The 115,343-nt window shown below is 57.6% G+C and carries 98 protein-coding genes and 3 pseudogenes (2 of these 101 only partly in view); 16 read left to right on the top strand and 85 right to left on the bottom strand.

The features are described from left to right. Positions 1-1,177, bottom strand: the 5' portion of a protein-coding gene (locus L9O85_RS08410) for an acetyl-CoA hydrolase/transferase family protein (protein WP_301578385.1). Its footprint begins 152 nt before the window's first position; only the first 1,177 of its 1,329 coding nucleotides appear in the window; it begins with the start codon at positions 1,175-1,177; the stop codon falls past the left edge of the window. A gap of 282 nt (positions 1,178-1,459) precedes the next feature. On the opposite strand from L9O85_RS08410, the gene L9O85_RS08405 reads away from it, so the two are divergent. From L9O85_RS08405 to L9O85_RS08390, 4 genes are all read left to right on the top strand, one after another. Then, positions 1,460-1,831: a GntR family transcriptional regulator gene (locus tag L9O85_RS08405; protein ID WP_050624946.1), complete on the top strand. Its 372-nt coding sequence runs from the start codon at positions 1,460-1,462 to the stop codon at positions 1,829-1,831. Then, positions 1,828-2,535, top strand: a complete 708-nt coding sequence (locus tag L9O85_RS08400; RefSeq protein WP_050624945.1) for an ABC transporter ATP-binding protein — start codon at positions 1,828-1,830, stop codon at positions 2,533-2,535. The genes L9O85_RS08405 and L9O85_RS08400 overlap by 4 nt, the downstream gene beginning before the upstream one ends. After that, the gene (locus L9O85_RS08395) at positions 2,529-3,329 is read left to right on the top strand and encodes a hypothetical protein (RefSeq protein ID WP_276756876.1); all 801 of its coding nucleotides are present in this window, start codon (positions 2,529-2,531) and stop codon (positions 3,327-3,329) included. The genes L9O85_RS08400 and L9O85_RS08395 overlap by 7 nt, the downstream gene beginning before the upstream one ends. Positions 3,330-3,469: 140 nt before the next feature. Next, complete coding sequence (locus L9O85_RS08390) at positions 3,470-3,736, top strand: YlmC/YmxH family sporulation protein (protein WP_050624943.1); 267 nt, start codon at positions 3,470-3,472, stop codon at positions 3,734-3,736. Positions 3,737-3,815: 79 nt separating this feature from the next. Here L9O85_RS08390 and L9O85_RS08385 read toward each other — a convergent pair whose 3' ends face one another. Beyond that, a complete protein-coding gene (locus L9O85_RS08385) occupies positions 3,816-8,501 on the bottom strand; it encodes an S-layer homology domain-containing protein (RefSeq protein WP_301578384.1) in 4,686 nt (1,561 codons plus the stop codon). 561 nt (positions 8,502-9,062) lie between these two features. On the opposite strand from L9O85_RS08385, the gene rpsB reads away from it, so the two are divergent. Both rpsB and tsf read left to right on the top strand, forming a co-directional pair. Next, complete coding sequence (gene rpsB / locus L9O85_RS08380) at positions 9,063-9,797, top strand: 30S ribosomal protein S2 (protein ID WP_050624941.1); 735 nt, start codon at positions 9,063-9,065, stop codon at positions 9,795-9,797. 93 nt (positions 9,798-9,890) lie between these two features. Next, positions 9,891-10,814 carry a translation elongation factor Ts gene (gene tsf / locus L9O85_RS08375; RefSeq protein ID WP_050624940.1) on the top strand — a complete coding sequence of 308 codons (924 nt, stop codon included), beginning with the start codon at positions 9,891-9,893 and terminating at the stop codon, positions 10,812-10,814. Positions 10,815-10,948: 134 nt separating this feature from the next. Here the strand turns inward: tsf and L9O85_RS08370 are convergent, their stop codons facing one another. From L9O85_RS08370 to L9O85_RS08360, 3 genes are read right to left on the bottom strand one after another with little or no spacing between them, the layout of a single operon-like run. Then, entirely contained in the window at positions 10,949-12,484 is a 1,536-nt protein-coding gene (locus L9O85_RS08370) for a glycine betaine ABC transporter substrate-binding protein (protein WP_050624939.1), read from the bottom strand. Then, entirely contained in the window at positions 12,481-13,107 is a 627-nt protein-coding gene (locus tag L9O85_RS08365) for an ABC transporter permease (protein ID WP_050624938.1), read from the bottom strand. The genes L9O85_RS08370 and L9O85_RS08365 overlap by 4 nt, the downstream gene beginning before the upstream one ends. Before the next feature lie 6 nt (positions 13,108-13,113). Further along, the gene (locus tag L9O85_RS08360; RefSeq protein WP_050624937.1) at positions 13,114-14,226 is read right to left on the bottom strand and encodes an ABC transporter ATP-binding protein; all 1,113 of its coding nucleotides are present in this window, start codon (positions 14,224-14,226) and stop codon (positions 13,114-13,116) included. 321 nt (positions 14,227-14,547) lie between these two features. On the opposite strand from L9O85_RS08360, the gene L9O85_RS08355 reads away from it, so the two are divergent. Then, complete coding sequence (locus L9O85_RS08355; RefSeq protein ID WP_108981169.1) at positions 14,548-15,810, top strand: glycosyltransferase family 2 protein; 1,263 nt, start codon at positions 14,548-14,550, stop codon at positions 15,808-15,810. 385 nt (positions 15,811-16,195) lie between these two features. Here L9O85_RS08355 and L9O85_RS08350 read toward each other — a convergent pair whose 3' ends face one another. The 12 genes and pseudogenes from L9O85_RS08350 to L9O85_RS08300 form a co-directional block, all read right to left on the bottom strand. Next, positions 16,196-17,077 (bottom strand): BRO family protein, encoded by an 882-nt coding sequence (locus L9O85_RS08350; protein WP_195447012.1) that lies wholly within the window; start codon positions 17,075-17,077, stop codon positions 16,196-16,198. A gap of 18 nt (positions 17,078-17,095) precedes the next feature. After that, positions 17,096-17,554, bottom strand: coding sequence for a low molecular weight protein-tyrosine-phosphatase (locus L9O85_RS08345; RefSeq protein ID WP_195494901.1), 459 nt, complete (start codon positions 17,552-17,554; stop codon positions 17,096-17,098). Positions 17,555-17,696: 142 nt separating this feature from the next. After that, positions 17,697-17,957 (bottom strand): annotated as a pseudogene (locus tag L9O85_RS15190) (DUF1016 N-terminal domain-containing protein); the annotation flags it as partial. Positions 17,958-18,237: 280 nt separating this feature from the next. After that, positions 18,238-18,876 carry a DUF4241 domain-containing protein gene (locus L9O85_RS08340; RefSeq protein WP_195494902.1) on the bottom strand — a complete coding sequence of 213 codons (639 nt, stop codon included), beginning with the start codon at positions 18,874-18,876 and terminating at the stop codon, positions 18,238-18,240. A 257-nt stretch (positions 18,877-19,133) separates the two neighbouring features. Then, positions 19,134-19,880 (bottom strand): metallophosphoesterase family protein, encoded by a 747-nt coding sequence (locus L9O85_RS08335; protein WP_044942130.1) that lies wholly within the window; start codon positions 19,878-19,880, stop codon positions 19,134-19,136. Further along, a complete protein-coding gene (locus L9O85_RS08330; protein WP_009260881.1) occupies positions 19,877-21,526 on the bottom strand; it encodes a recombinase family protein in 1,650 nt (549 codons plus the stop codon). Before L9O85_RS08330 ends, L9O85_RS08335 begins: the two co-directional genes overlap by 4 nt. Next, positions 21,523-22,275 carry a recombinase family protein gene (locus L9O85_RS08325; RefSeq protein ID WP_050001748.1) on the bottom strand — a complete coding sequence of 251 codons (753 nt, stop codon included), beginning with the start codon at positions 22,273-22,275 and terminating at the stop codon, positions 21,523-21,525. Before L9O85_RS08325 ends, L9O85_RS08330 begins: the two co-directional genes overlap by 4 nt. Then, positions 22,275-23,873, bottom strand: coding sequence for a recombinase family protein (locus tag L9O85_RS08320; protein ID WP_195384421.1), 1,599 nt, complete (start codon positions 23,871-23,873; stop codon positions 22,275-22,277). The genes L9O85_RS08325 and L9O85_RS08320 overlap by 1 nt, the downstream gene beginning before the upstream one ends. Before the next feature lie 70 nt (positions 23,874-23,943). After that, complete coding sequence (locus L9O85_RS08315) at positions 23,944-24,090, bottom strand: hypothetical protein (protein WP_009260708.1); 147 nt, start codon at positions 24,088-24,090, stop codon at positions 23,944-23,946. Between the two features lie 56 nt (positions 24,091-24,146). Continuing rightward, complete coding sequence (locus L9O85_RS08310) at positions 24,147-24,596, bottom strand: recombinase family protein (RefSeq protein WP_195384420.1); 450 nt, start codon at positions 24,594-24,596, stop codon at positions 24,147-24,149. Between the two features lie 632 nt (positions 24,597-25,228). Further along, complete coding sequence (locus L9O85_RS08305; RefSeq protein WP_055270807.1) at positions 25,229-25,732, bottom strand: sigma-70 family RNA polymerase sigma factor; 504 nt, start codon at positions 25,730-25,732, stop codon at positions 25,229-25,231. Between the two features lie 18 nt (positions 25,733-25,750). After that, positions 25,751-26,053, bottom strand: a complete 303-nt coding sequence (locus L9O85_RS08300) for a hypothetical protein (protein ID WP_172711418.1) — start codon at positions 26,051-26,053, stop codon at positions 25,751-25,753. 225 nt (positions 26,054-26,278) lie between these two features. Between L9O85_RS08300 and L9O85_RS08295 the strand changes: the two genes are divergently transcribed. Further along, on the top strand, positions 26,279-26,629 hold the full coding sequence (locus L9O85_RS08295) for a helix-turn-helix transcriptional regulator (RefSeq protein WP_009260887.1): 351 nt from the start codon (positions 26,279-26,281) through the stop codon (positions 26,627-26,629). Positions 26,630-26,695: 66 nt separating this feature from the next. Here L9O85_RS08295 and L9O85_RS08290 read toward each other — a convergent pair whose 3' ends face one another. The 3 genes from L9O85_RS08290 to L9O85_RS08280 all read right to left on the bottom strand — a co-directional run bounded on the left by L9O85_RS08290 (position 26,696) and on the right by L9O85_RS08280 (position 34,961). Then, complete coding sequence (locus L9O85_RS08290; protein WP_081029094.1) at positions 26,696-26,872, bottom strand: cysteine-rich KTR domain-containing protein; 177 nt, start codon at positions 26,870-26,872, stop codon at positions 26,696-26,698. A gap of 16 nt (positions 26,873-26,888) precedes the next feature. Next, positions 26,889-30,215, bottom strand: a complete 3,327-nt coding sequence (locus tag L9O85_RS08285; RefSeq protein ID WP_301578383.1) for an S-layer homology domain-containing protein — start codon at positions 30,213-30,215, stop codon at positions 26,889-26,891. 384 nt (positions 30,216-30,599) lie between these two features. Beyond that, positions 30,600-34,961: an S-layer homology domain-containing protein gene (locus L9O85_RS08280; protein WP_301578382.1), complete on the bottom strand. Its 4,362-nt coding sequence runs from the start codon at positions 34,959-34,961 to the stop codon at positions 30,600-30,602. 381 nt (positions 34,962-35,342) lie between these two features. Between L9O85_RS08280 and L9O85_RS08275 the strand changes: the two genes are divergently transcribed. Further along, a complete protein-coding gene (locus L9O85_RS08275; RefSeq protein ID WP_301578381.1) occupies positions 35,343-35,966 on the top strand; it encodes a hypothetical protein in 624 nt (207 codons plus the stop codon). A gap of 557 nt (positions 35,967-36,523) precedes the next feature. Here the strand turns inward: L9O85_RS08275 and L9O85_RS08270 are convergent. From L9O85_RS08270 to L9O85_RS08260, 3 genes are all read right to left on the bottom strand, one after another. Further along, positions 36,524-43,801: an S-layer homology domain-containing protein gene (locus L9O85_RS08270; RefSeq protein ID WP_301578380.1), complete on the bottom strand. Its 7,278-nt coding sequence runs from the start codon at positions 43,799-43,801 to the stop codon at positions 36,524-36,526. Between the two features lie 103 nt (positions 43,802-43,904). Beyond that, the gene (locus L9O85_RS08265; RefSeq protein WP_195494905.1) at positions 43,905-44,255 is read right to left on the bottom strand and encodes a response regulator; all 351 of its coding nucleotides are present in this window, start codon (positions 44,253-44,255) and stop codon (positions 43,905-43,907) included. After that, positions 44,252-44,623: a hypothetical protein gene (locus tag L9O85_RS08260; protein ID WP_195494906.1), complete on the bottom strand. Its 372-nt coding sequence runs from the start codon at positions 44,621-44,623 to the stop codon at positions 44,252-44,254. The genes L9O85_RS08265 and L9O85_RS08260 overlap by 4 nt, the downstream gene beginning before the upstream one ends. Positions 44,624-44,827: 204 nt before the next feature. Between L9O85_RS08260 and L9O85_RS08255 the strand changes: the two genes are divergently transcribed. From L9O85_RS08255 to L9O85_RS08245, 3 genes are read left to right on the top strand one after another with little or no spacing between them, the layout of a single operon-like run. Continuing rightward, positions 44,828-45,559, top strand: coding sequence for a LytR/AlgR family response regulator transcription factor (locus L9O85_RS08255; protein ID WP_195494907.1), 732 nt, complete (start codon positions 44,828-44,830; stop codon positions 45,557-45,559). Next, positions 45,559-47,616: a hypothetical protein gene (locus tag L9O85_RS08250; RefSeq protein WP_195494908.1), complete on the top strand. Its 2,058-nt coding sequence runs from the start codon at positions 45,559-45,561 to the stop codon at positions 47,614-47,616. Before L9O85_RS08255 ends, L9O85_RS08250 begins: the two co-directional genes overlap by 1 nt. Then, positions 47,613-49,556 carry an ATP-binding protein gene (locus tag L9O85_RS08245; RefSeq protein ID WP_195494909.1) on the top strand — a complete coding sequence of 648 codons (1,944 nt, stop codon included), beginning with the start codon at positions 47,613-47,615 and terminating at the stop codon, positions 49,554-49,556. The genes L9O85_RS08250 and L9O85_RS08245 overlap by 4 nt, the downstream gene beginning before the upstream one ends. Before the next feature lie 292 nt (positions 49,557-49,848). Here L9O85_RS08245 and L9O85_RS08240 read toward each other — a convergent pair whose 3' ends face one another. The 4 genes from L9O85_RS08240 to L9O85_RS08225 all read right to left on the bottom strand — a co-directional run bounded on the left by L9O85_RS08240 (position 49,849) and on the right by L9O85_RS08225 (position 54,707). Further along, a complete protein-coding gene (locus L9O85_RS08240) occupies positions 49,849-50,103 on the bottom strand; it encodes a helix-turn-helix domain-containing protein (RefSeq protein ID WP_195494910.1) in 255 nt (84 codons plus the stop codon). Between the two features lie 26 nt (positions 50,104-50,129). Continuing rightward, positions 50,130-52,145, bottom strand: a complete 2,016-nt coding sequence (locus L9O85_RS08235; protein WP_195494911.1) for an alkyl/aryl-sulfatase — start codon at positions 52,143-52,145, stop codon at positions 50,130-50,132. A gap of 73 nt (positions 52,146-52,218) precedes the next feature. Further along, positions 52,219-54,288, bottom strand: a complete 2,070-nt coding sequence (locus tag L9O85_RS08230; protein ID WP_195494912.1) for a hypothetical protein — start codon at positions 54,286-54,288, stop codon at positions 52,219-52,221. Continuing rightward, a complete protein-coding gene (locus L9O85_RS08225; RefSeq protein ID WP_195446960.1) occupies positions 54,285-54,707 on the bottom strand; it encodes a response regulator in 423 nt (140 codons plus the stop codon). Before L9O85_RS08225 ends, L9O85_RS08230 begins: the two co-directional genes overlap by 4 nt. A gap of 189 nt (positions 54,708-54,896) precedes the next feature. Between L9O85_RS08225 and L9O85_RS08220 the strand changes: the two genes are divergently transcribed. Both L9O85_RS08220 and L9O85_RS08215 read left to right on the top strand, forming a co-directional pair. Then, positions 54,897-55,619 carry a LytR/AlgR family response regulator transcription factor gene (locus L9O85_RS08220; protein WP_195494913.1) on the top strand — a complete coding sequence of 241 codons (723 nt, stop codon included), beginning with the start codon at positions 54,897-54,899 and terminating at the stop codon, positions 55,617-55,619. Further along, complete coding sequence (locus L9O85_RS08215; RefSeq protein WP_195494914.1) at positions 55,616-56,935, top strand: sensor histidine kinase; 1,320 nt, start codon at positions 55,616-55,618, stop codon at positions 56,933-56,935. Before L9O85_RS08220 ends, L9O85_RS08215 begins: the two co-directional genes overlap by 4 nt. A 98-nt stretch (positions 56,936-57,033) precedes the next feature. On the opposite strand, the gene L9O85_RS08210 is transcribed toward L9O85_RS08215, so the two are convergent. The 28 genes and pseudogenes from L9O85_RS08210 to L9O85_RS08075 form a co-directional block, all read right to left on the bottom strand. After that, a complete protein-coding gene (locus tag L9O85_RS08210) occupies positions 57,034-57,231 on the bottom strand; it encodes a hypothetical protein (protein WP_243280577.1) in 198 nt (65 codons plus the stop codon). 290 nt (positions 57,232-57,521) lie between these two features. Then, positions 57,522-57,704, bottom strand: coding sequence for a hypothetical protein (locus tag L9O85_RS08205; RefSeq protein ID WP_301578379.1), 183 nt, complete (start codon positions 57,702-57,704; stop codon positions 57,522-57,524). A gap of 42 nt (positions 57,705-57,746) precedes the next feature. Continuing rightward, positions 57,747-64,058, bottom strand: coding sequence for an S-layer homology domain-containing protein (locus tag L9O85_RS08200; RefSeq protein WP_301578378.1), 6,312 nt, complete (start codon positions 64,056-64,058; stop codon positions 57,747-57,749). Between the two features lie 26 nt (positions 64,059-64,084). Beyond that, positions 64,085-64,390, bottom strand: a complete 306-nt coding sequence (locus L9O85_RS08195; protein WP_055270819.1) for a hypothetical protein — start codon at positions 64,388-64,390, stop codon at positions 64,085-64,087. 153 nt (positions 64,391-64,543) lie between these two features. Next, a complete protein-coding gene (locus L9O85_RS08190; protein ID WP_044942091.1) occupies positions 64,544-65,167 on the bottom strand; it encodes a PrsW family glutamic-type intramembrane protease in 624 nt (207 codons plus the stop codon). Then, positions 65,164-65,796 (bottom strand): histidine kinase, encoded by a 633-nt coding sequence (locus tag L9O85_RS08185; RefSeq protein WP_346015841.1) that lies wholly within the window; start codon positions 65,794-65,796, stop codon positions 65,164-65,166. Before L9O85_RS08185 ends, L9O85_RS08190 begins: the two co-directional genes overlap by 4 nt. Continuing rightward, positions 65,774-66,142: a hypothetical protein gene (locus L9O85_RS08180; RefSeq protein ID WP_044942087.1), complete on the bottom strand. Its 369-nt coding sequence runs from the start codon at positions 66,140-66,142 to the stop codon at positions 65,774-65,776. The genes L9O85_RS08185 and L9O85_RS08180 overlap by 23 nt, the downstream gene beginning before the upstream one ends. Then, entirely contained in the window at positions 66,129-66,677 is a 549-nt protein-coding gene (locus L9O85_RS08175; protein ID WP_044942085.1) for an RNA polymerase sigma factor, read from the bottom strand. The genes L9O85_RS08180 and L9O85_RS08175 overlap by 14 nt, the downstream gene beginning before the upstream one ends. 42 nt (positions 66,678-66,719) lie before the next feature. Then, entirely contained in the window at positions 66,720-66,920 is a 201-nt protein-coding gene (locus L9O85_RS08170; protein WP_080744498.1) for a helix-turn-helix domain-containing protein, read from the bottom strand. 332 nt (positions 66,921-67,252) lie between these two features. Beyond that, positions 67,253-67,507 carry a helix-turn-helix domain-containing protein gene (locus L9O85_RS08165; RefSeq protein ID WP_044942083.1) on the bottom strand — a complete coding sequence of 85 codons (255 nt, stop codon included), beginning with the start codon at positions 67,505-67,507 and terminating at the stop codon, positions 67,253-67,255. Between the two features lie 11 nt (positions 67,508-67,518). After that, positions 67,519-67,833 (bottom strand): annotated as a pseudogene (locus L9O85_RS08160) (type IV secretory system conjugative DNA transfer family protein); the annotation flags it as partial. A 657-nt stretch (positions 67,834-68,490) separates the two neighbouring features. Continuing rightward, the gene (locus tag L9O85_RS08155) at positions 68,491-68,745 is read right to left on the bottom strand and encodes a helix-turn-helix domain-containing protein (RefSeq protein WP_009261476.1); all 255 of its coding nucleotides are present in this window, start codon (positions 68,743-68,745) and stop codon (positions 68,491-68,493) included. Positions 68,746-68,756: 11 nt separating this feature from the next. Continuing rightward, positions 68,757-70,673, bottom strand: a complete 1,917-nt coding sequence (locus tag L9O85_RS08150) for a type IV secretory system conjugative DNA transfer family protein (RefSeq protein WP_009261477.1) — start codon at positions 70,671-70,673, stop codon at positions 68,757-68,759. Further along, positions 70,670-72,085, bottom strand: coding sequence for a DUF3991 domain-containing protein (locus tag L9O85_RS08145; RefSeq protein ID WP_301578377.1), 1,416 nt, complete (start codon positions 72,083-72,085; stop codon positions 70,670-70,672). The genes L9O85_RS08150 and L9O85_RS08145 overlap by 4 nt, the downstream gene beginning before the upstream one ends. 46 nt (positions 72,086-72,131) lie before the next feature. After that, a complete protein-coding gene (mobP3, locus tag L9O85_RS08140; protein ID WP_044942079.1) occupies positions 72,132-74,189 on the bottom strand; it encodes a MobP3 family relaxase in 2,058 nt (685 codons plus the stop codon). 79 nt (positions 74,190-74,268) lie between these two features. After that, entirely contained in the window at positions 74,269-74,625 is a 357-nt protein-coding gene (locus tag L9O85_RS08135) for a HepT-like ribonuclease domain-containing protein (protein ID WP_009261481.1), read from the bottom strand. Then, positions 74,612-74,938, bottom strand: coding sequence for a nucleotidyltransferase family protein (locus L9O85_RS08130; protein ID WP_009261482.1), 327 nt, complete (start codon positions 74,936-74,938; stop codon positions 74,612-74,614). The genes L9O85_RS08135 and L9O85_RS08130 overlap by 14 nt, the downstream gene beginning before the upstream one ends. A gap of 77 nt (positions 74,939-75,015) precedes the next feature. Beyond that, positions 75,016-75,423 (bottom strand): hypothetical protein, encoded by a 408-nt coding sequence (locus L9O85_RS08125; protein WP_024725236.1) that lies wholly within the window; start codon positions 75,421-75,423, stop codon positions 75,016-75,018. A 471-nt stretch (positions 75,424-75,894) separates the two neighbouring features. Continuing rightward, the gene (locus L9O85_RS08120) at positions 75,895-76,563 is read right to left on the bottom strand and encodes a hypothetical protein (RefSeq protein ID WP_195494916.1); all 669 of its coding nucleotides are present in this window, start codon (positions 76,561-76,563) and stop codon (positions 75,895-75,897) included. A 321-nt stretch (positions 76,564-76,884) separates the two neighbouring features. Beyond that, positions 76,885-77,805, bottom strand: coding sequence for a HipA domain-containing protein (locus L9O85_RS08115; RefSeq protein ID WP_009261485.1), 921 nt, complete (start codon positions 77,803-77,805; stop codon positions 76,885-76,887). A 16-nt stretch (positions 77,806-77,821) separates the two neighbouring features. Beyond that, positions 77,822-78,244, bottom strand: coding sequence for a helix-turn-helix domain-containing protein (locus L9O85_RS08110; protein WP_024725234.1), 423 nt, complete (start codon positions 78,242-78,244; stop codon positions 77,822-77,824). An 88-nt stretch (positions 78,245-78,332) separates the two neighbouring features. Then, entirely contained in the window at positions 78,333-78,776 is a 444-nt protein-coding gene (locus L9O85_RS08105; RefSeq protein WP_009261487.1) for a hypothetical protein, read from the bottom strand. A gap of 131 nt (positions 78,777-78,907) precedes the next feature. Continuing rightward, positions 78,908-79,912, bottom strand: coding sequence for a hypothetical protein (locus L9O85_RS08100; protein WP_195494917.1), 1,005 nt, complete (start codon positions 79,910-79,912; stop codon positions 78,908-78,910). Continuing rightward, positions 79,909-80,193 (bottom strand): DUF6103 family protein, encoded by a 285-nt coding sequence (locus L9O85_RS08095; protein ID WP_024725453.1) that lies wholly within the window; start codon positions 80,191-80,193, stop codon positions 79,909-79,911. Before L9O85_RS08095 ends, L9O85_RS08100 begins: the two co-directional genes overlap by 4 nt. A 15-nt stretch (positions 80,194-80,208) precedes the next feature. Next, positions 80,209-81,312, bottom strand: a complete 1,104-nt coding sequence (locus tag L9O85_RS08090) for a hypothetical protein (protein WP_055270827.1) — start codon at positions 81,310-81,312, stop codon at positions 80,209-80,211. A gap of 17 nt (positions 81,313-81,329) precedes the next feature. Continuing rightward, positions 81,330-82,373, bottom strand: coding sequence for a DUF6329 domain-containing protein (locus tag L9O85_RS08085; protein ID WP_009261571.1), 1,044 nt, complete (start codon positions 82,371-82,373; stop codon positions 81,330-81,332). Positions 82,374-82,395: 22 nt separating this feature from the next. Continuing rightward, positions 82,396-83,460, bottom strand: coding sequence for a M23 family metallopeptidase (locus L9O85_RS08080; protein WP_009261570.1), 1,065 nt, complete (start codon positions 83,458-83,460; stop codon positions 82,396-82,398). Next, the gene (locus L9O85_RS08075) at positions 83,457-84,851 is read right to left on the bottom strand and encodes a hypothetical protein (RefSeq protein ID WP_009261542.1); all 1,395 of its coding nucleotides are present in this window, start codon (positions 84,849-84,851) and stop codon (positions 83,457-83,459) included. The genes L9O85_RS08080 and L9O85_RS08075 overlap by 4 nt, the downstream gene beginning before the upstream one ends. Before the next feature lie 152 nt (positions 84,852-85,003). On the opposite strand from L9O85_RS08075, the gene L9O85_RS08070 reads away from it, so the two are divergent. Then, a complete protein-coding gene (locus L9O85_RS08070; RefSeq protein ID WP_009261437.1) occupies positions 85,004-85,201 on the top strand; it encodes a hypothetical protein in 198 nt (65 codons plus the stop codon). Between the two features lie 91 nt (positions 85,202-85,292). Here the strand turns inward: L9O85_RS08070 and L9O85_RS08065 are convergent, their stop codons facing one another. The 4 genes from L9O85_RS08065 to L9O85_RS08050 all read right to left on the bottom strand — a co-directional run bounded on the left by L9O85_RS08065 (position 85,293) and on the right by L9O85_RS08050 (position 88,702). Beyond that, positions 85,293-87,137 (bottom strand): VirB4 family type IV secretion system protein, encoded by a 1,845-nt coding sequence (locus tag L9O85_RS08065; protein ID WP_301578376.1) that lies wholly within the window; start codon positions 87,135-87,137, stop codon positions 85,293-85,295. After that, entirely contained in the window at positions 87,130-87,717 is a 588-nt protein-coding gene (locus L9O85_RS08060; RefSeq protein WP_301578375.1) for a hypothetical protein, read from the bottom strand. Before L9O85_RS08060 ends, L9O85_RS08065 begins: the two co-directional genes overlap by 8 nt. Further along, entirely contained in the window at positions 87,710-87,976 is a 267-nt protein-coding gene (locus tag L9O85_RS08055) for a hypothetical protein (protein WP_044945908.1), read from the bottom strand. Before L9O85_RS08055 ends, L9O85_RS08060 begins: the two co-directional genes overlap by 8 nt. A gap of 144 nt (positions 87,977-88,120) precedes the next feature. After that, positions 88,121-88,702, bottom strand: coding sequence for a hypothetical protein (locus L9O85_RS08050; protein WP_050001742.1), 582 nt, complete (start codon positions 88,700-88,702; stop codon positions 88,121-88,123). Positions 88,703-88,891: 189 nt separating this feature from the next. Here L9O85_RS08050 and L9O85_RS08045 point away from each other — a divergent pair, with 189 nt between their 5' ends. Next, a complete protein-coding gene (locus L9O85_RS08045; RefSeq protein WP_080744497.1) occupies positions 88,892-89,446 on the top strand; it encodes a DNA-3-methyladenine glycosylase I in 555 nt (184 codons plus the stop codon). Here L9O85_RS08045 and L9O85_RS08040 read toward each other — a convergent pair. From L9O85_RS08040 to L9O85_RS07915, 26 genes and pseudogenes are all read right to left on the bottom strand, one after another. Further along, positions 89,440-90,774: a DNA cytosine methyltransferase gene (locus L9O85_RS08040; RefSeq protein ID WP_195494922.1), complete on the bottom strand. Its 1,335-nt coding sequence runs from the start codon at positions 90,772-90,774 to the stop codon at positions 89,440-89,442. The two genes, L9O85_RS08045 and L9O85_RS08040, sit on opposite strands and share 7 nt — an antisense overlap. 22 nt (positions 90,775-90,796) lie before the next feature. Further along, positions 90,797-91,444: pseudogene (locus tag L9O85_RS08035) on the bottom strand (DNA cytosine methyltransferase); the annotation flags it as partial. Then, positions 91,441-92,580 carry a DUF4406 domain-containing protein gene (locus L9O85_RS08030; RefSeq protein WP_243280579.1) on the bottom strand — a complete coding sequence of 380 codons (1,140 nt, stop codon included), beginning with the start codon at positions 92,578-92,580 and terminating at the stop codon, positions 91,441-91,443. The pseudogene L9O85_RS08035 and the gene L9O85_RS08030, both read right to left, overlap by 4 nt. 9 nt (positions 92,581-92,589) lie before the next feature. Then, positions 92,590-93,495, bottom strand: a complete 906-nt coding sequence (locus tag L9O85_RS08025; RefSeq protein ID WP_044942053.1) for a conjugal transfer protein TrbL family protein — start codon at positions 93,493-93,495, stop codon at positions 92,590-92,592. A gap of 205 nt (positions 93,496-93,700) precedes the next feature. Further along, entirely contained in the window at positions 93,701-93,838 is a 138-nt protein-coding gene (locus tag L9O85_RS08020) for a hypothetical protein (RefSeq protein WP_301578374.1), read from the bottom strand. Positions 93,839-94,100: 262 nt separating this feature from the next. Further along, positions 94,101-94,436, bottom strand: coding sequence for a DUF3852 domain-containing protein (locus L9O85_RS08015; RefSeq protein ID WP_009259185.1), 336 nt, complete (start codon positions 94,434-94,436; stop codon positions 94,101-94,103). A 487-nt stretch (positions 94,437-94,923) separates the two neighbouring features. Further along, entirely contained in the window at positions 94,924-99,915 is a 4,992-nt protein-coding gene (locus L9O85_RS08010) for a SpaA isopeptide-forming pilin-related protein (protein ID WP_301578373.1), read from the bottom strand. Between the two features lie 238 nt (positions 99,916-100,153). After that, complete coding sequence (locus L9O85_RS08005; RefSeq protein WP_172697688.1) at positions 100,154-100,924, bottom strand: CAP domain-containing protein; 771 nt, start codon at positions 100,922-100,924, stop codon at positions 100,154-100,156. A 128-nt stretch (positions 100,925-101,052) separates the two neighbouring features. Beyond that, positions 101,053-101,844 (bottom strand): class D sortase, encoded by a 792-nt coding sequence (locus tag L9O85_RS08000; protein WP_195384275.1) that lies wholly within the window; start codon positions 101,842-101,844, stop codon positions 101,053-101,055. A gap of 15 nt (positions 101,845-101,859) precedes the next feature. After that, positions 101,860-102,759 carry a hypothetical protein gene (locus L9O85_RS07995; RefSeq protein ID WP_024725291.1) on the bottom strand — a complete coding sequence of 300 codons (900 nt, stop codon included), beginning with the start codon at positions 102,757-102,759 and terminating at the stop codon, positions 101,860-101,862. Positions 102,760-102,773: 14 nt separating this feature from the next. Beyond that, positions 102,774-103,145, bottom strand: a complete 372-nt coding sequence (locus L9O85_RS07990) for a SpoVG family protein (protein ID WP_055270843.1) — start codon at positions 103,143-103,145, stop codon at positions 102,774-102,776. A 15-nt stretch (positions 103,146-103,160) separates the two neighbouring features. After that, positions 103,161-103,793: a hypothetical protein gene (locus L9O85_RS07985; protein WP_024725118.1), complete on the bottom strand. Its 633-nt coding sequence runs from the start codon at positions 103,791-103,793 to the stop codon at positions 103,161-103,163. A 14-nt stretch (positions 103,794-103,807) separates the two neighbouring features. Then, complete coding sequence (locus L9O85_RS07980) at positions 103,808-104,551, bottom strand: DUF3849 domain-containing protein (RefSeq protein ID WP_024725119.1); 744 nt, start codon at positions 104,549-104,551, stop codon at positions 103,808-103,810. Then, a complete protein-coding gene (locus L9O85_RS07975) occupies positions 104,541-105,038 on the bottom strand; it encodes a hypothetical protein (RefSeq protein WP_024725120.1) in 498 nt (165 codons plus the stop codon). The genes L9O85_RS07980 and L9O85_RS07975 overlap by 11 nt, the downstream gene beginning before the upstream one ends. Next, positions 104,965-105,864 (bottom strand): DNA adenine methylase, encoded by a 900-nt coding sequence (locus tag L9O85_RS07970; protein WP_243280583.1) that lies wholly within the window; start codon positions 105,862-105,864, stop codon positions 104,965-104,967. The genes L9O85_RS07975 and L9O85_RS07970 overlap by 74 nt, the downstream gene beginning before the upstream one ends. A gap of 8 nt (positions 105,865-105,872) precedes the next feature. Continuing rightward, positions 105,873-106,205, bottom strand: coding sequence for a hypothetical protein (locus L9O85_RS07965; RefSeq protein WP_024725522.1), 333 nt, complete (start codon positions 106,203-106,205; stop codon positions 105,873-105,875). 100 nt (positions 106,206-106,305) lie between these two features. Next, positions 106,306-107,400 (bottom strand): hypothetical protein, encoded by a 1,095-nt coding sequence (locus tag L9O85_RS07960; protein WP_301578372.1) that lies wholly within the window; start codon positions 107,398-107,400, stop codon positions 106,306-106,308. After that, positions 107,397-107,966, bottom strand: a complete 570-nt coding sequence (locus L9O85_RS07955) for a hypothetical protein (protein WP_024725303.1) — start codon at positions 107,964-107,966, stop codon at positions 107,397-107,399. Before L9O85_RS07955 ends, L9O85_RS07960 begins: the two co-directional genes overlap by 4 nt. Positions 107,967-107,997: 31 nt before the next feature. Beyond that, positions 107,998-109,254, bottom strand: a complete 1,257-nt coding sequence (locus L9O85_RS07950) for a hypothetical protein (RefSeq protein WP_195495288.1) — start codon at positions 109,252-109,254, stop codon at positions 107,998-108,000. After that, positions 109,247-109,558 carry a hypothetical protein gene (locus L9O85_RS07945; RefSeq protein WP_044942020.1) on the bottom strand — a complete coding sequence of 104 codons (312 nt, stop codon included), beginning with the start codon at positions 109,556-109,558 and terminating at the stop codon, positions 109,247-109,249. The genes L9O85_RS07950 and L9O85_RS07945 overlap by 8 nt, the downstream gene beginning before the upstream one ends. Position 109,559: 1 nt before the next feature. Further along, complete coding sequence (locus L9O85_RS07940; protein WP_195495290.1) at positions 109,560-110,534, bottom strand: DUF4314 domain-containing protein; 975 nt, start codon at positions 110,532-110,534, stop codon at positions 109,560-109,562. Continuing rightward, a complete protein-coding gene (locus L9O85_RS07935) occupies positions 110,531-111,553 on the bottom strand; it encodes an LPD28 domain-containing protein (protein ID WP_195495292.1) in 1,023 nt (340 codons plus the stop codon). Before L9O85_RS07935 ends, L9O85_RS07940 begins: the two co-directional genes overlap by 4 nt. Before the next feature lie 71 nt (positions 111,554-111,624). After that, complete coding sequence (locus L9O85_RS07930; RefSeq protein WP_172748952.1) at positions 111,625-112,392, bottom strand: hypothetical protein; 768 nt, start codon at positions 112,390-112,392, stop codon at positions 111,625-111,627. A 69-nt stretch (positions 112,393-112,461) separates the two neighbouring features. After that, positions 112,462-113,574 carry a DUF6329 domain-containing protein gene (locus L9O85_RS07925; protein WP_172748953.1) on the bottom strand — a complete coding sequence of 371 codons (1,113 nt, stop codon included), beginning with the start codon at positions 113,572-113,574 and terminating at the stop codon, positions 112,462-112,464. Further along, positions 113,571-114,770 (bottom strand): antirestriction protein ArdA, encoded by a 1,200-nt coding sequence (locus L9O85_RS07920; RefSeq protein WP_172748954.1) that lies wholly within the window; start codon positions 114,768-114,770, stop codon positions 113,571-113,573. The genes L9O85_RS07925 and L9O85_RS07920 overlap by 4 nt, the downstream gene beginning before the upstream one ends. Beyond that, positions 114,767-115,343: the 3' portion of a hypothetical protein gene (locus L9O85_RS07915; protein ID WP_108979406.1), read on the bottom strand. Its footprint extends 128 nt past the window's final position; the window shows 577 of its 705 coding nt (coding positions 129-705); its start codon lies beyond the right edge, outside the window; the stop codon is at positions 114,767-114,769. The genes L9O85_RS07920 and L9O85_RS07915 overlap by 4 nt, the downstream gene beginning before the upstream one ends.

The raw sequence follows: 115,343 nt of genomic DNA, 5'->3' as shown, positions 1-115,343 counted from the left end.
TACGGGGGGCGGAGACCACGCTGCCCGCCGGGATGCAGGGGACGATGTTGGACTTCAGTGTGCCGTCCTTCTTTTGGTGTGTGGAATTGAGGCAGATGAAGCCCTTTCCACCCTTAGACCGGAAGGCACCCTCCAGGAAATCCAGCTGCCCGCCGATGCCGGAGAGCTGCCGGGCGCCGGCGCTCTCTGCGTTTTCCTGGCCCATAAGGTCCAGTTCCACACCGCCGTTGATGCTGATCACATTGCTCATCTGCCCGATGCGTTCCGGGGAGTGGACATAGTCCACATCGCTGGGGCGGAACAGTCCGGGCTCCCGGTCCAGCCAGTCGTAGAGCTCCTGGGAGCCCATGGCCAGGTTCCAGGTTGCATATCCCCGGTCCACCTCCTTGCGGCTGTTGGTCAGCTTTCCCTTCTGGAACAGGCGCAGAAAAGCGTCGCTGATGGTTCCGGTGTGACAGCCCAGATCCTTGATGTCGGAGTCGGCCAGCATACTTGCTACCGCAAAGGGGACGCTTCCCACCCCCAGGGAGAGGACCGCTCCGTCCGGAATCTCCTGGGCCACCAGCTGGGCGATCCTGAGATCAGTGGGGCTGGGGTCCCGGTAGGTGCGCAGGGGCAGGGGTTCATGCTCACCCTCCACGATATAATCCGCCTCCGAGAGATGGACGCGGTGGCTGCCGTCCACCCCTTGCAGCCGGGGCAGGCGCTCGTTGATCTCAAAGACCACCGTGCGGGCGGACTGGAAGATGGTACGCCAGGCGTAGTTGGAGATGCCCAGGCCGCAGTAGCCCTGGTCATCCGGCAGAGAGACGGGGACAAATGCCGTGTCGCAGCGGATGTGCCGGTCCCGGTAGAGGCAGGGCAGGGAGCGCAGGATCATGGGCAGGAACTGGACCAGGCCACGGGCCTGCAGCTTCCGCTCGTAATCCCCCAGGTGCCAGCTGTAATAGTGGAAGGAGATCTGCTCCGGGTCGCACTCCACCACCTCGATCCTGGGGCGGATGACCAGTCCGCCGCGGATCTTCACGTCTGTCAGCCGGCCTTTCCGGGCGGCCAGCGCCCTGTCCATCAACTCCGGATATCCGCCGCCGAAGCCGTAGTCTACCCAGTCACCGGAGCGGACCGCCCTCTCCGCGGCCACCTCCGGTGTCACAAATTTGCTCCTGTCAAGCTCCATATTGACCTTGTCCTCCGTTTCTGTCTCTGTGTGGTGCGGCCCGATAGAGATCCGCCGGTGATTTGCTATGTCCCATATAGTACACAGAAATGCGGACTCTGTAAATAGAAATGAGCATAAGAAATATCTCCGGAAACAGAAAGCGCTCTGGAGAGAGGAGGCCTGCTCAGGAACACAAAATGGGATCGGGAGAAATTTTTAAAAAGGGGTTGACAAATTTGCACCAATGTATTATTGTACTAATTGCTTAATACAATAATACGAACAGAAAGGAGCACAGACATGCAATGGCAGCTGGAAGGCGACCGGCCCATCTATCAGCAGCTGGTGGACCAGATCATGATGCAGATCGTCAGCGGGCAGCGGAAGGCGGGGGACAAGGTCCCTGCCGTGCGGGAGCTGGCGGCGGAAGCCGGGGTAAATCCCAACACCATGCAGCGGGCGCTGGCCGATCTGGAGCGCCAGGGCCTTCTGTACACCAATCGGACCAGCGGACGGTATGTGACGGAGGATGAGGAAATGATCACAAAGATCAGGGAACGGATCGCGGAGGAGCGGATCTGTGCCTTTTTGGAGAGCATGTCCCAGCTGGGCTTCACCCAGGAGCAGGTCCTGGGGCTGATCCAGCGGGAGAGAGAGGAGAAGAACGCATGAGACAAGACAACGATTTGGTGGTCTGTCAGGGACTGACCAAGCGGTTCGGCCGCCAGACGGCCCTGGACCGTCTGGACCTGAATTTGCCCAGGGGCAAATTCATCGGCCTTCTGGGCCCCAACGGGAGTGGAAAGACCACCATGATTAAGCTGATCAACGGGCTGCTGACTCCCACCGAGGGGACCGTTCTGGTGGACGGACAGGCGCCGGGGACCTACACTCACAGCATCATCAGCTATCTGCCGGACCGCCCCTACCTCAGCGACTGGATGCGGGTGTCCGACCTGCTGGCCTTTTTTTCCGACTTTTACAAGGATTTTGACCAGGTGAAGGCGGACGAGATGCTCAAGGACCTGAAGATCGGCCCGGGGCAGAGACTGAAGGTGCTCTCCAAGGGCACCAAGGAGAAGGTGCAGTTGATCCTGACTATGAGCCGGAAAGCCCAGCTCTATGTGCTGGATGAGCCCATCGCCGGGGTGGACCCGGCGGCTCGGGACTACATCCTGGGCACTATATTGTCCAATTACAGCGAGGAGGCCAGTGTCCTGCTCTCCACCCACCTGATCGCCGACATCGAGCGGGTGCTGGACGAGGTGGTCTTTATCCGGGAGGGCGTCATGGTCCTGCACAAGGACGTGGACGCCATTCGGGAGGAGACGGGCAAGTCGGTGGATACTCTGTTCCGGGAGGTGTTCGCATGCTGAGCAAACTGATTCGATACGAGTGGAAGGCGGTCGCGCGGGTGTGTATCCCCATGTATGGCGGCCTGATCCTGGCGGCGATGCTGACCCACTTCCTGCTGGGGAACCTGGAGCGGTTCAGCTCCACGCTCTATGATATCATCACTATGGCGATGAGCACCCTGTGCTTCGGACTCTTTATGGCTGCCTTCGTGCTGACCCTGATCATCCAGATCCAGCGCTTTTCCAAAAATCTGCTGGGGGACGAGGGATACCTGATGTTCACCCTGCCCGCCAGTGTGTCCCAGCATATCACTGCCAAGCTGGTTGTGGCGGTGCTGCTGGACGTGCTTTCTGTGGCGGCCGCCATCCTGGCGGTGCTGGCCCTGGCCCTGGACGGCACCATGTGGCTCGACCTGCCCGGTGATTTTTTTGACATGATCGTATATGTGGACTGGAGCGACTGGCTGCTCCTCCTGGAGCTGCTCCTCCTGTGTCTGGCCGCCGGCGCCGTGTGCATGCTGCACATCTATGCCAGCATCGCGGTGGGCCACCTGGCCCGGAAGCACCGTACCCTGGCAGCCTTCGGCGCCTATTTTGGCTTTGCAGTGGCGCTGAATATCCTCTTTACCGGTATGCTGGAGATCTTCGTCTCCTCCCCCTGGATGGCGGAGATCGGCCGCTGGTTTATGGAGCTGAAGGGGGATACGGGGGGACACCTGCTCATGTGGCTGCTGATCCTGGGCATCGCGGTGCTGGGTGCCGGGTTCTTTGTTCTGACCCGGTATCTCCTGAAAAACCATCTGAACCTGGAATAAGGGATGCCGGACCGTTTTCAAGGGGGGCGCCGCGGACTGCGCGGCGCCCCCCTCTTTTTTGCGGGCAGGCGGGGCATAGGACGGGCCCGCAGCTCATAATCTGAGGGCAGGAAGAACATCCCCTGGAAGGAGGTCCGAGCATGGAGACCAGGATCGCGGAGCTGCGGTACAAGGAGGTCATCAGCGTCACCGACGGCAGCCGGTTTGGATATGTGGGGGACATGGAGGTGGACCTGGAGAGCGGGCAGGTCCGGGCCCTGGTGGTGCCGGGGCGGCTGCGGCTGTTCGGCCTGCTGGGCCGGGAGGAGGACCGCTATATCCCCTGGGACCGGGTGCGGCGGTTTGGGGAGGACATCATCCTGGTGGAGCAGGAGCCCCAGCCTCGGGCACTGCGCCGCCGCCGGTGAGAGAGGCGCGGAACGGGAAAGGCCCGCCGGTCACAGACCGGCGGGCCTTTCCCTATGAGGGGAACAAAAAGGGGGGAGGTCAGCGAGCAAGATCCTCACAGAAGTTCATGAGGATCTGGGCCACTTCGGCCCGGGTGGCGGTGCCGGCGGGGTCCAGATAGCCTCCGGGTCTGCCGGAGATCAGGCCCTCGGACACGGCCCAACCCATGGAGTCGGCCGCCCAGACGGCGACGCTGTCCCGGTCGGCGTAACCGCTCAGGCTGACGGAGGCGCTGGTGTCATAGCCCTTGTATCTGGTGTAGCCATAGAGGATCAGGGACAGCTGCTCCCGGGTCACCGGGGCATCAGGAGCGAAGGAATTTTCACCCATGCCGGCCACGATGCCCTGGGCCGCGGTCCAGTTCACCGCATCGGCGTACCATGCGCCGGCGGCCACATCGGAGAAGGTGGCCGCGCCGGAGACAGCGGGCTTGTCCTCCATAGCATAGAGGATCTGGGACAGCATGGCACGGGTCAGTGTGCCGTTGGGGGAGAAGCGGGAGCCATCGGTGCCCGACATGATGCCGTTTTCGGCCACATAGGCCACTGCATCATAGTACCAGTCGTCCTCTGCCACATCGGAGAAGAGGGGCTGTTCCTCCTCCTGCTCCAGAGCCGTAAAGACGGCCTCTACCGTGACCTTGGAGGCGGGCATGGTGAAGGTGAACCTGCCGTCGCCCTTGTCCTTGAGCTTGATGGAGTCCCCGTCCTTGTCGGTGACGGTCAGCTCATCCAGTTCATAGCCGTCATCGGGCTTGACAGTGATGGTGACCGTGGTGCCCTTGGAGGCGCTCTTGGGGGAGACAGTGACGTCGCCGTGGCGGCTGCTGTCCACGCTGACCGTGTAGGTGGCGGAGCCGCTGGAGCCGCCGCCGGAAGAGCGGCGGGAGATGGTATAGGAACCGTTGCCGTGATCCGTCAGACGGTACCCGGAGGCGGCCACCAGAGTGGGCAGGGTATCGACGTCCTCACCCTTGACCAGGGTAAAAGTCTTACTGCCCTGAATGGTGACCGTGCCCAGGCCATCCTTCAGCACGGTGATAGTGCCTCCGTCAGCAACCGCGTCGATAGCGTCCTGAAGATCAGCGTAACCCACATCTTCCACCTGGGCCGCTGCCTCGTTGGTCAGAGAGAAGGTGAAGGGGCTGAAGCCGTGGCGGGTGCTGAAGGTGAGATTGGCTCCCTCATCCGCCTCCGCGGTGTAAAAATAGGTCCTGCCGTTAGAGGCCTGATGCTTGATATAGATGGTCTTGCTGGCAAAGTCGTCGGGCAGGGTTAGGGTGACATGAGCGGTTCCAGTGATGTTCAGATCCTCCTGGGGGATCTCCTTGACCACCACGGAGTTGCCCTGGTTGATATCGCCTGCGGTGCTGGCGGTGGAGGCCACCACCTGTCCCTTGGGCGAGATGTCCAGGGTGACGGAGTTAATACTGCCGTCCGTACCGGTCAGAGCGTCTACTGTGGTGACCTGCAGATAGGTCTGAGTATAGAGGACAATCTCCTCGCTCCCAAGTTCGGACTGTCCTTTTTGTAGCAGTTCGTCCTTTTCTGCGCTGTCGGCCAGCTGGCCGGCCTGTTCCTGGGCTGCCTGAGACAGGGCGGAGTCCGCATTCACAGTGCCGGCCGCCTCGTTTACGGCCTCCTTGACCTCATCATTCAGGCCGTCAGGCAGCTGGTCCTCAGTCTCGGTAGGCTCGGTGCTGGGGAGAACGTCTACGTCCGCCCCGGTGACGGTGACAGTGCAGGAGGCGCGGTAAGCGCCAGCAGAAGCAGTGATGATGGCCTCACCGGCGGCCACGGCGGTGACGGTGCCGTCTTGAGCCACAGTGGCAACGGCCTCGTCGCTGCTGGTCCAGGTCACCGTCTGGTCTGCATTGGAAGGGGAGACGGTGGCGGTCAGGGCAGTGCTGCCGCCGCTGACGAGTGTCAGGGCGGCGCGGTCCAGGGAGATGCCGTCCACACCGGCGTAGCTGACTGTGACGGAGCAGGTCAGTGATTTTCCGTTTACCTCAGCGGTGATGGTAGCCGTCCCGGGAGCCGCAGCGGTCACAGTGCCGTTGTCCACGGCGGCCACAGCCTCATTGTCGCTGGACCAGGACACAGCGGAAGCAGGCACAGCGCCCCAGGGCTCGGCATTGACAGACAGGACAGCCTCGCCGCCCTTGGTCAGGGCGAGGGTCTGCTGGCTCAGGGCCAGCGTGCCCACCATGTACTGGTAGCCATCCTGATTGCTGGCTACGGCATCCTTGCCGCTGACAAGATAACTGGTAGGATCGGCGGTGAAATAGCCGCCGGAGATGCTCAGGCCATGGGCGGTCCCGGTCTGGATATCGCCCTGGAAAGAGCCGCCGGAAATGTTCAGAGCCGCCTGTGCGGAGTTGGCCATGATCACAGCGGGGGGGAAGGTATTCTGTTCGGTCCCCTCGGCGGGAGTGACGGCGTAGGTGCCGCCGGTGATGTTGAGGGAACTGGTGCCGCCGACGGAGGAGGAATAAGCCACATAAACGGCCCTGGAATTCCCGGCGACGGACACGGAGACATCTCCGCCCATTTCGCCGATCATGCCGTAGTTGGTGATGCCATAGCGGGCTGCGGGGTTGGGCTGTCCAGCGATAAGATATCCGTCATCGCTGCTTCCAATGGCTCGGAAGGCGCCGCCTGTGATGGAGTCGATGGTGCCGTAGTTCTGGAGCACATTGTTGCCGCCCCAGAAGTGCTGCTCCTGGTTGTCCATGGTAAAAGTGCCTCCGGTGATCGTGCCGATTTTGCCGTTGGGTTCATTTTTCAGCACATTGGCAGCGCCGGTAAAGGTGCCACCGGAGATCAGTTTGATCTCCCCAGGATGCGGATCAGCGGAATCATCCACTCCGTTTCGGATCACACTGGAGAGGTTTCCGAGGGCTTTGGAAGTGCCATCACCGGTGGTGAAGGTGCCCCCGGAGATCTCCTCGATGACACCGCCGTTGACCACAGTGTACCAGGAATTAGCGGCGGTGCCGCCGGAGACGGGATATTGAGTCTCCTTGCTGCGGGTGAACATACCGCCGGAGATCTCGGTAATGGTGCCGTAGTTGTACAGAACTGCCTTGCCATGGGTGACCACATCCACCACACCGCCGCCGGCGCTGTCCAGAATGGTCAGGGTGCCCTGATTGACGATGGTGTGGCTGGACACATTGGTCAGGGTTTGGCCGTTCAGGTCCAGGGTGAGGATCTTGCCTTCGGGGATGGTGATATCTTCTGCCACATCAGTGAGCATTACAATGGTATCGCCGTCCGCGGCTTCCACGGCCGCTTCCAGAGTACCAAACCCCTGGTCCCCGATTTTCGCAGCTGGGATGAGCTCCAGATAGTTTTCAGAATCGGTGTTCATGGAAAGCCCGTCTACTATGAGCTGGTTTCCTTGGCCAGAACTGCCGTACAGAGGGATCAGATCGTTCCCATTGGCGGTGCCCTCCGCTTGGAAGGTGCAGTCAGAAAAGACAATTTTGTTGGCTGAAGCGCCATAGTTGCAGGAAACGATCACCTGATAATTTCCGGCAGTTGTCTTGGCCTGGATATCGCTGTCCGTGATGTACAGCGTGTTCCCAAAGCCGGAGTCCCCTTCCGGGATATCCTGAAGTTCGCCGCCGTCCAGTACGATGGTTCCGAAATTGTTGCTCGGACCGGAAAAATGGTTGATCCCGATTAGGGTGCTGTCGGTGATGGTAGTGTTGGTGTTGCAGGAGTAAGCATAGTAAGCCGTCCAGCCCTGGATCTCACAGCCGGAGATGTCGATGGATGCGGCCGTGTTGGCCTGAATGTTGATGGCGTATTTGTCCACCGTGAGGCTGCTCTGCTGGACAGAAAGGTCAATGTCGGAGTAATTCTGGAAATAAAGGCCGGAATGTGCGGAGTCATCCTCATAGGTAAAGTTGGTCAGGCTGACATTGACGCCGCTGCTTTGAGTCAAGCCGGATTCATTCCAGGCGCCATTGATATAGAGGGCGATGTTGTTAGTGCTGGCGGCCTCAGACGGGGTTTCAAAGGTCACGTTCTCTGCCGAGAAGGACATGTCATCGCCGTTCACCATTCTGACGACCCGGGCACCATTCTTGGAGTTGTCATTGACAACGACCGTGAGGTCCTCCAGTGTGAGGGAGGCATCGTCGTTGACAAGGTGGAAGGCCACCTGTCCATTGACGCTGATGGTGGTCTCAGATTCCCCGTTGCCGAGGATGGTGACATGCTCCCCATTCTCAAAGGTGACGCTGTCAATGGTGTGCTCGCCGGAGGGCAGAGAAATGACGGCGTTCTCAGAAGAGGATACAGCCTTCAGGGCCTCGGAGAGGGAGTCGTAAGGTGTACCGTTCATGGTAACGGAGTCGTCAACCGCCGCAACTGCGAGGTCTGCCATAGGGATCGTATTGTTGGGGGGCGGGAGGGAAGGATCTTCATCCTCAGGCAGGCTGGGATCGTCCCCCTCGTCCGGGCCGTCCCCAGGCAGGGTGGGATCATTCCCTTCGTCCGGGCCGCCCCCGGGCAGGGTGGGATCGTCCCCCTCGTCCGGGCCGTCCCCGGGAAGCGGATCGTCCCCGCCGCCTCCGGTGTTCCCCAGATCGGGGTCCTCCTGCACCTGCCCCGCGGGCTGACTGCCGGTGTCCGCACCGTCAGCCAGTGCTGTGACAGGGAGCAGAGACAGTGCCATGGCCATCGTCATCACGATGGCCAAAAGCCGTTTTTTCATGCATAACACTCCTTTACAAAAAATAGGGTCTGCTGTATGAATAAGCGGATGATACCGCTGATTCAATAAAACGAAATATAAATTACGTCTATAATTAAGGCGCATTTAGTGGGAAAACGCCTGCCATCTTCAAGATTGAAGATGGATCATGCCCATATGGGCATGATCATGAAATTTAAATTACGATTTTTTACAAGAAGAAAAGACCCTCCAGCTGATCTCCTGGTTCCCGATACGTGAGCAATAATATTCAAAATAATTATTATGTTATTTTTAAAAGAAGTATAGCACAGGTGCGGACTGTTTTCAAGGGAACACTTCTTTTTTGCTTTTGCGAAATTTGAAGAAATTTCCTGAAGGGCAGGGCAGAGGCGGAAAAGGGGAGCTGCCCGCTCACTTTTTTCAAAAAATACTTGTATTCGGCGGAAAACTGTGATATACTACCAGCGCATTATGCCTGGGAGTGCTGATTTTCCGCCCAGTGCCCGGCCTCGGCCGGGTTGGCGGGGAATATGAGGCGCCCGGAAAGATCAAACTGAATTTTAGGAGGAAACAAGAATCATGGCAGTCGTATCTATGAAGCAGCTGCTGGAGGCCGGCGTGCATTTCGGCCACCAGACCCGTCGTTGGAACCCCAAGATGGCCGCTTACATCTACACCGAGCGCAACGGCATCTATATCATCGACCTGCAGAAGACCGTGAAGAAGCTGGAGGAGGCCTACAACTTCGTCCGTGAGCTGGGCGAGAAGGGCGAGACCCTGCTCTTCGTGGGCACCAAGAAGCAGGCCCAGGAGGCCATCAAGGAAGAGGCTTCCCGCGTGGGCATGTACTATGTGAACGCCCGCTGGCTGGGCGGCATGCTCACCAACTTCAAGACCATGCGGGGCCGTGTGGACCGCCTGAATCAGCTCAAGCGGATGCAGGAGGACGGCACCTTCGACATGCTGCCCAAGAAGGAAGTCATGAAGCACTTGGGCGAGATCGCCAAGCTGGAGAAGTACCTGGGCGGCGTCACTGAGATGAAGAAGTTGCCCGGCGCCCTGTTCGTGGTGGACCCCCGCAAGGAGCGCAACGCCATCAACGAGGCCCGCAAGCTGAACATCCCCATCGTTGCTATCGTGGACACCAACTGCGACCCCGATGAGATCGACTACGTCATCCCCGGCAACGACGATGCCATCCGCGCCATCAAGCTGATCTCCTCCGTCATGGCCAACGCCATCCAGGAGGGCAAGCAGGGCCAGGATGAGGCCCCCGCTGCTGAGGAGGCCGCTCCCGCCGCCGCGGAGCAGTAAGCCTTGACCCAAAGCGCCCGCCCGACGGACGGGCGGGCGCTCTCTTTCTGTATTCCAGAGAAAAAACGATCATATTTTATGGAGGTAATACAAATGGCTTTTACCGCGAAAGACGTACAGGCCCTGCGCGAGATGACTGGCGTGGGCATGATGGACTGCAAGAAGGCGCTGACCGCCGCTGACGGCGACAAGGACAAGGCTATCGAGTGGCTGCGTGAGAAGGGCCTTGCCGCCCAGACCAAGAAGGCCGGCAAGGTGGCCGCCGAGGGCGTCTCCTACGCCATCGTCAATGAGGCTGGCGTGGGCGTCGTGGTGGAGGTCAACTCCCAGACCGACTTCGTGGCCAAGAACGAGGTGTTCCAGGGCTTTGTCAAGGACGTGGCCTCCGTCATCGCCGCCGAGGACCCCGCCGATGTGGCCGCACTCCAGGAGATGACCTACCCCGGCACCGACCGCACCATCGCCTCCGTCACCGCCGACAAGGTGCTCTCCATCGGGGAGAACATCCAGATCCGCCGCTTCGTCCGCTATGCCGAGGGCGTCAATGTGCCCTATATCCACATGGGCGGCAAGGTCGGCGTGCTGGTGAACCTGGCCGTGGAGGGCATCGCTGACATGGCCAAGGTCGTCGAGGTGGGCAAGGATGTGGCCATGCAGATCTGCGCCATGAACCCCACTTTCCTGGACAAGAGCGACGTGGATCAGGCCACCCTGGACAAGGAGAAGGAGATCCTGATGGTCCAGGCCAAGGAGGACCCCAAGAATGCCAGCAAGCCCGAGAATATCATCGAGAAGATGGTCATGGGCCGCATTGGCAAGTATTACGAGGAGAACTGCCTGCTCCAGCAGGCCTTCGTCAAGGAGAATAAGATCTCCGTGGAGAAGCACGTGGCTGAGGTGGCCAAGCAGCTGGGCGGCAAGATCACCGTCAAGGCCTTCACCCGCTTCCAGACCGGCGAGGGCATCGAGAAGAAAGAGGACGACTTCGCCGCCGAGGTCGCCAGCATGATTAAGTAAGACCGCTTTACAGCGCCTGACAGATAACTTGATGGAGAGAGCCCGAGGCAATGAGAGTTGCCTCGGGCTCTCTTTTAGTTTTTCCACAATAGAAGATCCCCCGCCGCAGGATTCGGCAGGGGATCAAAAGGACATCAGGCATCCAGCAGACCGGACTGGACCAAGAAGTCGTGGGCGACGGTCTCCACCTCCTCGCCCGCCACGTCCACCCGATAGGTGAGCTCACTCATCAGTTCGTCGGTGAACTGCTCGTTGAGGAGCTGGATGGTCTCCTTGAGGCCGGGAGCATCCTCCGCGAAGCGTTCGAATACGTCGCTGCGGGCCAGAATGGTGCCGTAGTAGTCGGGGAAGAAGTGCTGGTCATCGTCCAGAAGAGTCAGATTGGCCCGTTTGTTCAGGCCGTCGGTGGCGTAGACCACCATCACATCGTAAGCGCCCTGCTCGATCAGGGTGTACTTCATCATAATGTCCACCGGGTTGGCCACCTGGAAGTTCAGGCCGTAGGTCTCCACCATGGGACCGAACTTCATGTTGCCCGCGTCGGTGAAGAAGTCCTGCTCAGCGCAGAAGCGCAGCTCTCCGGCGATGGGCACCAGGTCGCTGATGGTCTCCGGGTGGTAGGTATCCACCACCTCCTGAGTGACACCGATGACGTAGGTGTTGTTGACACCGATCTTGCCCAGCAGCTGGAGGTCGTACTCCTCATTCATCTTCTCGTTGACAAAGTCGTAGAGGGTCTGTCCCTCTGGGATATCGGTGGTGTCCAGCCCCATGATGGTGGTGAGGAGGGTGCCGTCCCACGTGTACATCAGATCGCAGGAGTGATTGGCGGCGGTGAGGGCGTTGAAGTTGTTCACCGCGGTCATCTCGTCCTGGATGGTGACAGGGATGCCATGGCGGTCCTCCACCAACTGCTTGATCATGCTGTTGACCAGCTGTACCTCGGAGAACTGGCCCTCATAGAGGAGCAGGCCGGCGGTGCTCTTGGGCAGGAAGGCGTACACGCACAGGGCCAGGGCCGCCGCACAGGAGAGGACGGCAGCTCCCCGGGCGGCCATCCTGCGGCCCCTGGGGCGCTGGCTGTCCCGGCTGTTGAGATACCGCTCCGCCATGCCCATCAGCAGGTCCAGAACCAGGGCCGCCGCCATGAGTACGCCGGTGCCGCCCAGGATGGCCTGCATGTCCTCCTGGCGGATGCCGGTGGTGATGACGCTGCCCAGGCCTCCGCCGCCCACAAAGGAGGCAAAGACCGCGGTGCCGATGGCGTTGACTGCGGCAATGCGGATGCCGGTGAAGATGATGGGGGCGGCGATGGGGATCTCCACATGGACGAGGCGGTAGGTACGGGTCATGCCCATGCCCCTGCCCGCCTCGATCAGGTGCTCAGGCACTTGGTCCAGCCCCAGGCAGGTGTTGCGGACGATGGGCAGCAGGGAGTAGAGGGCCAGACCCACGATGACAGTGGGCTTGCCCGGACCGATGAACACCATGATGATGCCCAGCAGTGCCAAGGCGGGGGTGGTTTGGATCAGGTCCACCACTCGGAGGACGATCTTCCGGGCAGCAGGATAAAAGTGGCAGAGGATGCCAAGGGGAACACCCGCCAGGACGGCGAAGATGAGGGCGGCGACCACCAGAGACAGGTGCTCTAAGATCATGGAAGCGGTCATACCTTATCCCCTCCCTTCCGCATCCCCTTGGGGACCACCTGACGCTGGACCAGATCCACCAGAGAGCCCAGCACGAAAGCCAGGAGGGCGGCGGGGATGGCACCCATCAGGATGAGGCCGTTGTCATTGGAGCTGATCCCGGAGTAGATGAAGTCCCCCAGGCCGCCGCCGCCGATCATGGAGGCCAGTACCGCCCAGCTGACGGTGTAGACGGTGGACATGCGTAGCCCGCCGATGATGGTGGGCATGGCCAGGGGCAGCTCCACCCGGATCAGGCTCTGTATGGCGCTCATGCCGCAGCCACGGGCAGCCTCGATGTACTGCTGGTCCACGGATACCAAGCCGGCATAGGTGTTTTTCAGCACCGGGAAAGTGGCGTAGATGCCCAGGGCAACCAGTACCGTTGCGGTGCCCGCCCCCCAGGCCAGCACCAGCAGACCGATGAACACGATGCCCGGGATGGTGTTGAAGACGGACAAGACGGGCAGGACTACTCCGGAGAGCTTGGGCCGCCGTGACAGCAGGATGCCCAGCACAAGGCCCAGGGCAAAGCCGATGGCGACGGACACCAGGGTGAACAGAAGATGCTGGCCGATGGCCACAGGAAGTTTATCCCATCCCAATGTGTCTCACCCCCAAAGCTGTTCCGCCATAGCGGAGGTCATGCTGGTCTTGGTGATGATGCCGTCCACCTTTTCCTCCTCGTTCAGGACGATGAGGTAGGGGGCGCCGCTGGAGATCAGCAGGTCGAAGCAGTCCTTGGCGCTGTCCCCCGTGTGGACGGTGGGGGTGTTGCAGCGGATCAGGGGCTCGATGGTCTTGACCACATGGCCGGTGAGGCGGATGTCCGCAATGGACACGGTGCCCTGATAGCGGTCCTGGTCGTCCACCACGATCAGGGTGTCCACGTTGCGCCGCTGCATCTTGCTGACGCACTCGTTGACGCCCCGGCGGGCGGAAACGGTGGACACGCCGGAGCGCATGAAGTCGGCGGCGGTGAGCTCCTTCTGAGCGTGGGTGTCGATGAAATTGCCCAAAAAGTCCTGGATCTGTCCGCTGGCGGGGTGGGCCAGCATCTCTTCCGGAGGCGCCATCTGGACGATGTTGCCGTGGTCCATGAAGATAATGACGTCGGCCAGATCCAGAGCCTCCGCCATGTCGTGGGTGACGAAGATGAAGGTCTTGTGCAGCTTCTGCTGGAGGCCCTTCACCTCCTGCTGCAGGGAGCGGCGGGTCATGGGGTCCAGGGCGCTGAAGGGCTCATCCATCAGGACGATGGGAGGGGAGGCGGCCAGTGCCCGGAGGATGCCGATGCGCTGCTGTTGTCCGCCGGACATCTCCGAGGGGTACTTGTTGGCGTACTGCTCATAGGGCATCTCCACCATGGCGAGCATGTCGCGGACGATCTGGTCGCACTGCTCCTTGGAGTACTTCAGCAGCTTGGGCACCACGCAGATGTTTTGGGCCACCGTCATGTTGGGGAACAGGCCGATCTGCTGGATCACATAGCCGATGTGGCGGCGCAGCTCCACCTTGTCCTTGGAGGTGATGTCCTCCTCGTTCAGATAGATCTTTCCTGTGTCGGGCTGGATCAGACGGTTTATCATCTTCAGTGTGGTGGTCTTACCGCAGCCGGAGGGGCCGATGAGCACGGCGAACTGCCCCTCCTCAATTTCAAAACACAGATCGTTTAGGATCTTTTGGCTGCCGTAGGACAGGGATACATGGTCGAATCTTAACAAATGAGACCTCCTTTTCCGGTGTGGCCGGAGACCGGCCAGCGGGCCAACGAGAACGGCACCGGAGGGGCGCCCTTCAGGTATCAGGTGCGGGATGGAGGGGGAGAGCCCTCTGCTCCAGGTAGAAAATTGGGTAACATTACAACTTTATTATAGCAGTACCAGAAAAAACTGTCAAATAAACAAAATGTAAATATGGGTCGGATGACATAAATATGGAATTAAACTGGGAAATTAAGAAACTTTTTATAAAATCTTAACCATATCCCGGGCCTGTCCTTAAAAAACGTCTGGTACACTCGAACCAGCAAAGGAGGCGAGCGCATGAATCTGGAAATCATCCTGGTCAGGACGGTCCTGGTGCTGACCGCCGCGCTGTCGGTGGGGATCTCTCTGTGGGGCGGATACTATCTGCTGACGGGCCTGATGTCTTGGCGCAGGCCCATGGACTACGGCCGGCACCCCGCCGGCACCCGGTTCGCGGTGCTGATCGCGGCCAGAAACGAGGAACTGGTCATTGGTCCGCTGATCAACAGCCTGCTGGAGCAGGAGTATCCGGCGGAGCTGTATGACATCTATGTGATCCCCAACAACTGTACGGATAACACAGCGCTGGCCGCCCGACAGTTCGGGGCGGAGGTGCTGGAGTGCACCGTGCCGGTCCGGTCAAAGGGGGAGGTGCTCCGCTTCGCGGAGGAGCAGCTCTCCGGGCGGCACTATGACGCCTTCTGCGTCTTTGACGCGGACAATGTGGTGGACCGGTGCTTCCTAAAGGAGATGAACAATGCCTATCGGGCCGGGGCCCGGGCGGCCCAGGGCTATCGGGACAGCAAAAATCCCTATGACAGCGCCATCTCGGGATGCTACTCCATCTACTACTGGATGATGGACCGCTTTCACAACCAGGGGAAAGCCGGACTGGGGCTGTCCGCCATGATCAACGGCACAGGCTTCATGGTGGCCGCCTCTACTCTGAAGAAGCTGGGGGGCTGGCGGACGGAGACCATCAGCGAGGACCTGGAGATGACCGCCCAGTGCGTGTTGGCGGACGTGCAGGTGGCTTGGGTGCCGCTGGCCGTCACCTATGACGAGCAGCCCCTGACTTACCGGGAGTCGGTAAAGCAGCGCAGGAGGTGGAGCAGCGGCACCATCCAGGTGGCGCGGCAGTACCTGCCACGGACCGGACGCCAGATGACAGCGGCCCCCCGGGGAGCGCTTCTGGACATAGGCATGACGATGCTGATCCCGGCCTATCAGCTGGTGGCGGTGGTCAATACGCTGGCCGCGGCCGCGGCGGCCGGCCTGAGCGGACGGCCCTTCACCTTCGCGGCAGGGGCGTTCTGCGGCGCGATCCTGCTGAACGTGGGACTGACGGCGGTGTTCGCCACCTTGAGCGGCGCCCTGGTGCTGACAGTGGAGAGAAAGTGGGACCGCCGCCTTTGGAAGAGCTTGCTGGTCTATTGGCTCTTCCTGCTGAGCTGGCTCCCCATCACCATCGGGAGTTTTTTCAAGCAGACTACGGTCTGGGAGGAGATCCGGCACACCCGCAATGTGCTGCCGGAGCCGGTCCTGGCCCGGAAGTGGTGATACATGTGGAAAAAGGAGGACCGCCCATGCCCATGGGCGGTCCTCTCAGTTTGTGGGAAAAGCCCTCCTGCAAAAAGCTCCGGGGACCGATGGGCGGCACCAAATCGAAGCCAAACGCAGTGGATTCGATTTGGAACGGAGGAGCAAGGGAGCGGCAGAATGAGTGCGCGATGAGCTTTGCAATTGAAATGAAAAAGCTCGTGGCAAGCGATATGTCGCTTGCCACGAGCTGGCAGGGGGTAACAATTCCGAACCCTGGATCTATAAAAGCCTTGCGCCGCAACGGTTACAAAACTCGGCCCCATCTCTCGCATAGATTTTCAGGCCTTTTTCATTATAAAATTATGCCGGAACCGATATGCCAGAAGCAGATAGGTATAAAGACTTATGAGTCCGCATCTTCTCCAGATGGAGCGACGTTTCCCTCGATCATATCTACAACTACCTGACTGAGCTGGGCCGCATTCTTTGATGTAATAACTGGGACACCAGTCTGCGCTTCAATTGCTTTCCGCGCATCGCCAGCAACCTTTCCACCGGCACGTGCAGTCTCTATATTTTCGCTAAATGTTACCGGCTCTTTCTGCTTTGATATTTCTGTAGTCGTAGCCTCAGCCAACATATTCAAAACAAGTTCCAGTGTTGTCATATTATCGCGGAGATTTTCTTTTGTCAATCCCTTGAGCGTTTTGTACTGCCGGGTCGTCATCCCTGACCACGCACGGGATATCTCATCAGTCAGAATGGCGTATTCCACACCCTTCTGAACACCGCGGGCATCCCATTCATCGGTGAGTTCCTTTCTCACCTGGATCGCCTGAAGGCGCTGGTTGATCCACTCGCGGGAATAGCCTTTCTTCAGATAGGTTTCCAGTGCGCGATCAATGGTCAGCTCCGGATCAATCGTTTCCTCAATGCGTTCCCGGCCCACTTCTGCCAACCAACGCTTGAAGGGCTCTGCTTTGTGTGACGGGATGGATTGGATGATTCGAAGAAGCTGTTCCGTATCCGCTACGTCAGTTAACCGCTTTTTCCCGTCAGCGGCGGTCATTTTCAACTGGTTACAAGATGTAACCGGTTCAAAGCCCTCGTCCACAAGGCGTTTTTTTGTAACCTTCCAATAGTTTCTGGCCACTTGATGGTTCGGAGCCTCCGTTAGAACCGCCACCACATCGACAATAGAAAAATACCACTCCTCTTTTTCTTCATCCCATGCAGTGCGGATGTGCTTATCTTCAAAAAGCTGAATCTTATCATCCAGGCCCATACTCATTTCTCTCTTTCTCTATGTTATCATCAGGTGATCAAGCAGCCCCTGGCACCCATCAGACACATCCCGCCATGTAGCTTCGAAGTTGTCGGTGTACCAAGGGTCGGCTACCTCCTGACCGGGGCGGTCGGTGTAATCCAGCAGGAGGCGCATCTTGTCCATAAAGTCTCCGCCGCAGATGCGGTACATATCCCGGAGGTTGGCCCGATCCATCCCGATCAGCAGATCGTACTCCTCGTAGTCGCTGTTCACGAGCTGTCGTGCGGCGTGGCAGGAACAGCCGATTCCATGCTCCGCCAGTTTGCGCTGTGCAGGAGGATAGACAGGGTTCCCAATCTCCTCCCGGCTGGTCGCCGCGGAGGCGATCTGGAATTGACTCTCCAGGCCGGCTTTCCTCACAAGGCCTTTCATAACATACTCGGCCATTGGGCTCTGACAGATATTGCCGTGGCAAATAAAAAGGATCTTTTTCACGTTCTCCGCACTCCGTTACAGTTTCTTTTTCTTCAGTATAGCAGATATCCTCCGGTTCGTCGAGCCAATGAAGCCCCCACGCGCCATTCTGGATCTGTCTGAGCAATTCTGTCTTGCCCCAGCCATACTCCAGTGCGGCTTTGAGATACCACGCCCGTTCCTCCGCTGCTTCGCAGGCTTCCAAAATCGTCACATTCTGCGTCCACGCCAGCTTCAGCGCCTTTTCAAGCCGATCCGGTGTATTCCCATAGGTCAGATAAAACAACCGCATACGGCGTAGATTACGGGGTGAAAAGCCCTTTCGCTCCGGGTATCTCGACTGGAGGTATTCAGCGGCCATGACTGCTGCGCCCTTCTCCGTTCTGCCGCATACGGCCCTGCCGATCTCACAGTACAGTTCCATCTCTGCCAGATCGGAACCCATCAGGACATCCAGGGCCGAATACAGAGAAGAATAGTCGCTTGGTTTTCGGATGTTCATAGCTGCTCCTTTCCGGCGTATCCGCCTTGGTAAAGAACGCCGCAAAGGGAAACGCGGAAGAACATTCCGCACTTTCCTTTACGGCTTCCACCGACCATATAGCTTGTACGATTTAATTTCAGAGAAGGATATGCCGCGCCTCTTGACAGCCGCGGCCTCCTCTGGGATATACTCTTTTTTATTGATACAATGTTAAAGCAACTCAAAGGTATGTAAAAAAGTCAGCCACCAAGCAGCAGATCTTGCCTTTCTGGTCCTTTCCCCAGTACCAGTAGTAGACGCCGCTTGGAACGGTAAAAAGGGCCGCTGAGTAACTGCCGTCCGGAGAGATCCCGGCTGCGCAGCGTATTCCCCAGCGCTCCTGATTCTCCTCCAGAATCTCATCCAGGACCATCTCATGCTCCAAATCTGAAAACTCAGATTTCATACAGGCATCTTTGAAATACTGGCCATCCATAAATCCCGTTGTCGACTCGCTTACAACATAGCCGCAGTTCCTGCGGCGGGACCGCTCAGTATCCCATAGCGTTTTCGCCGCTGTGAAAGTCACTGGAGGACGATCTGTAAAACAAATCTCCGCAAACGCAAGTACGCAGTCCCCGTCAGAATGGGCGGTATATGCGAACACCGGATACATACCGGGACGGACCTTTTGCTGAAACGCCTTCCGTTTGAAATCAGCGATTTCGAACCGCAATGTTGGGTCTGCCATCACGATCTCGCCTGTCGGCAGACTGATGAGGCCGATGTCATGGATCTGGATAACAGACTTGCCGTATCGGTTCTGCAAGCTGGCACCATCTACCGTGTGTATGATCTTTAGATTGTCCTGTGCATCCATATTATCATCCTCTGGAATTCAATGAATCTTTCAAGCGGTATTATAACTCCCTATACCATGACTGCTCCATCACTATTGTACCCACTGCATCCCAGAACTTCAATCCACATTTATTAGTCTGCTGATTTCCAATGTCAGGTCACATTTTAAGAGCTATTTTCCCGCTTTCATTTTATCATCTAACTGTTTTCTCGAAAAGAAAGCTGTAAAGGAAAACGCGGAGACGGCTCCGCGCTTTCCTTTACGGCTTCCGCTTATTATATCACTTGCACGACCTGCTCCCAAAGGAGAATGTGCTTTTTGTCCACCGCCTGATTGTCATGAAGATGGCCGAACAGCCAGTAGTGGTATCTGGCCCGGTTTTTGACTTCCTCCAGAAAGTCTGTCAGCCGGTCCGCCCGAGCGTGGGGGATGATCTTTTGCGTTATGCTGGTGGGGGCGCAGTGGGTCAGAATGTAGTCCACCGCCCAGTCATGGGCGTCCAGGTTCTTCCGGGCCTCCTCATACTCCTCATCGGAGGGAAGTTCCTCTGTCCACCAGGACACGCCCTTGACCCGGAACATGGCCCTGGCCCGCCGCATCCGCCAGTACCGCTCCTCGAAGCCCGGTTCCTCGGGGTCCAGGATGCCATCCTGAATATCGTGCGAGGACGCTCCACCCATGGTGAAGAATGTGTATCCTTCGATGTCAAAGACCTGCCCACGCATGAGGTGCAGCACATGGGGCCGTACTTCATGGATCCTGCCTCCGTGCCACAACCTTTCCGGCAGCGCGTTCAGCATGGCAAAGTTCTCGTGGTTCCCATCCAAGAAGGCAGTCGTAAAAGGCTTGTCCTCCAGCCAGTCCAGCCAATACTTCTCCGCGGGTGTTCCACCCCAGAGTCCTCCAAAGTCGCCTGCGATGATTACCATGTCCTCGCGGTTCATCTTTTTCTGCTCCGGGAAGTATTTCATCCCAAGCCGCTGAAATCCGCCGTGTGTATCGCCTGTGACATAGACGCTCATGATGCGTTCCTCCAATCCAGTTGTTCGATCTCCTGCTCCACCTCAGTACCGTTCCGGAAGGTAACCCGGATCTTGTCTTTTGCGAGGACGGTCACTTTCTCCACCAGCTGGTAGACCACGCTCTGATCCCATTCTGTCAGCTCTGCAGCATAGGCGCTCATGGCTATCGAGGCGGCTTTGAGCCGCTGGCTTACCAGTTCATTTTCCTGATAGACTTGCTTGATCCGCGACTTATGTTCCTTGAGATCCGCCATTGCGTTGGATATCATGCGGAACCGCTCCGCATAGTCTTCCGTGCCACCCGCGGCGGACGCCTCCGCCAGCAGGCTGTTGAACTGCTTCTCCAGTTCCTCCAGCATCCGGTCGATGTCCGCGAGGCTCATGGTCTCACCGGGGATGGGCGCCAGTTCCTGCTCCATGGCCCCCATCAGCTGGACTTCCAGGGCGTCCCTGCTGTCCATCACGCTGTTGATGGCGTTCAGGATCGCCTGCTGGAGCGGCTTTTCCTCCAGCGTTTCAGAGTGTTTACAGTATTTTGCCCCATAATCCAGGCGGCTTCCGCACCGCCACACAGCCCGTTTCACTCCGCCCTTGTTCCAGACGCACCGGCGATAGCCTGTCCCGCAGTGGCCGCAGAACATGAGATTTGTCAGGATGTACTTCCCGCTGTACTTGCTCCGCCCGGTGGGCGCGCTCTTGCTGGTACCGCCTGTCTGTGCCCTGCGCCGGGCTATCTCCAGCTGCGCCGCGTAGAAGACGTCCCGGCTCACGATCCCCTCATGGTGGTCCTGGACCAGATACTTGGGGAGCTGGCCGTTGTTCTGGATCACCTTTTTGCTGATGCAGTCCTGGATAAAGGTCTTCTGGAGCAGCGCGTCACCGCAGTATTTCTCGTTGCTCAGAATACTCAGCAGGTTCTTGATGGTCCACTCCTGTTTTCCTATCGCGTTCAAGGCCCCCTGCGCCTCCAGCTTGCTCTTGATGGCCCGCAGGGTATCTCCGGCCAGATACCGCTGATAGATAAAGCGGACGGTCTCCGCCTGCTCCTCGTTGATCACCGGCCTTCCGTCCGGGCCCTTCTCATACCCAAGCATCCACTTGTACTGCATCGTGACATGGCCGGCTTTCATGGACCTTCGCTTCCCCCAGCGGACATTGGCGCTGGTGTTCTCACTTTCAGACTGGGCGAAGGCGCCGTGTATGGCGATGAGGAACTCGCTCTCCGGATAGATGGAGTTGATATTCTGTTCCTCAAAGATGACCGGGATACCCAGTTCCCGCAGTTCTCGGGTATAATTGAGGGTGTCCACCGTATTCCTTGCGAACCGGGAAACGGCTTTGGCCAGGATCATGTCGATCTTTCCCTGGCGGCACATCCGGATCATCTGGAGGAATTCCTTCCGCTTACAGGTGGAGGTGCCGGTCTTGCCCTCATCCGCGAACACCTTTACCATGGTCCAGCTGGGGTTCTTCATGATCTTCTCGGTGTAGTAGGCAAGTTGGTTTTCATAGCTGGTGAGCTGCTCCTTGCTGTTGGTGGATACACGGCAGTAGGCCGCTACCCGCAGGTGCCTCTTTTGGGCCTGCTCCTGGGGCGTTTCCTTCTTGGCTGGGATCACAATGACTTTCGGGGCGGTTTCTGTCATGGCTGTTGTCCTCCCTTCATGATCTGGCCGTTTTTCAGCCGGACCTGAATGCCTTTTCCTCTGTATGTGATCTGTCGGACGCTCTCACACAGGAGCTCCCGCTCCAGTTCCTCCATGAGCGGATGGTTCCGGAAGAGCTTCTGGAGCCGCGTCGTCTCATATTCCTCCGCCCCAATGGCGTTGAGCCTGTGTTCCGCCAGCCGAAGCGCCATATTCCTGGTCCGCTCTCCATCTACAGGCGGGGATTGGAGAGCTTCCTCCAGCTCCCGTCTCAGTTTCCTGCTCTCTGCCGGGTCCTCCATTTCTGTCTGGCCGGAGGCAATACGCTCCGGGTGCTGGACAAGACGGTTCAGAAGCGTCAGGGTCTGCTGTTCCACCCAGGCAGGCGGGGGACCGCCGCACAGCCGCCGCAGCTCCATCTGTGCCGGCGTTTTTCTGACCGGGACCGCCCGGTCCCTGCGGCGCTCCTGAGCACCGCGGTACTGCTCCTCCGGGAGTATGGCCGGATACCGGTCTGTCCCGCTGTATCTCTTGTCCTCCAGGATGCGGGCCACCATGTTTTTGTTCCACAGCTTTCCCTCGTCATAGGCAATTCCCCGCTCTTGGAGTGCCTCCACCAGTTCCTGATAGGATGCCCCGGCCAGATAGGTCTGGTAGATCCAGCGGACTGTTTCCGCCTCTGCCGGATGGGGAGTGTACTCTCCGAACTCCATCCGATATCCGAAGGGCTGCTTTCTGTTGCCCGCCATCAGCGCACCGTCCTCTCGATGGTCTCCGTCAGCTCCAGCCCGTTGATCAGCCGGAACCGCAGGCATTCGTTGTTCTCCACGATGATCTTTGCAACCAGCTCGCTGAACAGCTCCTCATCGAACGCCTCCAGAAATTCCGGCCCGGTTTCCAATATCTCCAGCAGGACTTGAGTCTGCCGGATGGTCTGATCCTCCTCGGACTCCAGAAACCGTTCCTTTTCCAGTTTGGCGGTGCGGAGCTGTTCAGCCAGCGTGTTGCTCCGGGTAATATAAATGTCAGGATCGACAAGGCCCTGCTGCTTCAGCTCGGCCAGTAGTCGCTCCTGACGGACGATATCCGCTATTTGTTTGTTCAGTTCCACGATGTCCAGGCTCCAGAGCAGTTTCCTGTTTTGGGCTGTCTGGAGGTCTGTGAGCAGTTGGGAGAGGACTGGCATTCCGTGATGCCGCAGCTTGTAATACAGGCGGAGGAAGGCACGTTCAAATTCAGATTCCGGGATCTGCGTGATCTGACATTTGTCAGGCGACTTATCGTGGAGCCTGCAGGTCCAATAGGCGGATTCCCTACACTTTTTTCGTTTGAATATGGAACCGCACTGTCCACAGATGACGGTACCGGTCCATGGATATGTAACTCCGGACTTTGGGTGAATCACCGCGCCTTTCTGCTTCAGCAGTGCCTGTGCCCGGTCAAACAATTCCCGGTCAATAATAGCGGGATGGCTGCCCGGTACGAAATATTGGTCATACTCACCTTGATTTCGCTTCTTCCTGTGGGGCAGTGTTCGGGTGGTATAGGTCTTTTGTGCCAGCGAGTCACCCGCATATTTCTCATTGTGGAGGACATATTGGATCGACGTTGTCTGCCAGTATGGGGTCTTATCTCTTGTGGGGATCCCGTACCGCGTGATCTCTTTTGCGATGTCCTCCATGCTGTTGCCATTGAGGTATCTTTGGAAGATCAGACGGATGATTTGGGCCTCCGCCTCGATGATCTCCAGCTCTCCTTTGACCAGGCGGTATCCAAACGGGGCCTTACAGGTGATGAAGCTGCCCTTTTTCATTTTCTTCTGGTAGGTCCAGCGGATATTTTCAGAGATAGCTTCACTCTCTTTCTGGGCTATCATGGAGAAGATAGCTGTCAGCAGCTCGCCGGACATCTGGGCGGTATCGATGCCCTGCTCCTCGAAGCAGACCCCGACCTCCAAGTCCCTCAGCTCCCGGACCGCTATCAGGCTCTCGCTGGTGTTTCGCGCGAACCGAGCGGTGGATTTTGTCAGGACCTTGTCGATGCGGCCTCTGCGGCAGTCTTTCAGGAGCCGCTGGAAGTCATCCCGTTTCTCCGCGGAGGTCCCGGTGATCCCCTCATCCGCATATACGTCCACGAACTCCCATTCCGGGTTGCCGGTGATGAGTTCTGTGTAGTAGGCATTCTGTGCGGCAAAGGAGTGGAGCTGGTCCTCAGAGTTGGAACTGACACGAGCGTAAGCTGCCACACGCAGTTTCCGGGTCCGGACCGGCCCGGAGGCTGGGATCGTGATCACACTGGGGACCTTGTCCAATGCGAGGGAACCACTGATTGCTGTCTGTCCGTTCATCTAAATCACCTCTGTTCAGCCACACACAATACCCTAACTTTCTCTGAAAAGCTATACTCAAATGCAACAACTATTGAGGCGAATATATGACGTCCGCTCCTGTTTCTACCCGGAGCCGCGCGGCGATCTTCCGCGCCTCCGCTTCGCTGATAATACTGGCGTCCCGCAAGGCACACAGCAGGTTTACCATACCAATGTAGTTTACATTCGCGTTCATGATCTTTCCCTCCCAATCAGGCTTCTTCATCCAAAGAGAGACCAGGCAGTTTTTTTTCAGAAGGATTGCGTCATATCTAACCCTTCTGATTCTTCCTGGTCCTCGAAGGGAGTCTCATCCAGTTCTTCGGGCAGTGTTTCATCGGGGAGCTGCATCGCGGCTGCAAAGCGCGCTATGGAAAGAACCCGATCAAGAGACAAGTTCTTCTCTTTGACACTTTGCACCGCTATGTTTTGATTCTTCAGTTCTGTCATCGTATCAAGTGTTTCTGAAAGGTCTCTCCCCAGCCGATTCCACGAAGAAATTAGCAGGACCTCAAAGTCATGCTTCGCCGCGCCAAGACGCACATACTTCAGGCTACTCTGGCTCGGGGAATAGTCAGCGGCAACCTCCGTCACCTCATATCCTGCTTTATCTGCGTACTCCAGCAAAAGCGACTTCTGGGCCTTCAGGTCTTCATCGGTCCTGGCTTTCAGATACAGCCATGCTTTCTTCTTTTCCGCCATAAGCTTTATGCCTCCCATGATGGTGCGCCAGAGATAAGCTCCGGCGCACAGCCAATCCTTCATTCGTTTTTCAGTCGTGTATGAAAACAAGCGGGGGCCGCTCCACGATGTGTGGTAGCATTGCGATACCCTTCAGGGCGGCCCCCGCCGTTTCTGACATTTGCGTTTCCAATGATGGCCCTATTCGACACTACTTCCCGAGCCGTAGGCGGCAGGCTTGGACCGCGCGGGCGCGCGTCACGGGAATCTCACCCCTCCGAGGATCTCTCCGAGCTGCCCCCACTGCTTGTGGCTGTGGCTGGACAGGAGTATCATTACTGGATTGCCGGCGAGGGTCGGGCAGGACTCCCGCGGAGTCCTGCCGCAATGCGAAACAGCCCGCCACAGGCTGTTTTATGGACGGATGGGAACCGCTCTGCACCTTATTTGGCCGTCTTTGATGCGGGGGCTTCCCGCACAGATGGTCTTGGCGCATCCTCCAATGTCGCTGCAGCCTCCCTCTCGGGGGCCTCTCGCCAGCGGACGTATCCAAGCTGCCGGATATGACCGCCTCCTGGCGGTGTTTTTCAAAGTTCAATGAGGATATGTTTTCCTCTCACTTAATCCGACAGAAAAGCGCCTTTTTGAAACCATCATTCAAAGTGTTTTTTTATTTTCTCTATTGCAGAGAAAACAGATTTTCTGGCTGCAGTATGGGAAATCCCCTCTATCTCTCCAATCCGTGTCAGGGTATATCCATCCAAAAAGAGTCGTAGCCTGCGTTGCTGGAGATCAGTTAGGACATTGGATGGCCCATTAAGAATGCGTTTAATCTCCTGCCTAAGATATATTTCCTCCAGCGATGTCATTAGCGCACCATTCTCCCTTGGGTTGATATCTTCCACGGCTCTGTAGTCTTGATGCCGTTCATTTTGTTTTTCCTGCCTATTTTCCTCCAAAACGAATTCGCGAGCCAGGAGGTTGAAGCAAGGAAAACTCAATTCAACAATCTGCCCGCTTTCTGGACTCTTGGGATAAAGAGAATCAATATGGACAAACACAACATCTGGTTTCTCCAACAGCAATGTGCGGTGGTGCTTCTTAGTTAGCTGAAACCACTCAGATTCGATGCCATTTTTCGCTATTTTGATCAGCATTGCGCTGTTCCTCCTTTTCTAAACATTTGGAAAGCCAAATGTCAGAAAAGGAGGGCCGCGGCACCTTATCCGGAAACCATAACAAGCAATATAGCTTCCGTCTATGTAAAATGACAGGAATTCAGAAATCCTGATTAAATCTGCATTAAGAAGTCCACGGGGGAATCCTGAGGCTGCAGGTGGAGGTTTATCCTCCTTTTTTGTATGACCAACCTGCTTGCCTCGGCAACTTTTTGTTCTTTTCCCCCGTGCTGCCCTGAAAGCAGTGTGGCTTGGCTTGATCAGACGGAACAACTTAATGCGGCGATTGGCATCTGCCATGTCGCATTTCTCCTTCCGCTCATGCGGCCGGCACACAGACAGCCAGCATCACCCCCCTTTAAATCATTTGGTAGTCGGCAAATGCGGCTGCCTTACCGATTATATGATTCAGTTTGTCGGATATCATGTTTGTTAAATGGTGTATTGTGTTACATCAAACAAGAGAATTACATCGCATTCAACTGTAAAAAGATGTATTGTAAAATATCTTTGAGGTGAATTGCGATGTACGACTTCTCCTACCCATTGGGAAATGCGGTAAAAAGTACACGGTATCAGCGCGGCCTGACACAGCTTCAAGTTGCGGAAATGGCTGATATTGATGTGCGGACCGTGATGAATATTGAAAATTACAAGGCAAATCCGAAAATGGAGGTGCTGTTTCCTCTAATCCGAACTCTCCGTGTTGATGCCAGAACCATCTTCAACCCGGAATTGGAGCGGGATGCCCCTATGTTCCAGCAGCTTCGACTGATGGTAGAGGAGTGCAGTGAACAGGAGGCCGAAGCACTGATCCCGGTGGTGGAATCCGTCATTGCCGCACTCCGGGCAAAGGATGCCATCGAAATTGGGTAGAAACTACATAAAACAAAAACAGAGCCTGCTGATCCCCTTTCTTTGGGGAAAAGCAGGCTCTATACTTTAAGTATCTGGCTCGTCGCTTAATACCATCTTCAGTTTTACTACATTGACCCAGTACTCTTTTTTGCATTTTTGACAGTAAAGCGGAAATTTTATCAGAACGGTTTCTTCATAAACTTTGACTCTCGTTTTGCTGCCACACTGGGGACAGCAGATCCATTTTGACTCGTTCTGCATACCATCACTTATCTCTTCACTTCGCAACATGAAATTCCTGGTTCGAAATTTTCAGCATCTGCACCATCTGTGCCCGGGTGCAGATGGCATCGGGAGAGAATTTCCCGCCGCCAGTGCCGTTGGTGATCTTTTGCCCATACGCCCACTGGACGGCTTGGGCGTACCAGCTGTCTGCGGGCACATCCGCAAAGATGTTTTCGCCGCTTTCAGGGGTAGGCGAACCGGCGACCCGCCACAAGAAAGTGGCCATCTGGGCTCGGGTGCAGGGGGCATCTGGGGAGAATTTCCCGTTGCCGGTTCCGCCGGTGATGCCCTGTTCCGCAGCCCACAGCACCGCGTCGTAGTAGTAGGCATCGGAACTTACATCGGAGAAGGGATTGGCCGTGCCAATCTCGGGGGAGCCGCTGGCCCGCCAGAGGAAGGTCACCATCTGGGCCCGGGTGCAGGGGGCATTGGGGGAGAATTTTCCGCCACCGGTGCCGCCTGTGACCCCCTCTTCCACGGCCCACAGCACTGCGTCGTAGAAGTAATCGTTCTTGGAAATGTCGGTGAACGGGTTCTCCGTCCCAGTGTCGGTCTGCTTGAACCTGGCTGTCACCGTGACCTTGCTGCCGGGCATGGTGAAGGTGTACTTGCCATCGCCCTTGTCCGTCAACGCCAGTTCCTTACCGTTTTTGTCGGCTGCGGTTAGCGTATCCAGTTCATAGCCGGCGTCCGGCGTTACCGTGATGGTCACGGTGTCGCCCTTGGAAGCATATTTGTACCGGACGGCCAGAACGCCGCCCTTTGTTTCAGTGAGGAGGATGGAATAGCTGGGCTCACTGTCATCCGAGCCGCCGCCAGGCATGGGATCGGGGTCGGGGGTCGGTTCAGGGTCAGGAGTCGGTGTGGGCTGGTACTTCAATTCCATCTTTCCGCCCGCGCCGGTGATGTGTTCCGAAACCAGCGTCAAATCCGCATCCTTCTGCGCCACGGTGACGGCATAGTGTGTATTACCGCCGCTTTCACCGGTGACCACCCGAATGGAATAACCTGCGGGCAGGTAGTTGTCCGGAAGGACAAGGTACGTTTCCGCATTCTCTTTGGTCACCTCTGCACCTCCGGTAAACACCACCACATTGTAATCGGTGCAGTCGGCGGTGAAGGTGCCACCGTTTGCAATTTGGAAAGCGCCCTTATGCTCGGTGCCGGAGCTGCTGCCATTCACACCGAATACCGCAACGCCACGCGCACCGGAGATATTCACCGTGCCATCAGCGCCAATGACCATCTGCCCACAGCGGATGCCGCTATCGCCCTTGACCGTCAGCGTGCCGTTGACGGTGATAATGGAATCCGTGTTGCCGGAGGCTCCGATGTTGATGCTCTCCATGGCGTTCAGCACCGCGCCCTGTGCCACGGTGAGGCTCATATCGCCGCTTATGCTTTGGACAGTCAGCGGCGCGGAGCCGGTGATCTGTACCGTTGGACGATAGTTGCCGCTTACAGAAACCGAGTTTACAAGGCTCTCCTTGCTCATAACGATTTTGATTTCCCTGCCGCTTGCATCCGGCAGGGTCAGCGTTCCGGTCAGCGCCAGACCGTTCAGGGTCAGGGTCTTTGCGTCCGCGTCCCAGTGGTAGCCGTCGGTTTCCAGACTGCCCTGATCTGCGTTGGTGCCGCTCAGGTCAAGATCCTCCATCTTGTGATTCCCAAGTTCCACACCCTCATTGGTGTAGTATGTAATGCCCGTACCGCTTGGCACCTGTACCAGACCGGAGCCGGTCAGACGCAGCCCCTTTATATCAGCAGGCGTGGCATCGGGCAGTGAAACGGTGCTGTTGTTAATCAGGGTGCCGTGGTTGGTCAAACAGGATATTTCTTCACTCTTTTCAATCTTCAGCGGCACCTCCTCCGGAATAGTCAGCGTCGCCCCTTCGGAAACGGTCAGACGAATCGTCACGATTGCCTCTTTGCTGGACACTGTCCCCACAACGAAGCTGCCCGGATCTTCTTCTGATTCCCACACGATTGGGGGAAGATCGCTGGTCCCGTAGGCGGTAAAGTTCATGGATATGCTGAGTTTTCCCTGCTCTTGCGATGCCTCTGTTGTCATCACACAGACCAGGCCGTGGAACGCAACGCTGTCCGCAATCTCCGGTTCCACGCTGCCGCCAAAAAACGTGTGCAGTGTGCCGTTTCCGGTGAAAGACACCTTTGTGCCAACCTCATCCAGGGACTGAATTTCATCCAGGGAATTCTCCCCAATGACTTTCACCTCGGCTAGATTCCCGGCAATAGGGGCAGTGCTGCTGGCGTTCAACAAAACGGCGTTGGCGGTTCCGGTTTCGACACCGCCGCTTGTCTTGGAGAACATCACATAGCCATCCCCTGCCTCGTAATAGACAGCAGCCTCGGAACTGGGCTCCATATACACATCCTCGACGGCGGCCTTTTGGTAGTATTCGCCGTCCCACAGAAGTTGCGGTTCGATGTCATTTGATCCATTGCGCAGCAGCACCGGAATATCGGAAGTAACTGTGTACGCGATGGGAGCCATAGTATCAGCATACTGCAATCGGGTGACAGTCGCCGTACCGCATTCGTTCAGGGTCATGCCCGTGACCACAGGGGCAGAAGTGCTCTCACCGGCGATGTCCACCGTCTCCACGCCGGTGATGGTCAGACCGTTGGCATCAGTGCCGGAACACACGATGCCGCTGCTCTCCATCTTCACTGTTCTGCTGGCGTTGATGCGGTGGACGCCGTTTGCGGAATAGAGTAGGCTTTCTCCGCCGCCTCCAATCGTCACATTATGCGCAGATTCCACGGTCAGTGGGCCGTATACCGCCATGCCGCCCTTGTTGACGATTTTCACATCTCCTCCAGCGTTGAGGGTGACGGCGCACTCGTTGTTGCTGTCGTCTGCAATCAGCGGGAGATAGTCGCTGCTGCCGGTGATGGTCACACCATCTTCGGCGGTCACATTCAGTTTTGGGGCGGTCACCGTTGAGACGTTCGCTGGCGAAGCCTCTGTTGTCTCATCTGTTCCCTTGATGGTCACCGTCTTACCTGCAAGCGTAACGGGGTTTTGGGGGGTATTCACGGCACTGTTCTTGGCGGAAGAGATCAAGATATCTCCCCCGGTGGTCAGATTCAGCACCACATTCTGGACTGCCGGGGCATTTACGCTGCCCAGGGTGAGGTCGCCGGAAAAGTTCACTGCGGTCAGGGTGCTGTATGGATTGCCGGACACCGCGCTGTTGCTGCCGGAGGCCGCAATGGTGAGATCACCGTCTCCGGCCAGGGTCAGGGTGCCGCTATAAAAGCTCAGGCCGGCTGACTCGCCGCAGCTTACCTCCACCGTTCCGAAAACGGTCAGCGTGCCGTTGTCGTAGGTCAGGTAGTTCGTTTCGACAGATTCGCCGGTTTTCTCGGTGATCCCATCAACTGTCGCAACGTAAGACTTGCCGCTTTCCAAAGCTGTACCGGCAAGCGTTACGTTACTGGGTACCGTTTCTCCTGCGGCCCATGCTGTCGCGGGCAGCAGGCTTAAGCATAGTGCCAGGGCGAGGAACAGGCTGAACATTCTTTTTTTCATCAGATCGCCTCCGTTATAAAAATCGTGGGACAAGAGGGATCTGCCCCCGGAGGGTCCCCTCCGGGGGCAAGGGGGACCCCCCCCTTGCCAATGAGCTTTCATCAAACCGGCGAGGCGGGCTGGCCCGCCCCGTCGATGATCCGGGTATTACGCTGCGTCCGAAGCGTTTTTCAGCATCTGCACCATCTGCGCCCGGGTGCAGGTGGCATCGGGGGAGAACTTCCTGCCGCCGGTGCCATTGGTGATTTTTCGCTCATAAGCCCACAGCACTGCATTGTAGTAGTAGGTTCCGGCGCTCACATCAGAGAAGGGTGTTGTTCCCGTAACCTCGGGGGAGCCGTTGGCTCGCCACAAGAAAGTGGCCATCTGCGCCCGGGTGCATGGGGCGTCTGGGGAGAATTTCCCGTCGCCGGTGCCGCCGGTGATGCCCTGTTCCACAGCCCACAGCACCGCATCATAGTAGTAGGCATCGGAACTCACATCGGAGAAGGGATTCGCCGTACCAATCCCAGGGGAGCCGTTGACCCGCCACAGGAAGGTCACCATCTGCGCCCGGGTGCAGGAGCCGTCAGGGGAGAATTTCCCGTTGCCGGTGCCGCTGGTGATGCCCTGCTCCACCGCCCAGGCCACCGCGCCGGCGTACCAGGCGTCAGCGGGTACATCGGTGAAGCCTATGGCCTGTTCGGTGTGGACCAGCAGGTAGCGGGAGAGGTGGTCAGTCTCAAAGACGAAGCAGCCGCTCTTGGCGTCATAGCTGCCGCCCTTGTTCTCAATGGAGCCGTCGTCCCGGATGTACCAGACTGCCAGTGTGGACGTGTCCTCGCCCTTCTCAGGGGTGTAGGGGATGGAGATGGTCAGACGCCCGCCGTCGAAGGCGGACTGCTTCACCGTCCCGACTACGATGTCAACGTCCACCACCACGGCCACCTGAGCCAGTGCGCTGACGGCCTCCTGTTGGGCATCGGTCAGCTTGGCCTGCTGGACGGAGACGGTCACGGTTTTGCCGGAGGCAATGGATTCCAGCGCCGCTTCGTCCAGTTCCACGGCGCAATCAGGGAGCCGGATCGTCAGTCCTGTGTCCTCAGCCTCTTCGGTTTTGGCAATGACCGAGGCGGGCAGCTTCACGCTGTCTACCTTGGAAAGCCCGGAGAGATCTACCGTCACCGACTTTGCCCCGTCAGCGATGACCTTGTCAATTTCCTTTCCGCTGACGGACACAGTGGCGGTGCTGCCGGAGATTGTAGCGCTGAGTTTGGTTCCGCCGTAATCCGAGGACACCGGGACCGAGACGGACGGGGTGGAAGAACCGCCGCCTCCGCCGCTGGAAGGCCGATCGGAAACGGTCAACGTTCCAGGAACATAGGTGATCTCATAGTTGTCATTTGACAGCGTACCAGTGATGTTGATTGCGATTTCTCCGGCTTTGCTCATATCCGGCGTCTGCGCATAGTCCAGTGTTACAGTGCCGCTCAGGGTATCTGCGCCGACCAGCCCCTCCACCTTGTAATCCTTATCTGCTTCCGGACTGCTCAGATCGGGCGCGGTGCTGCCGGTGTAGGCGCTCTTATCAAGCACCGTAACGGTAACTGCCTTTTTCGCTACGGTCACAGTCAAGCTTTGTTCTGCTACATCTGCGTACTCTGCATTTCCCTGAACCTTATACCAAACGGTGTATTCCCCGGCATTTTTCGCTGTGGGGATCTGCTCACTCCACTCAGAATCGTCAAGCCGGTAGAGCATCGTGCCGCCAGTGGTCTTGCCTGCTGTAACCAGAGCCTGTTCTGCACCGTTGTAGGTCAGGGCGTTTGCCGTAGGTGCCGTAACAGTGGGGACAAGCTTGTTGGTCGCATTGACATTGACGGTCAGCGTGATGTCCTCATAGTTTGCGCTCTTGATCACTACGGTCACTGTGCCCACAGAGCCGGTGGTTTCCACATCATTTTTCTGAATGGGCAGGGTCAGCTCGCCGTTTTCCACCTTCGCGCCGCTGGTGTAGTAGCCGTCATTGAGTTTGATCTCGCCCAGCTCATAGGTGGGTGCACCATACTCTTTGGGCGTTTCCAGCGTGGGCAGGGCGGGGAGCGTCACAGTGTAGGTCTTTTCGTAGCCGTTTATAATGACGAGCGCAGTTTCCCTGATGAAGTCAGGCGCAGCGGCCTTAGTGATGCTGCCAGTAGTAGTGAAGCTGCTCTGCTCCAGGGCGTAATTCTTCGCGGTCTGCTCCATCAAGGTCACTGTGGCAATGATGTTCTTGCCGTTGCCCACACTGGCATCGTCAAAGCTGGCGGTCACGGTGTAGTCTGTGCCTCGGTTCAAGGTCACGTTGTCGAAGGTCACGCTGGTAATGTCCGCGTTTGTCGTGCCATCATAGGGCTTGGACGCAGCCGCTACCCCAGTGATCGTCAGCGGCTTCTTCCCAATGCTGACCGCCACGCTGGCGGGTGCGGTATCGTTGTGGTTTGCATCGCCAATCACCCGATACCACACGGTATACGTTCCGGCATCGGTGCCGGTGGGGATGTCCTGACTGTATGTGCCGTTCTCGGTCAGGCTGTACTGCATGGTGCCATAGTCCGTCACGCTGCCCGCGGTAATGAGCGCCTGCTCCCGGCCGGTATAGGTCAGGTTTTCCTGCGCTGTGGGAGGCGTGATGAGGCTTGCGCTGATGTTGGCCTTTTGTACCGTCACAGCAATATCCTGGCTCATCTTCTCGTAGCCGTCACAAGTGGCGGAAAAGCGGAAGGTGTGCTGGCCTGCGGGCAGCTTTAGTGCAGAAAGATCAAATTGATTCTTTGTTGTCGCACTGCCAACTGCTGTCTCTTTGCCGCCCTCCACCTTGTACCACTGGAAGGTTACAGCGCCAGTGCCGGGTTCCTTCGTTACCTTGACAAGAAGCGTCCCCATACCGCCATAAGTCATGCTCATCTTGGTCTCATAGTCCATGCTCTTGATGGGGAGCTTGGCCATAGAAACATTGGTCAGCTCCGTGCCGGTAAGGTCGGTTATCCAGGTACTGCCGCTCTTGAACGCGCAGCCCTCCGGCAGGAGGGATGCCAGCGTGACATCTCCGGTGACGGTCAGTTTTGCCGCCGTCTTACCGTTCAGATCCAGCTTGAGCGGGCTGCCGATGGTGATCTCGCCTGCATTTGCCAGCAGCTTCACTGTACCGCCGTCGGCTGCGGCGATGGCCGCAGCAATGTCGGTGTAGGCGGAGGAGGAGCCGTCCGCTGCCGTCACCTGCGCGACAAAGCCGGTGGCGTTGCAGTAGGCGCAGTGGCCGTCCTCGTTGATTTTGGCGTGGGGGCATTTTACGACCTTGACGTTGTAGATAGACGCGTCCTTAAGTGTTGTTTCGTACTCCACATACGACCCATCCCCATTTTGGAAGGCATAGCCATCTGCAAGCAGTTCGCCAAGTTTAACCGGCTGGTGAGCCGCTGCCCAAATCTCATTAAAGCTGCCGCCGCTCAATTTAGTCTTTTTCAGTTCGTCAAGTTGATTATTCCCGAACGACAGTTTTCCGATCGTACCTTCCGTCGATCCTACGATTACTGCGGGTTCCCGCGTTGCTGCGTCATGGTTCGAGTTATCCGATATATTGATCTCGCTGATCGTACCGCCTTCCCACTCGCTCAAATCCAGCGTAGCTTTCACATAAACAGTGATAATGCCGCCATACTGTGGAGGTTCATAACTGCCTTTGCCGATGATCTTCAAGGTGCGGGTTGTGTAAGTAGCATTTCTATCCCCGACATCAAGCCAGCCGCTTGTGATTTTGTGTTCATTCAAATCCAACGTAACCGTTGTATTGTCGCCGGAAATGCCCGTCCTTCCTGGAATCGAAACATCCGCCAGCAGGGTAATTTTTGTGCCGTTCGTTGCCGCCTTCATCGCCGCCTGAAAGTCTGTGCTGTAGGTGGTCTTGCCGTCGACCTCGATCTTCGCAACCATCTGCGTCTGGCAGTTCCGGCATACACCGTCATCGCCCACGTCCGTGTGCGCGCACCCGTTGCCGCAGATCGTGCATTTCCCATCCTTAAAATCATTATGCGGGCAGGTATAGCCGCAGGCGCAGGTGTACTTCCCATCGCTGCCCCGCGTGAAGCCGTGCGTATGCGCCACCACCGTCACGTCCCCGGAGATGGACGTAACATCGCCCTTGACGATGGCGGAAGTTGCACCCACTTTCGCAAAGGCGAGGTTTTCGCCCAGCAGGGCGTTGACATTCGCATAGGTGGTGCTGCCCTCCACGGAGACGCCGCCGTTGAGCACATCGCCCTCTTTGAGCCGCAATGTGCCGTTGGTGACTTCGACAGCGGGCTTGCCGCTTGCGCCGGTAGCGGTCAATTTGCCGTCGAAGATCAGCGTGCCGCCGGTGACGCGAACGGCGGACGACGCCAGTTCTTGCGTACCGTTTTGAACGAGCGTTGCATCGCCCGTAACCGTCAAAGTGCCGTTTTCAACCGTGATCGGTGCGCTTTTGCTGGTTTCCAGGCTATACCCGTTCATATCCAATGTGGCGCTTTTGCCAGCCGCATCGAAGTCGATATAGATGCCTTGAATCGTTTTGCTCGCTATCGTATCAGGACGCCACAGCGTGATCGTGTGGCCTTCCGCAAGCGCATCATTTACATCCAAAGAAACATCGCTATGATCTTGCGTTCTGCCGTACAGATCGCCAGCCTCATCCTTGGCAAGGGGTTCAAATGTGCAAGCCGTGCATTTGCCGTCTGCATCATAGGTGTGTGCTTCTGCTTTACCTTCCGGGGATCCGCATACCGAACACATTCTGGCGGTATGTCCCTTACCATCAGGCGTGGCCTCTGGAGTACTCAAAGACTCATAGCTGCAATTTCCGTTTTTCTCACGGCCACAGATACATTTCCATGTATGCGTACCATTATCGTTCGGTGTAATGCCGGAAATCGTCGTATTGGTGAAGCAAGCCTCGACACCCCCCTCAAAGCCGCACGCTTTGCACTGCCAACGATGCTGTGTTTCGCCGACTTCAACATAATCAACATACTCAGGATCGTCCTCAGCATGGCCGCAGTACTCAAGGACAAGCGACGTCCCCTTTATCGAGGACACCCCGCGCCACTCTGCGGGCAATACCTTCTTGGCAGCAAGAGTGGCTGCGTGTATCTTGCTTGTGCTGTACAGCTCGACCCCTTCGACCAGCTTCCCGGAGTTCCCGGCGTTGATCGTCACCTCGCCGCTGTAGATGTTGAGCTGCGGTGTAGATGTACTTCCAGTCCGGATCGCCGCGCCATTGTCCAAAGAATTGTTGATGACCAGTTCTCCAGCATCGGCGCCATTGTTCGATGTCCCGTAAATGCCAAAACTACTGCCGCCGTTGTGTATCAAAGCGCCGTTGACCGTCAGCGTTGCGCCAGCGCAGAGAACAAGACCGCCCATTTGCGAACCATCCACAGTCAAATTCCCATCAATGATCATGTTGCCTTGGACGATGTAATATTGGCCGCTCAGAGTCTTATCATTTTCTGTGAGTAAGGGGCCAGTTAGGCTGGCGGTACCTTGTGTAATGTTACCATTTTCGTCAACACTATCGTAAGTGTAATAGATATTTTCCTCTGTCCCGTCCGCCAGCGGCGCCACCTGATCATCGAACCAGCCGAACAGGGCCTCGAAGCGGTCCGCGCCGGCGATCTTCGCCTGCTGGGCCTCCGTCAGGGCCTCATAGGCATCATAGGCCGCCTGAACCGCGTCATAGGCCGCCATGGCAGCATCGCCGTCCATGTTGGGCAGGGTCTCCGCGTCAGGCAGGGCGTCGATCCGCGCCTGCACAGCGGCCACCGCCGCGTCCGGGGTCTCCGAAACGTCCGGCTCCGCCGCCCACGCGGGGGCGGGCAGGAGCGTCAGGCACAAAGTCAGGGCGAGGAACAGGCTGAATATTCGTTTCTTCATCAGATCGCCTCCATATAAAAATGTGGCACAAGAGGGATCAGCCCCCGGAGGGACCCCTCCGGGGGCAAGGGGGAACCCCCTTGCCAATGGGTTTTCATCAAACCGGCGGGGCGAGCTGACCCGCCCCGCCAATGATCCGAGTATTACGCTGCGTCCGAAGCGTTTTTCAGCATCTGCACCATCTGCGCCCGGGTGCAGGGCGCATCGGGGGAGAACTTCCCGCCGCCGGTGCCATTGGTGATGTTCTGCTCATAGGCCCACAGCACTGCATTGCAGTAGTAGGTTCCGGCGCTCACATCAGAGAAGGGCGTTGTTCCCGTAACCTTGGGGGAGCCGTTGGCCCGCCACAAGAAAGTGGCCATCTGCGCCCGGGTGCAGGGGGCATCGGGGGAGAACTTCCCGTTGCCGGTTCCGCCGGTAATGCCGTTCTTCACGGCCCAGGCCACCGCCTTGGCGTAGTAGCTGTCAGCCGGAACATCCGTGAAGCTGCTCATGTTCTTCGGCTCAGGACTGCCTGCTGCACGCCACAGGAAGGTAACGATCTGCGCGCGGGTGCAGGCGGCGTTGGGGCTGAAGTGTGTGGCGTCCGTGCCGGAGGTGATGCCCTTCTCCGCCGCCCAAAGAACTGCGTCATAGAAGTAATCGCCGACCTTGACGTCCACGAAGTAGTTCAGCATCGTGTTGTCATCCATGAAGGTGGCCTTTACGGTAACCTTGCTGGCAGGCATGGTGAAGGTGTACTTGCCGTTCTTTTCGGTGAGCTTGATCTCCTTGTCGTTCTTGTCCAAAACCGTCAGAGTTTCCAGAACATAACCCTTGTCAGGCGTGACCGTGATGGTCACCGTGTCGCCCTTGGAGGCGGACTTGGGACTGACGGAAACGGAGCCGTTGTCAGTCTTGCCGACCGTCACGCTGTAGGTGGAGACAGAGCTGCCGCCACCGCCGCCGGAGGAGGAACGAGGATTGACAGTCAGGGTACCCTTGGTAACTGCACCGACTTCATAATTAGCCCCCGCTTCAGTCTTGAGAACAGGTGTGGTGACCGTAATGTCGAAGCTGCCGGTAGTCTTACCATCGGTGGTGGTGGAGGCACTGGCCAGGGTTCCAAAGATGTCCGCCGCCTGAACGCCGGAAGGCAGATTGCCGTAGGTCACGGTGAAGGTGGGGAGTGTTCCGTTCACGGTCATGCTCTTGTTGTCGGCAGTTACTGTGATGACGCGCTTGCCTACAGTAATAGGAGCTGTGGTCTGCTCGCCCATGGTGGTGTCGGACTCATACTTTGCGGAGATCGTTGCCGAACCCGCCTTCAGCGCCTTGACCGTGGCAGACGCGCCGGTTCCAGTCACTTGCAGTACACTGGGATCGTTGGAAGTCCAAGTCCAGCTGCCGGTGCCGGTGCCCGCATCGGTCACAGAGGCAGTCAGCGTAAAGCTTTCGCCATAGGTCTTGCTGGCGGGAACACTGCTGATGGTCACGCCTGCGTCGGTCTTATCCACGAGCTTGAAGGTCAGCGTAGCGGTGATGTCCGTATAGTTCTTGCTGCTGATGGTGATGGTCCAGTTCTCATTCGATGCAGCCGTGATGCTCGTCTGGCTGGCGTAGGTGAAATTGCCGGATGCATCTGCGCCCGCGTTGCTCATCATGTTGCTGGAGTCAGCATTCGGAACCGCATTTGTGATCTTCGCCTCGGCAGGAGCGGTGGTGAAGAAATCGGCTGCCGTCAGCGTACCTGTCTGTACACCGGCATAGTTCTTCAGAATATTCACCGTCTTGGTGGGAGCGGAGTCACTGTAAGTAGCCTTGTTGATCTTCGCGGCGCTGGTCACAACATAACCCATGCCGTTGGTCAGGTTGTAGTTGTTTGCCGCAGTGCCCTTCAATGCAACATTGATGGTCACATCCACATTGGCGGTGTCCGCGTCAGCATCGGGGAATGTAGCAGAGGTAACATCGAAGTCCGTTCCCATGCTCAGTGCGCTGCTGACACCGGTGATGGTCACACTGGGGACGGTAGCGTTGGCATTGCCGTCATAGTCCTTGTCGTTGACGGTGGCTGCGCTGATGGAAACATTCTTTGCCGTGATGTTCGCTGTTGCCGTGGTCTGATTACCGCTGGCGGCCAGCTTGTAGTTGCCGGCACTGGCACCGCTCAGAGCGCCCAGAGTCAGATTAACGGCCTTGCCATTGCCCACATCAGCATCCGCGAAGGTGCCAGTAGCGGTAATGGTCAGGCTATCGCCGCTCACAATGCCAGTAATGGTCGCGCCGGAGGCGTTGACCGTGGCAGTGGTGCCGCCGTCATACTCTTTGTTCTCAGCGGTGATGCCGGAAACGGTGACTTCCTTTTTCTCCACGACGGCGTTCACGGTCGCGCTGCCCTTATGGGTGCCGCTCTCGTAGGTCGCGGTGATGCCCTTGCTGGGCGTACCGGCCTTGATAGCCTGAAGCGTGATTGTTTTGGTATTTGCATTGGACTCTACCAGCTTGAAGTATTCTTGGTTGCAATCCCAGCTCCACTTTCCGCTCGTGCCGGTGTCACCGGTCTGCGATGCCGCCAGGATGAACTCCTGACCATAGGTTACGGTGTCAGGTAGGCCAGTGATGGTCACAGTGGCAGTGTTCTTGTCCGCGACCTTCACGGTGAAGGTCTGCTCCTCCTTGTTGTAGTTGCCTGTTTCTTCGGCGGTGACCTTGATGGTGATGGTCGTACCCGTAGTAACACTGCTGTCCACAGTTAACTGGTTGCCCTCCAGCGCAACGCCGGTATAAGAGCCGTTCAGCACATAGGAGAGCGTACCGGGATTGCTACCACCGGTCACGCCCGCGTCGGTTGCCCAATCGGAAATATCCTCGGCAATATCGTCCTTGACGATGGTCTTATCTGTGGGAACGGTGATGGTCTGCGTTGCCTTACCAATGGTAAACTTCCAGCCGTCTGTCGTCAGGTCGTCAGTCGTGGCATTGTAGTTTGCACCCTCCGCAACGGAAACTTTGACCGTGTAGTCACCTGCGTCCTTCGGTTCAGTCTCCGCACCGTTTTTGAAATACTTCACCGTGACAGCGCCCATGCCGTTGATGCCGGTATTCGGTTCGACCGTGGCGGTCTTGGCGTTTCCGTCATAGGTCAGGGGAGAGGGCGCGGCAAAGGTGAAGTCGCTTGCCTTCGGGTCAGCCCTTTGGATTGTATACTCCACGTTGGCAGTGGCAGCCTTGTCGCCCTCGCCCAGGGTGATGCTGGCGGTGTAGGTGCCGACATTCGTGGGGAGCGCGCCGGTTTCCAATGTCTCTGGACCATACTTGCCCATCTTGATGTAGCCAATGGAGATATCACTCACCGCCGGACCCTGCCAATCGTCACCGCTTGCGGTCACCACGGCGGCCTTGCCGCTACCGTTGTAGGTCAGCTCGGCGGGGGCCGCAATGGTCACGCTGCCGCCGTTTGCATTGGGGCAGCCGCTCGCCTGGCAAGTGGCGGTGATGGTCGCGCCGCTTGCCGTGTACGTCCAGCTATGCTGATGCCGGGTCACGGTAAAGGGCTTGCTGAAGCACTTATAGCCGTCGCCCGTTGCAATCTGGACTTTATACGAAAATGTCTGGCCTGCGGGCAATTCGGTAATGGAGAGCGTCTGGCTGTCGGCACCGGTATATTTCTCAGTCAAGCCTTGCGTAATATAAGGATTCGTAAGCGAACGCCACTCATCATTGATGGATCTGTACCAGGTATAGGTCAGGCCTGCACTCTCATCGGATGTGACCAACACTGTCAGCGTCACAGAGGTGCTGTCCTTTGCGTCGAAGGTACTGCCGGAGTAGTCCGTTTCGTTGTTTGGATAGACCTTTGTGCTTTTGATGGGCGCTGGCGTGACAGTTACATTGTCTACGCTGGCAGTGCCATCCTCCCATGTGCCATCGCCTGTTTTATAGCCATATCCATCCGCCAGATATTCTTTCGCCGGAACATAAGAATTACCCCATTCAATCTTTTTATATGTGCCGCCGCTCAGGCTGGCGCTGCTGCCATCGTTTTTTACGGTCAGACCCGCGTATAAGCCGCCGCCCAGCTCCAGCCTGCCGCCGTTCTCGGCCGTGATGTACTTGATCTCGACCGTGGAATTTTTCACCACAGCGCTGCTACCACTGGCCGTCACATCCCAGATCGTACCTGTGCCGGTGACTGTCAGCTGGATGCCTTTCACAGTGAATGTTACATTCTGGGCTTTTATGCCATTCACATCCAGCGTTACCGGCCCACGGGTCAATTCATAAGAAGCCCTAACATCCTGATACAGCTTGATCGTCTTTTCGCCATCAGCCCTATTGGCCGCTGCGATGGCTGCGTCAAGGGTCAAATACCAGCTTGTTTCATTGCCGGCAGTCAGGGAGGCCGCCATCTGCTTCTGACAGACACTGCAAATGCCGGTTTGCTCATCCACAGTGTGGGTATGGGTCTTCACAGTCACATTGTTAAGTTCTGAAACTCCGCTGCCCGATATGGCGTTACCGCTCTGATCGTAGTAAGCCGCACCGTCCGCCAGCAGGCTGCTGAGCACGCCAAAAGAAGCTGTGCTCAGCTTAGTGAAGCTGCCTCCGGCAAGCCAAGCTGTGCCGCTCCCATATAAGTAAAGATCGGCAAAGGAGCCGCCGGAGACCGTTCCCTTCGCACCGTTGCCATAGGTCACTTTATCAAGGTCGGTTCCGGTAAAGCTGCCGCCGTTCACATTCATTGTTCCGTCGCCCTCGACGACAACCGCAGCATCAAAGCTGCCGCCTTCCACAGTCAGCGTACCTTTAGTCACCTTAACATCTTCACCAAACGCAGCTGAGTTCTTCACCACTGCCGTACCGCCGTCCTCGACCTCCAGGTATTGATACGCACCGCCGCTGAAGACCGCCTCTGCGCCGGCGGCGGCAGTCACAAGGCCCAGGTAGGTGCCGCCCACGAAAGACGCCTTGCCGTTGACGGTGATATGATAGAATTGACCGGTTTTGAAGGTCACATCTGCGCCGGCGGCGACGGTCGTAGAATAGATGAGATGCTCTCCGCCGTCCACAGCAAGCTTTCCGGTCAGGGTGACGCTGGCAATGCCGATACCGCCGGAGTTATTGTGTACATCACAGAGCGGCATCAGGGTCGCATCAGTGTACCCTTCGGCGCTCCAGCCGTTCAAGGTCTGGATGGCCTCTACATAGCCGTCCCCGTTTTCGATACCACTGTCCGCCGGGAACCAGGCCGTTCTTGTTTTGCCATCGGAAGCAGTGGCTGTTATCTTAACGACCAGCGCCTTGCCGCATTTGGAGCACACAGGCTTTTCTGCCGTATCATCACTGCACGCGTGGACGCACTCTGCGAACTGTACCTTGTACGCCGTATAACCCGTCAAGTCCACAATTTTAGTGCTCTTATCAACGATGCTCCATGTACCGTCCTGCTCGCCGTACAGCTCGCATTTTGCATGGTTGGTTTCCAGCAGGCCGCCGACGGTAAGGTTCTGGTCAGCATTCTCGGCCAGCGTAATTGTTTTGACAGTGCAGCAGTGGGCGTTATCCTTCCACAACTTCACGCTATAACCGGTTCCATTACCCGTTCCCAGGAGCAGTTCCTGAATCGTACCGGTGTAAGCTTCCAGCGCGCCGCCGGTACGAAGCTCCACGTACGAAATGTCGCCGGTGTAGGAGTCGTCAACCGCCAGCGTTCCGTTGGACCCAACCGAAAACTTGACATTGAGCGCCTGCGTTCCGCCGCCCTCGCTGGAATCCTTGACCGTCAGTTTTTCGTTGACACGGATGGGCTTATCCTCGCTGGTGATCGTCTTTCCATGCAGATCCAGCGTTATAGTATCGGAGGCGGAGCAACTTCCATTAAGGTTCACATCCCGCATCAGTGTTATCGTGCTGCCATCCCACGCATTCTGAAACGCCTTTGCAAGCGTCTGATAATAGGCGCTCTCGCCTATACGTGCATCGAACTGCGTATGGCACTTTTTGCAGGTATAGCCGGTATCGTCCATTTCATGAGCGCAGAGGGAGAGATAGACCTTGCCGTCCTCGCCCAGACTGGTCACGCTGTCGGCGGCGTCCGCCTTGAAGTTCTCGGCGCTGAGCGTCACGCCGCTTGCCGGTTCGGCAATGAGGAGACTGCCGCCGGCATTGGGCTTTATGCCTTCATACACGCCCACACGGATGACCGAATCCTCACTCAATGCGCCTGATACACGAATGGGCAGCTTCCACGCATAATTGGCGTAATAACCGGCCTTCACCGAGCCGGAAACAGTGAGCTTAGGAGCTGAGCTTTCCCCTCCGTCGTAGTAAACGTCATATTTCTGGTTGTCGGTAACGGTAGCATCGGTGAGGGTAATAGCGCCCTTTCCATAGATGCCTCCGCCCTCGTTGGCGCTGTTTCCGGTGATCGTCACATTGCTGACGGTCACCCCGCTCTCCGAATAAATGCCGCCACCATATCTGATACCCGAACCGCTCGCAGTGTTATTGGTAATTTCTCCGCCGGAGATGGTGACCCTTGAAAGCATATGGATATAGATGCCGCCGCCGTTGCCGTTGGTGGCTGTGTTGCCGGTGATGGTGCCGCCGTCCATGGTGAAGCTGCACTTCTCACCCACATATACGCCGCCGCCACCGCCGTCAGACGCACCCGCAGTGTTATCGGAAATGGTGCCGCCGTGCATGGTGAAGTTTGGCGGGTCGGTCTGATTCGTCGTGCCGACAAGGAACACACCGCCGCCGGAGCCGCTGTCTGTTTTATTACCGGTAATCGCTCCACCATACATGGTAAAGGACGAGCCGGTCTGATAGGTGCCGCCCTTTATACCGACCTGCACGCCGCCGGTGATCGTGCCGCTGTACAGTTCCAATGTTCCGCCGTTGACGGTCACTCCGCCTTGGATTTTGCCATTGCCGGAGCAGTCGGTCAGCGTCAGCTTCGCGCTGCCGCCGACGGTGATGCTGCCGTTGATCGTCTGTCCGTTCAGGCAGAGCGTGACCTCGCCCGCCGGTACAGCCCAGTTCTCCGACACAGACTGCGTCAGATAATAGCTGCCAGCAGTACCGGGCAGGGAAGCGGCAGTTGTCCATTCTGTCCACTCTGTGCCAGCAGTGTCATGTTCGTGCCCGTTGACAGCTCCATTCCCGCCGCAGACGCAGTGGGTATGTACATCGCCGCTTTCATTAGGGTCGGTATGATATCCGCCGCTTCCGGCGCTGTTCTGCGGATAGGTTCCGAAATAAACGCTGCTGGCCTGCCCGCCGCTGATGTTTGCGGCCGTTCCGCCGTCCACAAGCTGTATCGCCTTGCCGGTGTCTGCTCCGGCGGCGAATGCCGTCTGCGAAACCGTGGAAATCATCAGCGCGGCGGAGAGCAGCACAGCGGCAAACCGTCTCCAGTTTTTTCTTATGTGCTTCATCAGATCGCCTCCATATAAAAATGTGGCACAAGAGGGATCAGCCCCCGGAGGGGTCCCTCCGGGGGCAAGGGGGAACCCCCTTGCCAATGGGTTTTGCGTGTGGTCACCCGGCGCTGCCGGGCGGGCCCAGGATGCGGTGCAGGGCATTTTCCGGCTCGCCCCGGGGCAGGGGCTTGACCAGAAATCCGTCCGCCCCCATGCGCTGACTGCGGGGGGCAAAATCCGCATCCTGGGTCACCCACAGCACCCGGACTCCGGGGCGTATATGCCGGGCGTAGTCGCAGTAGTTCATGCCGTCCGCCCCGTCAACCGCCACCACTGCCAGGTCGCAGGGACCGCCATGCTGCAGGTAGTATGCCAGCGTCACCCCGTCGGAAAAGGTTTTTATCTCTCCCCATGGGGACAGCACCTCCCTCCAGAAGTTTTCCCAGCTGTCACAGATCAGCGCGATCATCCCATCGCCTCCCATCGTTCTTTTACTCCACACCGACGCAGGCCATCGGCCAGTTCCTGATCGGTACAGTTCAGAGGAAGCAGCATGGCCGCCCCTAAGTCAAAGGCCGCCAGGCCGAATTTCTCGTCGTCGCTGAGCCACAGCAGGGGCAGGGCGGCAGACCGTTCCCGCAGGGCTGTGGCCAGTTCCAGCCCCCGCGCCCCCTTCATAGCCACCACCCCGGCATCATATCGGAAGCCGGGGACGGAGCGGATTTCCTCCGGGCGGTAGAACTCGTCAAACTCCAGCGCCGCCCAGGGCGCAGCCCGCCGCAGCCGCTCCTGCCACAGATCGGACTCCATAAACGGGGCACAGATGGCCAGTTTCATCCGGGCGCACCTCCTTCCACCAATTTTGAAAATAAAAAACACCAGGCTTTTCACAGTCTGGTGTCATCTATACGGTATCAGGTTGTCAAGGGGAGCGCAAGGTCATTGGCACGAAGTGCATTTTTTTGGCGCGAAATACACGTCCGGGCCGGTGGATTTATGGTATACTGAGACTGGGATTTTATGCGGACGGGAGGGATCAATATGACGCCATACCGCATTGCCGTGGTGGACGATCTGGAGCGGGACCGGACGTGGCTGGCGGAGAAGCTGGCGGACTATATGGCCCGGGAACGGTTGGAATACGAGTTGACCGCCTTTGCCAGCGGAGAAGCGTTCTCTGCGGCTCTGGAGCAGGGCCAGCGGTTCAATCTGGTGTTTATGGACATTTACATGGACGGCATTACCGGCATTGAGGCCGCCCAGGCCCTCCGGGCCAGGGACATGGACTGCAAGCTGGTCTTTCTTACCACCAGCGAGGACTTTATGCGCCAGGGCTTCTCCCTCAACAGCGCCCACTACCTCATCAAGCCGGTGAAGGACGAGGACTTTGCCCAGGCCATGGCCAACTGCCGCCTGGGACGGGCCCTCCAGGTACCCACCCTTGCCGTCACGGTGGAGGGGCGGACGCTGGAGGTGGACACCCGCCAGATCCGGTATCTGGAGGTACAGCAGCGCAGCGTGGTGCTGCACACCACCCGGGGAGACCTGCCCCTGGGCCGCAGCTTTTCCGCCGCGGCCGCCCCGCTGGAGCGGGACCGGCGGTTTCTCCTGTGTTTCAAGGGAGTGTTGGTGAACATGGACCACATCGCCGCCCAGACGGGGGACGAGCTGCGTCTGGACGACGGGAGCATCCTGCCCATCGCCCCCCGGCGCAGGCGGGAGATCCTGGCCCAATACCGGGCCTATATGTTTGGAAGAATGAGGGAACCGTAATGAGGAAAAGAAACAGAGGGGGTGCTCTGCTGTTGGTGCTGCTCCTGACCCTGGGCGGCGCTTGGCCTGCCTATGCCGCAGAACCTGAGACCCCGCCGCCTGCGGCCACAGAAGAAAGCGGCCTGCCTGCGCCGGAACCGGAGGAACCCCCGCAGCCTGCGCCCATGATCTCCGCCGTCGTGACCGGCTTTGCTGGAGACGGTCTGCCCGCTCTGCCCGCCGTTACCCTCCCGGTGCGGCAGACGGGCAACAGCGACGACGATCTGGAGCCGCTATACAGGCTGGCGGTTCAACATCAATCGGTGACCGCCCTTGTAACGGCGGGGGAGGAGAGCCGGCAGGAACCCCTGGGCGTGGCCTGGGATTTTGGCGACATCGACCAAACCAAGACCGGGACTTATCAGGCGGTGGGACGGATCGAGCTGCCCGAGGGCTACGTCCTCGCCGAGGGTGTGCCGGGGGCACTGTACATCCCGGTCACGGTGGAGGATCAGTCCCCGGAGGTCATCACCGCAGTGGAATCCTGGTACCCCTATACCGACGCATTTGCCCTGCCCCTGGGCAGTGCTTTGGAGGTTCTGGAGGAGAAATTTTGCTTCTCCCCCTATACCCTCCAATGCGAAACGGAGAGTGGGAAAACCGTGACCGCCGCCATCGAGTGGGACTTCTCCGGCGTGGAATTCCAGACCGTGGGGGTCTATCTGGCGGTGGGCACGGTGCTCCTGCCGGAAAACACGGTCTTTGGGGATGGGCTTGTTCTGCCCCAGATCACCGTTCCCGTCTCCGTCCAGCAGCAGGGCAGGCCGGAACTCAACTGCCTTCTGGCCACACGGGGGGCACTGGTCTTTCCCTGGGTGGCCCCACCCGGTGATCTGGCTGCTGTGCGCGTATGGCTGTCGGAGGATGGCGGGCCATGGGAGGAGATTACGGACGGAGCCTACTGGGATGAAACCCAGCTGTCCCTGTTCACCGATCTTCTGAATACGGGGTGCCATTACCGCATCCAGGCCGACTACGATGGCGGACAGACGGGAATCTTATCCTTTCTCTACGCCGACGAGATCGTGCTGGAGGGCTACCACGACGGGGACCGGGACGGCGGGGACACCGGCGGAAATCCGCCCCAGGACATCGTCCAGCCTCCCGCTGACACTGGGGATGACCGGACCGACGCCGCCCCGGAGCCATGGGAGCCGGAGGAGGATGACCTGCCCCGCCGCCCGGAGACACCAGAGGAAGATCCGGAGGTTTCAAAACCGGAGCCCTTTCAGGAGCGGGTGACGGAGACCGAAAGCCTGCTGTCCGGGGCCCGGGTGCTGACCATGGCCCAGGTGGGGCCGGTGCGCTTTTCCAAGCAGGGGGTAACCCTCACCCTGTCTGACGCCGCCTTAGACGCTCTTTCCCTCCATGCTGACAGCGTCTTTTACATTGAGTTGTTTCCCACGGAGGACGGCTTTTCCCTCACTGTGGAGGTGGACGGGCGGGGAATATCCGATTTTCCGGACTGTGAGGTGATGCTGCCGGTCACGCTGGAACAGGATGGAGCTGTCCTCGTGCTGACGGGGGAAGATGGTACGGCCGCTGCCGGAACACTGGATGCCGAGCGGGGCATCGCGGTCTTTCCTATCCGGCATACGGGCCGGTACACCCTGTCAGAGATGCTGACCGAGCAGTCGGAGACGGAACCCGTGCAGGATGCGCTTCCATCTGTCCAACCGGAGGAACCTGTACCGGATACGCCCCCCGCCGCCCAGTCGGAGGAACCAGTCACAGCAGAGGAAGAAGCAGGGGCCGCCGTTCCCGCGCAGACGAAGTCCTGTGCCGTGTCCACACAGCCGTCTGACTCGTCAGAGCAGACCGCCAGGGAGCCTGCCGCCCCTTCGGACAGCCCGGAGCCCGAACTCCCGGAGCAGACTTCTGCATCTCAGGAACCTGAAGAACTGTCAGAGCCGTCTATGCCTAAACGGGAGGCAATCCCCTCCACCGCTCTGGTTCTCCCGGGCGGGGCGGTGCTGGTTGGCCTTGGAGCCCTTCTCTGGAGGAGGTGGCGGCGATGAAGCCTGTCCACCGTCAGCTGCTGGCCCTGCTGCTGGCCGTGGTGCTGGGCTCCGCCCTGTGCCTGAGCCTGTATGTCTGGGACAACAAATATACCCGCCCCGGCGCCCAGCCTATGGATGGCCTGCTGACCCTGACGGATGAGGAACTGGGGCAGACCGACCTCCACTTTCTCATCCACGGCTGGGCCTTCTACCCCGGCGTACTTCTCACCCCGGAGGAGTGGACGGCACACGGCACGGAGCACTACATGATCTATACCTCCATCGGGGAACGCACCCGCTTTGACCAGCCGGACGGGGTGACGCCCCATGGATGCGGGACCTACGCGCTGACCCTGGATTTGCCGGAGACCCCCGCCCAATACGGCCTGGAGCTGCCGGAGATCTACTCCGCCTATCGGCTCTATCTCAACGGAAATCTGGAATTGCAGGTGGGGGAACCGGACTTGAAGCACTACCAGCCCCGCACCCAGAACCGCATGGTCACCTTTACAGGAAGCGGTCTCACCACCATCCTGCTGGCGGTGCGGGATGACTCCCATTTTTACAGCGGGCTGGTCTATCCCCCGGCCCTGGGCACACCCCTGGCAGTCAACCTCAGCCGGGGGCTGCGGTTGGGACTGGCGGTATGCGTAACGCTGTGCGGGGTATTGGGGGCGGCGCTGGCCGCCTATTTCGGTGTGCGGATGCGCCACAAAAACGCCCTGCTTTTCGCCCTTTTGTGCCTGGCAGGATCGCTGTTCACTGCCTACCCCATTCTGCACAGCGCCGCCGCCCTGCCACCCCGGCCCTGGTATGCCTTGGAGATCTCCGTGGGTTATGCCATGGTGGTGCTGGTGGTAACGCTGCAAAACCGGCTCTGTCAGACCCGACGCCCAGTTGCCCTGACGGTGGAAATCGCGGGCTGGCTGTTTTGCCTGGCAGCCCTCTGCTACGGACTGCTGTCTCCATACCTGACGATCCCGGTGATGAAAGTATTCTCCCTGCTGATTTTCTGCTTCAAGATTGGTTCCGCGGTCTATCTGTTGGGAGCGGCCCTCCGGGCGGTCCGGCAGCAGGTCCCCCAGGCTGCGCCGCTGTTTTTCGCCGCCGCCTTCTATGCAACGCTTCTTCTCTGGGACCGACTGCTGCCGGCCTTTGAGCCGGTGGTCACCGGCTGGTTCGGTGAGTGGGGCAGCTTTGCCATGACGCTGACCATTGGGTATGTCCTCTGGCGGGACATCGTCAGCGCCTACCGCTTCAATCTGGCCTTCGCGGCGGAGTACCGGCAGATGGAGCGGCAACTGGCCATGCAGGTGGAGTACGCCGACCAGCTCGCCCAGCGCTCCGACGAAAACCGACGGCTCATCCACGACTTCCGTCAGCACCTGCGTACCATCACGGAGCTGGCGGGACAGATTGAGAGCCGTCCGGAGACCGAGGAACACCGCCGGGAGCTGCTGCGCTATCTGGAGGATTTCCCTTCCGTTTTGGCACGGCGGCCCGGGGTGTCCCCCGGCAGTTTCTGCAACCGGGCGCCGGTGGACGCCCTGCTACAATATTATAGCGCCGCCACCCAGCGGCAGGAGATCCGGGCGGACCTGGCTCTGACCATTCCGGCGGGGGTCCCTCTGGGGGACGTGGAGTGGTGTACTGTTCTGGGCAACCTGCTGGAAAACGCCCTGGAGGCCTGCCAGCGCCAGAGCCGGGGGGAGCGGCGGCTGTCCCTCACAAGCCGGGCCACGGAGGGGACCCTGTTCCTTCTGGTGGAGAACACCTACGACGGCCGGTTTGACCGGTCGGAGGGACATATCCTCTCCCGCAAGGAAGGAGGTGTCCGCTGTGGCATCGGCCTGAGCTCGGTGCGGGAGACGGTGGAGCGCCACGGCGGGACGATGGATCTCTACCCCGGAGAGGATGTCTTTCAGGTGGGGATCACCCTGCCGATTCACAACAGATGATGAACACTCAAATTAGTAAAGAGAAGATTACTGTAACGCGCCCACAAACTTGTAGTAGATTGTGATGATTTTCTCCTTGCCGATGCGGTTGATGAGTTCGTTGAGCATACTTTGTCATACATCGCAAAAGTTGCGAGGGCATTGGATGTAATTTCTATTCCTCGCTCAATTCTCTTCTGTCTTAGTCTCTCCTTAGTAGAGTGGGATCTTCTGGTTGGTTCATCATGAACCTATCCTCGGTCCACCGCCAGGGCAAAATCTCCCCCTGGCGGTGGATCTTTTTATTTTGAATTCACACCAGCCGGTATAGATCGGAACTGAGACTCCCATTCTCCCGCCAGCGCGGCTCTCTGGTGAGCAGACCGGCTCCGTAGAGATCGTCCAGCGCCCGCTTGACCGTGGAGCGGGAGAGACCCAGTTCGGCGGCTATGGTCCGGATCCCAGGCCGGCACCGCCCCTCACTGTCGGCGTGATCTTTGAGATACATATAGACCGCTCTGGCCCTGTGGCTCAGATCGGAATGGTAGATATCCTGAAAATAAGCCATACACGATATAGTCAGATGAGCGGCAATCATGGCTCGATAATATTAAAATACAACTCCGGTGTGGTCATACTGGTGCACAGATCCTCAAACAGTGTCATATCTCCACTTTCTGTTGTGACAAGCTTAGCGATATTTTCCTGATCACTGTTTGCAATGGCAAGAATGCCGGTGCGGACGGTTGAGAGCGTCAAGTCGGCCTCCGCCGTGCCATCGTCCTTATAATACAGCAGGACGCCGTGGTGGAGCTTCAGGAAATAATCCTCGCCGTCCGTGAGCTTAAGCCGGATGGTAAAGGACGTATCTGCAAGCTTTTCTGTATCGAGCATGATACCCATGTAGTCTAACATTGTCTGCGCATCCATGCCCTGCGCCGTCGTGCCGGCACCGATGCTACTGACCTGTGGATAGCTGCCTGTACCGTTTCGCAGCTCATATGCTGCGGCGAGATACGCGTTGCGCCACGCGCCGGACTCCGCCTGATAGCCAAGCTGCTCGAGCGCGTCCGCGCAGAGATACCGCGCGTCCATATTTTCAGAGTCTGCGAAGACGAGCGTGTTTGTGATCTGCGCGACCCACTGGTATTCGCCCTTCTCATAGTCCGCGCGCGCCTGTTCGAGCACTTTTTCGGGATCGCCGAGATATTCGACGAGCTTTTTCGCGTATTCGCTCGGCTCCAGCTCGTTCAGGTGCACGGGATTCGCATCATACCAGCCCATGTATTTCTGATATACCGCGCGGACGTTGTGGCGAAGCGTGCCGTAATACTGCCGCGTGTACCAGACCTTATCCAAAGCCTCCGGCAACTCGATCGTGGCGGCGATCTCCGTCGCGGTGTAGCCCTGATTGATGTACAAAAGTGTCTGGTCGTGGATGAATTTATAGACAGCGGCGGTATTGGTTAGATATTCCTGCACCACATCGGCTCCCCAGTGCGGCCAGTTGTGTGACTGGAACACAACCTCCGCGTCCGAAAAGAGCGTCTGCGCCTGCGTGATGTACCGCGCCCAGTCGTTGGCGTCGCGTACCTCTGCGCCGCGCAACGTGTAGAGGTTGTGCATCGTGCCGGTGCAGTTTTCCGCCATCCAGAGCGCCTGTTTGTCAGGGAAATACGTATTCATCTCCGCGGGAGACTCCGTGCCCGGCGTCAGCTGGAAGACAGCCTTCACGCCGTCAATTTCCGTCTCAAAGAGTGTGTCGGTGACCTCATATGTCGGTGCGAGATAGCCCGTGCCGCCCTGCACGGCGGTCAGACCGATACCGACGGAAAGCCGTCCCTGCTCGCTGTACGGCAGGAAACTGCCGTACTGGTAGATCGCGCGGCGCTTCATCGCCGTCCCAACCAAGATGTTTTCCTTCATGACCGCGTCGGCAAAGCCCTGCGGCACGATGATGGCTGTCTTGCCTGAGGCAATTTGCTCGTCCAGCGGAAGCGATGCGTCCGCCACATCTTCTGCGCCGATCAGCCCCTCGATGCCGCCGTAGTGGTCGACATGCGCATGACTAATAACGACAGCGACAATGCGGTCATCGCCCATCTGCTCACGGAAGAGCTTCAGTGCCTCGGACGCAGTATAGCGGCTGCTGCCGCAATCCATGATGATCCAGCCGTTTTCACTGCGGACGAAGGTGATGTTCGAAATATCATAGCCGCGCACCTGATAGATGCCGTCCGTGACCTCAAACAGGCCGTAACGGGCGTTGTACTGCGTGTTGCGCCAGAGGCTTGGGTTTGCAGACGTGGGCGCATCGCCGCTTTCCCGCACGAAGTCATACGCGTCCTGCGACCAGATCGTCATGCCGTTTTCGGCCTGGATGACGAGCGAGTCCGGCGCAAAGATGAGGCCGCGGCCTGCAAATTCGGCCTCCTGCTCGTCGTCAAAATCGAGCAGCTGATAGACCTCGGCGTTGGTCTGCGCTGTAATTTCTGTTGCAGCTTTGCTTTCGGCATTCAGCGGTGTGGATTCTTTAGATGGCGCTTTGTCGCAAGCGGTGACAGAAAGCAGCAATAAGATCATGAGTGCTGCCGCAATCATTCGTTTCATGGGCACTTCCTCCGTAATGAATATGATTGTTTAAAAAGAATCCGGCGTTCAAAACACCGGATTCTGAAATGATTTATTTCCCAAGTACACAGGAGAACTTGATCTCCTTTTCCACTTCACTCAGGTCGAGTTCACCACCGTCGGCGACAGTGATGCGCACTTCATAGAGCGTTCCGTCGGTGAGTTCCGTCACAGCCTCACCGGCCTCATCCGTGATCGACCATAGCTCAGAAGCGACCTTCGCCAGCTTGCCGTCCATGCCATAAGCGTAGAGCATCAGATCAGAGGCGCTGCCAGACAAATTATTCATGCGGAAAGCGACCGTGGTGTTAGGATGCACATTGCGGATAGTCACAGTGCTGCGCCAGCTCGCGACCGTACCTTCGCCGCCGGCCTGCTCAAACTGCTCCTGCGAAAGGACGTTTCTTGCCGCCTTGTCTAAGTCTACCTCACGATACGGCATCTCCGGCAGATACACAAAGCGATCCTGCAAGCGCAGCAGCTCCAAATAGCCCGTCGGGCAGTAGAGCGCGTTGCCGCTGTTTCCGGCGTACATCCCAATGGCCATATTGTTGTAGCCAAACCTGTTGGAAACATCCATCGTAAAGACGGTCTCGCCGGTCTCAAAGTCCAGAATGATGTACTGCCACATCCCGGTGGTCAGATCCTGCACGTAGCCGTAGATATAGCCCGTCGCGGTGGAGAGCTTGAGCATCGATGTATCGCTCAGGTCATTTCGAGACCAGATGCTCTTCATCTCATAGCCGCTATCGGTTTTCACGGTGTCCACGCGCTCGACGCCCGGGGCAATCATAACATTACCCTTCATCAGCCAGTTCTGGTCATAAATGTTGGCATAGCTCTGAATTGAGGAGTCGCTGTTGGGGTCGGCAAGACCTGCGTTGCCTGCGCCGAACCAGTTGCAGACAATCGTGCTGACCGTGCCTTCACCGTCGTCATAGACGATCGCAGAGTTCTCAACCGCCACCTGATACCCCTCGGGCAGATCATCCAAAACCGGCATACTGGCTACGACCTCGCCGGTCTTCATGTCGAGCGCAAGAAGCTTCACGGGGTCTGCGTTGTCGGTGAACATCACAAGGTTCGGCGTCAGCGTGGGCGAGCAACCGCCGCCCCATGCAAGACCGCCGCCGGTGGTCTTATCGCCTTCACCGCTGACCTTTGCACCAACGCTCTCATACGGCGTGCACCACGCAACGTCCACGCCATTGTCGGCGCGCAGCAGATAGCAGTTCATATTGGTCAGAATGACTGCGCCGTCACGGGAAGCGGCGATGCCGTTTTCTGCACCCTCGCCGGGCGTCAGCTCATAGACGAAAACTGCCTTCGAAAGATCCGTCTGTTCGCCTCTTAAAATCGCATCGATGGCCGGACGGGCAATGTAGCCGAGAACGCCCTGCTGCTGGCGCTCGGGGTAGATACGGAAGCCGCCCGTTGCAAACCAAAGGTTTCCATCGTAGTCAAAGACCACAGACAGAAGATTCTGCGTCAGCTCCTTGCCGAGCGCAGCCTCAGCTGCAGCCTTGATGTCGATGTCCAGAACCTTTTCAAATTCCGGAATGACGCTGCCGTCTTCCTCCGTCGCACGCAGCATCAGCACATGGTTGTTGCTGGTGGGGCAGACGATACGGTTTTCGGAGTCAAGGAATGTGTAGGAACTCTGGATGACGTAACCACCGCCGTCGTGCTGCTTCGGGGAGAAATAGCCGAGCGTCTTCGTCTCTTCGGCGTTCAGATCGCGGATGGCGATGCCGCCGAGCAGCGGCACGACCGCATGACCGTAGCTGTCAAAGTAGATGGCAGGGGAGGCGTTTGCGTTCGTCGTCTCGTAGGAGACATTGATCTCCGGATAGATGCCCAGCGGCAGAATTTCATCCGTGGAGTCGGTGTTGTACCCGTCGTGGTGAATATTCGCGTCGCTCTTTGCCATGTAGGGGTTTTCCTCCACCTGTTTGGGCTGCAAAGCCTTCACGGGCAGTGCACCGGATAACGGCGCAGAAGATTCTGAAGTTGTACCTTCGTCTGCGGGTGTCTGTGTTCTACCACAGGCGGCCATTGACAGACACAATACTGCTGCCAGCATAAGGCATAGCGCAGAACGGATGATGCTTCTCTTTTTCATGAATAGTCCTCCTTGTTGGTTTCGGCGTAGTTGGGCCGGAGTTGAGCAACCAAATTTTTCTCGTTCAGCCAGACGCAAAGCCCCTGTTGGAAAGCTGCTTTTGTTACCGGCTCCAGCAGAAAATAATCTGCACGCAGTCGGAAAGCATGAAGCGAAAAATCCAGATCGCTGCACCAGATGATGCGCGTATTGCGGCAAAGCGCACGCAGATGTTCCACCGCATTCAATCCGTCGACACCCGGCAGGGCGATCACCGCATTGGTCGGCGGCGTTTTCCGTGTGGTTTCAAAAAACTGTTTCTGATCGCGGAATGTTTCAATTACGGGAAACCGTTCACATTCGGCACAGAACTGCGAGATCTGCTCTGTAAAAAAAGCTTCTTGCGCTTCACTATTTGTCAGCACGGCAATTCGGTACACAGCGCTCCTCCTTTCTGCCGTCGTTGACGTTTTCTGCTTGTCAGTATACGAATGCGCACACGCTTTTCAAGCTGTTTGGCACGAAAGCCCCGTTTCCGACACGAAATCTGGCTTTGCTGGTGTGCCGGGGCAGGACATCTGTGATATAATCATACCGGAGTTTTTTACGGAGGGGAGGAGTAGGTCAGCATGAGGATTGCAATTGTGGATGATCTCAAGACCGAACGCGCACTGCTGAAAGAACGCTTATCGCAGCAGCTGGCGCTTCGCGGTGCGGAAGCGGATATTTTGGGATTTGAAAGCGGCGAGGCTTTTCTCGCGGCAGAAAAAGAGCGGCGCTTTTCGGCCGCGTTTCTCGATATTTACATGGAGGGCTTAAGCGGCATGGACGCGGCGAAGGAGCTTCGAAAGACGGACACAGACTGCCTTCTGATCTTCACCACGACATCTACCGATCACGCGCTCGAAGGCTTTCAGGTACGGGCACTTCACTATCTCGTGAAGCCCTTTTCCGAGGAAGAACTCTCCGGTTTGCTTACCGAAATGCTTGCAAAACTGCCGCGTCCTGAGCCGGTTCTGACTGTGAAAGTCAGCGGCAGCGACATTCGTCTTCGCTATCGGGACATTATTTCCGCCGAGCATTTTGCTCATAGAATCAACATCCGCACCACCGCCGGAAAAACGCTGGCCACGCGCCAAAGCTTCAAGGCGTTCACCGAGCCGCTTAAAAAAGATCCGCGCTTTTTCGTCTGCGGCCGCGGTGTGATCGTCAATTTAGAGCACGCCGCTGATTTTCGGGATGCCGCCTTCTGTATGACCGACGGCAGCCGTGTCTATGTCAACCAGGAACTTTTGAAGCCTGCCCGGCAGGCGTTTATGGAATTTCTGCTGCAAGGGGAGCGTATGAGATGAAAGATATTCTGCGTCCGATGCTGGAACTGTTCGTCGCACTCCCTGGCCTTTTGCTTGCATATTTCCCTGTAAAATCCTATCTGAAGCAGTCACCAAGAAACCTTGCCGCCTGGCTTCTGCCGCTGATGGCGGGCCTGGGCGTCGGCGGCGGGCTCGTCTGCTATCGGCTTCGCATTTCCACTGTTTTTGTCCTTGCGGGTATCACGCTGCTTGCGATTGTTCTGTATACCAGAACGCTCCGGATATCCCTCTGGAAATCCGGAACGATCGCGCTGTCGATCTGCGCGGTATTTGCCTGCCTGAATAGCCTTTCCAGAGCCGTCAGCGCGGCGATTGTCCTGCATATGCAGCTGCCGCCGGATGGGCCATGGTTCTGCTTTGCTGCCTGCGTTTTTTATAACGCAGTTTGCTGGGTTTTTGTGCTGGCGGCATCCTATCCGTCGACCCATGCGGTGCGTGCGATGGTCGAGGACGACAATTTTGCACAGACATGGTATGTGTTCTGGGTTTTACCGTTGGTGTTCATCCTTCTAAATCTGTTCATGATCCCGCGTTACCAGACAACACTTCAGACAGGAAGGGTCCTGCAGGGTTACATTGTGCTCAGCATCGCGCTTCTGGTGCTGCTTCTCTGGTTCAACACGATTTTCCTTCTGATGGCGAACAGCCTCAACCGCAACGCAAGATTACAGCAGGAAAACCAGCTGCTTTCCATGCAGCAGCAGCGCTATGAGAGCCTTAAAACCGCCATCGAAGAGGCCCGGCAGGCGCGGCACGATATGCGCCATCAATTAAATCATATTTCTGCGCTGGCCGAGGCTGGTGAACTGGAGGACTTGAAAAGCTACCTTGCAAAAACTGTCTCCCGCATCCCGAATCTCGATATGTGCTTCTGTGAAAACCGTACGGCGGACAGTGTTGTCGGCTATTACTGCGCTCTTGCAAAGCGCGAGGACATTCCCTTCCGCACCAAGCTCGATCTGCCGGAATCGCTTCCGATCGATGAGGTCGATATGTGCCTGATCTTATCCAATCTACTGGAAAATGCGCTGGAAGCCAGCCTTCGCACCGCACCCGCCCGCCGGCAAATCGAAATAACAGCATATGTGCATGCCAAGAGGCTTCTTCTGATCGAGGTCGTAAATGCATTTGACGGTAAAGTCAACGAAAAAAATGGCGTTTTCCTCTCATCAAAGCGAAAAGAAAGCGGAATTGGTATCCAGGCTGTCAACCATATTGCGGAAAAAAACGGCGGAACAAGTACGTTTACCCATCAGAATGGCGCTTTCTCCGCCAAAGTCATGCTCTGTGGATAAGTGGAAATACATACTACTCCCAAGTAACCACAAAGCTCCCCTGGAAAGCGTTTGCCTTCCGGGGGAGCTTATGTTTTACTTCCATGCAGCTCGTGCTTTTACAGTCTGTATTCCAGCTGGCAGTCGAACGGTTCGGCCTCTACATGCTTTTGCAGGGGCTGGGCCGCATCTACACAGCCCAGAGAGCGGTAGAACCGCTGAGTCTCTATGGCGGAGTGGGCGGAGATACGCCATCCCTGTTTTTCTATGCGGTTGCTGCGATACGACACATATCCGCTGATCCAATCGAGGCTCATTCTCATGAGATATGATCAGAAGGACGTGCTTACCTGATATGACACTGCTCGTAAATTCACCCCCTTTTTTCGGCAAATAAGAATATTATTAAGATGTTTCGTTATAGATCCACCCCCGCAAAATGCATAGTAAGAATAAACGCGGCTGGGTATTCGTATACCCGACCGCGTTTGTTTTTGTCCGCTGTTATACGGGCAAACAGTCTTTTATTGTAGAAGGGGCATTCCAGCAGAGCCGTGTCGTTTGGAATGCCCCTCCTGTTTTAATTCTTGGTTTGCAGGTAGAATAACTACTTTCTGGCTCCATCCGCACCGATGGTCTTGCCGTCTATGACGGTATTTACCGCCATAGAACCATCGGCATAGAAGTAATACTGCTTGCCGTCAATCTGCTTCCAGCCGCCGGCAAACATCGTTCCGGTCGTCTTATCCAGCCAGTACCACTTCTGGTCATCGGAGAGCCAGCCCTTCACTGGCTTCCCATTTCTGTAATAGCTCCACTGGCCGCTGTCATTCTACTGCCAGCCGTTTGCGGTCTGCGGGTCAATGACGATTTCCACAAACCGCCGCAGGACGGTGGCGACTTCGGCTCTGGTGGCGGTTCCTGCAGGGTCAAAGCGATTGTTCGTCTTGCCCGCCAGGATGCCCGCCTGCTGCATGGACTTAACTGCCTCCTTTGCCCAGGAAGAAATGCTTGCGTTGTCCGCAAAGGTCACGGCTTCCAGGGCTTTCGGAACTGTGTAGCCCAGCTTGACAGCGTAGTTCTTCATAATGACCGCCATCTGCTCCCGGTTGATGTTGGTATCCGGGGCGAAGGTGGTGTCTGTTGTTCCGCTGACGATACCGGTCTTTGCCGCCCAGTTGACATACGGTGCATAGTAGGCATCGGCTTTCACATCGGTGAATTTGCCACTCTGGTAATCAGCAGGATCAACACCCGCCAGCCGTCCAAGAGCGGTGACAAACATCCCTCGGGTCATGCCGGTATTGGGGCTGAATGTGGTTTCGCTGGTGCCATTCAGCAACCCACGGCTGACCACAAAGAGAATGTTATCCTTAGCCCAGTGGTTTTCGATGTCGGTAAAGGCTGGCATTTTAGCATCATAGCCCACGCCGTAAACACCGGGCTGTGTCAGCTCAAAGATGACTGCCTTCTGGTCGGCATCATAGTTGGACTTGGTGATCCACTGGGGCTTACCATTTCCATCCACAGAAACCGCATAGAGGTTGCCGGTCTGCTCGTTCTTTGCCGGTGTGTACGGAATGGCAATGCTGATAGTCTTTCCATTCAGGTTGCTCAGCTTGGTTTCCTTGCCGTTTTTGACTTCCCACAGGGAGATGTCATAAACGGGGCGATTTCCGATAGTCGCCTTTGCCTCAATAGAGGAAACGGTAGTTTTCTTCACCTTCAAGATAATGTCGCCGCTGGTCTGGCGGTTCAGCTCCTTGAGGGTATCCAAGGTGAAGCCGAAATCGGTCATCCGGTCTGTATCGATGGTGAAGCGCTTGACATTTTCCTTCACCAAAGTATCCAGTGCATCCGCTTTCAGCGTGATTTGTAGACCGTCCAGCTTCTTATCAATCTCCACAGGGACTTCCACCGCAACACCATTTTTCTGATTACCATGCTTTTTCGCATCATCCTTTGCAGCCTTGATGGCATCCGACACCATGGGATTGGTAATGGTCACATTGCCCTTAGCGTCTGTCTTGACCTTCTCACTCTGCGCCGTGGTGGGGACATTGGGTTCGTTCACATCGGGGCGTTGGATGATGGTGGCATCGTTGTTAACGGAACCCTCCCCATCATTGGAAGATGAGCCGCCGGAGGAGGAACCTCCACCGCCGCCGGTGTACGTCCAGTGAGCGTAGACGATGGTATCTGCATGGAATACGGTATCCGTCGTGATCTTTGTGCCGCCGCTCTTTTCGGTGTACCAGCCGTCGAAGCTGTGCTTGCTTTGAGATGCGCTGGGCAGAGAGGTCAGCTTCTGATTGGTGGTGGTCATGCTGCCGACAGAGGGCATACCGCCGTTTCCGTCAAAGGTGACGATGAACTCGGTAGCGGTGTTTTGCTTCGTAATCAGCGCAAACCGCGATGTGGATTTGTTCCCTGCGCTGTCCTGTGCGCAGAGGGAGAGAACACCGCTGTTTTCATCCAGCGTACCGGGAATGGTAAAGGTTCCGTCGCTGCCTGCATTGACCGATGCACCATCATCTCCGTAAATGATTTTGCTTCCCGCATCCGCTGTGCCGGTGATCTGATACGCACCCGTGGTCATATCGGCATAGAATACCGGATCGGAGAGCGTCAGCATGGGTGCTGTTTTGTCCACGCTCACCAACAGGAATACGCTGGTCACATCCTTTGCGGTGCTGTTCTCAATCTCGGAAATGCCGTCGATTTTGAACATCAGGTTGCCCTCAAAGTTGGGAATTGGATAAGCGCCGTCAGAATCCGTCGAAATCTCGTTGTCGCTAGTCTTGTCCATTCTTGTGACTTTGTAGGTGACGTTCTCGGTCGTGCAGCTTACCGTCAGCACATCGTCCTTGCCGTCCACATAGGCGCGATATACGCCATGTTCATCGGCTGTGCAGGTCGTTCCATTCACGAAGAGCATCATATCCAGCGGCGTATATTCAGGCAGATACACACCATTCTCCGCAGACTCGGTTTCCGCGCTGTAATACTTGCCGCCCTCGATGGTTTTATAGGCACTAACGCCCACCTTGTAAGTCTCGTTTGCAGACAGGTTTTTAGACTTTGTTGTTTCTTCTCCACCCACAGTCAGCGCCATATTGATGGAGGTCGTTTCTTTATCGAGGTCGTAACCAAAGCCGGTGTCGATCCAGTCGTTGCCGTCTTTCTGATAAATCGTCACGGCGTAGCCGTCGGCATCAGTCACGGCACCCCATGTCGCCGTCATGATCTCGTTTCCGGCCAGCTCCAGCGTAACAGTTTGGGGTGCGGTCGGCTGGTTTTGGTTCTGATAGCTTACCCGAGTATTAAACTGCTGATGGTCGATGGCGACAAGGCCGGTCAGGGTTTCCTTTTCGCCGTTCTCGTCGATGCTTTCCACGCTTTTTTCTGTCATCAGGAAAGAGGTCACATAATATTCGCCCGACGGGGCCAGCGCACCCATGGAGGGAATATTGACCGAGATGCTGGAGCTGTTCGTTATCTCCTGCTCGTCGATCAGATAATCCGCGCCGCCCTTTTCTTTGGCAAAATAGGTGCGAAGCACATACTTTGTGTTTTCCTCGGCGTATTTGATCTCACCGGACACCTGCTGATTGTTCAAAGTCAACTCCAGTTCTTCAAACGGAGCAATGGAAACGCCCTGGGATTTCTGCGTGTCAAGCGAAAGTGAACCCGTGTTGACCTGATAGGTTCCGGCATCTTTCAGCCGCAGGATCGCCACGCGGTAGTCCTTATTGTCCGTCTTGTTATGTATGATGTCGGTGGTCGCGTTGATGTCCTTGTTTTCATCGATTTGCCCATCTTCGCTGTTTTCTGTGTCATAGTTCACCCAATGGATTTCGAGTTTGTCGCTGCTGTTTTGCTTCGTAACAGACAGGCTGTTTTTTATTTGCTCTTCGGTGACGGTGTTCTCAAACGCCAGCAGAATGTACGGCGTTTCGTCTGTGTCGGCGCTGACCGTAATTTCAGTTGAGTTCGTACTGTTTGCAGGGACAGACTCCCCGGTATCTTCCGAAGACGCAGCTTGTTCGGTTGAGCTCGTACTGTTTGCAGGGACAGACTCCCCGGCATCTTCCATAGGCGCAGTTTGCTCGGTTGAGTTCGTACTGTTTGCAGGGACAGACTCCCCGGTATCTTCCAAAGACGCAGCCGGCTCGGTTGAGTTCATATTGCTTGTTGGGGCAGACTCCCCGGTATCTTCCGAAGATGCAGCTTGTTCGGTTGAGTTCGTACTGTTTGCAGGACCAGACTCCCCGGCATCTTCCATAGGCGCAGTTTGCTCGGTTGAGTTCGTACTGTTTGCAGGGACAGACTCCCCGGTATCTTCCAAAGACGCAGCCGGCTCGGTTGAGTTCGTATTGCTTGTCGGGGTAGATTCCCCAACAGCTTCCAAAGACGCAGCTTGTTCAGTGGGGCTCGGACTGCTCATCAGGACGGTATCTTCGCTATCTTCCAAAGACATAGCCTGCGCCACTGGCTCAACGCCTTTTTCCGACCAATCCCATTCGGGTAGTCTGCCAAACCACTTGGTTTCCACATCCCAGCCGCCACCCCTGCGGAAGTTGGTCTCCACGATATTCGGCACAAGCACCCACAGCCGCGCGTCGATGATTCCGGCATACACGCCGGTCATCGCGCCGAGGTACACGTCGATATTGCTGAATGCCTGCTTCATGCCCTCGTCAACGCTGACATCCTTAATCGGGAACTCCGTCTGTCCGCCCACAATGAGGTCAACGTCCCAACTGCCAAGCTTCCAACCGCCGATCACAGGCACATCGCTTGGGACCTGCACTTTGCTTTTGACAACAGCGTTGGCGCCGATGGCGAGATACAAATGCTGTTTATCATTTTTCGTACCCGTGCCGCCAAACGCGCCTAGCTCGATGGAGGTATCCAGGATAAACACATCTATTTCGGTGTTCGGCAGATCCAGCTCAAGGGCTTCGGAGCCGACAAAGTAGATGCCCGTGTAGTCCGTTCCGTTATAAGTCCGCTCCTGCCCGTTTAGCTTGAGGGAATATCCGAAACTGTCGATAATCGAGGCGTTCGTGCCAACGATACCTACATCGCTTGCCGTGAGGGAAATCTCGCTGGGGCCGATAACAACGTCGCCCTTGCCCTCAATGAGATGAAGATAGGTGCCTTTCAGCGTACCACGCAGTTTAAGAGGTGGGATAGCAAAATAATCGCCGTTTACCGTGTCGGCCAGGTTGCTGAAGCCCGCGCCGCCGCCGTTGAGCTGTCCAACGGGCACAGGCGGAATGAGGGGGATGCCGGGGCTGGCCGCGACATAGAAATACAGTGTGTTGGGGAGCAGGCTGCCGTCCTTTTGGCTACGTGTCAGTTCCAGCTCCGCCTCCGTTTCAAAGAGGTCAAAGGCATTTAACTCCAGACTGAAAGCGTATTTTTCCTTGCCCTTAAAGGTGTTGACCTCGCCCTCGACCTTTGCAAGCTCCAGTGACAGCGTTTTTGCCGTGTCAAACTCGCCCGTGGCGTGAACCCCGTTGACCGTAAATTCATTTTTCTCATTTAAGCCGTAGCCCAGTTCCTCAAGGGTAAAGCTCGCGCCCTCAAAAACAGTTTGGAAGCCGATCTCGCCGCTGAACACAAGATTTCCCGCCGCGTCGGCGGTGGCCTGTTCCAGCTTCGCCGTGGCATAGGGGATGTCCACATAGATCACGGCATCGTTCTTTCCGGGGTCGATCTCAAACGAAAAGCCGTCCTGCGTGAGTTTGATTTCCAAGTCCTTGCCGCTGCCGCTGTTTGGCTGATAGAACTTGAAGCTGGGCGCGTTCAGGCTCAGGCCGCTATGCTCAATCGTACCATCCTTTTTGATGATGAGCTTGCCATTCGATTTGTCCCACGTCGCCGTCACGGAGGGCGAGAGCAGCGCCGCCCCGCCGGTAAAGGTAAATTCCGCGCCGTTTTTGCTCTCGTACTCGCCGCTGATGAGGGCGACGGGGTTTCCATACTGCTTTTTCAGCGCGTCCAGCGCCGCATCGTCAGCCACATATTCCACCGTTACGCCGCCGTTCCCGTTTGCAAAGGCGGCTAAGCGCTGGGCGTTAATGGAAATATCTACCTTGTCCGGTTCTGACGGAACGTCCTCTGCGCCTTTCGCCAGGTTGCGGAAGCCCCAGAGGAAGCGCTGTGAATTTGGATAGTCCTCGCCATCGCTGAAATAGTAACCAATATCGTTTCTGCACTCCACGCGGGTGCTGTTGGGGTTATTGCCCGGCGTGACACTGACCGTATCGGGCAGATAGGCTTTGATGGTCTTATTCTCATAGTAGCCCGACAGTCCCACAAAAGGATTTGCCCAAGTGTAGCCGTCCACATAGACCTCGGTGATGTAGTTGTAGCACCAATCAGTCCCCTGTGAGAAAGATTGCCATGTATCCAGATTTTCTACCTTGCTCGTGAGCACGGAGCTTTCGGTGGATATTTCTACCTGCTCATCGTAATTGTAGACAGTGCGGCTCATTTTGATGGCAGGGCCGTCGGTGGCGTTCGCATGGCCCATGCCGCTGAAGGCGTCGAGGGTATAGCCCCATATAACTCCCATATCACCAGTCAAGGAACCGAATAGGTCATCTCTATTATTGTTAATTTTTATGTTATCAATGGACGTCAGCACGCCCCATGTGTCTGCCGACGTTTCATTTTCCTTGAGCTGCACAAGCTCATAGTAAACCGCAGTCGTCGCAGCAACGGATTTCCCGGATAGATTGACCGTCAGATCATACACCGCCTTGATAGCCTTCGCCGTTCCGTTCGGTGTCGTATCCACAAATTCTGCGCTTTTTAGGCGAAGTGTTGCAGGATGCGCCTTACCATAGCCATAACTTCCATAAATGATGAACTCACAGTATGGTTTTTGCCTGTCAATTGAGTTTGCGCTGTCCGCCGTCGCAGCCGGGGAGGTCGTGAGGGAACCATCATGCTTGTTCAGCGTCACGCGGATATAGTCATTTTGCAGGACGAGTGTTCCATCGGCCCGTGTTTCCGTCGTCACTGTCGAGCCGGTAGATGGCAGGATGTCCCCCACATAGGCGAGGGCCTGCGAGGGCAGGATGCCCAGCAGCAGGCAGAGGGTCAAAAGCAGGGATAGGAATTTTTTCATATTGCGTCCTCCTTATCTTTTCGTTCTCATTTTTGTTTTTGCCTCTCCCGTTCATGCAGTCGCATACAGATGACCGTGATCACCACGGCCAGCGTAAACACCGCCACCGCCACCAGCACATATCCGCCCGCGCCCTCATGCAGCAAGATTGCGCCGTACATTCCTGCGGTGTCCATCGGCTGGCCCTGCACCGTCCCTACCGTTCCCACAAGGGATAGGAACAGCAGGACGCACAGGGCAGACAGACTGCGGATGCTCCGCCGCACCTGTCTGCGGCGGTGTTCCGCTATTCGCTTTTTTACCAGCGCAACACGCTTTTCTGTATCGTACATACACGCAAAACCTCCTCTCTGAAAACTCAGCTTAAAAAGCCTTTCATTTATATAGGTACAAAAACGCGGAAAAACTCTCACCCCAAAATCATATTTTTTCAAAAAATTTGGGAGCCGCGCAAAGGCAGCTCCCAAAGGAAAAAATCTATTTCATTATGGTGTCAGACGGCGGGCAAGCAGCTTTCCCACTGTCAGAATCAGCACAGGCAGAAGATAGGCGATATACTGCGCCGCGCCGCCGTAGGCAATCAGCAGATTATAGATCGCATGAAAGGTGATGGCCGCTCCCAGCAGGCCGCAGGTTCCGGCAATCTTCAACCACGTCCGCCGCCACACATACGCAAGCCCTCCTCCGACGATGGCCCCGCAGATGACGTGCATCGCTCCCGTCCCAATGCCCCGGAAGAAAATAAAGGAAAAATGTCCGGCCCCGTTTTGGATCAGATAGCAGACATTTTCAAAGGTGGCAAAGGAAAGAGCGGTGATCACAGCGGCAATCTTGATCTGTTCCGCTTTCGGCTCAAATACCAAGAGGTAAAAGAGCAGCGGCAGGAGCTTCATCACTTCCTCCACCACCGGGGCGATCTCCGCAGTTGCGCCAAAGGTGTCCGCCCCATAAAGTGCGGCGAGAAAGGTATTGATGTAAGCGGAGAGCAGACACGCACCTATTCCCGCAAGGCAAAACAGGAAAAACTTTGTCTGCCGCTTTCCCATGCACAGGGCGGCGATCAGCAGGGGCGACGCCATACAGATAAAAATATTTTCAATATAGGTCATCCCTCCACCGCCTTTCCTGTAGCGGGCAGCAGAGCGAAGATACAGGGCGTCAGCAGAAGATCAAACCAGCAATAGGGGCTGGAAATGGAATCTCCCGGCCAAAAGCAGCCGGAAGTCCAGAGGGCATATTCTGCCGCCACATAGCACAGTACCCCAATATGGAAATATCGCATATCACGCGCCGCTCCCGCCTGCGTCCGGGCGTAAGCAAGCCCCCGGATCGCATGATAGGAAACAACGATCATCATACCGCACCAGAGCAGATTGGAGAGGATGTCCCCAAAGGTGCAGTAAAACACGCACAGCGGAACGCCGACCAAGAGGGCAATCAGGGCTTTGCGTGTCGCAAAGCCCCTTTCCTCCGCAGAGGAAAGGGCGTATTGCAGGATGTAAAGAAAAATAACGCTTGCCATCCAGCCGAACTCCGACACATAAAAGACCTGCGGCGTTTCAGAGAATAAAAGCAGATACAGCGTCCAGTACAGAGAGCCGAGGGCAAAGCAGCCGTAAAAGCAGGTCAACAGAAAATACGTCTGTTTTCGGCTTTTCAGATACCAGATTCCGCTTAGGCTAAAGCCCAGCAGGGTAACGATGAATTGCAAAAGGTTACTGACAAGTTCCATCCGCATTGTCCCCCTTTTGCTCCTCCATCTGTTCCTCTTTGTTCAGCAGACGGATTCGGAAACACAAAATCGTCACGCATACGCCGAGAACAAAGGCGAGCAGCCCGATAACGATATATCCCAGCGCGGCGCTGCCGCCGAACATCGTTGCCGCTGTTTCAAAGCCGGAGGAAGTTCCCAGCTCGATTTGCTCCACAATACCGGGCATGAACAGGGAAACGCCTACGATCACCGCAAGACACGCTGCCACGCCGGAAACGGCGGCGATCCGTGCCTGCCGCAGCCTTTTTTGATGCTCTTTTTCCGCGATACGCCGTTTTACTTCTGCAATCCGTTCCTCATGGCTCAACATTTGTGATCCCCTCCCGTTCCAATAATCCGCGCAAACGCTCTTTTCCCCGGTACACCATATTGGTGATCTGCTTTACGCTTTTTCCCATGACCTCGGCAGCCTGCAAGTAGCTCATGCCTTCAAAATAGGTCAGATAAAGTGACTCCCGGTAATCTGGGTTTAATTCGTCCATGCAGAAATGCAAAATTTGATCTCTTTCCTTTGTTTGGACAACCTCCTCTACCAGTATTTGTCCGTCCGGTTCCTCAGTCAGATCGTCAAGATTGAAGGAAAGACGCTGTCTGCTTTTGTGGCGCAAAGCCATGTGCCGCGCCGTTTTATACAGGTAAGCCTTAAAACCACCGTCCCGGATGCGTGGCTTTTTCGTAAACAGATAGGAAAAAGCCTCTATCATCAAGTCCTCCGCTTCGTGAACGTCATGCAGATACCCGTTTATGTATAAGGTCAGCGGGTCGCCGTATTTTTTCATCAATTCGTCAAGTCCTGTTTCATCGCCGCTTATATATTGTCTGTATAATTCTTCATCGGAAATCATGTCATTCACTTCCTCGCCGTATCTTCTTTACAAAGACACTTCTCAGCGGTTTGTCTCTCTGCAATCCCGGCGATGTTTCTTAGATCGCGGGTCAGTGGGCTTCTCGGCGGTGTCTGGAATTGCCCATGACCGCCCAAAACGCTCCGCACCGGGAATACGCCCGTCTGTGCAGTATTGATTGACCCAACGCTCTGAAATCCCCCACTTGCGGGCGGCTTCCTTTATGGATAGATAGCCTTTCATTCGCGCTCCGCCTTTCCCAAAGATACATCAGGTGTCATGCTTGCTTTGTCAATATATCCTGTCTGAAATCTGCTGTATATATTATATGCGAATATCAGCATATTTTCAAGATGGGCTGCAGGAAGAAAAAAATATGGCTTTTCTTCCGGCTGCTTAAATCTTGAAAATCTACGGGGTCTCGTATATAATAAGAAGCGAAAGCGAAACAAAGGTTATCGTTTTCAAAGGCGGTGTGATAGAGTGTGTCCTTCTGGTGGATCCATCATGGACCTACCCTCGGTTCACCACCAGGGCAAAATCTCCCCCTGGCGGTGGACCTTTTTATTTTGAATTCACACCAGCCGGTATAGATTGGAACTGAGACTCCCATTCTCCCGCCAGCGCGGCTCTCTGGTAAGCAGGCCGGCTCCGTAGAGATCGTCCAGCGCCCGCTTGACAGTGGAGCGGGAGAACCCCAGTTCGGCGGCTATGGTCCGGATCCCCGGCCAGCACCGGCCCTCACTGTCGGCGCGATCTTTGAGATACATATAGACCGATCTGGCCCTGTGGCTCAGGTCGGAGTGGTAGATATTCTGAAAATAAGCCATACACGATATCCTCATGGGCGCAGGCTTTTCTGCCCATCAGGTGGCTCCTGGCCGTGATGGCCTGCTGAGGGATCGGCCTGCTGCCCCCGTCTGGCATCCGCCTTGTTGGATGCCGGCGCCGCGCCGCTTGCCGCGGGCATCCGCACATGTCGGCACATGATGGCAAGCTCCAGTTCCTGCTTATTGGCATAGGCCACAGAGCGGTCCGCTTTTTCTGGGATGCTGTATGGCTCCCCGAAGGTGATCCCCCATTCCAGGAACAGCCGCAGCCGGGTCCGCATGGGGTGGGTGCCGGTTTTCATGACGATGAAGTGACCTTTGGGGATAATAATAGCAGGCATTGCCTGTCCAAATTACTTGCATATAAAAAGGAACTGCCACGGTGATGTGGCAGTTCCTTTTGCTCTGGACGGTTTCGGTGATACCCTTATCAGGCCGGAGCATTTGGCATGGCCTTTTTCTTTTCTCAATTTTTCTTCATTTCCCTATTGACTTTTTATTTGCAGACTTTGCAGGATGTTCCGCAGATAATCTTGATCCAAAAACGTTTCCGCACGAACTTGCTGTCCATGTCGGGATTATGCCTGCGGAACCGATTGTACTCGGATGGAGAGAGAATTCCCTCGTTGTCCAAAACGGTGCAGATGCTCCATGAGCCCATCTCAGCCGCACTCATATCGACGATACGCCGTATGGCGGACGCATTTTCTTTATTGACGATTAGCCTTACTTGTCCTGCGTGTTACGCAGATACCCGTAGGGGTCAAGGGCACCCGGGTATTCTCCGCAATTGGCCTTGGTATGCAGTGAGGACTTGATCTTGGTGAAAATATCTTTGGATGCAATTTCTATTCCTCTCTCGATTCTCTTCTGTCTTAGTCTCTCCTTAGAGTATGTCCTTCTGGTTGGCTCATCATGAACCTACCCTCGGTTCACCGTCAGGGCAAAATCTCCCCCTGGCGGTGGACCTTTTTATTTTGAACTCACACCAACCGGTATAGATTGGAACTGTGACTCCCATTTTCCCGCCAGCGCGGCTCTCTGGTGAGCAAGCCAGCTCCGTAGAGATCGTCCAGCGCCCGCTTGACTGTGGAGCGGGAGAGGCCCAGCTCCGCGGCTATGGTGCGGATCCCCGGCCAGCACCGCCCCTCACTGTCTGCGTGATCTTTGAGATACATATAGACCGCTCTGGCCCTGTGGCTCAGGTCGGAATGGTAGATGTTCTGAAAATAAGCCATACACGATATCCTCATGGACGCAGGCTTTTCTGGCCATCTGGCGGCTCATCTCCGGGCTGTCCGGTTTTGGGGCAGGGCTCTCTCCCCGCTGCCGCCTTGCCGGATGCCGGCGCCGCGCCGCTTGCCGCAGGCATCCACACGTGATGGCGGCGCATGATGGCAAGCTCCAGCTCCTGCTTGCTGGCATAGGCAACGGGACGGGCCGTTTTCTCCGGGATGCTGTACGGATCCCCGAAGGTGATCCCCCATTCCAGAAACAGGCGCAGACGGGTCCGCATGGGGTGGGTGCCGGTCTTCATGACGATGAAGTGACCTTTGGGGATGGACTTGAGTTCGTCAGGAGTCATGAGGGGACGTTCCATCATCTGGATCGTCTGGCTTGGGTCGCTTTTCCCCTTGCTGATGTACCCGCTCATGACGGTGCGGCTGCCCAGCGCCTTGGACAGCACCTCGGCGGTCTGGGAGTTGGGGGCGAAGCCGCCAAAAATCGTATCCTGCACATTGTCCTGAATGATCTCCGCTCCTTCACGGCCATAGTTCTTTTCCAGCTGGGCGAGGGATTGGATGATCGGGACCAGAGTCAGCTTTCGGGAGCGTCCCGCCGAGAACAGGGGCAGGATGTCAAAGGCGGGCATGGTGCCCAGCTCGTCACAGAAGAGGACCACCCGGTTCTTCAGCTTCCCGCCATTCTCGTCCGCCACAGCGAACAGCTCACGGGAGAGCGTTTGAATCATGAGGCCGGCCATAAAGTTCTTGCTGGGGTCCTCCTCCGGGAGTATGAGAAAGATGGCGGACTTCTTCGAGGCAAAATCCTCGGCGTTGATGGCACTGTCAAAGCAGAGGACCTGCTCAAGCTCCGTATCCAGGAAGGCATTGAGGCGGGACAGGACGGTGGACATGACGGAATTCATAGACTGCTCCGCAGTGGTCAGGGCCGCGCCGGCAAACCACCGTGCCTTATGGGTGTCCGGCAGTTTATCCATGAGAATATGAAAGCTTGTTTTCCCCTTGGTCTTGCTGGGGGCCAGCAGATCCTGCACCAGTTTGAACACGCTGACGATGTGCCGCCGCTCCTGCGGGGCCTTGTCTGTGGGCGGCAGGTACTCTGCCAGCAAAAGGATAACGGCGGTGAGCAAGCCCTCTGCCGCGTCATAAAAGAATGCGTTCTGCCCGTAGTTAGAGGCGTCCCCCTCCGGGTTGACGATGGTCTTTGCAAGGATCTTGGCGTACTTCTCCGCCTTGGCGCGGGCGGCCAGGTTCTTCTCATCCTCACGACAGACATCCATGTAGTGGTTGATGAGGGTCAGCAGATTGTATCCATCCGAGCGAGTGGGGTTGCGCAGATCGATGACCGCCACCTGATAGCCGTAGCATCGGGAGGCAATGGTCCCGTAGTTCCGGGCCAAGTCTCCCTTGGTATCCAGCGCCAGAAAGCTCATACCGCTGGCGCAGGCATATTCGAGATTGGGGTAGAGAAAGAAGGCCGTTTTGCCCACACCGGAGGCGCCGATCATCAGGCAATGGATGTCATCGACATCCACGATAGCCCAGAGCGGTTTTGCTGTCGGTTTCTGCTTTGGACGCTTCCTTCTCGGAGCTCCTTTCCCTCTCCAGAGAGAGCGAACCTTTTCCGCCAGTTTTCCAGGCTTTTTCAGACCTCGGCCTCCCACGCAGCCCAGAACCAGTCCCTGGGCAGTAGGCAGATCCTCGCCCCTGCGCCACAGATCCGGCCGGAAAGGGATATGTCGGTAAGTCTTCTGGATCTCTTGCTTCGTGGCCCAGCGGGCGGTGCCGTGCTGGCCGTCACCCACGGTCTTGGACTTGATATTGTTCAGAGAGCCAACCCCTGTGAAGTGTACTGCCGCGCCGATGAGCAGGAATGCTCCGCCGCCCAGCAAGATCAGAGGGAGCAGTTCTGTCGTTGTCATAGGGTCACCCCCAGTTCCATGTTCAGCGTTGGCTGTGCTTCCCGCTGTTTTATTTGCTCCGCCTCATATTGGATGGGGACGCCCGCAAAGGCGGCGGCCAGCTCCAGCCATCTGCCCGCCAGAGTTTTCTTCTCTTCTTGGGTACGGAGCCCCACGGCATCTTCCAGGGCGAGGACACTCTGGAATTGTGGGGCGAGCTCTCTGTGGCGGTTTTTCAAGTTCCCCCGATTCCGGTGGGGGCGGATCCGTTCGCACAGTGATCCGGCCAGTTCTTCCTCTGTGGCCGCCATCCCCAGCTGCCGCAGCTCACGGCGGCAGGCCGCAACGGCCAGCGCCGACGCCTGTTCCATGCAGTCCATGGCCTGATCGAACCGGCCCCAGTGCAGGTGGGCGCGGTACTGTTCGATCAGCCACGGGACTTCAATGTTCAGCCGGTCCAGCTTCACCGCTGTGCTCATGGCACAGACCCGTTTACAGACCTCCGGCGCCGCCATGAGCTGGGGGTGTTCCTCCGCGCTCTGGGTCTCCAGTCCGCATCGGGCTTTCACATCCTCATTCCAGTCCTTATGGATGGACTGGAGGACCGCCGTTTCAGCATAGCCCCGTTCGGCCAGAATCTCCTTTAGGCGGCCCGTGGCCTCGATGCCCGCCGCGTCATGGTCCAGGCAGAGGATGGGATGCCGGATCTCCGGCGCCTGCTCCAGCATCCACAGCATCGCCTGTTCTCCCACGCCGCACAGAGCCACATAGCTGTGCTGCTGCCAGTCCTTTGGATACAGTGTCAAAAAGGAGAGCAGGTCAATGGGCGCCTCGAATACATAGAGCCGGTCGCTGGTCCCGTTCCAGTGGAAACTGTATCTGGGATCGCTGCTCTCAACATTGATGCGGAAGGTCTTGCCCATGTCGCTGGTGCTCCGTTTATGGGCATGACGGACAACGCCGTGCTCATCTTTCCCGATGAACACGGCGTTGTGATATTTCTCGTCCTCATAGACCAGTCCGGCCCGGACAAAGGTACTCAGCACCTCCCGGTCGATCAGGCGCTTTTTCAGGAGATAGGCGTACAGCCGCCGCATCTCCCGGCCCACTGGCGGCTGGATGAATTCCTTTTTCGGTTCCTTCTTCTTGGGCGCCGGTTCACAGATCCGGCCCTGCTCACCGTCCAGCAGACGGGTGACCGCCTCCGGATAGCTGAGTCCACAATAATTCTGCACAAAGGAGATGGGGCCGCCGCCCTCCTTGGAGGCGTGGTCGTACCATTCGTTGCCCCGAACGGTGACGCTGTGGTCGCTGGCCATACGATACTCCGGCCCGGAGCGGATGAGCTTCTCGCCCTGCCGCCGCAGGAACTCCACCAGATCCACACAGCTGGCACGATATTTTTGTTCCTCAGTAAAATGGATATAGGTCATATAGTTGGTCACCTCCCAAGATTTTCAAGGTCTGAATAAGGAGGCATCACCTCATGCTGATCTCAGCATCCTCATGGTCATCGGGCTTATGCCCCATGGCTATTTTCTTTTCCCGGATCCGCTGCCTGAGCTTGCGGTCCGTGAGCACGAAGGTCTTGCCGGGTCCTCTCGAATTCTGTTCTCGAAAGATCCCACTCAAGTGGTGCAGGAGCCGGGTGGCGCAGGAGAATATGGATAGGCCCTCGTCCATGTGATCCAAAAAGTATTGGGCATATTCGTTTCCCTGAGCCGCCGAGAGCGTGAACCAGCGGACAGCGGCCTCCGGGTCACGCGGCACTTCCTTTCCCATCAGATAGAGCTTTCCAAGGGCATACTGTGCGTACCGATTTCCCTGCTCCGCGGAGGCGGTCAGCCAACGGACCGCTTCTTCGATCTCTCTGGGGGCATCTTCTCCACGAAGCAGAAGCCTGCCCAGCCGGTACTGGGCATACTGGTTCCCGTCCTCCGCCGAGCGCCTCAGCCAGTTCAGCGCAGACAGGATGTCTTTCGCCAGTCCCTCCCCGCCAGTCAGGAGCAGGGCACCCAGCGCATAGGAAGCTGCGTCACTGCCCTGTTCCGCTGCCCTGGTGAGCCATGCCGCCGCCAGCAGCGCGTCTTTCTCCACACCCCGGCCATCCCGATAGATCTTTCCCAGTTCATATTGAGCATGAACCAGCCCCGCCTCCGCCGCCTCTGTCAGCCACTCCAGCGCGGTCCTGAACCGCTCTTGCTCCGCGGCAGGATCTGCGAGTATGATTTTCGCCAACCGATACCGGGCGTATGGGTTGCTTGGCCTGCCTCTGTGATTCCGTGTCTCTTCCGGCTCTATGTGTTCCATATCCACAGACAGCTCAGGCTCTTTGGATGCTTCTCTGTCAGCTTCCGCTATGTCCCGTTCAAGCGGCGGTTCCTCTGGTGCTGTTGGATCAAACACAGTGGACTCATATCCCAGCCGCAGAGCCTCCTCGATCACCATATTTCGAATCCGCTTGAACTCTTTCTGCCGGGAGAGGGGAAGCCGGGGAGGGAGGTCTTCCCTGTAGGTTCTGAGCACTTCCTCCCGGAGTTCATACCACAGTTCGTATGCCCGCGCCACTCGCTCGTCCCTTGCCAACTCATCCACGATCTCATCTACCACTGCTTTCAGTGGCGCTCTCAGGTAGCCGTACTGTTTTTTGCCGGATAGGTTCTTCAGCTTTCCGGCCAGATGCTCCATGAACTGTTCGATCCTCGGATTATCCAGCGTGCCCTCCCACATCTGCTGAACCAGTTCAGCCATGACCACTCCGGCCTCCTGGGTGAGCTCATCCCGCCGCTGAGTCTGCCGCTCATAGAGTTCGTGGAGTTCCTGATGGAAGATCCGCTTGGCCAGATCAGATTTGATCCGGGCGATCCCTTCTCTGGTGAGATACCCGGACCTGCCGTCCGCGCTGTAACAGACCATGTGGATGTGAGGGTGATGGCCCTGGTCGTGAAACGCCGCGTACCACCTGAACTGCTCCCATGGTATTTTCATAGCCTCGGCCATCTCCATGGCATAGCCGGCAATGAGGTTCTTCCATTGTCCCGCGTCATCGTAGCCCAGTCTCGCCGCGTCCTCCCGGCGCAAGGAGATAATGGGGAGCCACACGTTGCCGGGGTGATGGGCCACCTCGGCCGCAATTTGGGACAGCACCAGCGGAGCATCCGACCCGGTGAACAGGGCATGCGCTCCGGCGCGCTGTGCGCGGGGGCGGCTGGCGATGTAACTGACGTAGTTGTCCCGCTTGGCGATCTGGTCGTAGTTGTCCTCCAGAGCGCGGGTGATGAACTCGGAAGCGTTGCCGCGGGTAGGAGCGGTCTGGTAGTCCTCGTACTCGAACAGACCGCGGCTCAGCGGGAACTCCCGGAGGAGCTGCGCCACCATCTTCCGCTGTTCCTCCGTGGCAGGGAGCTGTTCATGCCCTATCGCCATGTGCTGGGCGCCCTCTCGGGTGGCCATGTAGCGGACGTAGTTGTGCAGATGGGAGGCGGCGCGCTCCGAGCCGCCCTTGAGGTAGGGGCACTTGAATATGACGCGGGGCACAGGCATTCACTCCCATCTATTATCAAAAAATAAGAGGGCGGTTCAAACGAACCGCCCCTGTTTCAGAGTCTGTCCTGATTTACTTCTGATCCTCCGCCATGAGCTGTTGCTCACAGAACTCCTGAAGGACTGGAATATCTGTGACAGCAGTTTCCCAAATGATATCCCTGCTCATGCTGCCATAGCTGTGCGCCACCAGATTCCGCATCCCTTTGATGGGCCCCCATTGGATACGGTCTGCCGTTGCCTTTCGGAACTCGACAGAAAGGCCTCCGCTCAATTCACCGATCTGCAAAATGCAAAAAGAAACCGAGCGTTGGTAATCGGCGTCCGAATCGAACGCCTCAAAGGATTCGCCATATCGGATGATCGTCTTTTTGATCTCAATACAATAATCGCGGATGTGTTCTAACCGCTGTCGGTCAGGCTGCAACATAGATATCCACCTTTTCTTTCCAGACTGCCTTTCGGAAGCTCTCCTCGCTTGGCATCCGCGCTTCCTGTTCCAGTGAGCTGACAGTGACCAGATCCACCGGCTTTCCCAGCGCTTCTTCCAATTCACAGTAGACCGCCGCGACTTGCAGCAGGCTCTTGATGTTCGTCCCTGTGGTATCGATCAGGAGATCGATGTCGCTGTCCTCTGTGGCGGCACCCCGTGCGTAGGAGCCGAACAGGTACACCGCGCGCAATCCATACCGCTGCGCAATCGGTCTTACGATACGGGCGATCTCATCCACTGCGTATATCATTCCGGAGCACCCCCTTTGACTGGCTTCATTATACTATGATCATATCCAGAACGCAACGGCAATAATCTTCCGGCTGCTCAGTCCCCGCCGTTCTGATACTCCACGGCGTCATCCAGAGAGATCATGCCGTGGGTCTTCTTCACCTCCTGGATACAGCGCCCCCGCAGTTCTCTCAGCTGTTCCTCCGGGATCTCCATGGCCGCGGCCAGGACGTTCATCATCATATCCATCTCTACCGCCAGCTTGAACAGCAACCGGCAGATGTGGTTCTCACTGCCCTGCACGGTCGCACGGAGTGCCGCGATGAGCATGGGGGGCAGAACGGAGAAGCAATCCTGGGAGGCCACATAGTCACAGTAGAACTGCAGCGCCTTCTCCACGAACTCGTTCTGGCTCCGGCAGTTGGCCAGCGGCATGGCCGCCTTGATCTTCCGGTCTGTGGCCGGATCGATCCGCATCAGGAATTTTATTTTTTCATCTGGCATTCAAAAGAAGCCTCCATTTCGTAAAATTGGCCGTGATAACACATTTGAAACCGTGGAAGCTGCTGGAACTGCGACATTTCCCGCCCGCCTGATAGCAGATTTGATAACACCGCTCAAAAAGTGATAGCATCGGTCCCTCCAAAAAGATGCGGAAAGGCGGTTGAAAGCGCCCTGAAACCGCATCCCCGGCCCGCATTGCGGGACGGTGTCTGAGGCCGTGATAACACGGCTTTATCCCGCACACTTTTCGTCCCCCCGGTCCACCCGCCCATTTGGGCCTCCATGCGTTGCGGGTGCTTGCGGCACACAGCCTCAACGCTGGCTTTTCCCTCGCGTGTGTGGCACAGGGGGTCCCCCCTCCCGTTGAAGCGGCACACAGAGCCGCGCAGGGCGCACGGCGCTGGTATTCCTGTTCTCCGCGCGAATGAGAAGAGCCGGAGCCTTTTCGCTCCGGCCTCCGTGAGTGTGAGATCAGCGGGGGACAGCGTCCTGCTCTGACGCCTCCAGTGCTCCGGCCACAGCCTCCAGCTCAGAGCGCAGTTCCTCCCAGGTCAGAGGCTGCTTGCCGTCCTCCACCTCTGCCTCCGGGTCCAGGCATCCGCACAGCTCATCCATCTGGATGTCCGCCTCCTCCAGCAGAGCTTGGCGGCGCTCCGCGTGTTCCGCCGACACCGCTCCCCGGAAGAGCTCCCATACCTGCTCCATCCTGTGGACCGCCTCGTCGCCGTTGGCCGTCAGGGCATCCTCCATGCCGCACAGATCTGTGACGGTCCTGGCCAGCTCCAGCAGGGCGGTGCGGCTCTCCACAGACTCCAGCTGCGCGGTGGTGTGGAGCAGTTCCCGCACCGCTTCGATCTGCATGGGGAGTCCGGCTGTGCGGACAAACTGTTCATCCCCAATCAGCAGGATGAGCTCCTGCCCAGTGGCTGTCTGCCTGATACGCTGGATCTCGTCATCGATCCAATTCAGATGGCGCGCGGTCTCCTCCTCCAGCTGATGGGCGGCGGCATACAGCGCGAGGCCGTCGCGCATCCACTGGGCCGGTGGGACCGCGTCCTCATCGAGAACCGAGAGGAGCGAGACGGTTTCGTGGGCGATGAGGTCGCACACATGGATGGGGGTGATCGTTTTCGTATTCATAATTTTTTCCTTTCCATTCCGTGTTTGGTGGTGTGTGCTGCTGTCAAACACGATGCTCCTTTGCGGCCGGAAAAGCTATTCAGCAAACCCACCGAACTTTTCGCTGTGGTTTCGGTCATGATCAACAGTTTCCAATAAGCAGGGGGCGGCTGTGTTCAGCCGCCCCCTGCTCAAATTATCTTGGCACATCACTTTGTGGTTTTCGCTTTTCGCCTCAGTCCGCTCCCGCATCGGGATGGTGCCGCGCGGCTTTGTGGTGGTCGGCAGAACGGAAAAAGGGGATCGCATCAATGAGATGCGATCCCCTGAATACTCCGCTGGTCACATTGTCAACTCGGGAGCTCCCGGCTGCTGTTCCTCCCGCAGAAGGAGGTCCAGGCTGTAGTCCAGTATCTTTTCCTTGCGCTCCGTCAGCATGGTGAGGTAGAACTCCCGCTGGATCGGCTGGAGCTCCGGGACACCATCCAGGAACTTTTGAATCCTGTCCAGATCAATTCGCGCGGTGACCCGCCTGAGCGCGTCATTGCACTCCGGGCAGCGCAGGGAGGAGATAAAATCAAAATACGGAATCTTCACACCGTGTTCTTCAACGGCAGAGGCTGGGAACACATAGATGCGCCGGTCAATCTCTTCCTGCGAATTCAGCACCTCCGCCATGTGCGGCAGATCCAACTGCGGATAGAGGCAGGAACCGCAGTCATAGATCGGCGCGATCTCCACGCTCTGCTCCTCCTCGTTTACCAGCAGACCCCAGTTGCCGTTGTGCCGGTCGAAGTTGCCCAGAAACGCATCCGCAATAAACATATCCCAGAAGAAGGCGCGGAGCTCATCCGCGGGATACAGTGTCTGCTCATTGACAGCCTCCAGAATGGAGTCCAGCTCCTTGCCGTAGCCATTCTGCTCACTGTCGATGCAGGTGTTCTTCAGTTGGGCGAACTCAATCAGCCGTTTTCCGCCCTCTGTGAAATCACGGCAGGCAACCACCAGCTTGCTCTTGCCTCGGCTGTCCGTGTAATTGCCCAGCAGGGTATCCTGTACCCGGAAGCCCAGCATCTCAAAAATGTGACAGGCCACATATTCGCTGATACAGCCGTTGGTGTAGCTCATCTCTTTGTTCCGGCTGGGGCGCGGAGGGAACTTCAGCATGTAGCTGGAGCCCTCATAGGAGATATTGATCTTGTTCCCATTCGCGCCGCCATAGGCGCGAAAACGGTTGACAGGGCAGTTGGTAAAATCGATCACAGATCATTCCTCCCCTCTACAGGTATTTTGCTCTCAGGTAGTCCGCCTGCTCCAGCGTGATGGCGTTGCTCCACTGGTTGGAGTTGATAGCTCCGTACAGCTCTCCCCATAGGCAGTCCATGTAGGACACATGGTCTTTCTCTCCCTGGATGTATTCGTCCAGGGCTTTTTGCAGGCTGGCCGGCAGATCTTTTTCCAGATAGGAGCGGTCCTTGGGCTTCCCATCCGGGGCCAGTCTCTGCTCCACCGTCATGGTCAGGAGCTCCTCCATGGGGATGTCCAGCGCGGCGGAGAGCTTGCCCAGCGTTCCGGCGCTGCACCTTGTCAGCGCTGTTTTGCCTGAGCAGATGTCCGCCAGCGTGGCCCAGGGGATCCCGCTGCGCTTGGAGAGCTGATAGCGGGAGAGGCCCTTTTCCCGCAGGATTTGTTGGATCGTCATATGCATCACCTGTCTCTGATTATATCGGCATCCCGATAACCAGTCAAGGGGGGCGGCCAGGGCAGAGGGAGCGGCTGTGCCTGCGGCCTCAACTCTCCGCAAGTTCAGGCAGCTCCTGTTCCTCCGGCGTCTTCTCGATCCAGTCCAGCAGATTCTGCGTTTCCATCAGTTTGGAGGCGAGCCGGAAGAGGGCCTCCCGGTGGTCCCGGCTCTCCAGCTGGATGGCGGTTTCAAACAGGCCGCAGACGTTGTCCAGCGTCTCCATGCCGCTGGCGTTCATGGGCAGCTCGCTCTCCGGCAGGACGTGGCGGGTCTCCTCCGGTTCGGCGGTCCCACGCGCCGCTTCCTTTTCCCGCGTGATCAGCTCCAGATGGGACACGGCGTTTTGAGGGTCGAGGCCCCATGCTGAGCCGATCAGGATGATGGCCCGCTCATAATCCTTTGTCTCCGCCGCGCTGCCATGGATGACCAGCATGGCCAGCGCCTCTTTGGTGATCCGATACTGTAGGTCCCTTGCCAATTCTGTGTTCATGTGATTTCCTCCCGTGTTGTTATTTTGCCGCAGTCCTCGGCGGCTGAACACACAATGCCACATCCCCGCGGGAAAAGCCATTCACCAAACCCAACGAGAAATACCCCCCATCTTTGGCATAGACGCCCAAGTCACATGGTCGGCCCGGTGGGCGGCTCCGGCGCCTCCGCCATGATCTGGGCGCTGTATTCCGCAAGGCCCATGCCCGTCTGCTCCTGGCAGTAGTCCTCCATCTTCCGCAGCAGGACTTCCTTTTCCGCGGCGTTGAGGTGATAGGAGAGGGCCGTCTCGCTGCCGTCCCCCCGGTGAAGCGCGATCTCCAGCTCATCACATACCTGACCGGAGTTCATATCATAGTTGGCGTAGACGTTCAGCCAGTCGCCGTTCTCCGCGGTGCAGACCTGGGTCCCGAACACCGCGTCCACGTCAAAGGACGTCTCCAGGTAAAAATTCAGGAGGCCGTCCACCTCGGAAATCTCCTCCGCCATCCGGACCTCCCGCGCGGAGAGATGACCCGCCGAGGTGATCTGCCTGCCGTCCAGCGCGTCCAGGAACCGTACCCATCGCTGGTCACTGTCGAGGTGCGCCTTGCGGTCCGCCTGATAGACCGCTTTAGAGACGTCCCCCATGGCAAAGGTCTGCCAGCCATCCATCACATTGACAGCGGAAAACTCCCGCTTATCAAAGTCCAGCTCAAAGGTGCCGGTGACCTTTCCTGTATTCTCCATGCGCACCAGCACCATGTCCTCAAACGCCTCGGGAGTGATCTCCTCCGCCTGATGCAGCATCTGCTCAAAGGAGGAGGCCCCGCGCTCTCCCCGCAGGTAGGATCGCAGGAGCCGGGCGGCATCCAGAAACTCCAGAGGCCGTTCTACCTGGAGGCAGCGGTCCTGCCCGGACTCCCGGATGCGGAAGATGGCGAACTTCCTCGCGGCCTCCAGCTCCTGTCTGGCCTGCCGATCCTCCTGCCAGAGTTCCTGACTGATGCGGCTGTACTCCTGCTCGGGAACCAGCTCGTTGATGAGCTGGTCCAAATAGTCCCCGAGCTTATCCTCCACAGTCTCATCCTTCAGATGGCGGCTCAAGGCGTCGTACCACCGCTCATCCAGCCACACACATATTTCTCTGCTTTTCATTCCGCAGCACCATCCTTTTCCAAAGCAGTTTGCCCTTCCGGTCTGGGCGCCTTCTCCGGGGGCTTTTCCACGCCGGGGCGGGCGGGACGTTTGGGTCTGGCCGGTGGCGGCGCCTTGCGGTCCAGAAACTCCCGCACAGCCTCCGGTACAATCCGTTCATATAGTTCCGTGAGTGCCTCATTCATGCGCTTCTGTACAGTGGTGTTCTCTTTCTTCAGATAAAATTCCAGGGCGTCCAATTTCTCGCCGTCAAAGGAGAGGGTGATCTCGGTCTTCTGCATTTCCGACGCCTCCTCCTACATCATTTGTGGAGCGTCTATCTGCGTCTCCGCCTGTTGTACGTTCCAGCTTGCCTCGGCCTCCCGCAGATACTGGCCGGCCAGGTCACGGTTCTCCCCGAACAGAGGCCGCACATGGGGGAAGCCGTAGTGCTCTCCCTCCACGCTGGTGTCATACCGGCCCAGGACATAGTGGAGCGGCACATCGTGCATGGTGAAGAACTCGCCGCGTACCGAGCAGGTCCGTTCGGACGGATTCACTGCTTCCACGACGCCGCCCCGCAGCTCGAAATCACCGGGGCCGCCGTATGGCTCCGTACCGACGAACAGCACGGTCTCGCCAGGCTTCAGCTCCCCAACCAGCAGACGGTCCCGCATGGCGGAGATGATCTCCCCCCGGTAGACGAACTGTTTCTCTGCCTGGAATTCGGCGTCGTCCATCTCCATGACGCTCAGCGCCTTTTCATAGGCGTTTTGGATCTGCTCCTGTGCCGCGTCATATTTAAAAATGTGTATCCCCAGGTCCCCTAAATAGTGGGTGACGCACGCCTCATCCGGTACCAGGAGCAGTTCCTCATAGGTGGCCACCAGATCCGCCGCTCGTTTGTACAAGGCGCCGCGCCCGGTCTCAGGTCTGTCCCGCGGGCCCCACCGCTCAGACTGGCGCTCCATCCGGGGGGCCACAAAGCTCACGTGGAGGTGGTCCCATATCTCATTGCAGAACCGGTCCAGATCCAGATGTTTTTCGAGCCGCTCTACCATCGCCAGTTCATAGACACCCAGGAGACGGCTGATCATTCCGGAGACCGCGACGCAGTGTTCCTCCCGCGGAACCCAGCTGGCGCAGTAGAATGTGTCATCTTTGAGGTCCAGCTCTGCCAGGAGCTTTCCGGGCGGCTCACAGAAAAGGTCCCGCACCTGCGCGCTGAAACGATCCGCGGAGATCGGCCGCAGGGAAATTCCACCGTGATCCGCAAGTGCTTGGACGGAGGTTTCCCCCTCCCCACCAGCGGCGTCCAGGGCTTTCGTGACCATGGCGGCCACATCCGCGATATTCCGCACCTCTTGCGAGGTAAACCATGCCGTGCGCTCCGCGTCCCGGACCTGAAAGTAACTGTCCATAAAACCGCCGCCCCCTTTTATTGAATAGTCTCCATGCTCTGGTCCTCCGGCTTATAGGCGTCAAGGATAGAGCGGAACCGCTCCAGCCGTTCCGGCTTCACACCGCCAATCACGAGTTCCGTACCATGCTCCCCGGCGCGGGATTCCAGAACGTGGGCGTCCAGCACATCGGAGAACCGCTTCCGCTCCGTGCGGGTCAGTTCTTCTTCCTGTTCAAGCGGTACTGGCTCTCCGCCCTGGGCATGGACGAGAGACAGGTCTTCGGTCAACTCGTATTGGAGAACGTCACGAAGGGAGATACCGGAGTTTTCCGGCAGGGACATGACGGTGCCCGCGGCCAGCATAGCTTCCGTGGTGAGATATCCACGGGCCAGGATCTCCTCGTTCGGCATTTGCAATCCGTTGTGAAGTACACCATAGAGATTCTCATCGCCAAAAAAATCAAGGAGGGTCTCTACCGCCTCGTAGAAAAGCTGTGTCTTTTGCTCCTCAGGAAGTTTGGTAAAGTAGCACGGCTTCTGGCCTGGAATTCTGGAGCAGAAGTTCAGGTGGTACGCTGTGTCGATCCCCGTATCAGTCAGCGCCGCCGAGGTCACCTCCCTGCGGTGCGTGAGCGCCTCCAGCAGCATCCCGTCCAGACCGTTTCCTCTGCGGACTGTGATCTCGGTCTGCTTTTCCAGCTCCTTGAAGCTGATGCTCCAGCTTCCGTTCTCTGTGGCCTCTGTGCCCTGATGGACGATGAAGTCCGCCGCCCGCTCCAATCTGGCGTTGAGGATATCCCGCATCCCCGGCAGGTAGGCGGCAAGGCGGGGATAGTCATAGCCGGCGGAATAGATCAGCACGCCGTCCCCGCTGCCCTGACCCAGCACCAGCAGGCAGTGGACGGCGCTGTCGTCCGCAAACATCCATCTTTTGTTCTCCGCGATGAACGGCTGATTTGTGAGCGGTGTGATGACCAGCGCAGAAAATTGGTCCCGCGGCAATTCCACCACCTTTTCGATCTGGCAGTCGTCCATCTGAAAGTTTACTGGTTTGTTTAAGAGATTGGCTTTGATTTTCATTGCGTTTTCCTTTCCTCTGCCCTTATGGCAGATAGCCCCGTGGGTTTGTCCGCTGGCCGTTGACGCGCACCTCGAAGTGGAGGTGGGGGCCAGTGGAGCGCCCGGTGGAACCGGACAGGGCAACCACATCCCCAGCATTCACTATCCTGCCCACCGATGCCAGCAGCTGGGAGCAGTGACCGTAGAGTGTGGACAGCCCATCGCCATGATCGATCATGATGTAATAACCGTATCCGCCCCGGTTGTAGGTGGACACTGTCACCGTCCCCGGCAGGGCGGCGCGGATGGGTGTGCCTGTGGGGACTGCCAGATCCATACCGGTGTGTCCCCGCCGCTGCCCGGTGATAGGGTCGATACGGTTACCAAACTCGGAGGTGACCACGCTCCGCCAGTTCTCCCCGATGGGGGAGCAGAAGCCGTCCGCCCCGATGAACGGCACATCAGCCCCCTCGAAGCTGCTTCCCCCCGTATAGCCGTAGCGGATGAGGCTGTAGATGCTCTCCGCGTTGCTCCGCTGGTCCTCTGTGGCCTCCACACCCATGGTGGAACGGATATTCTGATAGATCACCTCCAGATCCTCAATGGACACGGCCACTGTATAGGTTTCTTCCTCCTCTGTGATGGTCCCGTCCTCATGTTCCACGGTGACGGTCCGGGTCCGCTCCTCGTAGGTGACAAAGCAGCTCACAAACTTCTGGCAGTCCTGTTGGCTGGGGCTGTCTGTGCCGAAGTACAGAGCATAAAAAAGGGCCTTGACGCGGATCTCGTCAAGGCCGTCTTCTCCTTCTGTCAATTCATTGATATTTTCAATGGATCCATCCAAGAGATTGAAGCCCGCGCGCATCTCCTCAATGTAGGCCCGGTACTCATCAGGGGTCTCAGACGGGACCTTGCCGCCGTAAAAGCACAGCTCCACAACGGAGAGGTTGTGGCTGGCGGTACCCGAACCCAGAGCGCACAAAAAGGCAATCAGCAGGATCACTGGAGAGAGAATCGCCGCCAGCACCCAACCGATTTTCTTTCTGGTGTTTTCATCAGTCAGGGCGAGGATGGCCGCCTTGACCAACGCCGCGGCTGTGGCGCTCATAAGCTCATGCCGTCCATGGAGGGGCTGTCCTGCTCAGGCCCGCTTTGCAGCTCCGACCAGTATTCGGTCAGCTCCGCCATTGTCTCCTCATATCCCTCGTTTTTTCTCTGCTTCTCCGCCCATGTCTGGTACTGCTCCAGATCCATCCCCCGATCCAGCAGGAGCTTTGCAACGCCGGCCGCCTGGTTATTGACGCAGACATACAGAGCGGCGTAGTTGTCCGCCGCCACCGGCATCCCGTGCTCCAGCAGCTTCTCCGCCATCCATTCCTGATGCTGGCCCGTGAGGGTGTGCAGAACGTCTGCCGCATAATCCCCCGGCTGGACGCCCTTGTCCACCAGCTCCATTGCGGTCTGGAAGTCCAGCCGCTCCGCAACCAGACGGAGGAGGTTTGGGGGCGCGGCGGCAATCTGCTCGGACGTACATTGGGCGATCAGATCTTTGGCCATGTTTCGATGGCCATTCGTATAGGCATGCAGGATGGCCACACCGGTGAGAGCGGGAAGCGGCTCTGAGAGACAGCTTTCCGCCTGCTCTATGAGAGACTGCACCCGCTGCCCATCTCCGGTATCCACCGCCCGCTTGCAGGCGGTCAGGTAGGCAGAGGGAGAGATTTTCGTTGCGGCAGACAGTATACTCAGAGTCATCCTTCTGCCTACCGCTCCCGGTCGGCCCGCAGTCTCCACCAGCAGGCTGTCCGCTTGATCCAGTGCTTTGGGATAGCGTGCCCAGAACTCTGTTAACTCACCATCCTGGATCGCCAGCACTGTTTTATCATAGTCGCTCATGCGCAGAGGCCGCTGTCCCACCTCCTCCATATAGGCGGTGATGCTCCCGGTCATCCGCCTCAGAAGCTGCTCCGTCTGAGACATGGCCTGCTCCTGCCGCTCCCGCTGTTCTACCAACGCCTGGATGATGGTACGCTGCTCTGCGGGATCCAGATGGACGATCATGGCCTCCGGCTCCGGCTGTTCCCCGCAGCTAAGGTACCGGGCATAGGTTCCTCGATCTCCATGGAATGCCTTGGTGATGGCGGAGGAGATGAGGAACATCCGGTCCAGGTCCGCGCCGGTTTCGCCCAGCGTTTTGCCTGTGATAAAGTTCCTTGTGACTGTTCGATCATTTTCATACCATTGCAGAGATACATCCAAATAGATTCCTTCACTGCCACCGTAGTCAGTGGTGCAGAAGATATCCGCGCCCCGCGGGATCTCCCGGCCATTCTCCCAGTCACGGTTCATGAGAAAATACTCGTCCGGCAGGTACCCCATCCCCTCCAGACGGTGCCTCAGCTCCTCAAAGACCTCCTGCGCGGTACGCTGTCCGGCGTACTGCTTCCGCCGGGGATCTTCCGGGGACGGTTCCCAGCGGGATAGTTCAATTGGTTCCATTTTCGTTTCCTCCTTGGTTTTGTATGTTCATCCCATATCGCCGTGTGGCTACAAAATCAAGACGGAAAAGGCGGCGATATGACAAAATTCGGTTGACAGGGTTCAGCTTGTATTTTATGATAATCACATCAAACAGAAAGGATGTGCCCTGAATGGCCGCTCGCAGCACCGAAGAACGTATCGCGCTGATCGATGCGAAGATCTCCAAAAAGCAGGAGGAGATCAAGACTCTGGAAGCCCAGAAGCAGAAGCTCCTCCACCCGGTCACCATGAGAACTGTCATGGAGAAAGCAAAGGCCGCCGGCCTATCCGCGGAAGAGATCGCGGAGAAGCTGGGGCTTGAAATGTAATTTCATATCCTGTGGAGATGGACGGCACGAATGCGCCGTCCATTTCTTTACACATAGGGGACTGCCATTGACCTTCCAACAGATGCCGGCTTTATCGTCCGCCAGCTGTCCCGAACAGCTTTTCCTTATAGGGCGGCGCGTGGACCTCCAGCAGATACCGCTCGTTGCCGCAGCGGTAGAGGCAGACGCCCCGCTGGGGATAGCGGATGAGCTCGAACTCAGCAGGCTCCAGCTGGAGGTTGTCCATATAGAACTTCTTGTCCACACTGCCGGCGTTGAACAGGAACTGGTGGGTGGGGATGGCGAAGAGCGGCCGGGTCAGCTCCCGGACCCCATCCACGTCAAAGTCCTCCAGATTCTGGCTGGCCAGGATCATGGAGGACTCTTTCTTCCGTACCCGCTTAAGGCTGTTGCGGATGTATTCGATGGCGGTCAGGTTGCTCAGCCAGATATAAAGCTCGTCCAGCCCCGCCGCGGTATTGCCCTTGGTAAGCAGCTTGTCGCTGAGATAGGACAGCACATTGAACAGCAGGGCGTTTTTCACATTCCGGCTGGCCTGGAGGAGCCCCTTGACGCCGAAGACCAGAAAGCGGGAGGTGGTGATGTTGGTGTGGCCGTTGAAGAACTTGCTCTCCGCGCCCCGGCACATGGAGTGGAGACCCAGCAGGACCTCCTGCAGCAGTTCCCTTGGGTAGAGGGGATACTCCTCGCTGTCATAGTTTCGGTACGCCTCCTCGATCACGTCATAGAGATCGGAGAGGACTGGATAATCCCTGGGAGACAGGGGCTGGAAGTCGGTATTGTCGTCCATGCCCCACTTGACGTACAGCCGCCCCAGCATCAGCTCAATGGTATCAACATGCTGGTCTGTAAAATCCTTATAGGCCCGGAAGAAGTCCTTGAGGAACGAGATATGCTGGCTGAGCCGGGTCTTCTGGCGGAATGCAGCGGGAGCATCCGGATCATCCCCCTCGCTGCCGTCGTCCCATAGCTTCGGTTCTAAGGGATTGATCCGGTACTGTCCGCTCATCAGGTCGATGAAGCACCCGCCCAGGTTGGAGCAGAGGTCCACGAGCTCATGCTCTGTATCCAGGCAGATAGCGGATTTGCCGCTCTCCAGAATATTGCACAGCAGGAGCTTGAGGAGGTAGCTCTTGCCCTGGCCGCTGTTGCCCAGAATCAGGACGTTGGCCGTGGTCTTGTCATCAGCGCGGCGGTCCAGATCCACGATGATGTTGGAGCCGTACCGGTCCCGGCCAATGTAGAAGCCGTTGGGATCCGTCTTGCCGGAGTAGTTGAAGGGGTACAGGTTGGCCACGGACTTGGCCGGCAGTACCCGCTCAAACTGGGATCCAAAGGCGTTGCGGCCCGCCGGGTTGGAGGAGAGGAAGCCCTCCCGCTGGCGCAGGAGGAGCCGGTCCGCGCCCAGCTTGCTCCGGATCAGCTCCGACGTCACCTCATCCCGCAGGGCACGCAGACTGTCCGGGTCTCTGGCGGAGAGCTCAATGAACACGGCGCAGTGGATAAGGGGCTCGCTGTTCTTCCGCATAGAGGCGATGAGGGCCGCCACATCCTGAAGGTTAGCCTCGGCGGTGACCGCCTGCTTCATGCTGCTGGTGCTGCCTCGGTCCAGCTTGTTTTTGTTCTCCGCGTTGTGGATGATCTTATCCTCCTCCGCTGCGGACGTCCTCCGGTTATAAATGTGCACGGTCACGCCGCTCTTTTCCCCCAGCCGGCGGAGCAGGGCCAGCTCCTCGGTGCTGGCCGGGTAGCTCCGCAGGGCCAGGGTGCAGCGGTAGGTCCCACCGCAGACGTAGTGATCTGTGTTAAACTTGACGGCAGTGGGCGCGATGAGGTCAAGGAAGTCCTTGACGCGGGGTTCTGGGGCCTTTGCAGGGACCTTTTTATTCGTTTTTTTCTGTACTTTCTTAGCCATGTTCTCTTGCCCACATCTCTCCGTCGTAGTCCTCGAAGCGGTCCGTGGTCACGTCCTGCTGGTAGTAGACCGCCAGCAGGCGCTTAACGTCCTGCTCCTCCGCAAGCCAAACGTGGAAGCCCTGATCCCGGATCCGCTTATCCATCTGGCGGAGCTGGACCTCGTTGCCCTCTCCGCTCTGCTGATCCAGCCGGAAAACCAGAACGAACTCCCGCGCCGAGGCGGTGGTGGTCTGGATCTCGTCCAGATGGGCGGAGTCCTGCCGCAGCAATTCCCGCAGGGCGGGCAGTTCCTCCTGCTCCAGCCGCTGGCGGTACCGCTCCTGATTGCGCTGAAAGGACTCCCGGGAGTCCAGGGCCAGGATACGCAGCTCCGGCATGGCGCACAGCAGATGGGTCAGAGCTGTCACCCGGCCCCGGACCCCCTCTGAGGAGAGCACGGAGAGGTTGTCCGGCCTGATAAGAAAAAAGGCCAGTTCCCCTTCCGCAGTTCGGATGCCGTGGCCGGTGAGCTGGCTGATGCCCATGAGCTGCCGGGCGGTCTGCCGCTGGCGCAGCTCTTGTTTCTGCTTTTTATTCAATGCATTCCCCCCATTCATAATACTGCTGTTTCAAAAACAGAAAGTTGACGGCATAGCGCAGGAAGTCCAGAATGCTGGCGTCCTCCACGCGGATGCTGAGAAAGGCGAAAAGGAATGTGGCCACCAGAGGCGGCAGGAAGCCGCTCTGCGCCAGAGCCAGGACAGAGAGGATAAAGCCGGTCCCGATGATAGCCACATCCCGCAGGGGCCACAGCCACAGCATGGCTTTGGCTCTCAGGTTTTCAGGGTAAATATAGATATTCGTCCCTCCCTTGGCAAACAAAATGGACGGGAGGTTTCTCCTCCCGTCCTGGATGATCTTTTGTTCATTACTGTGCGTCGTTGGTATGGAGTGCGGCATCCGCATCTCCCATGGCGGTTTCTTCCTGTGACAGTTCCGCTCTTAGGGGTATGTGTATTCTCCAGAGAGTGGGGCAAAGCTGCGGCGCCGCTTTTCCTCCTCGGTCAGCTCCGGCAGGACCTCCACTATGGGCGATCCGTCCGCTTCCGCCCCGGCCTCCCAGGCTGAGACGGCGTTTTCCACCAGACTGACCATAAATTCCTTTTGGGAGAGCTTCTTATGCGCGGCCAGGTATGCTTTGATCTGATGGAACAGCTCCTCCGTGACGGCGAACGCCAGCGTCCGGTCCCCCTTTTGGGGCGTGTACCCCTCCAGCATCTTGAGGGCCTTACCCTGTTCCCACAGAGCGAGTCCCTGTGTCACCAGGCCAATCACGAAATCCCGCTGGGACTGGCCCCCGTGGGCCGCCAGATACCGCTTGACCCGCTGGAACAGCTCCTCCGATACCGAGAAGGCCATGGTCCGGCCGCCGCTCTCTATCCGGGGCCGCGGCTTGGGTCCCTCATAGTGCTCCCGGATGATCCGCTCCATGAGGAGGCCGGTGGTCAGGCTCTCGTCCGCCGCCACATCCTCCCGGATCTTCTGGTGGAGTTCTTCACATAAATTAATCGTCAGTTTTCCCATTTTGTAGGCTCCTTTCCTTTTGGTAGGCCAAGTATATCCCAGGCTATGGCCCAAAGCTATTCACCAAATCCGACGAAGAACAACGCTGAAACGAAAGCACAAGTGACAAGCTCTTTCGCTGAACTTTGGGTGGCCATTTTTCCTGACTACATGTATAATCAAGACAACTTGATCATGGAGGGATCTGAGATGAAGCGGTGCCGCTGGGCGGACCCAAACTCGGAATTATACATTGCCTACCACGATAACGAATGGGGGCGGCCGGAGCATGATGACCGCAAGCTCTTTGAGATGCTGACTCTGGAGGGCTTCCAGGCGGGCTTGTCCTGGCTGACGATCCTGAAAAAGCGTGAGGCGTTCCGCAGGGCTTTTGACAACTTCCAGCCGGATGTGATCGTCCAATACGGCCCGGAGAAGGTGGAGACTCTGATGGCTGACGCGGGCATCGTCCGCAACCGGCGCAAGATCGAGGCCGCGATTCGTAATGCCTGGGTATATCTCTCCATTCAGAAGGAGGTTGGCTCCTTTGACCGCTACCTTTGGTCTTTCACAGGCGGGAAAGTCATCCTGAATACGGATGATGAAGCGCGCGCTCATACAGAGCTGTCTGACCGTATCTCCAAGGACCTGAAGCACCGGGGCATGAGCTTCGTCGGCACCACGATCATCTATGCGTTCCTACAGGCTGTGGGTGTGGTCAACGACCATGAGCTGTCCTGCTTCTGTCATCCGAATAATCAATAAGAGACCGCTATGGTGATTCCCCGCATGATGAACTCCACACAGGGGATGGCCACGCTGTTGCCCAACGCCCGATACCGGGCGGAGTCCGAGGCGTCGGAGAGAGCCGTCCAGCCATCCGGGAAACCCTGGAGGCGTTCGCATTCCAGCGGCGTCAGGCGGCGGATCAATCGGCGGCTATCTGCCTGTTGACATACCAGGTCTGTGGCATCTTTATACTGTCTGGCGCTTTCTGTAGAGGCCACATCGTTATCGTGAAATACGTCTACACGCTGTCTGGCATAAAGAATGCCGTCCTTTTCAGAAGGCGACCCGTGAGCCGCGTCTCTCTGTTCCACCAGCGGCAGATTGTTGCCTCCGGTCCCTGCACGGGCGGAGAGCGTCGGGGCAATGGTGTGTGGCCCGGTGTATCTGGCATCGATGCCGTGGTTTTCATACACCAGGGGTTGATGCCCGTGCTCCTGAGCCCGCAGGGTCCCCGTGATCCCCACCGTACAGTCCATCACGCTGCCGCCCTGGTCGTTCAGGCACAGGACAGAGGGCATACAGTTCCCGCTGGCTGTCCCTTTCAGCGTGGGGGAGATCTTCTCGGAATAGCCGATGCCTCCGGCCTTGGCTCCGGCCCCCGCAGAAAATCCGGCAACAAAGGTCTGCTGCTTCATTCCGGGTTGTGCCTGAAGCGCACCAGTAAGATCATGCAGATCCCGTACCTCACGCCCCAGGGCGGCTTCTCTTGCCGCTTTGCGGCAATTCACCTTCTCTCTCTGATTTGCGGCAAAGACCACGGAATCGCCGTTGATGAAGGTCTGCATCTGCATATTACTGGTGGCCATCAGCGTACCAGCTACACCATATAGATTGGTGTCCTCATCTCTCCGATTGATGTGATACGCTCTCATCTCCGCTGCCTGGAAATTCATCGGGAGCAGGCCGGCCTGAGCCATCAAAGCCCACTCCAGCCGCTCCGGCAGCGGTTTACCGCGCTCCTTTGCTCTGCGCAGGATGCCGAGACAGGCTTTTGGACTCAGGTCGTGTCTCTCGTCAGGATCTCGCTCCAAGATGCTGGATAGATCACATTTGACCGGCTCTCTGGGAGCTGCTCCAGTGTTGAGCGGCGGGCCATTTTCCTGCCACGGGGATCGGAATTCCCAATAATGGCACCCGAACAGGTCCACATGGCCTTTGGACAGATCCAGGTGGAAATAAGGAATGGAAATCAGCGTGGACAGGGTTAAGGTCCCGCTTTTTCGTTTCGGAGGTCTCGCATATATTTCATCAGCCTCCTCCAGAGAGAACAGCATCATCTGGCCGTCGCTGTCGCAGTGCTGCATAGTCAAGCCTCCCATCTAAGACATCAAACAGGAGCAGGGGCGCGAGAGGGCCGGCAAAGTCCGCCACCAGAAAAATGCGCTTTCTCCGCTGAGCGACGCCCCAGAATTGCGCGTCAAGGCAGCGCCACGCCAGAGAGAAGCCGTTTTCCATCACGGCGTCTCCCGCGTCCGGCCACGAATAGGGATAGGATCGCGGGACCTCCGCGCCGATGTCATGGATCCGAATGATCTCCTCCAGCACAATACGGAAGTCCTCCCCTTTGGGCGATCCGCTGCTGAACGCGCCTGGAACATTCTCCCAGCACATCCAGCGGGGACGGATGTCGGCGCCGGTCCGGCCCCGTTCTCTCTCCGCTGTCCGCATTTCCTTTATGATCCGAATCTGTTCCATAAAAAGGCCGGAACGGGCGCCGGATAATCCGGCGCGCGCTCCGGCCACGCTCAGGTCCTGGCAAGGGCTGCCCCCGCAGATGATGTCTACCGGGAGCAGCAGCCTGCCGTTCAACTTTGTGATGTCGCCCTTATGGGCCATGCCTGGGAAGCGCCGCTCCGTGACTTTCATGGGGAACGGCTCGATCTCGCTGGCCCAGAGAGTTTTGATCCCATACCGCTCCGCCGCGAGGGGGAAGCCTCCGATGCCATCAAACAGGCTCCCCATGGTCAGGTTCATCCCATGGACATCCCCATCCCCTCCGTAGGCGAGAGCTCCATGGACTGGATCTCCTCCGTGCTGACGCTCCGCACAGGGATGCCGAGACGCTCCGCCATCTCCTTTTCTCCCGCCATGCCGGGGCTGATCCGGTCCCCACACAGCCACAGCTCGTCACAAAGCCTTAGCATCCGGTTTCCCATATCAATGCCCAGCTGCCGTTCCTCCGGGTCGCTGTCATCCAACATCTGGGTGTAGAGCAAGTGCGGACAAAATGGGGTCATCTCCTCCGAGATGGCATACCGGCATGCCTGCCGGGCGAACTGGAGGTTTCGCTTCACATCTCCGGACAGAGGGGAAGCGATGTAGACCACCTTGGCCTGGGTGTCTGTCTCCCTCTGGGGCTGATGCCGATATGAGGGATCATTGACTACCAGACCATTCACGCCTACTTCAACAGACTGCTCCATTTCCTCAGCCCACTTCAGGTACGCCGGGTCAGCTCCTCGCCGGTATGTTTCCGGCAGCCATTTTGCCGGGATGCTGAACAGCCTGGAGGAGTACTCTGTCTCCCGCTGAATGGTATAGGCAAGGGCCTCGTGGATTGCCGGGAGCAGGGGCCACATAGATTGCGGATCGTCATCCCGAAAGTTGACCTCAAACATGACCACATCCTCGTACCGCTCCCAGCTCCCGCTGTCATCCTCGTTCCACACATAGTCGGCGGAGGTGATGGTCACGCCTTCGTCATTGCAGTTGATCCAGATGGTCTTATCCAGATCAGGGAGGCGTACAGCCAGTGTCCCTACCATGCAGCCCCCTCCAGTGTTGCCGTAGATGCGGTCTGTGACTTCATACCGCATGATCTCAGGGTCTGCCTGTAGGGAAATTGTTTTGAGCAGCTCCGCCTGTATGCTCCGCTCCGCATCATACCCGCCCGGATACTCCACACACCGGTACTCCGCGGCGGGGTGGCGGTTGAGCCGCAGCGCCTCCATATCCCGGATCTTCAGTTCCGCGTCCCCACGCTCGGTAAAGAACAGGCGGCGGCTGTTCTCAGATAAAAAGCCGGACAGCCCCGCCATGGGACTCTCCGGCCTTGCATCCACCCAGATCGCGTAGATTTTAGGCGGATGGAATTCGTTTCCTTCTGTCATATTCATCTCCTATTTCGGCGCCACCGCGGCCGCGATGGTCCGGGTGGTGTTGACGGCGGCCTGAGCTGTGTAGACCGCACTCATGATGTTGGCTCTCGTTGTGGTATCCAGGCCAAAGGTGCCGGCGATCCTGGGCACCTCCCCCGCGGAGAGCATGAGCCCCAGTCCCAGCAGGGCGTGGTCCTTGAACACCATAAGGCCCGCCACCAGAATGGTGGATTGCAGAAAGGCGGTCAGGCACAGGCCGATGACCTGCTTCATCCACTGTACAAAGCCATCCACATATCCTCTGGGAATGCTGAACATATACAGCGATCCAACGGCAATCTGGATGAGCAGGATGCCGCCCCGCTTCAGGTTTGCGAAAAAGACCTTGATCACCGCGTAGGCCATAAGGATGATGCAGAACAGGAGCATGATGGGGCTGGTAATGACGCCAAAGCCAAAATCCAGCGTCACCTGCGTCATATCCGCGATGCTTTCCACACTGCTGAGGTCTGTGATGATCTGCTGCCCCACATCCCCGATACTGGTCCCGTAGCCGGTAATCCCGGCGCTGAGCCGGCCCTGCAGCGATACGGACAGGGCGTAGAGCCGCACGGGAAGGATGGTGAACAGGCTGACGGCCAGGAAGCCCTTGATGGCGCCCAGCGCCGTGTGCTGGAGATTGGCCCGGCCCGTGGTGTACTCGATGCCGAACTCAAAGGCGCACACCACCAGGCTCACCCCATACAGCGCCCAGCCAAGCTGGGAGAAAAACAGGACAATGGCCTGTACCCACTCCAGTTCAAAGATCTCCACCCCCATGTTGCCCATGGCGGAGAAGAAGTTCCCAAGGAAGCCCACGATCTGTCCGTAGAACCAGTCGATCAGGTTGTCCATGACTGTGGAGGCCACAAAGTCCCAGATAAACAAAGAAAAATCACCCCTCTTGCGAAAGGGGCGTACCGCCTGCGGCGGAATAAAAATGAGGGCCGTACAGACGGTACGGCCCTCATATAGTCGTTGCGACAGAAAGAAAGCGGGCACTGCTTCAGTGCCCGCGTGTCTTTATGCCAAAATTCAATTCCATATTAGCATACTCTCTGGTGCGGGGTATGAAGGAAATAAATTTGGGGTATCACATGGTCTGCTGACACTGAGGAGAGTGGTCTTTGAACACTTCCCCCTCAGCCGCGTAATAGGCGCTGGCTGCATCCCCGCCATCATTCATATGCTTCACAGCCCGAAGCATGCTGTCATGGTTTTGGGGTTCCATGAGGAAGCCCACCAACGCAAGAGCTGGCACATGGTCCAGACTCCCGCCAAGACTCAGGTACTGGGCCGCGGCGGTTTCCATGCCTTGGTGCCGCTTGATGAGGGCGAGCTCCACATAGGAGCGGTCAAAAATTTCGGATTATGTTTTCGTCCCGTCCCGGTCCAGATTTTTAGCGTATTCCAGCCAGTTTTTCATGGCCTGGTCAGAGACATCCGGAAGCAGGTCTCTTATCCTCCGCTCAAAATCTTCCCTGGTCATAGTGTCAGAGTCCCACAATGCCCCAGATGTAGTTGGGGGCCAGCAGGACAAAAATTAAGCACACGAATAAGATAGCAGGGCCGGTCCACTCGAACTGTCCATGCTTGCGATAATCAAAATACGCCATTGCTAATTTGACAAAAAAAGCGATGGCCAGCACCATGCCCAGCGCCGGAAACACGACGCTGTCCACCACCGTTTTGATCTGCTCTGAGGCGTCTCCCCAGGTCTGTTCCACCGCATCCGCCACATCATCCGCGGCGGCCAGCGCGGGCATACAAAAAAGCCCTGCCAGCAGGAAAACCGCCAGCAGGACGCAGACCCATTTTTTCAGTTTCACAGGCTCTCCTCCTTTAAAATCACGTCTATAAAATCGATGCGGAAATCGCTTGATTTTCTGCTCCACCTCCTCAGAAACACAGCCGCCCCAAAAGCCTTGGAGCGGGCAGTCGTGAGTTGACAACGCCCTCGATGTATTGCATAGTACAAGTTTAATCCATCGGATATTCTGCTTGCGTTGGAGGAAACAGTATGAACGAAGAGAAACTGCGCTGTACACCCGGAAGCATCCCGCCTCTGACGGCGGGTTCAACGGTTAGGCTCAGGCCATGGTAAAGGCCGCCGCGGAGGCGGGATACGAGGCCGCTCCCCGCAGCTCCATTGTGAAGGCGATATGCGGAAGCAGTTCGAAGCCCTCACTGGCGTGAAGCTGGACGATGACGTTTCTTGGGAGATTGTCGTCGTTCAGAAGGACCGATCTCTCTCCGAGTGGGGGGCACGGCCCAATAAGGCCGCGCCCCTGCTTTATTTGTCTTCCGCGGTAAGCCTCAGTAGCCGGTGCGGGGCAGGGGATTGGATGGCTTGTAGACCTTGGTCACCCACCGGCTGGTGGCCATGATCCACTGGCCGTCATAGACGCCGCCCGCGTCCGCCTGGTTGGTGAACTGGGTACCGCCAGTGACCCAGGAGACCACATCGCAGTACACCCGCGGAGCCTCCACCTGCCGGAAGTTAGCGGGGACCACCCCGAAGGAGACCATAAACTGCGTCACATACTCGTTGGAGGCCAGCCCCAGCGCGGCGGGAGATGCGTCCAGTACATAGTTTTGCTGAGTGGAGAGGTTATCCGCCAGGGCGCGCCAGGTATCTCCGCTGAGATTGGTCTTGTAGACCACCTTGTAATTGCCCGTCACATTGTAGGTGCCGGTGACCAGCTTATCCAGCCGCACCGCCTGGGTGGGTAGCGTATCCCGCCAGTAGAAGGAGGTCAGGCCGGTGGTGGAGTTGTTGGCAATGCCGCTGAGGTCATAGCGGATCTGCTGGCCCGGCATGACCTCCACATACCCTGTCTTCTTGATGCTGACGTTGGTATAGAGGCTCTTATTGGTCATAGCTGCCTTGACGATCTGGCCCTCATGCTCAATCTCCACCTCAATGGGCGTTTTGTCCAGGCCGTAGAAGTCCGCCGTCCTGGATTCAATGATTTTATAGCGGGCCAGAGGCAGAGGCTTGCTCACGGCCACACCATTTTTATTAGTCCGGATGGTATCCACCAGACGGCCCGTCCGGGCGTTGTAAATCTCAAACTCTGTGTTAGGGATCGGGGTGCCGGCAGGCCAGCCGTTCATGGAGTTGTAGTCTTCCGAGGTCTTCGTGATCTGGATCTGTCCGGTGATGGGGGTATTCTCCCACTCAACCTCAGTGACTTTTCCGGCTTGTACGTATACAGTCTTGAGTTGGTCGTCCACAATGTAGCCATCGTTCTCCAGCTCTCGCAGATAGAACCGGCCAGAACTGGTCAAATCATCGATATAGACATATCCCCGGTCATCCGAGGTGTATTGACAAATAGGCTTCCGATTGCTATCATAAAGCAAGAAAACGACACCAGGGATTCCCTCACCGTCCGGGTCCACCTTGTGGATGAGAATACCACTGATGGGCTGGTTGGTCACAGTCTCACGGGTGACCTGTCCATCCTCCACCGTGAAATAGATGGGGGCAGCGTCCAGGCGGAACGAGCTGGGACAGTTCGTTTCCACCGCGTAGTAATCACCGGCCTCCAGAGGGAGATAGACCTTGCCGTCTTTCCCTGTGGTGACGGTGTCCACCAGTGCGTCATCGCTGACATTGCGGACCTCGAACGTCGTGTCAGGAATCCGCTCCGTTTTGTCTGCCGCACTGACCTTGGTAAATTCGACGCCGCCCTCCGGCTCATTATAAAAGTAGAGGGTCTGGACCTCGTCGCCCTCCGAGATCTCAATGGTCTGGGGGGTACTGTCCAGAACATAGCCCGCGACTGTGGAGACCTCCTTTGCCGTAATGGTCATGCCGGCGGTGAGGCCGGTGATGACCACACGGCCCTTGCTATCGCTCACATATCGGCCATTGTCCGGGCCTATATAAGCCCCGGTGGAGTCCGTCACCAGAAATTCCACCCCGGCCAGTGGCTTGTCGTTTTTATCACCGTCGTAGATGTTCTTCTGGAGAACCAACGTTTTTTCCGGGTCGTTGTAAAAATAAAGATGCTGCGTGTCATCCGGATTGACCACCACCGTCTGGCTCCGGGTACCCTCGTCAATGGTATAGCCTGGTACGCTCTGTACCTCAGTCACCACGACGGTGCCTGTGATCCCAGAGAGGATGATCTGTCCCTCTAAATTGCTCCAGTACAGGCCGTTGGAGGACAACTGGCCGTTTTCATCCGGCAGGAAAGAACCATCCGCATAAGTGATTTTGAATTGCGCCCCCTCCAGCGGCGTTTTTTTGTCGGCGCCCGACAGCTTGTGAATGATCAAATTGCCCAGGGGTTGGTTCCGGAACTCAAGCGACATGGTTTGCCCAGCCTTGATTTCCGCTGTCTGCGGGGTGTCATCCAGCAAATAGCCCGGCTTCGCTCTGGTTTCGCGCACCACCAGCACCGTGCCGGGGTCCTGATTCTCCACCAGGAAAGAACCGCTGCTGTCCGTCACGAATTTGCCGTTGGCGTCTCCCACCAGCGTCCCATCGCTGGTGGTGACCAGAAATTCCACATCGGAAAGCGGTTCTTTTTTCTCGTCATCCGAGATCTTGGTGACCAGCAGAGCGCCCTTGGGGGAGTTGCCGAAGTGGACCTCCACGACCTCCTGGTCCTTGCCGGAGAGGTAGACTGTCTGAGGCGGTGTGTCGATGACGTGAGTGCCGTCGCTGGCGAGCTCCTCAATGATATAAGTGCCAGCTTCACAGCCGGTGACGGTAAAGGAGCCATTCTCCGAGGTCTGGTAGACGCCGATCACCGTGCCGCCGCTGCCGCTGGCGTTGCCGCTCAGATACCGGACTTGGAACCAGCAGTCAGATAAAGCGGCCCCTGTTTTGGAATCATACTTCCACACACAGATGGCTGAGAGAGGTTGGTTTTGGAAGCGGAAGGTATGGCTTCCCCCAGCCGGAATGAATACCTCCTGCGTGTCCTCGTCCGGCAGGGCGAATCCAGGGGCAGGCTCCAGCTCTTTTACCCGGTACCAGCCGTCCCGGAGGGAGATGTCCGGCTCGGAGAGAACGATACGGCCCTCGGAGTCCGTATAGTACACGCCCAGGTCGTTATACTCTCCGGTGGCGGTATTGTTGGAGGCGTACCAGACCTGCATCTTGACATTTTCGATGGGATCATGAGTGATCTCGTTTTCCTTGATGATCTCAATAAAAGGCTGCTTGTGGTTCTCAAAGCTGATCGTCTTTTCATCGCCGGCGTTCAGGCTGATGGTCTGGACCCGTTCCGATTCCGTTTCTGAGATATAATATGGGGAGGGAACGGATTTTTCTGTGATCTCATAGCTGCCGGGGTCTACCCGCTTGGAGACGGTTCCGTCCTCCCCGGTGGTCCACTCGTCCTTGTAGTCGCTGTCGATCCCCTCCACCAGGAAGACGGTTCCGGGGATCTTGATCGTGGGGTCATCCGCGTCTGACTTTGCGATGGTGAGCAGGGGCTGCTTCCGATTGACAAAAACCAGCTCTTTCTCATCACCGGGGCCAAGCCAGATGGTCTGAGTGGGCTCATCCCCGATCACATAAGGCGCAGGAACGGATTTTTCTGTCACTTCGAAACTGTCCACAGGGAGGGCCGTCAGGACCGCTTTTCCGTCCTCGCCGGTGGTCACATCGGTGTGAAAGCCGGAGTGGATACCCTTGACCTCAAAGACGGTGCCGGGGATGACGGTATTCTCGTCGCTGCCGTCCCGTTTCCAGATGGTCAGATTGGGTAGGCGCTGGTCCTTGGCGGTCACCTTGACGGTCCCACCCCCATCCACCGTAGCTTGATCCACATGGACAATGACCGGCTCCAGCAGGGTGGCCATGGGCGCCGGTACGGACTTCTCAATGAATGCGTACATGCCCTCGGTGACGTTGGGGACCACGATGCGGCCTGAGCTGTCGGTTTTCTCTGTGGCGATGATCTGGCCGTCCTTTACCACATGGAAGACCGCGTCAGGGAGGGGATCATCAGAATCGTCCAGCTTCAGCAGTTCGATTTTGACGCGGGCGTCATTTTCAAAAACTAAACTGACATCATGCTTGCCATCCCAAACAAATTCCTGTTTGACCTTGTCCGGGTCCGGGCTGAGGGAGTAGCCAGAGGGCGGAGTCACCTCCGTTGCGGTATAGCTGCCAATGGGCATGGTGTCCCAGGGCACGTCGGTCAGGTAGCCGCCTATGCCGGTCGTATATGTGCCCGTAAAACTGTTATCCACACCGTCAATGCGGATAACAGCGCCGGCAAGGCCCTTGGTGGGATCGTCCGCATCCACCTTGCGGATGGTCCCTTCGCTGGTGACCTCGGGCGTGTCCGTGAATGTGACGGTCACAGCCCTGCTGCTACCGTTGGGCAGGGCCACATACTGGGGTCCAGCGTTGTCGATCTGGTATCCTTCCGGCGCTTCCAGTTCCACGATGGAATATGTCGAGGCGTCCAAGCCTTTGAGCGTATAGGTCCCGTCGCTCCCGGTCACGATCTCCTGCTCATAGGTCCCGTTTTCTGAACGCACCATGAACCGTGCTCCAGGGAGCCCCTTGTTGGGATTGGTGGCGTCCACCTTCTTCACGGTCAGGTCGTACTTCTCACGGGTGACGTCCAGGTTCCCAATCATAATGGCCTGCACGTCCTTGGCCTGATGGGAGCTGGTGCTGGAGCCGGTGTATTGGTATTCGTAGACGGTACACTCGCCCCACACGCCCTGCTTGCCCAAATCCAGGATATATTGGGTGCGGTCACGGAAGGACATCCCGTCCAGCAGGTCATCAATACTGGAGTAGCTGGTATGCTCCAGATTGTTGTAGACGCACAGCAGCTCCTCGGCACAGGCGGTGGCTGGATCCGCCAGCAGGCCGGCCTTATAGCGCCAGATGATGGCCTGCACCCAGGCGTTCATGGTCCAGGAATAATCGCTGCCCCACACCTCATCTACGCCCAGGGCGTGAGCCTGGTCGGTGAACACGCCGGTGGTATGGGCGTAGTAGTAGGCCATCATGGTCTGTACGGTAGGGTCAGTGATGGGCTTGGGATTGCCCCAGGTCTGCCCCTCCAGGGACCAGCCCATGCCTTTCCCGTGCTCGGCGCAGAAGCCGATGGTGCTTTTCTGGTTGTAATCGAAGGTCATCTGATGGAGCCAGCAGGTCCCCAGGCTGGGAGACTCATAGTGGACGCCGTTGTGAGTGCAGTCCTCCATCTTGATGGAGCCGGGGGCGTCTGCCGCCAGCGCGGCGGTGGGCAGCAGACCCAGCATACAGATCAGCACCAGCAGCATGGAGATCATTCGCTTGTATGGGAAACAAATCTTTCGCATACCTTGTTCCTTTCCGAAAAAGGAAAGGCCGGGGGACCATGCTTCCCAACAATAAAAACAGGCTGCGGGGATCTGGTCCCTACGGCCTGTTTCTTTTTCTGCGTTTTAATTTATTGATGCGCGCGGCGCCGGAGTCTCATGCGGATCGCTCCGGCGAAGTGTTTACTGGGGTGTGACCGCCTCCTTTCTGGCTGATATAAAAGATGGCCTCTCGTTTGAGAGGCCATCTGGCTGGTGTTTATTCATATGGGTTGTGGGTGTTCGGGCAGCCTACGAACAGGTAGCAGTAGGTCACGCCGTCGCGCTCCGTCACGCCCACACCGATGCTGTCACCGTCTGGATCGATCATGGTTTCGAAGTGGCCGGGGGAGCTGATCCAGTTCTCCAGAGCGTGTTGGGCTGCATTCTCCGTGGCTGCGCCGGTGAACACGGTCAGGTTCACACCGAACCCGTAGGGATAGCCGCACGTCAGGGCTGCCTCACATTCCTCTTTCGTGTGATGCCAGCTATACTCCTTGTCGGAGATGCTTTGGGCTGCGTCCATCAGGGCTTCATTGACGGTCAGCTCCGCTACACCGTTCTCCCGGCGCGTCTCGTTGACCAGCCGCACCAGCTCCAACCGCACATCCGACACCTCACGTTGGTCCGGGCTGTCCCCGGTGGTGGGGGCCTGCGGTGCGTCTGGCCCCACGGTCAGCGTCAGGGCGCCGGTTTCCCCGGCCTGGTTGGAGGCGGTGATCTCCACGCTCCCCTCGGACTTGGCAACGGCCACCCAGCAGCTCATCACCTGTTCCACCGCCACCGTGTCCGGGTCGCTGGAGGTCACCGTGTACGCCGCCCCGCTGGGGCCGATTACAAGGCCGCTCCGTTCCCCCACTTCCAGTACAGCGCCCTTGTAGCTGCTCACCCGGATGGGAGGCGCCTCTGCCGCATGGGCTGCGGTGCCGGCCATCAGGATCCCGATCAGGATGCCTGTGGTCACCATCAGCACGTTCTTTCTTCTGCTCATACCGTTTTCCTCCTCGATGTTATTAGACTTTGCCTTTGCAAGCCCAACATATCAGAAAAGGTTTTGAAAGTCGAGCGGAAAGCGTTCGTGAAAAGGGAGAAATCAGCGTCTATTTTATGATTCGGGAATCAATTGGCCACCGCCACCACTTTCCAGCGGTTGTCCCGCTGATTGCGGACACAGGTGTACATGGTGATTTGGTCGTTGGCGGTGGGATTCAGGCCGGAGGTGTCATTTTCATTGACTTTTTCCACGGAGACCACCTCATAGGTTTTGGTCCCCAGCTTGGTGGTCAGGGTAACCTTGTCCCCGATCTCCAGCGTGTGGAGCTGCCCAAAATGGTTGTTGACACCCCTGTTGTGCGCTGCCACCGCAATATTTCCCCGCCATATGGAGGTATCCTCGAAGTGGCCGGCCCCCTTGGCCAATGTCTTGCTGTCCGTACCCTCATAGACCTTGACCGTCAGGTCGATGGCCGGGATTTTCAGGGTGGCCAGATACCCGCCCTTGTAGTAGAGATCATCCGTCACCTCCGTGTAGCGGGTAGAGGGGGCGGTCGTGTCGGGGACGGTCACGGAGCCAGTGGGACTTCCGGGCGTTATGACACTTGAGCCGCTCCCATTGACCACCGCCCCGGTGGCAGGAGCGCCGACGGGGGACAAGTTAGGCGTGAGATAGCTCCCGGTGTTCCTGGTATCCATGCTGGGCGTCCCAAAACCGGGTGGGATGAGAGCGGCGTTTTTGCTGACGTCCTCATTCTTTCTGGCACCGCCGTCCGCCGTATGAACTACCTCCACGGAAGTGGGTTTGCCATAGTCCGGACCGTCCGGGGCGTCGATGGTGTACTCCAGCGCGCTGGCCGGCAGGACCAGTCCCGCGGCAAGGCAGAGGGCAAGCATGGCTGTCATGGTTCGTTTCATGGTGTGTTCCTCCCATCAGGCGGACTCGCCGCCATCATCGTCCGCCTCACGGCGGCGCCGGATGAAGATTGCCGCTCCGATCCCCGCGCCCGCCAGAGCCACAATGCCAAAGGGAACCAGGACTGCCGCCCAGTTGAATTGGGTGGGGAGCTGGTCCTCCGGGGCTGTCACAGGCTGGAGGGGCGTGCCCTCGAAGATAGCCACATAGCGGGTCCGGTTCAGGGCGATCCGGCTGACCGTCCCGGTGTAGTCCGCCGTTACCGTATAGCCCTTGACGTAGCTGCTGGTGGCGGAGCCGGTATAGGTGGCCACCGCGGTAAAACGGTCCCCCAGAGCGTAGCCGTCTGAGGTGGCGGTATTGTCTGTCTGCCAGTCGATATCCTTGAGCGTCAGGGTCTTTCCGTTCTCCTCAATCGTCTTGGGGATGTACTGCGTATCCTGGCCCGCGAGGTTGGGATAGGACCGGGTGGCGCTGATCTCTTTCGTAGAACTGCCATACCCGGCCACCTCCACCCGGACGGTGTCCAGTTGGAGCGTCAGGGTGCCCATGAGTCCGTCATCGGTGACGAATTCACGCTCCTGGGGGAGCAGGTCAAGTACCGAGGCCATGTCCTTGTTCTTACTGGGGAGAGAGACGGTCTCTGTATGCTGCCGCTCCTCATGCTCGGGGAGCTCCTGCTTGAGCAGGTCTGTGAGCGTGTAGCGGAAGCCGTCCTGCTCAAAGTCGGACCGGGGGATGCCGGCAGGATCCTCCTCCGGGGCCAGGTCATAGATCTTCTTCAGCTCCGTACCATCCTCGCTCCGGGTCACCGAGGTTGGATAGCAGACCGCCGCAGTCTCGGCGGCAAGGGCGCTGACCGGCAGGGCCAGGGTCAGCATCAGCGCCGCGGCGCAAAGGCTGAATGCTCGTTTCATGGATGACCACCTCCTTACATACTCTCGCTATTCTGCGTAGACTCGGCCTGGTACTCCTGCTGGCGCTGGGGAAGTTGATACAGGGCCTGCTCATAGGCGTCCAGCACTGCCTGACGGAACTGCTGGCGGAACTCCCTCTCGCTGGGGAAGCAGGCGTCCCGGTACCCGCCGCCTGTGCGGTAATCCGGCATGGAAATGAAGGGCCCGTTCCCCACGTCCACCACCTTCAGGCCCCGGATGGTAAAACAGCCGTTCAGGTTGGCGGAGGCTTCCGCCAGGACCGGGCCGGAGGTATGGATCGCGTAGATGCGTACATTCACCTGGGTGGGCAGGACCTGTAAGCAATGCTCCTCCCGCGAGGAAATGACAGTGTTTTCTTCGTTCATGACAGCACTTCTCCTTTAGATTGTATTCTGGCAGGCGCCCTGTTTCGCGCGCCATTCCAGTCGTTTGTATGCCCAGGGAGTGATCTCCTGGGTTCTGGACCCGCCATCTTGGGTCACGGTATCCACCAGGTACTTGAGAACCAGAGGGTAGTGATAGGTCCGGCCCGCATTGCGGTACCGCCGTCTTAAATCCTCTGGCATAAGCCAGCCCACACCCGCGGCATATATCTGCTTGATCACCGGAGCGATATTCTGTTCACAGGAGGTTTTACAGCGCTCCGAAAGCGGCTTGGGTGCGGGGATGATCTGCCCGCCGTCCAGACAGTATCGGACGTCCAGATGCTCAGCCGCCGCCTGAGCCACTTCAAGCGCCTGCGTTTCATTCCGCCAAAGGGGCTGGACGATGCTGTCCGTCAGGAGGACGTCATACCCTGTCCGGTCAGTAGGAAAGAGCGGCAGGCACCGCACCAGCTGCAGGACCTGCACCCCATTGGACAGTCCAAACTCTTTCACTCTGTCATTGGGCAAACTGTGGTAATGCTCCAGCGCGTCCCGCCAGTTCAGGAACTGGGACAGCCGCCAGCCGGTCACGCCTTTGGGGTCATGCCCCAGCCGGAAATCGTCAATGGTATAAAAAGAAATCCTCATTTTCTTCTTGCTCCTCACTTCATCGTCATATCACCCATAGCTGGGTGCTCACTTTGCGTTTGTTCCATGCCTTTTAATTCCGCCAGTTTCTCCGCGGCCCAGTCCGGCAGAAACTGATCTTTCAGCACGCCCATAAAATCCGCCCGGTTCCAGCGGGTCATCTCCCCATCGCCCAAGCAGGTACAGCGGATGGAGCGTCCGATGGCGTGAGGACCGCACCCAAAACCGTCGTGGGCGTACCAGAGCATGGCGCCCTCATTCCAATAGGACTCTTTCAAGATGTCGGGAGAGAGGACCAGCACTTTGCCCTCGTAGTCCAGAGAGGAAAAGGAGTCTGGGTGGCAGTGCTCCGGTCCGAAAAGCCCAAGCGCCTGATACGCCTTGCAATACTGTGTGACAAAGCCATCCAGCACTGCCGGATGGCTCTCTACTACAAAATCGCTGTTGTGCCAGTGATCTGAGGGAATGCAAGTTCTCTTGGCCCATTGCTTATTCGCTGGGCTGAAGCGGCCATCCTGATCCTTTTGCTGGATCGTGTTTGACAGTACCCACGCGGTCCTTTTGTATCCATACTTTGCAATGACCTCATCCACACAGCCATTGTTCAGGTGCATCCCATCGAAGTTCTGGCGGATGCTCTCCTCAATGGCCCGCTTACAGGAAATATTGGCCTGGTGGCTGGCCCGCCAGAGCGCCAGTTCCCCCCGTTTCCGAGCCTCATTTGCGGAATAGGGATAGAGATATGTCTCAATCTCCATACACTACGTCTCCCAGAATCAGCCGCTCCTCCAATTCTCCGACACAGATCTCTGCGTCCCTGAACATCTCCAGCACCTCCTCCGGCACATCCCGCAGGTCATAGTCATAGTCCGCTTCGGAGATAGTCACCGTGTGTTCATCCTCGTCCACGCTGGCGCACAACTTGGCTTTTTCCGGGATGCCGGCTTCCTCCCGCAGATAGTCCGGCAGCTCCACCTCGTCCCCGCCCCCAAAGGGGCACTCTCCGTCACAGCCATCGCAGTGGCCGCATACTCTTGCCAGATGGACATGCAGGTCCGTGGCCAGCTTCTGGAGGGATCTGGCGGCGCGGAGCAGCTCCATGGCGGTCATGCGCTGCTTGAGCACCACCAGCGTGTCCTCCGAGGCGTGGAGCTCCACCTTGCCGCTGCTCTCAAAGCCAGAGAGCTTCATCGCTGCCGTGGGGATCTGGAGGCCTTTGGAAGTGGTTTCTTTTACAAATTTCATAGTCAGTCTCCTTCATATCAAAATCAAACAGATTCAGTTGGACCGAGGCCCGTTCCCGCTCATGCAGGTCGTAGTTGGCGATGAGCAGCTCGGCAAACTGGCAGTTGGGGTCATACCGCTGGCGGATGTTGTTCAGCCGGGTCACCGGCTCGATCTGGATGCCGGGGGCGTCGTACAGCTCCCGGACAAAGGGATCATCATTATAAGACAGCAGGAATTTCCCCTGAATGGACATCAGAGCATCCCGCAGACGGATGTGGTCTTTCTCTGTGAAGCCGTCCTCTCCGATATTTGAGTAGTAGCCCTCCGTGCAGTGGTAGGGCGGGTCGCAGTAGAACAGGCTCTCCGGCCGGTCGTAGTGCCGGATGAGCTTCTCAAAGTCCTTGTTTTCAATGACCACCCTGGCCAGACGGCGGTGGGCCTGCTCAATGAGCGGGAAATCCGCCCACAGATCGTGGGGCTGATTGCCGAAGCTGGTGAGGGCGGAGGCGTAGCTCTGGCGGATGATCTGATAGAACCACGCCGCCCGCTGGACTGATGTGGTTCCTTTTCGCCGCAGGGCCAGCCGCGCCCGGTCAAAATCCTCCCGTGCGTTCAGCACATACCGCAGGGAGCCCATGAGCAGGTCCGGCTTCTCCCGCACACAGCGGTACAGATTGGTCAGCAGGCCGTTGAAGTCGTTATAGACCTCAAAGTCGTTGCCGGGATTCTTATGGAACAGCACCCAGCCTCCTCCGCCGAAGACCTCAATATACCGCTCATAGTAGAGGGGAAACCGCCTGACCACCTCCTCCCGGAGCGCCTTCTTGCCGCCCACCCAGCTCATAAAGCTGTTCAAGAGCCATCACCCCCTTCCAGTGGGAGGCGGGTCTGGGCGGTGTCGAACACATCCAGCGACCGGGTCAGCCCACGGATCGCCGCGGCGATGCCGCCGATCCGGTGGGTCAGGTGGGCGATGGTAGCCCGCACCTCCTGCTCCGTGGCGGCGTAGAAGTAGCCGCTGCCATTGCTGGCGATGGGAACGCCCTCACGCCGCAGGGCGTTGACCGCGTCCCGCAGCTCCTTTCCCTTGATGCCAAAGGCACACTCCAGCTCCCGGCTGGTGGCGGCGTTGGAGGCGCCCGAATGGTAACGCTCCAGATGCTCTGCCAGCCGTTCCTTCTCCATGCTCGCTCCTTTCCGGGGCTGTCTTCCCGAAAATGGGCGCAAAAAAAGAAGGGGCCGTCGTCCCCATCGGGAAAACGGCCCCTATGTGTTAATAAATTGGTTACTGCTGTTCCATGTTCAGCCCCGCCTCCTCCGGGGAGCTCCAGTCACGAAGAAATTCCAGGTTATTTCTGGTGATGTAGGCGCTTTCGTCGGCGGTCAGGACATAGCCTGCCTCCTCCAGCAGATCCTCCCCATAGCTCTCTAAGTCGATGCAGCCGGAGTCCAGCAGTTCTTCAGATACCCCCGTCTCCAGCAACTTCCGCCTGCCGAAGTCCTTCAGGCCATCGCGGGGAACCCATTCATAGCAGTGCAGGTTCTGGCTGATGTCCAGGGCAAGACGGAGGTCACGGCAGTGCTCGAACTCCAGCGCAGCGGCAAAGCGTTCCATAAAGTGGGGCATTCCCTGCCCCTGCTCATCCAGAACATAGCCCAGATCGCTCCCGTCATTGACCAGTTCCAAGGCGCTGTCATACTGCTCCATCAGATTTCCCAGCTCCGGCAGGCTGCACCGGACATCCAGCAGCATACAGTTTTCCAGGCTTCTGGTTTTCAACTCATCCAAAGCCAGCGCCACCTCATCAGGCCGGTCGGTCATGGCGGAGTAGTCCGGCAGACGGAGCCACACCCCCTCCGGTACCGCCGAAGAGGCCAGCTTCACTTTCATACTCCAACCGTCATCCTCCGGGATGAGTCCCTGGCCGGTGTAACGAGGTGCGGAGGGGTGTTCCGGGTACTCCACATAGCAGTTTCCAACGAACAGGCCGGAGTGCCGGTCCTCATAGCGGCGGCCCAGCGCCTCCAGGTCCGCATAGTACATGGCGCGTTCCGGCAGATGGCTTTCGTGCCGTAGATAGAAGCTCCCCAGCTGCGCATAGCTCCCCGCGGGGAAGCAGATCTGGTAATCCTCCAGCGAAAGCAGGCAGTTGACTGCGTCCACGGCTACCTTCGGGTCCATGTGTAAAATGGCGGTTTGCAGTTCCCAGCCGGTCTTGCCCGCCAACTCCTCCAGCTTCCCGGTCCGCAGGATCGCCGCGGACAGTTGGTACTGTTCTTTAACAGAGAGCGTGTCAAGGCGCTCCATGATCCACCGCTGTTCCTGTTCCATGAGCGGAAGGCTCATCAAAAGATCCCGCTTCTGCTGGATGTTCATCATATCATCTCCATTCCTTGCTCTTCGGCCTGCTTCGGCTCAACAATAGAGAAGCTGCTCCACCGCCCGCAGTGCGGACAGGCCACTGTTCCAGTACAGGCGCCATCGATCTGTTCCTGCGTCACCTCACCCGGTTTTCCGCAGCACTCGTTGATTACAGTGACGAGACTAGCGTGTTCCAGCACCTCCGGCCGGTATTCCCGGTTAAACGGGATGAAGTTGACCCAGCGGGGGTTATCAAAGATGCGGCTGATATGGAGCTGTAGGGCCTTGTGCCGCACAGTTCGGGCGGAATCCTTGGCGTAGTTGTGTCGGCTCTCCCAGTCGGTCAGCGCCTCCAGAAGCTTCTGCTCCCCAGCCTTTTGGATGAGGGCTTCCGCCGCCTGGTACCACACGCCCTTCTCGATCTCACCCAAGCTTGTCTGTACGCCAATCCAGGCGCTGTATTGCTTATCCCGGCCGGCGCCGGTACTGGTTGGGTGGAACACACCATACCGCCATCGGATGTCCTCGAAGCTCAGGTGTTCCATGTCGATCTCGCTCAGTGAGTTGATTTGACCGTTTCGCAATACAATCCCTCCATTTTTGTGCGCTTATGGCTTACATCCCCGTCATCTGGGGACCAGCGAATTCTTCCCTCTGCGGCTTTCCGGTGAAGACTGGAAGCGGCCGTCCGTCTGTTCTGCGGATCAGGCCATACTCGGTGATCGCCCCGTTTCCCTCCTCCAGCATAGTCCTGCCAATTTGGGCGGCCTGGGGCGTCTGGAACAGTTCAGACGGCAGATCCGGGTATTTCTCCCGCGCCATCAGCTCCGCGTAGTCCCAGGTTTCCGCCACCTCGGGGAGCAGTTCATACTGCTCCGCCTCCTCCAGAAGCTGGGCGGCGTCCCCCAGGCTGGGCTGGCCGCTGGCCGCCAGGAGGGCCTTGTATCGGACAAACTCTGCCTCACTCCAGGACCGCTTTTTCTGGGCAAGCTCACGGGCAAACTCATTGACTTGAGCCAGGCCTCCGTCCTCCAGAGCCTCGTCGATGGTATCCCGCAGGGAGGGGATGAGCCACTCTGTGCAGTGAAACGCGCACTCCTCTGCGGAAACGGCCTCCACCGCTTCCACCGCCTGCCAGACGCCCTTGTCTATCGCTGGGAGGTTCAGGATAGCGGTCTTATCATTGTCGTACTGTGGGTCGTTGAAGAAACCCTTGCGGACCTCCAGCACCACTGGGGCCCCGGACCGCTGAAAGTAGGTTGTTTCCCCCGGCTGATATGCGTAGACAGGTCTGATCTCCCCGCCCAGCTCCGCATAGCCCCGTTTGGTGAACACACCGCCATGATCCTCCTTGTGCTGTTCGCCCAACAGCTTCAGCAGACTGGCTCGGAATTCGCTGTCTTCCTCTGTGGTATCCAGCAGGGCCATGGCCTCCTTGGAGAGCATCTCGTTCTCATACAGAAACGCCCCAAGCTCCTGAAGGTTGGAAACTTGAGGCGCCAGACAGCAGACGTCGGTATTGTAGGTCAGGTTGATGAGGTGCTCCAGGGAGACGGGACCCCTGCGACGGCTCCACTCCATTGCCAGCAGAGCTTCCATCCCCGTGTTTTCCTCCGGCGTCAGTGCGGTCAGCCGCTGGGCCAGCAGATTCAGGTCATATAGATTGATGTTCCTGCCGATCATGCCACGTTGAAGCCCGTCATACCCAACATAGAGAAGCTCATTGCCGCAGGATCGGCCATCCTTGATCCGAGCCTTTTGGAGTGCGTCGTGGAACTCCGACCAGGTGGCCGGCATCCGCAGGGAGACGGCTGTTTCATAGCCCTTGGGTTCGTTGTTGCGGATCTCCACTTCAAACATCTTCTTAGCCAAGGGTCATTCCTCCCATCGGCTCCTGCTCCGGAGCATTGGAGTGCTCTGTTTGAGGATAGAGATCATTCACCGCCTCCAGTACAGTGTTCAAATCTCTGTTTCGGGCGATGTTCGCCAGATCCTCTGAGTGGCAGTATACCTCGCCGTCTCTGCCTACCGCGCAATGCGTCTTCTGCTTGCCCCGTATCTTCTCCGAAGTCACCTCAAGGCACCCATCCTCAATGATGCGTGTGGAGAATCCCTTTTCCTTCAGACGCTCCGACAGCTTCTCATAAAATTGCTCTGTTGCCTGATCCAGTTCCATTTCACATTCCCCCCATTTGAAGCGCATCCTGCTCGTAGGCTTTCGGGTCGGCGCCGGGAACATCCCATCCCGCAAGGCTTCCGATCTCCATAGCCTGCCGCTGAACAGGACTGACGCCCAGGTTTTCATTCAGCTCATCTGCCAGTTCCACATTTCGCTCCTTATCGCCGGTATCCCAGTCCGAGGGATAGTAGCCGCTCTCGCCCCGCTTGATGCAGATGAGCTGGCCGGTGGTTTTCAGGATGGAAAAGCACAGCTCCGGCAGGCCCTCGGCCACCTTGGGGGCAAACCGTTCTTGCTCAGTCTGGATGCTCCAATCATCGCTCTGCCACAGATGGACATATAGCTCGCCGCCGTCCACTTCAATGGGCCGCTGCTCGAAGCCCTCGCCCCAGGCATCCGAAGCCTGTCCGGTGACATATTCTTTGAGCGTATCCAGCTCTTCGGGAGAGAGGGCGCCTGCCACACGGCATTCCGCCACACCCCAGAGCCGGCCATTCCGGCCTTCTGTGGTAAAGACCGCCGACTGAACCTTTTCGTTTACAGCATCATCCTCGCCATACCAGTGCATGAGGCCGCGCTTGGACTCCTCCGGCACACGATTTTTTACCAGGGCTGCCAGGACGCTCCCCTCATGATCCAGGAGCGTGCGGCCGTCCCACTCCTCGCTGTCCTCCGACATGTCCCCCCACTCGTCCCGGCCATAGAAATCAGCGGTGAGCGGCATGTACAGCTTCATAGTGGTGGGCTCGGGCGGCAGGACAGTGAAGCTGTCCTCTCCAATGATCAGGGCCAGACCGCTGCCATTGTCCCATTTCACATGGAATTGCCCAGTGTCATCGATGTTTTCCAGTGTGCCCATGGTACCGGACGGCACTGGGTGGTAGGGGTCTTTCATCTCTCTGAGCTTGATCCGGCTCCCTGCGGGGTACTGCTCCCGCAGAAAGGCCAGCCATTCTCTTGGCGGCGTGTTCATAGCGAAATTCCTCCCATTGTCATGCCCTCCTGGGGCGCATTTTCATAATCCTCCACCGGGCGGGGGTTTTCCTCGCCGTAGAGGTCGTACAGGATATCATCCGCCTGCTTGCGGACAGCTGGATCATCCGTCAGCGTTTCATACCGGAATCCGGTAGCGGGATGGTCCGGCAGTTCCTCCCGGATGCACTGGAGGTACGCCTCCGGGTCCGTATAATCCACCTGCTCGCCGCTGGCGAAGGAGACCCGGCCTATCACCGCAGGCTGCTCCGCCAAATTCTGCCGCTGGACACGGAGGTCGAAGGCCGTCAGATATGCCTGATAGTCGCCGGGAACAGGGTTGCATCGCAGACAGTAGCGGTAATTCTCCGTCTCTACGATATAGCCATAGTTGGCCGGCCAGCCGCCCACCTCTCCGCCATGGCCCCAACAATACTTGGTCATGCCGGCCAGATCTTTCAATACACTGGTTCGCAGCTCGTCCACGACCTCTTGTAACTCAGCCTTGAACTCAGGACTGTTCAGTTCCTCGGGACCTCGGGGCCACCAGGTGTGCCAGAACTCTTGTCCCCGGTGGCCGAAGTCCATTCGGACATGTCCAATGCAGCCAAGCCTCTGGTCCTCCTCCGGCGTCATGGCATAAAAAAGGGCCGCTTCATCGAAAGAAGCGGCCTTGATAGCAAATTTTCTGTCGTCCTGGGGATATTCCAAAGAATGTTCTTCACAAAACTGTTCCAGTGTCATTTCCTCGCCCAACAGGTGGAACGCACTGTTGACCCGGCGTGAAGCCGTTTCCTTCCGCTTAAGGGGGGTGGGGGAGAGTACCGTGCCGGCATGATACCTGGCGGTTTTGTCCACCAGGGCAATCTTTACGTTGGGGGACTGCCGCGTGCCCCGCAGGTCATAGCAGTACCAGTCCTTGGGGATCGTATCCCGCTGGATCAGCCAATTGGTAAACAGCACAGGGTTCCCAAACAGCTCGGCATGCTGCATGAAGTCCGTTCTGATGTTGATGCTCATAGGATCACCTCCAATTTTATAGCAACAACAATTACCACAAGTCACTGGGAAAGTCTACTATTTTTCGGTATCTACATAGAAATCTCCATTCCCTGTCCCTGCTCCTGTTCCGGCAGCTGGGAGAGACCCATGAGGCGTTCCGGGTCCACGATTACTTCCTCCTCGTTCCTACCCAAGAATACGGCATAGATGTTCTCTTTTTTGACCTGCGCCTCATATACCGTGCCATTTTGACCAAATCGATGAGCAAACCACTCAGCAACCTCACGGTTCAACGTCCACGAAAGCGCCTTAACATTTTGAGCGTTGTAGGAGGTCACGCCGCGGTAGACCGTTACCACATCGTCCAGGCTCTGGAACAGCCCACGCTCCTCCTCATCCATCAGCATCTGAGGGTCGATGGAGCGGAACATGGCCAGCAGGCTCCTTTTGCTGAGATTCGGGTCATCGTTGGGGGATTCTGTGCTGATCCACGCATACGAGAGAAACAGGGCCGCGTCCTGCTCGCACAAATACGGCGCCGCCAATTTCAAGTAACCCAACCGATACGGCTTGGTGACCAGCAGGAGCAGCCCCGCGGCAGTCTCCGCTTCATTGATCTGCTGTCTCACGTTTTCCCTCCAGGAGTGGAGCGCGCCGGGATCATCCAGCAGATTTCCAGCCGACAAGCTGCCGTCCTCATTGCGGATACCGACCAGTCCGCTGTCCGTAAAAGGGTGCTTGACAACCAGCGGCGATAGTTTCGTTGGCTGGATATCGAACCACAGCAGTGTGTGAGCCAGCGTCTTCAGGGCGGCAAGGTTGGTCTCCGCGGGCCACCCCCGTTTCTTCCCGCTCATCTCACACCCCCTTGGCGGCGGTTGAAATACTCACAGCCGGTATTTTTCTTTCCCATGGCCGCACCCCGCTCAGAACACCTGCTGGAGCGGCGTCTGGCCGTCAAAAGGGCTGCTCAGGCGGCGCACCAGGCCGAACTCCGTCTGACGGACGCCGTCCTCTTTCATGGAGTCCTCACCAAACTGCTCGAAATCCATATAGCCGTCTATGACGCTGATCAGCTCTTCATCCGCTCCGATACGCCGGAGTACAGACTGTCCGTATTCATAGCTTCCCTCGGTGATCCGCTCATAGTCGTCCAACTCCAGAGCAAGGCGCAGGGCGCCAGGGAAGTCCGCTGGCGGCTCTACCGACAGGACCGCCAGGTATTTCAGCAGGTCGCCGTCCGGCATCTCCCGGATCGTCCGCGCCAGTTCGTTGGCGCTCTCCACGCTGACACAGTCCATAGGGAGGAGGCCGGCCAGAGGCTCCATCTCACACCTGGTCTGGTAGATGGCAGCCTGGGCAAAGTCCTCGATCCCAAGGCTCCGCTTTGTCATATCCAGCTGGAGCTCCTCCGCTGGGAGATCCAGGCGGTATCTGATCTGGCCGTGGAGCAGATAAAGCTCAAAAATGGGTTTACTCTCCTGCACTTGCTGCTGTCCATCTTCCCGCCGCATCACATAGCCGCTGACAGTATAGGCGCCGCCGTGGCCGGCAAAATACTCCGCGCCGATTTTGGCAAGGTCCAAATACGGCCACGCTTCTTCGGGAAACCGTCGGTCGCCATGGAGCTGGCCGGCAACAACGACATATCTGCCCAGCTCCTCATCGGACCGCACATTGGGGACGAACGTGTACGCCTCCAACGAGTCTGAGACGCGGAGCACATCATCCAGGCTGCCGGCGCTCTCTGTGTCCAAAGCCCCGGAGAAGATATCCCGCTGCCGTTCGTCCATGCCGTCGATTTTCTCCGCCAGCCGGTTCAGCTTGTCAAAGGCGTCCGGATCGGTGAGACCGGCGCCTTTGAGGTGCTTGGCGAGGCTGGGGACGCCGCTGTCCACCCCAATGATCTGGACTTCTCCGGCATAGCGGCTGGCCGCGTCCAGCGCGGCAAACACTTCGTCCACCTCACCAGGAGTGGTAGGGAGCCGAAGAGGGACGCTCTCATAGTTGTCCCCGCGGGCCAGTTTTAACGTGATCATGTAAGTCCTCCCATCTGCGGCCCCTGTTCCATCCGCTCTGCCGGAATGTTCCGGGCCATGATCTCTTTCATTTCCGGCTTTGTTCCCAGATAGGCCACATAGCCCCGGTCCCCGAAGAGGCCGCCTTCCTCCTGGACACGGCGTTCCCCGTAGCTCTGGTAGTCGATGTAGTCCTCCAGACTTGGGTCCACCTCAAAATGGCCGGACTCCTGGATCATATACCGCCCGTATTCCTCCGTGGTGCTGATGTCCGGCACCACCGTGAACTCATGGAGATTCTCCGCCAGGGACAGGACCTCCTCCGGCGTCTGGGGCCAGACTATGTCGAAGACAGTATGGAACTTCTCCAATGCCTGTTCATCAAACGCTTGGAGGTATCTGGTCAGCGCGTTCAGGGTGTCCAGATGCTCATTTAGCGGGCATTCGTGCCCAAATATACCCCTAACCGCGTCGCTGACCTCGGCAAGTTTCAGCGTTGCTGTACATTGTTCCGGCCTGTCTACGCCCAGCCGCCGCACAGCACGGCTGATTTTGCTCTCCGCGCAGGGAAAATAAAGCATTTCCTGTTGTTCCGGGCGTCCATCCGCAGAAAGCATGACAGAGACCGTGCAGCGTGTGTAGTAATACTCCGGGAGGTGGCGCCCGTCATAGTCTTGTGACAGCCTCATGCAGTTGTCATACACTACGCCATAGGGGGTGATGACTCCATCTCCGCTCTCTATCAGGAGCAGGGCGGTTTCAGTCCCGTCCAGGCTGTCCAGTTCCTCCATTCTGGCGCTTCCGCCATTTAGGGTCATGTAGTGGTTTCGTCCAATACTCTCCAGGTCGGAAAAATCCGTGATGACCGTGACCTCCTGACAGGAGAAGGTCAGGTTGATGAGGTCGACGATATTGGAATAGTCATAGCTGACAGCCGCACTTTGGAACTGTGCCAGCTCCTGGTCCGTGAAGCTGTCCAGCCGCTTGGCCAGATAGTCCAGCTCATCCAGATTGACCCTGCTCCCCTCCAGCCGCTTCAGGATGGGCGGGCCATCCTGGACCTCCTGCACCTTGCAGTCACGGTTGACGGCATTTCCGATCTCCAGTGCCTCCAGCAGCTCCAAACAGTGGCCGTATTCCTCCTCCGGGATGGGGAACGGGATAGTCACCACGCCATATTCCGGGTGTACGGCATTGCTCAGCGCCATCTGCATCATGCTCTGCCCTCCAGTCTGTCAAAGGCCAGCATGGCCCTGCCGTAGTGGGCGATCAGCGCCGCGTTCAGGATCAGCTCCAAAGTCTTGTCTTCCACCAGTTTCCGGTCACACAGTTCCGGAATAGTGATGGTCCTCTGGCTCTGCCAGATCCCCTTTGCGGCCTGGAACAGCACATACTCCTGCTCGCTGAGTGTCCGCACGGCACTCCAGCTCCTGATGTCAATACCCCAGAGATCAAATATGCGGGGGATGGCGCAGCGTCGGAGTGTTTCCGTTACGGTCAGCAGGTACATCGCCGCCAGTGCCCGGTGATCGCTCCGGTGTCTGGCCAGAAACAGGGCGTAAAGTGCCAGCCGGTCAGTGTGAGCGGAGTCATAGTAAGCGATAGACCGTTTTCCCCGGAGCAGTTCCTGGATCCGCTCCCCAAGTGCGGTTCCCAGCCACTTCCGGTAAAATTCAGCGGCCAAAGATGTATAGGTGACGGTTCCAGCCTCGACACGCTCCTCCAGCCAGGGGCAGACCTCCTCCGTACAGCCACCGCGCCGGTACTCCGTACAGTGCTTGCAGACTACG

It is taken from the genome of Lawsonibacter asaccharolyticus, from assembly GCF_022453915.1.
In the GTDB taxonomy this organism is placed as follows: domain Bacteria; phylum Bacillota; class Clostridia; order Oscillospirales; family Oscillospiraceae; genus Lawsonibacter; species Lawsonibacter asaccharolyticus.
This window is presented reverse-complemented; position numbering and strand designations above follow the sequence as displayed.

Excerpts from the sequence above, each read along its gene's own strand:
- L9O85_RS08405 (WP_050624946.1), top strand. The coding sequence starts at position 1,460 with ATGCAATGGCAGCTGGAAGGCGACCGGCCCATCTATCAGCAGCTGGTG.
- L9O85_RS08400 (WP_050624945.1), top strand. The coding sequence starts at position 1,828 with ATGAGACAAGACAACGATTTGGTGGTCTGTCAGGGACTGACCAAGCGG.
- L9O85_RS08395 (WP_276756876.1), top strand. The coding sequence starts at position 2,529 with ATGCTGAGCAAACTGATTCGATACGAGTGGAAGGCGGTCGCGCGGGTG.
- L9O85_RS08390 (WP_050624943.1), top strand. The coding sequence starts at position 3,470 with ATGGAGACCAGGATCGCGGAGCTGCGGTACAAGGAGGTCATCAGCGTC.
- L9O85_RS08385 (WP_301578384.1), bottom strand. The coding sequence starts at position 8,501 with ATGAAAAAACGGCTTTTGGCCATCGTGATGACGATGGCCATGGCACTG.
- rpsB (WP_050624941.1), top strand. The coding sequence starts at position 9,063 with ATGGCAGTCGTATCTATGAAGCAGCTGCTGGAGGCCGGCGTGCATTTC.
- tsf (WP_050624940.1), top strand. The coding sequence starts at position 9,891 with ATGGCTTTTACCGCGAAAGACGTACAGGCCCTGCGCGAGATGACTGGC.
- L9O85_RS08370 (WP_050624939.1), bottom strand. The coding sequence starts at position 12,484 with ATGACCGCTTCCATGATCTTAGAGCACCTGTCTCTGGTGGTCGCCGCC.
- L9O85_RS08355 (WP_108981169.1), top strand. The coding sequence starts at position 14,548 with ATGAATCTGGAAATCATCCTGGTCAGGACGGTCCTGGTGCTGACCGCC.
- L9O85_RS08350 (WP_195447012.1), bottom strand. The coding sequence starts at position 17,077 with ATGGGCCTGGATGATAAGATTCAGCTTTTTGAAGATAAGCACATCCGC.
- L9O85_RS08340 (WP_195494902.1), bottom strand. The coding sequence starts at position 18,876 with ATGGATGCACAGGACAATCTAAAGATCATACACACGGTAGATGGTGCC.
- L9O85_RS08335 (WP_044942130.1), bottom strand. The coding sequence starts at position 19,880 with ATGAGCGTCTATGTCACAGGCGATACACACGGCGGATTTCAGCGGCTT.
- L9O85_RS08330 (WP_009260881.1), bottom strand. The coding sequence starts at position 21,526 with ATGACAGAAACCGCCCCGAAAGTCATTGTGATCCCAGCCAAGAAGGAA.
- L9O85_RS08325 (WP_050001748.1), bottom strand. The coding sequence starts at position 22,275 with ATGGCGGGCAACAGAAAGCAGCCCTTCGGATATCGGATGGAGTTCGGA.
- L9O85_RS08320 (WP_195384421.1), bottom strand. The coding sequence starts at position 23,873 with ATGAACGGACAGACAGCAATCAGTGGTTCCCTCGCATTGGACAAGGTC.
- L9O85_RS08315 (WP_009260708.1), bottom strand. The coding sequence starts at position 24,090 with ATGAACGCGAATGTAAACTACATTGGTATGGTAAACCTGCTGTGTGCC.
- L9O85_RS08310 (WP_195384420.1), bottom strand. The coding sequence starts at position 24,596 with ATGGCGGAAAAGAAGAAAGCATGGCTGTATCTGAAAGCCAGGACCGAT.
- L9O85_RS08305 (WP_055270807.1), bottom strand. The coding sequence starts at position 25,732 with ATGCTGATCAAAATAGCGAAAAATGGCATCGAATCTGAGTGGTTTCAG.
- L9O85_RS08300 (WP_172711418.1), bottom strand. The coding sequence starts at position 26,053 with ATGGCAGATGCCAATCGCCGCATTAAGTTGTTCCGTCTGATCAAGCCA.
- L9O85_RS08295 (WP_009260887.1), top strand. The coding sequence starts at position 26,279 with ATGTACGACTTCTCCTACCCATTGGGAAATGCGGTAAAAAGTACACGG.
- L9O85_RS08290 (WP_081029094.1), bottom strand. The coding sequence starts at position 26,872 with ATGCAGAACGAGTCAAAATGGATCTGCTGTCCCCAGTGTGGCAGCAAA.
- L9O85_RS08280 (WP_301578382.1), bottom strand. The coding sequence starts at position 34,961 with ATGAACGGGTATAGCCTGGAAACCAGCAAAAGCGCACCGATCACGGTT.
- L9O85_RS08275 (WP_301578381.1), top strand. The coding sequence starts at position 35,343 with ATGCGTACCATTATCGTTCGGTGTAATGCCGGAAATCGTCGTATTGGT.
- L9O85_RS08270 (WP_301578380.1), bottom strand. The coding sequence starts at position 43,801 with ATGAAGCACATAAGAAAAAACTGGAGACGGTTTGCCGCTGTGCTGCTC.
- L9O85_RS08265 (WP_195494905.1), bottom strand. The coding sequence starts at position 44,255 with ATGATCGCGCTGATCTGTGACAGCTGGGAAAACTTCTGGAGGGAGGTG.
- L9O85_RS08260 (WP_195494906.1), bottom strand. The coding sequence starts at position 44,623 with ATGAAACTGGCCATCTGTGCCCCGTTTATGGAGTCCGATCTGTGGCAG.
- L9O85_RS08255 (WP_195494907.1), top strand. The coding sequence starts at position 44,828 with ATGACGCCATACCGCATTGCCGTGGTGGACGATCTGGAGCGGGACCGG.
- L9O85_RS08250 (WP_195494908.1), top strand. The coding sequence starts at position 45,559 with ATGAGGAAAAGAAACAGAGGGGGTGCTCTGCTGTTGGTGCTGCTCCTG.
- L9O85_RS08245 (WP_195494909.1), top strand. The coding sequence starts at position 47,613 with ATGAAGCCTGTCCACCGTCAGCTGCTGGCCCTGCTGCTGGCCGTGGTG.
- L9O85_RS08240 (WP_195494910.1), bottom strand. The coding sequence starts at position 50,103 with ATGGCTTATTTTCAGGATATCTACCATTCCGATCTGAGCCACAGGGCC.
- L9O85_RS08235 (WP_195494911.1), bottom strand. The coding sequence starts at position 52,145 with ATGAAACGAATGATTGCGGCAGCACTCATGATCTTATTGCTGCTTTCT.
- L9O85_RS08230 (WP_195494912.1), bottom strand. The coding sequence starts at position 54,288 with ATGAAAAAGAGAAGCATCATCCGTTCTGCGCTATGCCTTATGCTGGCA.
- L9O85_RS08220 (WP_195494913.1), top strand. The coding sequence starts at position 54,897 with ATGAGGATTGCAATTGTGGATGATCTCAAGACCGAACGCGCACTGCTG.
- L9O85_RS08215 (WP_195494914.1), top strand. The coding sequence starts at position 55,616 with ATGAAAGATATTCTGCGTCCGATGCTGGAACTGTTCGTCGCACTCCCT.
- L9O85_RS08210 (WP_243280577.1), bottom strand. The coding sequence starts at position 57,231 with ATGAGCCTCGATTGGATCAGCGGATATGTGTCGTATCGCAGCAACCGC.
- L9O85_RS08200 (WP_301578378.1), bottom strand. The coding sequence starts at position 64,058 with ATGAAAAAATTCCTATCCCTGCTTTTGACCCTCTGCCTGCTGCTGGGC.
- L9O85_RS08195 (WP_055270819.1), bottom strand. The coding sequence starts at position 64,390 with ATGTACGATACAGAAAAGCGTGTTGCGCTGGTAAAAAAGCGAATAGCG.
- L9O85_RS08190 (WP_044942091.1), bottom strand. The coding sequence starts at position 65,167 with ATGACCTATATTGAAAATATTTTTATCTGTATGGCGTCGCCCCTGCTG.
- L9O85_RS08185 (WP_346015841.1), bottom strand. The coding sequence starts at position 65,796 with ATGCGGATGGAACTTGTCAGTAACCTTTTGCAATTCATCGTTACCCTG.
- L9O85_RS08180 (WP_044942087.1), bottom strand. The coding sequence starts at position 66,142 with ATGTTGAGCCATGAGGAACGGATTGCAGAAGTAAAACGGCGTATCGCG.
- L9O85_RS08175 (WP_044942085.1), bottom strand. The coding sequence starts at position 66,677 with ATGATTTCCGATGAAGAATTATACAGACAATATATAAGCGGCGATGAA.
- L9O85_RS08170 (WP_080744498.1), bottom strand. The coding sequence starts at position 66,920 with ATGAAAGGCTATCTATCCATAAAGGAAGCCGCCCGCAAGTGGGGGATT.
- L9O85_RS08165 (WP_044942083.1), bottom strand. The coding sequence starts at position 67,507 with ATGGCTTATTTTCAGAATATCTACCACTCCGACCTGAGCCACAGGGCC.
- L9O85_RS08155 (WP_009261476.1), bottom strand. The coding sequence starts at position 68,745 with ATGGCTTATTTTCAGAACATCTACCATTCCGACCTGAGCCACAGGGCC.
- L9O85_RS08150 (WP_009261477.1), bottom strand. The coding sequence starts at position 70,673 with ATGACAACGACAGAACTGCTCCCTCTGATCTTGCTGGGCGGCGGAGCA.
- L9O85_RS08145 (WP_301578377.1), bottom strand. The coding sequence starts at position 72,085 with ATGACCTATATCCATTTTACTGAGGAACAAAAATATCGTGCCAGCTGT.
- L9O85_RS08135 (WP_009261481.1), bottom strand. The coding sequence starts at position 74,625 with ATGTTGCAGCCTGACCGACAGCGGTTAGAACACATCCGCGATTATTGT.
- L9O85_RS08130 (WP_009261482.1), bottom strand. The coding sequence starts at position 74,938 with ATGATATACGCAGTGGATGAGATCGCCCGTATCGTAAGACCGATTGCG.
- L9O85_RS08125 (WP_024725236.1), bottom strand. The coding sequence starts at position 75,423 with ATGCCAGATGAAAAAATAAAATTCCTGATGCGGATCGATCCGGCCACA.
- L9O85_RS08120 (WP_195494916.1), bottom strand. The coding sequence starts at position 76,563 with ATGAATACGAAAACGATCACCCCCATCCATGTGTGCGACCTCATCGCC.
- L9O85_RS08110 (WP_024725234.1), bottom strand. The coding sequence starts at position 78,244 with ATGACGATCCAACAAATCCTGCGGGAAAAGGGCCTCTCCCGCTATCAG.
- L9O85_RS08105 (WP_009261487.1), bottom strand. The coding sequence starts at position 78,776 with ATGAACACAGAATTGGCAAGGGACCTACAGTATCGGATCACCAAAGAG.
- L9O85_RS08100 (WP_195494917.1), bottom strand. The coding sequence starts at position 79,912 with ATGAAAAGCAGAGAAATATGTGTGTGGCTGGATGAGCGGTGGTACGAC.
- L9O85_RS08095 (WP_024725453.1), bottom strand. The coding sequence starts at position 80,193 with ATGCAGAAGACCGAGATCACCCTCTCCTTTGACGGCGAGAAATTGGAC.
- L9O85_RS08090 (WP_055270827.1), bottom strand. The coding sequence starts at position 81,312 with ATGGACAGTTACTTTCAGGTCCGGGACGCGGAGCGCACGGCATGGTTT.
- L9O85_RS08085 (WP_009261571.1), bottom strand. The coding sequence starts at position 82,373 with ATGAAAATCAAAGCCAATCTCTTAAACAAACCAGTAAACTTTCAGATG.
- L9O85_RS08080 (WP_009261570.1), bottom strand. The coding sequence starts at position 83,460 with ATGAGCGCCACAGCCGCGGCGTTGGTCAAGGCGGCCATCCTCGCCCTG.
- L9O85_RS08075 (WP_009261542.1), bottom strand. The coding sequence starts at position 84,851 with ATGGAACCAATTGAACTATCCCGCTGGGAACCGTCCCCGGAAGATCCC.
- L9O85_RS08070 (WP_009261437.1), top strand. The coding sequence starts at position 85,004 with ATGGCCGCTCGCAGCACCGAAGAACGTATCGCGCTGATCGATGCGAAG.
- L9O85_RS08065 (WP_301578376.1), bottom strand. The coding sequence starts at position 87,137 with ATGGCTAAGAAAGTACAGAAAAAAACGAATAAAAAGGTCCCTGCAAAG.
- L9O85_RS08050 (WP_050001742.1), bottom strand. The coding sequence starts at position 88,702 with ATGGGAAAACTGACGATTAATTTATGTGAAGAACTCCACCAGAAGATC.
- L9O85_RS08045 (WP_080744497.1), top strand. The coding sequence starts at position 88,892 with ATGAAGCGGTGCCGCTGGGCGGACCCAAACTCGGAATTATACATTGCC.
- L9O85_RS08040 (WP_195494922.1), bottom strand. The coding sequence starts at position 90,774 with ATGCAGCACTGCGACAGCGACGGCCAGATGATGCTGTTCTCTCTGGAG.
- L9O85_RS08030 (WP_243280579.1), bottom strand. The coding sequence starts at position 92,580 with ATGACAGAAGGAAACGAATTCCATCCGCCTAAAATCTACGCGATCTGG.
- L9O85_RS08020 (WP_301578374.1), bottom strand. The coding sequence starts at position 93,838 with ATGGAACCCCAAAACCATGACAGCATGCTTCGGGCTGTGAAGCATATG.
- L9O85_RS08010 (WP_301578373.1), bottom strand. The coding sequence starts at position 99,915 with ATGCGAAAGATTTGTTTCCCATACAAGCGAATGATCTCCATGCTGCTG.
- L9O85_RS08005 (WP_172697688.1), bottom strand. The coding sequence starts at position 100,924 with ATGAGCAGAAGAAAGAACGTGCTGATGGTGACCACAGGCATCCTGATC.
- L9O85_RS08000 (WP_195384275.1), bottom strand. The coding sequence starts at position 101,844 with ATGAAACGAACCATGACAGCCATGCTTGCCCTCTGCCTTGCCGCGGGA.
- L9O85_RS07995 (WP_024725291.1), bottom strand. The coding sequence starts at position 102,759 with ATGAAACGAGCATTCAGCCTTTGCGCCGCGGCGCTGATGCTGACCCTG.
- L9O85_RS07990 (WP_055270843.1), bottom strand. The coding sequence starts at position 103,145 with ATGAACGAAGAAAACACTGTCATTTCCTCGCGGGAGGAGCATTGCTTA.
- L9O85_RS07985 (WP_024725118.1), bottom strand. The coding sequence starts at position 103,793 with ATGAGGATTTCTTTTTATACCATTGACGATTTCCGGCTGGGGCATGAC.
- L9O85_RS07980 (WP_024725119.1), bottom strand. The coding sequence starts at position 104,551 with ATGGAGATTGAGACATATCTCTATCCCTATTCCGCAAATGAGGCTCGG.
- L9O85_RS07975 (WP_024725120.1), bottom strand. The coding sequence starts at position 105,038 with ATGAAATTTGTAAAAGAAACCACTTCCAAAGGCCTCCAGATCCCCACG.
- L9O85_RS07970 (WP_243280583.1), bottom strand. The coding sequence starts at position 105,864 with ATGAGCTGGGTGGGCGGCAAGAAGGCGCTCCGGGAGGAGGTGGTCAGG.
- L9O85_RS07965 (WP_024725522.1), bottom strand. The coding sequence starts at position 106,205 with ATGGAGAAGGAACGGCTGGCAGAGCATCTGGAGCGTTACCATTCGGGC.
- L9O85_RS07960 (WP_301578372.1), bottom strand. The coding sequence starts at position 107,400 with ATGATGAACATCCAGCAGAAGCGGGATCTTTTGATGAGCCTTCCGCTC.
- L9O85_RS07945 (WP_044942020.1), bottom strand. The coding sequence starts at position 109,558 with ATGGAACTGGATCAGGCAACAGAGCAATTTTATGAGAAGCTGTCGGAG.
- L9O85_RS07940 (WP_195495290.1), bottom strand. The coding sequence starts at position 110,534 with ATGAACACGCCGCCAAGAGAATGGCTGGCCTTTCTGCGGGAGCAGTAC.
- L9O85_RS07935 (WP_195495292.1), bottom strand. The coding sequence starts at position 111,553 with ATGAGCATCAACATCAGAACGGACTTCATGCAGCATGCCGAGCTGTTT.
- L9O85_RS07930 (WP_172748952.1), bottom strand. The coding sequence starts at position 112,392 with ATGAGCGGGAAGAAACGGGGGTGGCCCGCGGAGACCAACCTTGCCGCC.
- L9O85_RS07925 (WP_172748953.1), bottom strand. The coding sequence starts at position 113,574 with ATGATCACGTTAAAACTGGCCCGCGGGGACAACTATGAGAGCGTCCCT.
- L9O85_RS07920 (WP_172748954.1), bottom strand. The coding sequence starts at position 114,770 with ATGATGCAGATGGCGCTGAGCAATGCCGTACACCCGGAATATGGCGTG.